We start from the raw sequence: 115,343 nt of genomic DNA, 5'->3' as shown, positions 1-115,343 counted from the left end.
TCTAGACCGCGCTGATCTTCGCAATTATCGCTATTGTCATCTACATTAAAATTGTCGCGGTTTTAACTGGCTTCATTACAAAGCGAGAACAAAATTAATTAGAAAAACCTTATGTAATAAATATTTAAGACAGGTTTTTATAAAACTGTTTGGCGATTCTTAAATAATAGACCACCTTTTCATGACTATAAAAGATATTGAAATTAATAGAGACCTGAAAAAAACCCAAAGTCTCATAAATCTGTTTTATCATCCCGTGCTTGTGGTTAATAACGACTTGGACATTCTGGCTTCAAATAATAAGTTGAATGAAAGTGAGGCACTGTCTTCCAATTTGCCAACTATTATAGATGCCATAGTACCTTTGCTAAACGGCGAGCAAGAACTGGCTTTTTGCGTGATAGAAGGCGAAGAAAAACTGTGCACGGCCATGCCCATGGAACATGGGAGGACTCTAGTTAAAATTGCTCGCTCTAAGCCATCTGCGCTAGCAAAACGATACTATAACTTGGTTACCGCAATCGATAAGATACCCGATGCCGCAATAATTTGTAGTGACGGAAAGATTGACCTAGTTAATGAGCAATTCCAAAACATATTCCCTTTTTGCGGGAACAAAAGTTTAAACGGTGTGCCATTAGATTCCATTCTTAACGATTTTAGTGACTATTTCGCACAAGGGGATAGCCATCTACAGGCTGTTACCTATCGCTTTTTACGACGGAAATTTAATAGTAAGCAAGAGATGTCTTTGTCGTTCACAGCGCCCGACGGACAATTCTATGAGTATCGCGATAATCTCACTTTCACAGGTGGACGTGTTGGCCTCATTATCAATGAGTCACAAATAAAAGGGCTGAACGAGCAACTCGAAATCTCTTTTAATGAAGCCACCGCACTTAGCAATGCAAAAAGCAACTTCATGGCAGCAATGAGTCATGAGATACGCACCCCATTAAATGGCATTATAGGTCTGCTATATTTATGCGAGCATCAAGAAGAGTTTAAAGGGAATGAGCTATTAAAAAGAGTGTCTAAAAGCTCTATCTCACTGTTAAGCCTCATCAATGATGTTTTAGATTTCACTAAGTTTGATGCCAATATGGTACAGCTCTCGCCGTCAGACGTTAATTTGAGAGTACTGTGTGAAGAGCTAATTAACACCTTCTATGGACAGGCAAAGCAGCAAAATGTGGAACTTACGTTGTTTGTCGATCCCGTCATATCTCGAATTGTTAGTGTAGATGAACTTCGCCTTACCCAAGTACTCACAAACCTTATTAGCAATGGTCTGAAGTTTAATCAAAAGCTAAATGCAACACTTCGCCTTGAGGTATTGCAAGATGATTTAACCAACTACATTCACTTCAACGTTATTGATAATGGGATTGGGATAGAGAGTACTAAAGTACATACGATTTTTGATCGCTTCACCCAAGCTAATGATGATATTCACAAAACGTTTGGTGGCACCGGACTTGGGTTAAGCATCTGTCAGAAAATAGTACAGTTAATGGGTGGCGGTATCTATGTAGACAGTGAGCTAGGCAAAGGCTCTACCTTTGTGGTGCAACTACCATTAGAAGCCTGCTCTGCGCCGGAAATAGAGCTAGCGCCAGCAAATTTAGACACGTTCACTTTTGAAACTAACAGCGCGGTATTTTTTAACGACCTCAATCGCTATGCACAGCGATTCCACTTTAAGGCCATCTTAACAGACGCCTTACCCAGTAACGCATTGCCAAACCACTTCTACTTACTGGATGCATCTAGCGGCTGTGAAACCGAAGTAATTAATATTGAACAGGCATTGCAAGATAACAGGCCTCCTATCCCTGTGCATCAAATCGCGCTGCTCGTGGATAATGTGAATATGCATGCCCAGCTAACTATTAAGCAAATTCATCTCGCTCCACTCAAGTTAGCCGAATTGTTAAGCCTAGCAGCACCACACTGCCCTTCCTTGTCGGCTACTGCTGCAAGTATGTCACCCAAAAACATTTCCGACCGATTGCGAATTTTAGTAGTAGAGGACAACCCAGATAATATTTACGTGCTCAAAAAACAGTTTGATGCGCTGAACATTAAAGCAAGCTTTGCAATGTCTGCTGAAGAAGCGATTATTTTCTTCGAACAACAGCCGTTCAATGTGGTTATTAGCGATTACCAGATGCCCGTCATTACTGGTGGAGAACTGATTGGTATTTTGCGATGTTTAGAAGAAAGTGAACAGCGACCCAAGTCTACCATGCTAATCCTTACCGCCGACAATTCTAAGCAGTGTCAGGCTCACTGTAACGAGGTGGGTGTCGATAGAATCTTAATGAAGCCCTTAACCTTGCAAACCCTAGCAGATTTAATTAGCCGTCTTAACAGCGAACAATCCGCCCTGACTTCCTCTGTGGAAACCGTCACAGATGAACACGATGCGGAAAATCTCCTCTTTGAAGCGGACTTTTTTGATGACAGTAGTGAGGTTAATAGTAAGGTTGATTCTACGCGTGTTTTTGATATTGCAGCACTCACCGAAATTGTTGGCGATATTAGCCCACAAGAGGAGTACGACTATTTATGCGGGTTTGAACAAAGCCTGAGTAAAGACTTGCATATTATGCTTGATGTAGTGGATGTTGAAGACTGGCAAACCCTCTCGAAGTTTGCTCACAGATTGAAAAGTAGTGCCAGAATTGTTGGTGCTTATCATTTAAGCCAGAAGTGCGAAACGGTGGAACATATAGGGCGTCAAATTCCCGCAGAACCACTCATATTGTTAGATTGGGAAGAAATGAAACTCGCTATTGAAGAGCTCATTACCCATATAAGGAAGTATTTGGAAAATCATGACTCAACCCAGTGAAGCACAAATTGTACTCTACATTACAGAGCCGCAAAGTGACGAAATCGTTCTTGAGGTTATTAAGAAGCATTTTGATGACTACGTTACCTGTGATTCTTTAAGAGACTTATGCAAGCTATTAATTGATTCTAAGCCCAAAGTGCTTTTGCTGACAGGCGACTCATTAGAGAAAAGCTTGTTTACTTATTACCGCACACTGGAAGCACTAAAATCATACCATCTATGCAACCACAAGATAGTTAGTTTAATACCTCGTCAGTTTGAAAGAGAAGCTTATGAAGCCCATGCGGCGGGGATTATCGATGATTACATGATTGCCCGGCCGGTTTATGAACTACATCGCATTATATTAATTTGCGAACATTTATTCAGCGAACTAGGGGTGCATGTTCAAGATAAAGAGATGCTGGCTCAACAAACCTACTTTAGCAAAATCGATCATTTTGATGACAAAATAAAGCAGGCTTTAAAACAAGGCCTAGACTACAAAAATCAATTACAGTTAGAGTTTGAAAGCTCTATTGTAGAAATTGAAAACGCATTAGAACGCGCAGTAACACGGGTAGAAATGGAGGAGTCCGTAGATCTTGATATTGCCAAGTTACAAGAGACCCTATCTAAAATAAAGTCAGACCAAATTCGCCCAGAGCTAATTAAACTGGAAGCAAGGGCAATTAGCTTATTAGAAAAAACCCTTGATTTAAAAACCGCAGAATTAACGTCAAATACTAACGCTGAAGAAGCAACGACAGGTGCGAGCACTGAAACAAGCGCAGACGAAAAAGACAAGGGCTATGTCTTTAACCGACTATACAACCAAGATATCGACCCTGAAAAAATACTGGCAAAAAAAAACGACGTGCCCTCAATTCTTGTGGTTGAGGATGACATTATTAGCCTTCAATTAACTAAGCGATTGATTGATAAATATAAGATGCATTGCGATACCGTTACCACAGGCAGGCAAGCCTTCGCTTCTTTGACCGCCAAAAAGTACGACCTTGTGCTGATGGATGTGAATTTACCAGACACTAATGGCATCTACATTGTAGGCCAGGCTAACTCGGAGCAAAGCCTAAATGCTGACACACCGATTATTATGTTGTCGGGGGATAAACATAAAGCCACGGTGACTAAAGCGATGCAAAAGGGAGCTAAGGGTTACATTATTAAGCCCCTGCAAAAAAGCTCGTTTGATAGGTTAATTGAAAAATATATCCCTAAGGCTTAAACAAACACTTAGGTAGTTATTCACCGTTTTATTTGAAAAAAGGCTGTATGGGGAACCCTGACGGGAACCCCGTTACATTAGAATAGGTTTGGCAGAGTAGGTCTGGCCCTGCTACTTTTTTGCAGCTTTAATTTTATTCTTCGCTACTGCGAATTCGAAAAACGTTCTTATATCAAGTTCGTAAATACGCTGCCAGTAGGTCTCTGCAAGTTCAGCGTTGTCGTTTTCTATGTGGTTTAGCGCTGCAATGAATAGGGCTTCAGACTGTTCGCAGCGATCACTCGCCAGTGCCATCAATTGCGTTTCATCAATACTGCCTTTGGCAAAGTTAAGCATCCCTTTTTGCCAATCATCCAATTCAAGTTTCTCAGAGGCAAAGTTTAATAGCTCACGACTTTCTTGGCTATTACCCTGCATTCTATAGCCATACGCACCATAAAGTACCCCATAGATTCGAGCCTCGTCAGCTTGACTATAACGACTAGCAAGATTACCTACTTTATCCCAATTTCCCGCCGCAATATTTGCGTAAATTTGGGTAAGTAAAATCTCTGCTTTGCTATCAACATCAGTTATCTCATAGTCGATGACTTTATCGATTTTGGTATCCCATAAATACATTTCATTTAAATAACTCTGATAGCTAGGATCTAATTTAGCCGCTTTTTGTGCGGTATAGACGGCCAACGTGGTTTTATTGCTAATACGGAATAATTCCGCGAGTAAATTAAAATGAAATGGATCATTAGGAAAAGACTGCGTCAGAAGACGGCTTTCGGTAATGATATCGTCTAATGGTTTATAAGTGCCCGTATCACACATATTATTAAGTGCGTATTCCGTTTGATAAAGCACCCAGTCCGACTTTGCATCAGGATTACTATCATCTCGCTTTCGCGCCGCCTCAACAATGTAAATGGCTAATTCGAGCTGTTCCTGATCATAATAATAATAAGCTAACTCTAAAGCCCCATTCATAAAAAATGGATTGTCACGAACCGTTTGCTTTAACGCCGCTAACATTTTTTCATCTTGGGGTTGCTCGAGTAAGTATGAAACATACACCGGCGGCGCAATGTCTAATGTACTTAAAAACGGGTGCTGTGTATAAAACGCTTGCCACTTTTGTTCGTCGTACTCTTGCTCTACAAATGCCAATTGCAAATTCAATCGATAATAGTGAAAAGCAAAATAGCGATCGTTAGGCGCTTGTTTTATGCCTTGTTGCAAATTACTTTGCAGCTTATTCAATAAGTCATAATCTGGCTCTCGGTCAAACGCTTTTAACTGGTACTCAATCAAATTACGCAATGCCTGAGAATCATTTGGGTAACGCTCAACCTGCTGCTCTAAACCGACGAGTTCAGGCGAGGCATCTGCATTCTGGGTTGAAGTAGATTCGCAGCCGCTCAGTAATATCACGCTAGCAAGTAGTACAATTCGGTAAAACATCATCTAATAATCCTTTATGTACTAATACTGGTAGCCAAGAGACTCAGCACGCTCAAACGCCGCTTCAGACAGAGCGTCTTTACCATTGAAACCATGCACAATACCCAATAAATACTGCACTTCCCCATTATCTTTGTTGCCATTAGCAAGTTCGGTAACATATTCCAACGCCTCGTCAAAGCGCCCACTATCAAGTAAGGCTCGCGAGTGCGCTATTTGCTCTTCTATCGATAACGCTTCGTGGCTTTGCGGTGATGTTGCCACCACCTTGTCATAGACGAACATACTCTCGCTGCCTTTTTGAAAGGCATCAATAGCATTAAAAAAGGCCGCATATTCTTCAACCGGTATGGTTTGCGCATACAGTACAAACTTTGAGGTACTTGTTACCTCGTTGTCACTAGGCTGCGCAGTATGTGTAATTTCAAAAAATGGGTTTTGATAATTACTGGCAGGCCCATTTTGCACTAGTTCTGCATCTGACCAAGGGGCTGGATAAGTAATAGAAAGTTCTACCGTAATGGGTATTTGTATATAAAGGTCTTGGTCGCGCTCAGATACAGGTTCCATGATGGAAAAACCGGTAAAGACTTTTAAAATTTGCGCATAATTCATGCTGTAATGAAAACGAGAAATGTCTTCAGTAATAGAGAGTAAATCTACAAAATCTCCCTCTATTTCAAAAGGTGTAGCCGAGTCTGCGGGATCCGTTGCGGTAAACGACGTTACTCGATTATCGTGAACAAATGGCGACAGAAGTTGCTCTACTACAGCGCGCTTTTCTGGCGAAAATTGATAGTAACTACGAAGGTTCGTTTCTACCTGACCGTCAAAACTCATCTTTACTGATGCGTCTAATGCAGAATCATTCAGCGAATAATCAACCGCCACTTTTGCCACATTCTCTTCAGGTTGAACATGGGGAACCTCTACTAGTTCACCCGCGCTGCCCGTTACCACAAATGTACGTTTGCCCCCAAGCATGGCACTTAACCCCGGGAAAGTGCCCGTTTGGCCACTGGTATCTAGCCAATAACTACCTTCATCCGTGGTAACGTAAGTGATCATATGGTTAAAGTTCAGTGCTGGTAAATCGTCAAATACAACACTTCCATTGTAGGTATTTACGAGTGCTGGTGATGCTTTTATACCGGCTTCGTTGAGTAGCGCCACAATAAGAGTTGTTTGGTCTTTACAGTCACCATAGGCGTTCTGCAGCACTTCTTGCGCAGTATGAGGCTGATAGCCCCCACGATTAACATGTGCACCTATATAACGAACATTTTTTTGCATGTAATCAAACACCGCTTTTACTTTATCGGTCTGGGTGTCCTGCTCACTAAACAGTTCATTCGCTAACGCGGTAACATTATCTGCTGGCATCAAGCTTGGCTTGAATAAGTCCCAGTACCAATCATCTACTGTTTTCCAATTGTTCATCGTAGAGACGTAAACGAGGGGTAAGGTTTCATCGATTGGCGGCATGCCAGACTCAATTTCTATGCCTTCTAGCTTATCCATTTTCCACACGTATTGCGTTGTGCTTCCACTTTTCGTCACAAGCGGAGACAAATCCGTGTTTCGATTTTCGATATATAAATCAACGGTGTTTGGAATAGTGAGTGTGGTTAACGAGGACAGAATAGGATCGATTCTCACCCAGTTTTTCAGCGGTAAAAACTTTACGTGATTAAAGCGAATGCCTGTGAACCATTCACCATCGATAATCGCTTTGGTCTGCTTTTCGTTAATTTGGTACTCGATAATATTACCGACTTTTAACTGAGGCACAGCGAACTCAATACGCTTCATATCATCAAGGTAATCGTCATTATTAGCCGACACTTCAGAGATAGCATCATCTTGCATATTGAAAATTTGACCGTCGGCAGCAATTACCCGAGCAAAATCGATACTGCTAGTGTGATAATAAGCATTGAACGAGTTAACCAATTTTGAATAGTCAGATACCGCCTCTTCGCTTGCAATATAGATAGCACGGTAATATTTGGTGGACTCTAAACGTTGCTCGTCGACCGTAATTTCGGTTCTGCGACTGAGTATTACCGCCCCCCTGTCTGCATATTCTGTAGCGTCCGTTTTGAGTGCTAATAAAGTCTCGGCATCGGGACCTATACTCGTCGTTTCTGCACTTGCGTTAGTTATCGATAAGAAACTCAAAAAGATAACGAACACTCGGATATATACTGCCATCCCATTCTTCCTTGTTGATACAAATTCCAACCAAACGCGTGCGTTCAACTGTTTATTTTTTAAGTTATGCTGCCGTATCTTGCGTTAATTGTCGATAAGAGATTTCTTATATCAGTGCCCCTTTAAATTTGTCTGATACATATCGCGCTTCACAACGAGCTAATTAGCTACTAATCAATTAATTTTGAACAAAAAAAAGCCCTTAATATAAGGGCTTAGTATCTATTTTTTTGATTTACAAAAAAGCTTTATCAGAACCTAGAACGGAATGTCGTCATCAAAATCAAAGTCTGGCTCAGCCATTGGAGGCTGCTTAGGCTGTGACTGACCGCCACCTTGGTTAGGTGCTGGCTGTTGATAGCCGCCCTGGTTTTGACCACCTTGATTTTGGCCGCCTTGTTGCTGATAACCGCCTTGGCTTTGACCACCTTGTTGCTGGTATCCACCTTGCTGGTTATTCTGAGGGCGTTGATAACCGCCACCCGCATTACCACCGCCACCTTCACCACCGCGACCACCAAGCATTTGCATTTGGTCTACAATGATTTCTGTAGTGTAACGGTCTTGGCCTGACTGATCTTGCCACTTACGCGTTTGCAATTTACCTTCAACGTAAATTTGAGAACCCTTTTTCAGGTATTCTCCGGCAATTTCTGCTAAGCGACGGTACATAGTAAGGCGGTGCCACTCAGTGCGTTCCTGCATTTGGCCTTGCGGATCTTTCCAGCTTTCGCTGGTAGCCAAGCTTAGGTTCGCAACGGCGTTACCGTTAGGCATGTATCGTACTTCAGGATCATTACCTAGATTTCCCACAAGTATGACCTTGTTAACGCCTTTCGTTGCCATTGGTGTCTCCTGTAACGTATTTAGTGCCTTGCTGCTCTATCACTTTGTGACAACAACAAGTGCGAAAGTTTCATCGATATTAGCCGGTTAGTATATCTTATTTTGAACGGGAGAAATTAAGTTTTTTCTCTCCCGTGTGCTTTCAAATTTGAACGCTATCAAAATATTCATCGCTTGTCGGCTGAACTTTCGCATGGTTTTATCGGGCGCTTGATAGCTTAAGCGCCCAAACCATTACCAATTACTTTCTAACTCCAGCGGCTCTTTATTGTCAGCAGCGCTTTACCACCAAGCGCCGTAGAAGGCGATAAGCAAACACACTACGGCGAACGCGGCAATATTAAACCCTTTCGTTGTAGCGAATTCGACCTCATCTAAATCTACCGCATTTTCATGTACACCTTTTTTCTCTGCAAGCGACACGATAATAGCCACAGAAACACAAAGTAAGAACACGATACCAACACGGTCGATAAACGGCAGTTCAGGCCAGAATTGGCGGAATACAATACTAAGTACAAACGAACCTAGTGCCGCACACAGTCCACCGGTTGCAGTGGTCTTCTTCCAGAACATGCCCAATACAAACAAGGCGCAAATACCTGGCGTAAAGAAGCCAGTAAACTCTTGGATATATTGAAAGGCTTGGTCGAAATTACCCAACAATGGTTTGGCCGTGATCATGGCAATAATCAGTGAGACAAAGCTCACTATACGCCCTACTTTCACATAGTGATGCTGGCTTTCATTAGGACGTTTATCTTTGTATAAATCCATAGTGAAAATGGTCGATACACTATTGGTCATCGAAGCTAACGACGACACTATTGCGGCTACTAACGCGGCAAAAATCACCCCTTTCAGCCCTACTGGCATCATGCTCATTAGTGATGGGTAGGCTTGATCAGGCTTTGAAAGCTCCGGCACTAATAGCACTGCCGCAATGCCTGGTAACACCACAATCAATGGCATTAACAGTTTAAGGAATGCAGCAAACACAATCCCTTTTTGTGCTTCTTGTAGGCTTTTCGCCGCCAATGTGCGCTGAATAATGTATTGGTTAAAGCCCCAATATGAGAGGTTCATTATCCACATACCGCCAATGAGTACGGAAATGCCCGGCAAGTCCATATAATGCGGATTATCTTTCGATAAAATCATATCGAATTTTTCAGGTAACTGGTTGCTAAGGTCGATAAAACCTTGAATGGGGCCATTACCGCCACTGATTAAATTAAGCGCGGTGTAAGACAAAAACAGGCCGCCGAATATTAACAATACCACTTGAATAATGTCGGTAAGTGCCACAGCTTTTAGCCCGCCGTATAATGAATAAGCCAGCGAGAAAGCACCTAGGAATATCATGCCGTAAACCATATCCACACCAGCAATGGTGTTAATGGCTAAAGCGCCTAACCACAATACCGCGGTTAAGTTTACAAATACGTAAACACCCAACCAAAATACTGCCATGACTTTACGCACTCGATGGTCGTAACGCTGCTCTAAGAACTGCGGCATGGTATATATTTTGTGCTTTAAAAAAATAGGTAAAAAGTATTTCCCCACAATGATAAGTGTAATAGCTGCCATCCACTCATAAGAAGCGATAGCTAAACCTAGTTGATAGCCAGAGCCTGACATACCAATAATTTGTTCTGCCGATATATTTGCTGCAATCAGCGAGGCCCCTATTGCCCACCACGGCAAGCTAGAGCCTGCTAAGAAGTAGTCGTTCGTATCTTTTTCGTGTCCCTGCTTTTCCCTTGATACCCACCATGCGATGCCGATAAGCGCCACCACATAGATCACAAACACTGTGATATCTAACGATGCTAATTTCATAGTTTTTCCCAACGATTATTTTAGTTTTGCGGTGCGAATTTTCTCGATGCAGGGTCGATGAAGGCTATTGGTTTTATTATTATTGTAAAAGTTAAAGTCCACACCATGACTTTCTTTATGACTTTGCCCAAAAGCGCATCATTAATATCACATTTCATTAACTTAGATGAACAAGAATTGTAAATTTAAGGCAAAAAAAAGCGTTGTTTTGAAATTCAAAACAACGCAAGGGGCACAATTAATTGTTAACGGGAATCTTGTGTATTACATATAATGTTTAAGCAAATGCACCTTGAGTGGCAGTGCATACATATATATCAGCTTTGTAGCCAGTCTCGTCAAAGTACTTATCAGCAACCACTTGCTTAACCGCATCGACAGAATCAGTTGGAACTAACGCCACGACGCAGCCACCAAAACCACCGCCCGTCATGCGAACGCCACCGGTTTCACCTAATACTTCACCAATAATTTCAACAAGGTAGTCAATGGGCGGTACGGTAATTTCAAAGTCGTCGCGCATAGAAACATGCGACTCTGCCATCGCCTCACTCACCGTAGTGATATCACCTACCTTCAACGCTTCACTTGCACTTAATGTACGCGCATTTTCAGTAATAATATGACGGGCCCGGCGATAAACCACTTCAGGCATATGGGGCTTAGCGGTTTCCAGCATTTCTATCGTTGCTTCACGTAACGACGGAACGCTTAATAACGACGCGCCTTGCTCACACTGTTCACGACGCAAATTGTATTCGCTGTCTACCAAACCGCGTTTTACATTTGAGTTAATGATCACAATCTGATGTGATGATGGCAGTGGAGAATGTTCAATCGCCAGTGATTGGCAATCAAGCAACATTGCACTTCCTTCGTGCCCCATTGCCGATACCAATTGATCCATAATGCCGCACGAACAACCCACAAAGGTGTTTTCAGCTTTCTGACCAAGTAAGGCCGCTTGAACACCGTCTAGCGGTAATTCATATAGTGCGCTAAGGGCTTTCAAAATAGCGATTTCAAAAGAAGCAGATGAGCTTAAACCCGCGCCTTGTGGCACGTTGCCTGTAACAACAAGATTAGCACCAGAAAAATCAGGTAAGGCATCCTTAAGCACTTTAACTACGCCACGCACATAATTCGCCCAGCCTTGATTGTCGTCATACTGAATATCGTTAAGTGAAAACTGATTTTGCTGATTTTCATAATCAAGCGCTGTCACTACAATATCGTTGTCATCACGTTTGGATGCAGCAACCCACGTACCAAAGTTAATGGCGGCTGGAAACACAAATCCTTCGTTGTAGTCGGTATGCTCACCGATTAGGTTCACTCGACCTGGCGCGTGGGCAATAAGCGTAGGCTCTGTGCCGAAACAACGTGTAAATTCTGATGAAAGTAACTGGTTATCCATTGGTGTTCTCGCGTTTCTTATAGTGCACTACAGGCAGTGCTTTTAATCGGTCTGCAGCTTGCTCGGGCGTAAGATCGCGCTGAGCTTCAGCCATCATTTCGTAGCCAACCATAAATTTACGTACACTTGCTGAGCGTAAAAGTGGCGGGAAGAAATGGGCGTGTACAGTCCATTCTGGGTGCGTTTCGTTATCGAACGGCGCACTATGCCAGCCCATTGAATAAGGGAATGATGTTTCAAATAAATTGTCGTAGCGACTGGTAATATCACCAATAATTTGCGCCAACGAGTAAGATTGCGCATCGGTTATTTTATCTAATGACTGTACGTTAAAGCGCGGAAGCAATAAGGTTTCAAAAGGCCAAGCTGCCCAGTATGGTACTACTACAACCCAGTCATCGTTTTGACAAACTACTCGCTCTTGCTTTTCCACTTCTTGTTCGGCGTAATCGAGCAACATAGGGCGTTGGTTTTCTGCATAGTATTGACCTAGTTGAACCAGCTTTTTAGCTGGGTCTGAAGGTAAATGCTGCTGCGCCCAAACTTGCCCGTGAGGATGCGGGTTTGAACACCCCATTGCAGAGCCCTTATTTTCAAAAACCTGAACCCAGGTAAACTCTTCGCCCAGTTCTTTGGTTTGTGCTTTCCAACAATTCACCACATCGGCACGTTCATCGTCGGTAAGCTCCGGCAACGTTTTGCTGTGATCGGGAGAGAAGCAGATAACACGGCTGCAACCTTGCTCGGTTTCAAACTGGAACAACCCACTTTTTTCACTGGCTTGTTCTGTATCTTTTTTCAATGCGGCAAAGTCATTTTCAAAAACGAATGTGCCCGTGTAGCTTGGGTTCACTTCACCGTTTACCCGCGTATTTCCTGGGCATAAGTAGCAAGTGGGATCGTATGAGGGCTTTTGCTCGTTCGAAGGCTCTTCAGATTGTCCTTGCCAAGGGCGCTTAGCGCGATGTGGCGACACTAAAACCCATTCACCTAGTAGTGGGTTATAACGGCGATGTGGGTCGTCAGTTGGGTCGAAGGGCTTTCCCATAATTTCTCTCACTATTTATTTGGCTTTCGTTGAAATTTTGCCACACCGTCACCAAACAAATTTTGTGTGAATGGGTGTAATCAAACCAAAAGGTTAAACGTTTACCCTCAATGATATATTAAGGGCTCGCGATTATCAATTATCGAATAAAGATAATACATTGTTAAATAAATTAACAATTAAAGTGTACTCTCTATTCGTTTAAATCAGCTTAAATTGATACCGAATTTCAGCGGTAAAAGGTTTATCGGGATAAATAATGCAATCAGGAAACTGTGGCTTATTCGGTGCATCGGGGAAGTGCTGAGGCTCTAAACATAATGCGCCAAGCTGACTGTCAGTTTGTAGACTTCCAGTGTAAAACTGAATACCCGGTAAGTCGGTATATAAATCCATTTGTAGGTGTGTATCTTCAGCAAAAACTTGGGCCTGAGGTTTTCCAGCAACCGATTCATTTAATACGAAGTTATGATCGTACCCACCCACTAGATTATACAAATCATGTGATTTCACACTGTTTTCGTTCACCCGCGTTAGTTCACTAAAGTCGAACGGCGTGTCTGTAACCTCTACAAGGCTGCCTGTTGGCAACAAGGTATTGTCTGCATCGGTAACTTTCTTTGCGTCAATTTGCACGAAGGTGCTTCCCACTGTCTTATCTTTACTTAACGTAAAATAAGCATGTTGGGTGAGACTGAAAGGGGTCGCTTTGTCTGTGGTAGCATTTAATGACAACGATAACGTATTAGCATCATCTAAGGTATAAATAGCCTCAACGTTTACGTTGCCAGGAAAACCTCCCTCGCCATCGGGGCTACTTAAGCTTAAAGACAACGAAACACTGTCAGCATGCGTTTCTGCTTTAGCCTTCCACATCTTTTTATGGAAACCAGGAATGCCGCCGTGCAAGTTATGTTCACCGCCATTTTTATCTAGATGATACTCCGTACCTTCTAACGTGAACGTTCCATGCCCAATACGGTTGGCAAAACGCCCGACTATTGCATTTCTATAACTGGGGTCGTCCACATAGCCATCAATGGTTGAATAAGACTGCACGCAAGCATGAAGCTTACCTTGGTCATCTGGCACATTTAATTCGTGAATTATGCCGCCATAATTCAAAATTTTTGCCTGCATACCCTGTGAATTACTTAACGTGTAAAGGGTGACATTCTCACCATCAACGACACCAAAATCAGACGCTTCAACTTTCATAACAATGCATTAACCTTTTTTGCAAGAAATGAAGATTACCATTTTTTAATTAACAGGCTGGCACGACCTCAACAGCAAGGAGGGTATACGTTTTCTTACTCCGTTTATAGTGCTAATTCGCACAACATTTTTATGTTTTTTTGTAAATATACTGTACGCTGTACGCCATAACAGAGGATAGTTGCAGCCAATATGGCTAAATTGAGTCGCAAAAGTGCTTACCGGCCAATCTAAACTGCGTGTCTTCACTTCTATAACCTAATAATAATTGCTAATTTTTTTGTATGGCTACGATTAAAGACATTGCTCAGGCTGCAGGTGTATCGCTTGCAACCGTTTCACGCGTTATAAATAACGGCCCTAAAGTTGGCAAAGATACTCGTCAACGGGTTAAGCTCATCATGGAAGAAATGGGTTATAGACCCAATGCTAATGCCAGAGCTTTGGTGACTAAGCGCAGTGCGTCGCTAGGCGTAGTATTAGCTGAACTTCACGACCCTTTTTTCGCTATGCTTGCCCATGGTGTTGAAACCGTTACTCGCAAGAATAACGTTCAAATCCTGTTAAGTGCGGGCTCGATAGAAAAAGAAACCGAACTGCGTGCCATCGAAATTTTGTTGGAACACCGCGTTGAAGCCATGGTGGTTCACAGTAAAGCGTTAGACGATAAAACCCTTATCGACTTTGCTAAGCAAGTACCTGGATTTGTATTAATCAACCGCTATATTCCTGAAATTGCTAATCGCTGCGTTTGGTTAGATAACGTAACCGGTGGACGCCTGATGGCTGAACACGCTATCAATCAAGGACACAAGAATTTGGCGGTCATTAGCAGCCAATACCGCATTGATGATCCTAACCACAGACTAGAAGGCATCGTAAACGCTGTCGAAGCAGCCAAGCTTTCCTTACCTGAAAGCATGATTGAGTATGCGACCCCAGATCAAGAAGGTGGTGAATTAGCCATGCAGAACTTACTCGCTACTGGCGCTGAATTTACTGCGGTGCTTGCCTATAACGATGCAATGGCCTCTGGGGCAATGACCATGTTACAAGACCATGGCATTGCCGTACCCGAGCAAGTGTCGGTGATGGGCTATGATGATGTGTTGTTAGCTAAATATTGTCGCCCTAAATTGACAACCTTACGTTACCCCATAGAAATGATGGCAGCAAAAGCGGCAGAACTTGCACTGAAATACGCTGCTGGGGCTAAACCTGAAGAAGGCCTCACCTTTAAATACACGCCCACTATCGTTAAACGTGACTCGGTTGTACGGGTCTAGCACGCTGTTTTCTTGACTTGGTATGTGGTTAGGTTCTTACCTTTATAAATAGGTAAAAATTATGAAGGTAAGACACTATCTGTTAGAAAATTTCATGGATGACAGATCTTGACAACTTACTGAGCTTGATCTGTTAGCGAAAATATTTATCCCCAATCCCCTGCTACTAGCGATCCTTACACCGCTAAAGATCTACTTATCAACCGATCTAAAATAAACTTGCTACAGCCCTTGATTTAATTGAGCTAACGTGATCTGACCAGTTAGTCTAGGAAGATCACGATCTTATAGTAGATTTATAAACTTAGGGAGTTACCAACAACTTGATCCACACTTTATCCACAGGTCTGAAAGTGTGATAAACCTTGATTCTACGGGCTTATATGGCTGATGAACCTTTGATATTCTTCTATCGCAAAGTCGTGTTTCAGCGTGGCGTTATGGGTAGCACCGGGTACCACGCTAATGTACTTTGCATCACTCGCGGCAGTCGCTAATAACTGCTTGCTGATTTCAAATGGGGTGATGACGTCTTTCTCGCCTACCAATAACCACAATGGGCCTTCGTAATGTCGCAAAATAGGCGCTATTTGCATTAAATGTACTTCAGGGTGAAGTTTCATGCTGGTTAGTGAATTAGAAAACCCAGGCACCATATTGGCAATAAGATCGGATATGTCGTTAAACGCCCCATCGAGCACTAGCCCGCCAATAGGTTTGTTTGCCGCCACATAGCTTGCGAAATAGCTGCCCACGCCTCTGCCATGCACAATAGTGGGCAGTGACTTATCGAATATACCTTCGGCGTAATCAAAAACAGTTAATGCATCGGCTTTAATCGCATTAATGCTGAGCTTTTCAGATTTCTCACTGGCACCCACACCTTGGTAATCCATCCAAAGAATATTCGCTGGAATCTTACCTAAGCGATGCAACACGCTGTTGTTTTCACTCACCGGCATACGGTTATCGGCGTAAAAAACAATATTCACCACAGGTTCAGCATACGACACCGCTACACCTCTTAAGGTGAGGCCTTGCTCATTATCAATTTCTACGCGAGTAATCCCAGCTGAAGTTTTGTCTTGCTCGATGGCGGCATGTAGCTTTGTGGTAGTCAGTGGTTTTATTTGGTTGTCTTGATGAAAAAAAGCGCTTGGGGTTACATTAATCGCGCAGGCGGCCAAGCCCAATGACATAACAGCCACAGTGAATATTTTTGAAAATGTCATATCACAATCCTTGTTGACTACGTGTTTGCTTACACCAATGAATTTACTATCTTACCGTCTTTTACCATAACACATGTCATTCCTGCATCTAACGCTGCCCGTTGACCCATTTCAGTATCTTCAAATACTACACAATCTTCTGGCGCAACATGCATTGCTTCTGCAGCCATTAGGAAGGTTTCTGGGTGGGGTTTGCCGTTTTTGACATCATCGGCGGTGACCAATACTTTCAATTGATCGATAATATTATGATGACTTAATAACCACTCAGCATGTTGTCTGTCAGAGCCGGTGCCCACAGAAATTGGATGACTTTTAATGTAATGGTTAAATACGGCGAGGGTATCTGGAATTAACATAGGGATATCGGGTAACTTTTCTGAGGCACGCTTTTTAAAACCTGCCACTTCTTCGACATCGTTTTGTATATTGTATTTAGCATTCAACATCTCGACGGTCTCGAGTGTTGGTACGCCGCCTAAACTGTGGATGTAATTGGCATCAAAAGGGTAGCCGAATACTTCACAAGTCACTTGCCACGCATTGATATGTCTGCCCATTGAATCGACTAGGGTGCCATCCATATCAAAAATAATGCCTTTAAAAGACGATAAATCTATCACGGTCGCACTCCTTACGTTCGTTATTCTAGGCAATGAAAGCCAATATGTTTTCTACTAAGCGCTATCAATTACCGCTCTAGCTTGGGTAGCATCGAAATCTCGATTTACTTTTAAATATACCGTGCCATTTTGACTATTTAAAGTCACCTCTAAAACACCTGGAACCAAAGAAATATTTTTCTCTAACGCGTTTTGCTGCTGTTCAGTAAAGCTACCGTTCATCATGACACGCTTAACGCGGCTTACTTCCTTAAGCCCCCAAATAATATACAGCCAAATCAACGTGCTTACCGCCCCAATCATATAGGCAATATCAGGTGTCCAAATATCGGTCACAAAGCCAGATAACATGCCACCTAAAAAAGCGCCGAAGAACTGGAAGCTAGCATAAATCCCCATGGCAGTGCCTTTTTGACCCGCTGGCGCGATACTGGAAACAAGAGAAGGAAAGTTCGCTTCTAAATAGTTAAACCCAGTGAAAAACAGTACAACAGCTGCTGTAGTTACCCACCAGCTATGGTCTTTCATGGCAAGGGCTGCAAACGCACTGCCCATCAGCACCACGGCGAAAAATAGAAAGGATTTCGGCGTGCGACCTCGGGCCATTCCCATCATTATGACTAGCCCCACCACAGAAATACCTAATACCGGTAAATACACGGTCCAATGGGTATCAAGGGCCATGTCGAAATGCAGTAACGTTAAGGGAAGTTGTACAAATAGCAAAGTGATAAGCATGTGCAAAATAAGCACACTGACGTTTAAACGCCAAAGCTGTGAAGAGAACACCAAGCGTTTAAGTTGACCCTTTTGGGGTAACGTATCGCCGCTACTGAGTATTTCACCGTTTGGCACAACCCATTGCACTAGAGGCATACAAACAATAGCTAACATACCGGTAATAGCGAAAATACCAGCTAAACCCCAATTGTTAGCAATTAATGGCCCTAGCAACACAGCCATATAAAAAGAAAAACCAATAGCAATACCGATGATAGCCAATACCTTTGCCCGCTGGCTTTCACGGCTAACGTCGGTGGCTAATGCCATAATCGCACCAGCGATAGCGCCTGCTCCTTGCAATATACGCCCAACGATAAGCCAGGCCATGGTATCAGCGTTAGCCGCCACGAAGCTACCGAACGCAAATACAGCCAATCCGAACAAAATAACGGGCTTGCGACCCCATTTATCAGACATCATACCCATTGGAATTTGCAAAGCAGCCTGTGTTAAACCGTATCCACCCACCGCTAACCCCACCATTAGTGGCGAGTAATCTGAATAATCCATAGCAGCGACGGCTAATACCGGCATCACCATAAATAATCCCAGCATGCGAAGTACATAAACAGATGCAAGCGCTAGCGAGGCGCGCAATTCCAAAGCGTTCAAAGCTGTACCGTTCCTCTAAATCAGTCTGACAGATAGTGTGGGCGCGAAGTGTAGCATATATTGATAAGCTGCCCACGTTCGCAATAATCGATTAATGTAATCTTAAGGTGATCTCATTGATAGCCAATCAGTATAACTTGATCATGCAATGCAATATCAATTTGCTTGACGACTATGGCATACTGATTCTTTTTTTCGCACTTAGGCTTCAATGGATAAAATCGAGATACGCGGTGCTCGCACCCACAATTTGAAAAATATCGATTTAACACTGCCCCGAGACAAGCTGGTAGTGATAACTGGGCTTTCAGGCTCAGGTAAATCGTCTTTAGCATTCGATACCCTATACGCAGAAGGCCAACGTCGTTACGTTGAGTCGTTGTCTGCGTATGCTCGTCAGTTTTTGTCTATGATGGAAAAACCTGATGTTGATCATATAGAAGGTTTGTCGCCAGCTATATCCATTGAGCAAAAATCAACGTCGCATAACCCGCGTTCTACTGTGGGTACTATTACCGAAATTTACGATTACCTTCGTTTGATGTTTGCCCGTGTTGGCACGCCACGATGCCCTGACCACGATGTGCCGCTAGACGCACAAACCGTGAGCCAGATGGTAGATAAGGTGCTGGCAATGCCAGAAGGCAGCAAGTTAATGCTGCTGGCGCCTATCGTGAAAGAACGTAAAGGTGAACATTTAAAAACCCTGCAGAATTTGTCTGCCCAAGGTTTTATTCGAGCGCGAATAGATGGCGATGTATGTGACCTGTCCGATCCACCGCCGTTAGATTTACATAAAAAGCATACTATCGAAGTGGTAGTAGACCGCTTTAAAGTGCGTGACGACCTTGCATTGCGTTTATCTGAATCATTTGAAACCGCATTAGCGTTGGCTGGTGGGAATGCGCTTGTAGCCGACATGGACAATAGCGATGCTGAAGAAATTGTATTTTCAGCTAACTTCGCCTGCCCACACTGTGGTTACAGTATTAGTGAATTAGAGCCTAGATTGTTCTCGTTCAACAACCCTGCCGGGGCGTGCCCAACCTGTGATGGTTTAGGCACAAGACAGTTTTTCGACCCAACACGTGTGGTGGGTAACGACGAGTTAAGTCTTGCAGGCGGTGCGGTTCGTGGTTGGGACAAACGTAGCTATTACTATTTCCAGATGCTGCAATCGGTTGCCGACCATTACGAATTCGACCTTACAGGCCCCTTTGGCGAGTTAGACGATAAGCACAAAGACATCGTGTTGTATGGCTCTAAAGGTAAGTCGTTAGCGTTTAAATACATTAACGAACGCGGCGATGTGATGGAGCGTAAGCACCCGTTTGAAGGCATTATTCCGAATATGGAGCGCCGCTATCGGGAAACTGAGTCTAACGCGGTGCGTGAAGAGCTTGCTAAATATCTAAGCCAGCAGCATTGCAGCAGCTGTAACGGCACACGCCTGCGTGTAGAAGCCCGTAATGTGTTTATTGAAGGCACGACTCTGCCCACCATTGCAGAAAAATCGATTGCTGATGCCTATGATTTTTTCGAAAATTTATCGCTAACAGGCCAGAAAGCGCAAATTGCAGAGAAAATTCTAAAAGAAATTCTCGACCGTTTACGCTTTTTGGTTAACGTTGGTTTGAACTACTTATCCCTTTCGCGCAGCGCCGATACTTTGTCAGGCGGTGAAGCACAGCGTATTCGCCTTGCTAGCCAAATTGGTGCTGGGCTAGTTGGCGTAATGTATGTTCTTGATGAACCCTCTATTGGGCTTCACCAAAGAGACAACGAACGCTTATTGAAAACCCTAAGACACTTGCGTGATTTAGGTAACACGGTATTGGTGGTTGAGCATGATGAAGACGCCATTCGTGAAGCCGATTATATCGTGGATATTGGCCCTGGAGCCGGTGTACATGGCGGAGAGATTATTGCCGAAGGTCAGCTTGAAGACATTCTAGCAAGTGAAGACTCACTTACTGGAAAGTACTTATCTGGCCGTGAAAAAATAGTTATACCTGAAGTTCGCACCCCCATTAAAGATGATAAATGGTTGGAATTAAAAGGCGCCACAGGTAACAACTTGAAGTCGGTAGACTTGCGAGTGCCTATGGGCGTGATGACCTGCGTAACCGGGGTTTCTGGTTCAGGTAAATCGACCCTTATTAACGATACGTTCTATAAAATCGCCCACTGCGAATTAAACAAAGCCACTACTTCTGAGCCTGCCCCTTATACCTCAATGACAGGGTTAGATCAGCTCGATAAAGTGGTCGATATTGACCAAAGCCCTATTGGCAGAACGCCCCGTTCTAACCCTGCAACTTACGCTGGAATTTTCACGCCTATTCGTGAAATATTCGCCGGAACGCAGGAAGCGCGCTCTCGCGGTTACAAGCCAGGACGCTTTAGTTTCAACGTGAAAGGCGGTCGTTGTGAAGCGTGTCAGGGCGACGGTGTGATTAAAGTAGAAATGCACTTCTTGCCTGATGTGTACGTGCCCTGCGACGTTTGTATGGGTAAACGCTACAACCGTGAAACCTTAGAAGTAAAATACAAAGACAAAAACATTCATGAAGTGCTAGAAATGACGGTAGAAGATGCTCGAGATTTCTTCGACCCCATTCCGGCCATTGCCCGCAAACTGCAAACCTTAAAAGAAGTAGGTTTGGCTTATATTCGTTTAGGGCAAGCAGCCACGACGTTATCAGGCGGTGAAGCACAGCGGGTTAAGTTAGCCAAGGAATTGTCGAAACGCGATACCGGCCAAACGCTGTATATTTTGGATGAACCCACCACTGGGCTTCACTTCCACGATATCAAACAGTTACTCGCCGTACTGCACCGACTCCGTGACCATGGCAACACAGTGGTAGTTATTGAGCACAATCTTGATGTGATTAAAACTGCCGACTGGATCATCGATTTGGGCCCAGAAGGTGGTTCAGGTGGTGGTCAAATTATTGCTGAAGGTACGCCTGAGTTGGTGGCTGAATCTACAGTGTCTCATACCGGCCGCTTCTTAAAGCCGATGCTTGAAGCACAAGCCTAAGCTTACGAGCATAAAGGCTTAGTATCAAAACAAAAAAACGCGCCATTTCGGCGCGTTTTTTATGTAGTTTCTTATGTAGTTCGGTTAAATACTTAGGTACTTAACTGACCACGCTTTAAAACTTAAATGCCTGAATAGCCAAGCCTTCGCACACCGAGTTAAACGCATCGTTCTCTAACCGAGGCAATCCGGTCAGTAGCTCTTCATACAGTGCGTCGATAATAATAGGCGATAAGCTCATACCACCGGTAACCATTACTACCTCGGGTGCCGCGCTGCTTTTCACTAAACACTCCACCACTAACGCTTTTACCTTACTTAACCACGGCTTTAATGCGCTTTTTAGGTCTTCGGTACTAATGTTTACATCAAAATCATCTTCAATGTAATGTAGCGGTAAGGTGATCTTGTCTTTGCTAGAAAGCAGTTCTTTTGCCATTCTCACCGAGTTAACCACCCGCGCCGACAATTTGTTTTCTTGTACTAGCAGTAAACGCTCTAATTGTTCTGGGTGCTTGGTTACTGACATGGTTTGAGAAATCTCTAGGCCGTAATCATCAGAGAAGAACCGAGTAAGTGCAGGGATATTATCAACCGCACACATATCTGAATAATAAGTAGGGGGAATAGGCAGGCCATTAATCATTTTAAGCCCCATTCCCATTTCAGGCGCAACCACTTTCAGCAACAAACTCTTATCACAATCCATGCCGCCTAAGCGTCTTCCCGTTACCGATAGCACATCTTGCTTTCTATCCAGTTGGTTATTGCGTTCAGGCGAAAGATTAATACAACAGATGTCTGTGGTACCACCGCCAATATCCACAATAAGCGCGGTGGTATCGCGGGGTAATGTCTGCTCAATTTTATACGCCGCCGCAATGGGCTCATCCAAAAAGTTAATTTTACTAAAGCCGGCGTTAGATGCAGCTTCAGTCATAATCTGAATGGCTTGGGTATTGCCTACTTCACCACGGGTACCGTGAAACTTAACCGGGCGACCTATAACTACCGATGAAACAGGCTTTTCTAATTGGGTTTCGGCACACTGTTTAAAGTAGGCTAGCTGTTTGGCAATAATGCCAATAAATGCCTTTTTCTGGTCACCATCTAAAGATGCACCTAAGAAGTTTTTAGGTGAGTAAATTAGGCGGCCTTTATCAGGCATTTTTAAAAAGCGCTTAAACCCTTCTTCACCGAAGGCAAACTTACCGTGTTCTACTAGTCGCAATAATGGAATTTCTTCCAGCGACATAGCATGCATAAGTTGCTGAATGGCCTTTCGTTGCAACGCTGGTCGGTTATGGTATTCACCACGAAGCGATTCAATGCGGTTGCTATAGCGCGACTGCTCTTTAGGGTCTTTAGCGTCGTAATAGCCCTGCTTGGCTTTGTCTATTTGCTCGTTGATTAAACGCTGCAACTGCGACACTTTAGCTTCCACCATGGCATCGGGCGGAGGCGGCAGTTCATCCTCAAAGTATATAAATACAGACGAGCGAATTTTATTACCCTGTTCAAGTGACGGGTCGAGCTTTATATGTCTATGGGTAGCGCCATCAAAGTACACCACCTCAGAATTTGAGGTACCGTAATCAATCCCAATTGCAGTCATAATTATTGTTTAATCAGAAATTTGGCGCAGATTGTAATTTAAAACCACGCTGGGATCACTTTTCATCTTAATTTCGTTTCCAATGGCCGCTCAGGTTGAGCCAGATTACTGAAAAACCCAATGTAGCGTGATAAAGTGAGGACACATCACGATAAAAATAAGAGGCAATATGTCAGTAGCCACTCCATCAGAAATCATTCCTATGGAAATGTCATTCGAAGTTAGGTTTTGTGAGACCGATGCCCTGCAACACGTAAGTAATACCGCATTAGTCAGCTGGTTTGAAGCGGCGCGGGATCCTATCTTCAGAATATTTACGCCGACGATGGATTTACAGAACTGGCCGCTTATTTTAGCAAGCTACAAAGTCGATTTTCTTGCGCAAATTTTTTACGGAAAAACCGTTACCGTAAAAACGTTTATCAGTCGTTTAGGGAACAGTGCGTTCGATGTGTATCAAGAGCTTTGGCAAGACGGGAATCTGTGCTCAACGGGCATTACCACTATGGTACATTTCGATTATCAGCAGCAGCGCTCGGCGCCTATCCCTGACGATATAAAAGCGACATTACAGGCACACTTTAAGGCACTACCTAATGGCTGATTTAATTGACGTTATTGATGATGTTTTATCTCCCGAATTGTGTACCCAACTCATCGCGCGCTTTGAAAAAAGCCCCAACCTCACTCAAGGTAAAACCGGCGGCGGTGTGGATTTAGATAAGAAGCGTAGTGTTGATGTATCTATTTCTCAACAGCCTGAGTTTGCTGACTTGTTTAAGCAGGTCATGCAGTTAACAGGCGAGCAATTGGTGAAGTATATAGAGAAATATTATTACGCGTTGGTAGGCCCAATAGGGTTGACCGTTCGCCATCCAAAAACCGGCGAGCCTGTTAAACTAACCGGTGAAAACTTTGAAGAAGTAGGTAAACCTAACCTTCATAACTTGGTTAATTATCTTTTTCGTATTGGCGACATTAACGCACAACGCTACAGTGCAGGTAATGGCGGTTATCCTTACTGGCATTCAGAGGTTTATCCGCAAGCACCTCATAATGAAGCTTTGCATCGCGTATTACTGTTTATGTTTTATTTGAATGATGTGGAAGATGGTGGGGAAACCGAATTTTATTATCAAGATAAAGCCGTAAAGCCTAAAGCGGGCAGAATGGTGATTGCCCCTGCTTATTTTACCCATACTCACCGTGGGCAAATACCTAAAAGCAACGACAAGTACATTCTAACCTCGTGGCTGCTGTTCAATCGCGCAGAACAGATCTATACACCACAAGGCTAGACCATATTTTTTGCCTATAAGGAGCTTCTTAGTCTATGAGGAGCTTCCCTGCCTATAAAAAGTGCTTGGGCCCGCCTAAACGCTTACGCTGGCCTAAAAAGCACTTACCGCGATACCTTTAAGTCGATACCCTACCGACGCGATATCACCTTTCCACCCTTCAGTGGTAAGTTCGCCAGTTACCCATATCGCGTCGTAAATATTATCAAGAGGAATACCCTCTTCAAACGTCACGTACACAATTTGATTCGACGCAGGCGGCGGTACATGAATACAAGCGCCAAAGTAAGGCACGAGTAAAAATTCAGTTGTGAGTTCAGGCGTGCCTTCAAGGGGCACCACAAAGCCAGGAATTTTTACCCGCTTACCATCAAATTTATCAACTACTGGGGCATCTGGCTGCAACTGTGACATTTCACCATTGTGCTGAACGGCGGGAGGCGCAAGTTCATTAAACCCTTCTGGTACCAAATCTTCCCAATACACTTCAATAGGCTCTTCGTCGCTAAACGCTGAGAACGCCGGAAGTAATATGACTAAGGCTAAACCCAATGCCTTTCCCATGACTTTCAACATAACACTCACTTAAATAAAAAGGTCGCTCTTAAAATAAAAAGGGCCGGTACTTACCAGCACCGACCCTTTTTAGCATGTCTTGTAAGCAGCGTGAATTATTCTGCTTCGAAACGCTTAACGCTTGCGACAATTTCTTCTTTCGCTGCTGCTGAGCCAGCCCAGCCGTCAATCTTAACCCACTTACCAGGTTCAAGATCTTTGTAATGAGAGAAGAAGTGCTCGATTTGCTGTAATAGCAACTCAGGTGCGTCTTCAGTTTCTTGCACTTTACGGTAAATAGTAGAAAGCTTGTCGATTGGCACTGCCAATACTTTAGCGTCTTTACCTGACTCATCAGTCATGTTCAAAACACCAATTGGACGACAACGAATTACTGAACCCGCTAATAGTGGGAACGGCGTCATTACCAATACGTCAACTGGGTCACCGTCTTCAGACAAGGTGTTAGGCACATAACCGTAGTTAGTTGGGTAGTGCATGCAAGTTGCCATGAAACGGTCAACAAACATAGCGCCTGAGTCTTTGTCTACTTCGTATTTTACCGGGTCAGCGTGTGCTGGAATTTCGATAACTACATTCACTTCTTCAGGCAAGTTCTTGCCCGCAGGAATATCATTCAAGCTCATTCTAAGGTCCTTTCAATGATGTTTTAAAAAATGTGGCGCTAAGTATACGGTGACGGCGGCAAAATAAAAACGGTTTAGCGCTAATCACACGCAAAACCGCCTTTATTTAGCAATATTTCTATTCACTTTTACCGTAATAGCTTAAACAGGTTTCAACTTCTTCTTTAGAACCAATAATACATGGTACGCGCTGATGTATTTCTTCCGGCATGACTTCAAGAATTCGCCCTGCACCGGTTTCCGCTTTACCACCGGCTTGTTCCATCAAAAAGGCCATGGGGTTTGCTTCATACAGTAAGCGCAATTTACCTGGCTTAGATGGGTCACGTTTATCGTAGGGGTACATGAAAATACCGCCGCGACATAATAAACGATGAATATCACCGACCATGGCTGCTACCCAACGCATGTTGAAATTTTTCTCACGAGGGCCATCTTTACCTGCAATTAGGTCAGCAATATAGGCTTGCATAGCCGGTTCCCAGTGACGCTGATTTGACGCGTTAATCGAGTATTCAGTGGTTTGCTCTGGCACCTGAATATTAGGGTGAGTAAGTAAGAAACCACCGTGGGTCTTATCTAATGTATAAATATGAGTGCCGCGGCCAGTGGTTAATGCAAGCATGGTAGACGGACCATAAAGTACGTAACCTGCTGCCACAATTTGTGTACCTGGCTGAAGAAATGCTGATGGATCATCAGGCTCCATCCACTGAGGGGCGTGGGTAATTGAGAAGATAGTACCAATTAAGCTGTTAATTTCGGTGTTCGATGAGCCGTCTAGTGGATCGAAGCTCACCAAATAATTACCATCTGGGTTGCACGGTACAACATCGTCTTCTTCTTCTGAAGAAATGGCTTTTACATAGCCCGACTCACGAAGCGTATCTTTAATGATGTGATTAGAAATTACATCTAACTTCTTTTGCGTTTCACCTTGTACGTTTTCTGACAAGGTAGAACCCAATACGCCAGCAAGGGCACCTTGACTCACTCGGAATGAAATTTCTTTACAGCTCGCTAACAAGGTTCTTATGAGCAGGATCAGCTCTAACGGGGCACCATCTTCTTGCAACTGGGAATTTAAACGTCTCATCTTAGTTAAGCCTTTTTTTAGTGTGTAGGGTATGACAATGGGAGGCGCACAGCTTTCCTTACCGGCTTTCTCTCACATTACCAACAAGCACTGCTTTATATGCTCGTTAATTTGATTGTAACCGTGAATGCACCGAAGTGGAATAAGCCAAGCGCAGGCAATCTACACAACATACCAGTGAAAGCAGGCATTATGCGTAAAAATGCATTATTTAACCTGCTGCTGTTCTGATAAAGTAGCCAGTATTCAATGCAGTAAAAAATGAGAATTCGCTATGCATTTACATATTCTAGGTATTTGCGGTAGCTTTATGGGTGGCATCGCAGCCATTGCGAAAGCCTTGGGCCATAAGGTCACAGGCTCAGATACCAACGTGTATCCGCCCATGAGTACCCAACTTGAAGCTCTTGGTATAGAACTTACCGAAGGCTTTAATACTGACCAATTCGATCCAACTCCAGATATGGTCATTATTGGAAATGCGATGTCTCGTGGCAACTCGGCGGTTGAGTACGTGCTAAACAGAAACTTGCCATATACCAGTGGCCCGCAATGGTTGCTTGATAACTTATTAAAAGATAGATGGGTCATTGGTGTATCAGGAACCCACGGCAAAACCACGACCAGCAGCATGGTGGCGTGGATTTTAGAGTACAGCGAATTAAACCCCGGCTACCTTATTGGTGGTGTGCCTGAAAACTTTGGTGTGTCTGCCCGTATTGGAGAAAGCCCGTTTTTTGTCATTGAAGCAGACGAATACGACAGCGCCTTTTTCGATAAGCGCTCTAAGTTTGTGCATTACCGACCTAAAACGCTGGTGATTAATAACTTAGAGTTTGATCATGCTGACATCTTCGCCGACTTAGCCGCCATTCAAACCCAGTTTCACCACCTTGTGCGCATGGTGCCAGAAAATGGCCTGATTCTTACGCCCAACCACACGCCCGCTATTGAGGAAACCCTTAAAAAAGGTTGTTGGACGCCACGCCAATGTCTAGGCAAAGAATGGTCCGCAGAACTTATCAATAAAGATGGTAGCCAGTTTAACGTGCTATTTAACAATGAGATTGTTGGCGCAGTACAGTGGGAACTGCTTGGCCAGCACAATGTGGATAACGCACTCATGGCCATTGCTGCGGCTCATCATGCCGGTGTTACCCTCCACGATGCCATTGCCGCGCTATCAAGTTTTAAAAATGTTAAGCGCCGCATGGAAATAAAAGGCGTAGTGACACTCGCAGCTGAAGGTAAACCCGTGACGGTTTATGATGATTTTGCTCATCACCCCACCGCCATTGCCACCACTATTGATGGACTTCGCAAGAAAGTAGGTAATGCCCGCATACTGGCTGTGCTGGAGCCTCGTTCGAACACCATGAAAATGGGGGTGCATAAGAATACCCTTGCTCACTCTTGGCAGGCCGCCGATGCAGTTTATGTGTATGAACCTCAAGGGCTAGACTGGTCGCTAAAGGAAGCAGCAGCTGCTAGCCCAGCGCCCACCACCGTATTCAATGATGTTGAAAACATTGTAAAAGTATTGCAAAGCGAAGTGCGCCCTGGCGATCATATTCTTATTATGAGTAATGGTGGTTTTGAAGGCATCCACAACCGTGTTTTACGCGTACTTACCCCGTCAATCGAGGTAGAAAAATGAAACATGATAAGCAAATTACCCTAGCTATTACGGGTGCTTCCGGCACACCATACGCACTATCACTATTAACGTCGTTAGTTAAAGCTGACTACCAAGTGTATGTGCTTATTTCTTCTGCCGCTAAAGTGGTGATGGCTACAGAAGAAAATATAAAAATTCCCGCGAGGCCTGAAGACGCCAGTGCTTTTTTCATTGAGCACTGCGGCGGCAAGCCTGGTCAAGTGCAAGTATTTGGAAAAGAAGAGTGGTTTTCACCTGTTGCATCAGGTTCAGCAGCACCGGCCAAAATGGTAGTATGCCCTTGCTCTACGGGCACCCTTTCGTCTATCGCCGTTGGTGCTAGCGACAATTTGATAGAACGGGCAGCCGATGTAGTATTAAAAGAAAGAGGACAGCTTATTCTGGTACCACGAGAAATGCCCCTTTCCTCAATCCATTTGGAAAATATGCTTAAATTGTCACAAATGGGTGCGACAATAATGCCAGCGGCACCTGGTTTTTACCATAATCCTAAGACCATCGAAGATTTGGTCGACTTTGTTGTGGCGCGTATTCTTGATCATCTCGGCGTTGAACAATCTTTAGTGGCACGCTGGGGTTATGAAACCGCTAAACATAGTGGTAACGCTTAGCTAATAGTACATTGCTAATAGAAACAGCCGCTAGAAATAGCGATTTGCAAAATTTAAAAATAGAACAAAGGAAAATTAATGACAGCGTTGAGAAATAGGACTTTCGCCGTTGCGCTAAGCTCACTTATTACGTTATTTGTTTCGTCGCCAGCGTTTGGCTGGGGCCAAACAGGCCATCGGGTTACTGGCGCTATTGCGCAGCAGTATTTAAGCCCCTTGTCTCAAGCTGCTGTAGCAGAACTATTACCAAACAGTTCGCTAGCAGAAGCATCAACTTATGCAGATGAAATGCGCTCAAACCCAAGTGAGTTTTGGCAAAAGATGTCTACCCATTGGCACTATGTAACAGTGCCTCAAGGGAAAAACTATGCTGAAGTTGGTGCGCCTAGACAAGGTGATGCCGTTACCGCACTTGAAGCCTATACAAAAACCTTAAAAAGCGATTCGGCCACTATTGAAGAAAAACGCTTAGCGCTACGTTTTATAGTGCACATTATTGGTGATTTGCACCAACCGCTGCATGCGGGTGATGGCAGCGATCGCGGCGGTAACGATGTAAAAGTAAATTTCTTTTGGCAGAACTCTAATTTACATCGGGTGTGGGACTCTCAAATGCTAGAGCAACGTAAGCTGTCTTATACAGAATGGACAACATGGCTTACAGAACACATTACACCGGATGACATTCGTAGCTGGGCAACCACAGATCCGTTAGTGTGGATTGAAGAAAGCACTAAACTCCGTGATGAAGTCTACCCTGAAGATGCCAACAACATGAGTTATGACTACTTATATCAGCATCTTCCAACGGCTAATCAGCGTTTACAAATGGCTGGTATTCGACTTGCCATGTACTTAAACGAAACGTTTGATAAGTAATTACCAATACATACCGCAGAGGGTTCTGCTAGCGGCTATGGGTAGTTGCTGAATCCTGAGCACAAAAAAGCGGAGGCACTTTATTCAGCTGTCTCCGCTTTTTGTTGTCTTAAACCTGCGTATTTAAGCAATAATTCTCAAACGTCGCTAAGAAGCTAGTATCAAAGCTTAGTCGATATCGAGAGGTTCAGGTGAAAGAATAACACCCGTGCTATCAGCATAAAGGTGATCTTCTGGCAGAAAGGTAACGCCACCAAAATTAACCGGTACGTCAACATCGCCAATGCTTTCACATTCAGCGTTAACAGGTATTGCCGCCACCGCTAATACGCCAATATCCATTTCGGCCAAGTTATCCACTTCACGTACACTGCCGTAGCACACAATGCCTTCCCAGTCGTTATCTATTGCTACTTGAGCAAGGGCTGCATCGAATAAGGCACGACGTGTAGAACCACCACCATCAATTAGCAGTACTTTACCTGCACCAGGTTGAGCCAATACACGGTCAATAAGACCACGGTCTTCGAAACACTTAATCGTGGTGATTTCGCCACCAAAAGAATAACGGCCGCCAAAGCTTGCAAAGATAGGGTCAACTACGTCGACGCTGTCTGCAAATAAATCGCACAATTCAGAAGTGTTGTAATCCATTGCTCTACCTTACTTTAATTGAGAGTAGTAGGTTATTTACCTTGTTCTAGCATAGCATTAATTTAGTCGTTGAAAACGCCTGATTTATGAAGTTTCAGGGAAACAGCAACAACCTTTCCACTAAATAGACTGCCACTCTTATTAGCAAAGACATTTTCACCTACTTAGCACGTAACTTGCTTACCTTTTTATAAAAGACTAACTCGCTAGCACACCGCACCTAATAGAAGTTAATACGTGCAGAACAGCCTGACCAACGAACCTTTTCATCTGTCATAAAGGTTTCTTTTTTCTGTCACTGGTTGGTCACAGAATGCTTTTAAATTGTTCAATAATCAATCGAAAGGGGGCAAGGCTAATGCTTCTTAAATCCTTGACCAAATACGATACAAATTTGTTCTATCGCTTATACAGTCTTACCGTAAAACGAGATTGTCGCAGTATCATCTGGTTATCAAAAACCGGAGATGGATACCTTTACTTGTTCATTGGCGCCTTATTATGGGCTTTTGAACCCGAGCATGGCGAACTTTTCCTCTACACAGCGCTGATGGCATATGCGCTGGAATTACCTATCTATGTGCTGCTTAAGAAAATGTTCAAGCGCCCGCGCCCTTGTGATTTTCTATTGGATTTAACAGCACATGTTACGCCATCCGATAAATTCTCTCTGCCCTCTGGGCATACTGCTGCGGCTTGCTTAATGGCAAGTATTGTAGCGCATTACTATCCACCATTCGCGGTACTGGCATACAGTTGGGCAGCCCTTATTGGCCTGTCTCGCGTCTTGCTAGGCGTGCACTACCCATCAGATGTAGTCGCAGGTATGTTACTTGGTATCACTATCGCATCGTTGAGTATTTCCATCCTGGGGTAACATGAAATTATTGTATGGCGTGCAAGGCACCGGAAACGGGCACATTGCTCGTGCACGAATTATGGCGGCAGCACTAGCCAAGCGTTCAGATGTTGAAGTAGATTTTGTTTTCACAGGTCGTGAACCCGATAAATATTTTGATATGGATGTATTTGGCGACTATCGCACCTTCACTGGCTTAAGCTTTATCACTAAAAGTGGCCGCGTAGACCGGTGGCAAACCATTAAAGAAGCTAATATCAGTCAATTTCTAAAAGACGTGAAACGTTTTGATGCAAGCGGATACGATCTTCTCGTTAACGACTTTGAGCCTGTCACAGCGTGGGCGGCAAAGCGTCAGCATATTCCGTCAATTTCAATTAGCCACCAAGCCGCATTTTCTTATGATGTGCCAAAATCTGGCGACACCATTATTGATCGGCTGCTAATGAAAAAATTCGCCCCTACCGACCTTCAATTAGGTGTCCATTGGTTTCACTTTAATCAACCGATCATTCCGCCTTTTGTGGCAGAGAAACCGCTATCAGTACCGGGTAAGGGTCATGTGTTGGTTTACTTACCATTTGAAGATGTTAGCGACGTTCAACAAATGCTGGAGCCTTTAAGCGACCAAAAATTTCAGTGCTTCCACCCCGATATTAGCGAAATTAAAGACGCGGGACACATTCAGTGGAACCCTACGTCAAAACAGCATTTCCAGCGTGCGCTACAGCATTGTAATGGCGTTATTGCGAACGGAGGTTTTGAACTTTCAAGCGAAGCCTTACAGCTAGGCAAGAAGCTACTTATCAAGCCTCTTCATGGCCAATTTGAGCAGCTATCAAATGTACTCACCCTTAATAAGCTTGACCTTTGCCACACCCTATTTCAACTGGATACGGATATTGTTGAAGAGTGGCTAGAAACAGCAGACATAGAAGCTATTCAATTCCCCGACGACCCTAATACATTAATTGATTGGCTGAAAAAAGGTGACTTGCAAGACACGCAAAGCCTATGTAATTCGCTGTGGAAAGAGGTTCGCTACGGCGATAAAACACAAGAACGCTTATTGTCTCTTGCATTTTAATCACGCAATGCGATGATAACGGCATTTATTGTCGTATTCGCGGGATTTTTCGTGCTTAAGAAGTGGGTTTTAGTTACATTCACAGCCATTCTACTTAGTGGTTGTGGTTATAAAGGGGCGCTGTATATTCCACAAGCGCCAGAACAAACGACGCCTACTGAAAAGCCAGACGAAACAGCGTCTTCACCAAACACGCAAAGCCAACCCGCCTCCACACCAGGAGAATCTCACTAGTGGATTTTTTCGCTTATAAAAACGGCCAGCTTTTCGCTGAAGATGTAGCCGTTGCAGATATTGCTGCACAGTACCAAACCCCTGTTTATGTATATTCACGGGCAACTTTAGAACGTCATTGGCATGCCTTTAATGATGCTATTGGTGAGCACCCTCACCTTATCTGTTATGCAGTAAAGGCCAATTCAAATCTAGGTGTACTCAGTACACTAGCCAAAATTGGCTCTGGTTTTGACATTGTTTCTGGTGGTGAATTAGCACGTGTTATTGAAGCCGGTGGCGATGCCAGCAAAGTGGTATTTTCAGGTGTAGGTAAAAAAGCAGACGAAATACGTTATGCGTTAGAGCAAGGCATTATGTGCTTTAACGTAGAGTCTGAGCCTGAATTGCATCGCATTAACGCGGTAGCAGAATCCCTTGGCAAAAAGGCGCCTATTTCGCTTCGCATCAACCCTGACGTAGATGCAAAAACGCACCCCTATATTTCAACAGGATTGAAGGCAAACAAATTTGGTATCGCCCGTGAACGCGCGTTGCAAACCTACGAGCTAGCCGCATCACTTCCTTACTTGAACGTAGTGGGTATGGACTGCCACATTGGTTCGCAATTGACTGAAATTGGCCCCTTTGTCGATGCACTAGAGCGTTTGTTGCTGCTTATTGATGAATTAGCCGAGCGCGGTATAACCATTGATCACTTAGATGTTGGTGGTGGCTTAGGTGTGACTTATAACGACGAAGAACCGCCGCATCCAAAAGCTTACGCTGCAGCGATGGCAGAAAAAATGGTGGGTCGAGAGAACCTTAAACTCATTTTAGAGCCAGGCCGCGCTATTGCCGCAAACGCGGGTATTTTAGTCACTGAGGTTGAGTTTATCAAAGAAGGTGAAGAGAAAAGCTTCGCTATTGTTGATGCCGCTATGAATGACCTGCTTCGACCTGCACTTTACTCTGCATGGCAGAATATCATCCCAGTAAAACAAGAAAGTACTGCTACAGCACGCAATTACGATGTGGTAGGCCCGGTATGTGAAACCGGTGATTTCATCGGTAAAGACCGTGAACTTGCTATCGAACCAACTGACCTACTAGCAGTGCGAAGCGCCGGTGCGTATGGCTTTGCAATGGCATCAAACTACAATAGCCGCTGCCGTCCAGCAGAGATTATGGTAGATGGTGATGCAACAATTGTGGTGCGTGAAAGAGAAATTCTAAAAGATCTCTGGAAAGGTGAGCACAAACTTACGTAAACTAGGGTTAAACTCAAAATAAAGATGCGCGGTTAATGCAGGTTCAGTTTTCAAAAATGCACGGTCTGGGAAATGACTTCATGGTGATTGATAATGTCACCCAGAACGTCTTTTTCTCGAAGGACAAAATACAGCAGTTAGCAAATCGAAACTTCGGTATAGGGTTCGATCAATTGCTTATGGTTGAACCGCCTTACGATCCTGAACAAGATTTTCACTATCGCATATTTAACGCTGACGGCTCTGAAGTTGAACAATGTGGTAATGGTGCTCGTTGCTTTGCGCGCTTCGTAAAGCAAAAAGGGCTAATTAACCGCAATAAAATTGTGGTGAGTACTAAAGCTGGGAAAATGGTGTTGTACTTGGAGAAAGATGGCCAAGTTACCGTGAATATGGGCAAGCCCGAATTCGAGCCAGCTAAAATTCCACTGAAAGCGAACAAACAAGAAAATACCTATATATTGCGCGTAAACGATAAAACCTTGTTTTACGGTGCCGTATCTATGGGTAACCCGCATTGCGTCATGGAAGTGGAAGATGTAGATACCGCGCCTGTTAAAGAAATAGGGCCCCTCGTTGAACGCAACGAACGGTTCCCAGAAGGCGTGAATGTGGGCTTTATGCAGATTATTAATGAATCGCACATTCGATTGCGTGTATTTGAACGTGGCTCGGGTGAAACCTTGGCATGCGGCAGCGGTGCATGCGCAGCAGTTGCAATTGGTCAGATTCAAGGTAAATTAAGCAAAGATGTTCGGGTAGATTTGCCCGGCGGCAGTTTACGGATCCGTTGGCCAGGCCCAGATAATGTATTAAAAATGACAGGGCCCGCCGACCATGTGTACGACGGACATATAAATTTATGAGTGAATTATCAGGACAAGCTAGCGCATCAGCGGTAGTAGACGTGTTTTCAGGCGACAGCGATGTTTCCTCAGAACAGGTTCGCACTTTTTTGTTAGAAAACCCTGATTTTTTTGCTCAATACCCAGAACTACTCGAAAAACTTAAAATTCCCCATTCGCATAAAGGCAGCGTCTCGCTGGTTGAAATTCAAAGTGAGCAATTGCGCAAAAAAGTTCGCCAGTTGAATTATAAACTTACGCAACTGGTGAGTATTGCCAAGCAAAACGAAAAAATTTACCGCGTATACACCGACCTAAACGTACAATTACTGCGTTGCGAAAGTGTGGCAGAAGTTCAGTTTACCCTTGAAGATGTGTTGCAAGAGCGTTTGCAGTTGTCTTCTGCGGTGATAAAAAGCTTCAAGGGCCCTCATGCTATTCCCGAGTTACAACGCAGGTTATTTACCGAAAAGCGCTTTAAAACGTCGAACTTTTTTTTCGGACGATTATCGCAGCACGAACGCCAGTTATTGTTTGCTGATAGTAGCGCAGAATCTGTTGCCCTAATGCTATTAGACGACAACCAAGAAATTGGTATTTTAGGTATTAGCAGCAGTGATCCAAGCCATTTCACCCCTGATATGGACACCTTGTTGCTACAACAGCTACAACAAGTGCTTAATATTATTTTGCCTGAGATGATGGGGTATTAGTTTTCGTGACAACGGAAACTGTACTGAGCGAACCTTGCCACCTTTGGCTTGAAAAGTTTCTTCTCCACCTACAAGTTGAACGCGGTTTATCGCCGCTTACTATCAGTAACTACCGCAGACAACTTACCAGCATAGCCATTACTTTGGGGCTTTACGAGTGGTCAGGTATGACGCCCTCTGATGTAAAGCGCGTGATGGCGGCAGCAAAAATGGACGGGCATAAACCCCGTAGCATAGCATTGCGGTTGTCAGCTCTTCGTACCTTCTGCCAATACCTTATTGATAACGAACAGCTGTTCAGCAACCCCGTGGAGGGTATTCAAGCGCCCAAACAAGGCAAACCATTACCTAAACAGCTTAGCGTTGATGAAATGCAGCAGTTGTTGGCAAATGAACAAGCCGCCAGCGGCGATACCGACGAAGGCATTATTTGCCGCGACGTAGCCATGTTTGAATTACTCTATGGCTGCGGACTTCGATTAAGCGAACTAACGGGCTTAAACTTAAGTGACTACCCGAAAGACGGTACCATTAAAGTGACCGGTAAGGGCAGTAAGCAGCGTATATTGCCCTTAGGCCGACAAGCGCAAAAGGCGCTACATGCTTGGCTTAAAGTGCGCCCTGCTTATGCTTCACCCTATGAACCCGCTATTTTTGTTAGCAAGCGTAAAACCCGCATTTCAAATCGCCAAGTGGCTAACCGGCTTAACCAAATGGCAGAGTTGCAAAGCCTTAGTCAGAAAGTAAGCCCACATAAACTGCGCCATTCTTTTGCCACGCACGTATTAGAGTCGAGCGGCGATTTACGGGCGGTGCAAGAATTATTAGGCCATGCCAATCTATCTACCACGCAAGTGTATACTCATTTAGATTTTCAGCATTTAGCCAAGGTTTATGATGCCGCGCACCCTAGAGCACATAAAAAATAATCCTCTTTTGAAAATAGGCCTTTAACTATTATGCAGTTCTTCAGAGCCATAAATTCCGTGAAGGCTATGACCTTCGACCTTGATGACACCTTATATAATAACGAACCTATTATTCGCCAAGCCGAAGCAGCATTGAATACGCATTTAAAGCAGTATCACCCCAAAGCAGCAGCATTAACTCCTACACACTGGCAACAGCTAAAGCGGGATGCTATTACGGCCAATCCTACTTATTCATCTGATATGGGAAAACTTCGCTTAGCGGTGTTAAATGCGGCTTTGATACATGATATTCCACCCCAAGACACCCACACGTTAGATGCTGCCGTGCAAGCCTGTTTCGACTGTTTTTATCATGCCAGAAGCGAGTTTGATTTGGCTGATGATGTGCATAAAACCTTATCAATTTTAAGTGAAAATATGACACTGGTAGGTATTACTAACGGCAATGTAAACGCTGACCAAATAGGTATTACGCCTTATTTCGATACCATTTTACATGCCAGTACTAGCCGACCTATGAAACCTTCACGGGCTATGTTCGATGAAGCAGCAAGCTTTATAGGCGATGCGCCGGAAAATATATTGCACGTGGGCGATAACATTATTAAAGATGTGTATGGGGCGATAAATGCGGGGTTTCAGTCTGCTTGGTTTGCATGCAACCGAGAAATGCATTTACCCCGTGAGAGAGCATCTGTACTCCCTCACGTGGCATTAGATTCGTTAGACGAGTTAGCTTACTTCTTGTAAGTAAATCAGTAAGTAGCGCTTTCTCTTAAGGTACTGGCGCTTAAAGTACTTGCTCTTAAAGTACTGGCGCGTTTAAGGCTTTTGCGAGTAAGGCTGATTGTCTTCTAACACGTTTTGGCGCATAGAATCGCAAGGGCGCTGGCATACTGGGCGTCCAACCACTTTAGCCGGCACACCGACTACTGTAACGTGCGGCGGTACATTGTCTAACACAACACTACCCGCTCCCACTTTAGAGCCTTCGCCAATTTCGATATTGCCAAGAATTTTAGCACCCGCACCTACTAACACGCCTTGGCGAATTTTAGGGTGACGGTCACCCGACTCGTTCCCAGTTCCGCCAAGCGTTACGCTTTGCAAAATAGACACGTTGTCTTCTATAACTGCGGTTTCACCCACCACAATTCCGGTAGCGTGATCGAACATCACCCCTTTACCTATTTTAGCGGCAGGGTGAATATCCACGCCGAAGGTAGCCGAATTACGGCTTTGTAAGAACAAAGCAAGTTGATGTCTACCATGCAACCACAAGTAATGCGCCATGCGGTGAACTTGCACTGCGTGGAACCCTTTGAAGTGCAGCAATGGCACTAAGAAATCATCTACTGCGGCGTCTCGGGCACGAATAGCATTAATATCTGCCATTGCCGACTCACTAATTGACGGCTCTAACAAATAGGCTTCATCGAACACTTCACGAATGGCAATAGCCGGCATCACTTCATCAGCCATTTTGCTTGATAATATAAAGCTTAACGACGATTCAAAATTATGATGTGCTGAAATACAGGCGTGAACATAGCTTGCTAGTAGCGGCTCGCTTTCTGCCACAGTTTGCGCTTCTTTTTTTAACGATAACCAAAAGTCAGTCGATGGAGAGAGTGCGTGCATGAGGCAGTTCCTGTAAAAATAAAGTTCAGAGCCCACTTAAATGCGGGTAAAAGGCCTACATTGTATTAGGCAACATAATGGCTCGAAGTGTACATGAGCCACAGTTAAAACAACACCTACAGACTACGCTTCAAGCGTGAAAATTGTTCAACTTATCGATAACCTGCCCGTGAATACCGCTGGTGTCGTCTAAACAAGGCTAAGTTCATCGCTAAAAATTCCCCCTAGCCGCTAAGCTTCATCAAACAGGCCTGTATAAATTCACAGTCAGCTGGCATAATGTTGCAGCATTGAAACTAGACAAATTAGGTTGACCATATTATGGATGTATCCCGACTGCTTGACGAGCTTAACGATAAACAACGTGAAGCGGTAGCAGCCCCTCTTTCTAACGCCCTCATATTAGCTGGCGCAGGAAGTGGCAAAACTCGGGTGTTGGTGCATCGCATAGCATGGTTAATGGAAGTGGAAAATATTGCCCCGTTTTCCATTCTGGCCGTAACCTTTACGAATAAGGCCGCGAAAGAAATGCGTGGCCGAATAGAGTCGTTGATGGGTCGTGGTCTGAATAATATGTGGATTGGTACTTTCCACGGATTAGCTCACAGGCTGCTTCGCGCCCACCATGCAGAAGCTAATTTGCCTGAAAACTTCCAAATTCTTGACTCAGACGACCAATACCGTTTGATTAAACGTATTTTAAAAGCCATGAATTTAGACGAAAAGCACTGGGTGCCCCGTCAAATTCAGTGGTATATCAACGGCAATAAAGACGAAGGCCTGCGCCCTCAACATATTGAAACCCACAATGACCAAACCCAACAAAAGATGCGTGAAATTTACGCCGCGTATCAAGACGCGTGCGACCGCTCAGGGCTTGTGGATTTTGCCGAGCTATTATTGCGTGCACACGAACTTTGGGCTAAAAACCCAGAAGTGCTCGCTAATTACCAACGACGTTTCCGCGCCGTATTAGTTGACGAATTCCAAGATACCAACAACATTCAGTACGCATGGCTACGCATGCTGTGTAGCGGCAATCAAAACAATATCATGATTGTGGGCGATGACGACCAATCTATTTACGGCTGGCGTGGCGCGAATGTTGATAATATTCAGCACTTCTTGAAAGATTTCAATAACCCCACAACCATTCGATTAGAACAAAACTACCGTTCTACCGGTACCATTTTGAAAGCCGCCAACACGGTTATTGATAATAATACGGGCCGTTTAGGCAAAGAGCTTTGGACAGACGGCAACGATGGCGAGCCCATCTCTGTTTATGCGGGGTTTAATGAGTTAGATGAAGCCCGCTTTATTGTGTCGAAAATTAAAGACTGGCTGAACCAAGGCAATGCGTTAAAAGACACTGCCATTTTATATCGCAATAACGCCCAGTCGCGGGTATTAGAAGAAGCCTTACTGCACCAAGGTACACCGTATCGCATTTATGGCGGCCTTCGATTCTTCGAACGCCAAGAAATTAAAGATGCACTTGGCTACCTTCGTATGATGAATCATCCTCATGACGATGCCGCCTTTGAACGTGTAGTGAACACGCCAACTCGCGGTATGGGTGAAAAAACCCTCTCACAGGTACGAGAAGCCGCCAGAACACATAATTGCTCTATGTGGCAGGCTAGCCAACTACTCATTAACGAAAACGCGCTCAAAGGCCGTGCACTTAATGCCCTTCAAAGTTTTGTGCTGTTAGTTACCGAGCTTGAACAAGCTACTGTAGACGAGCCTTTAGAAAAACACGCCGACGTGGCCATTAGGCAGTCAGGCTTATACGCCATGTATCAAGCCGAACGCGGCGAAAAAGCCCAAGCGCGACTGGAAAACTTAGAAGAATTGGTTACCGCGTGTAAGCAATTTACCGTACCTGATGAAGCAGAAGAAATGACGCCGCTTTCTGCCTTTCTTGCTCACGCCTCGTTAGAAGCAGGCGAAACCCAGGCGGGCACCGATCAAGATGCGGTGCAGATGATGACGATTCACACCGCAAAGGGGCTCGAATTCCCTATGGTATTTATGGCCGGTGTCGAAGAAGGCATGTTTCCAAGCCAGATGACCAATGATGAACCAGGCAGAATGGAAGAAGAACGCCGCCTGTGTTACGTGGGCATGACTCGCGCCATGGAAAAGCTATATATTACTTACGCGGAAAGCCGCCGTTTATACGGGCAAGACAAATACCACACCGCATCTCGCTTTATTCGTGAAATTCCAGCTGACTGTGTTGAAGAAGTAAGACTCAAGTCTACAATTTCTCGACCGATACATAACCGATTCAGCCAAGCGACCTCACACGCCTCATTTGAAGAAACTGGCTTTCAGTTGGGCCAAAAAGTTGTTCACCGTAAATTCGGTGAAGGGATAGTACTAAACTACGAAGGCAGTGGTGAACACGCTAGGGTACAAGTTAATTTTGACGAATTTGGTACAAAATGGCTCGTTCTCGCCTATGCTAAATTGGAAAAAGCATAGCAATCTGGCAAGAAGCCTGAACCCAAGTAGAGAAATATGCCGCAAAATGTGCTGGTGATAGAAAACAGCGATAAAAATTTAGACGTTGTATCAAAACTTGTCAGAAAAGCAGGGTTAATCCCTGTTGGCGCTCACTCGTTAACGGAAGCGAGCGCCCGTTTTGCGCTTATGATGCCTGAAAGTTTCTTGTGCGCCATTGTTGCTCATAACTTACCTGATGCGCCGAATGGCGAAGCCATCGACTTCGCTATTGATGCCTTTATTCCAGCCATAGTCACTACCGATACGCTAGAAGCAAAAACCCGAGACAGGGTCTTAGAAAAAGACGTCGTTGATTACATTCCCAAAGAAAACGCGCAAAATTACGATTACTTAAGCCGTTTACTGTTTCGATTAGAGAAAAACAAATCGACAGGTGTTGTAGTAGTAAGTACGCACCGTTCATCTAGACGAAAAATGCTTTCGCTGCTTTATCGACACAACTTTGTGGTTTATGACTGCCCTACCGCCAGTGAGGCTATGAGCATACTGGCTGAGCATGCACATATCAGGTTGGTTATCACCGATAACGCGCTTCCAGATATGACCGGCACGCAGTTTATTTCAGGCCTGCGTAAAGCCTTCTCAAAAGAACAGTTAGCCATTATCGGTCTTGCAAGCGACCAACGCCCGCTGATGTCTGCTCATTTCATTAAAAGCGGTGCGAACGACTTTTTGCATTTACCTTACTGTCATGAAGAGTTTTTATGCCGGGTAATGCAGAATATTGAATATATTGAAAGCGTAGAAGCCATTCGACGCGCTGCTAATACCGACTATTTAACTGGCCTGCCTAACCGCCGCCATTTCTTTTATACCGTTACCGTGCAGTATAAAAAGCTACCTGAGCAACATGCTTTAGCGCTTATCGACCTTGATCATTTTAAGCGCATTAACGATACCTACGGGCATGATGCGGGTGATCTCGTGCTCAAAGCGGTAGCTAACCTGTTACAAGTTCATTTTAACGATACGCTGGTTGCACGTTTTGGTGGGGAAGAATTTTGCGTTTACTTGCCTAAAATCGACCTTAATAACGCACAAGAGCGGCTAAATAGATTCAGAATAGCGTTAGAGAAAATGCCAATTCAATTAGGCGAAGAAAGCGTGAAAGTAACCTGCAGTATTGGGCTTTGTAATACCCCTACGCAAAATATTGAAACCTTGCTAAGTAGCGCAGATAAGCTTTTATACAAAGCAAAACATGCTGGGCGTAACCAAGTTTACCTAAACAGTGAAACTCAAGAAGTTTGAGTTTCACTGGTTACCTTAGCCGACTGCACCGATGCCTTTAGGGCTTTTCGCTGTTTTTTGTAGGCAATAAGAGAGTCGACACTAAATACTGCAAGTGCTAGCCACACAAAACCAAAGGTGATTAGCCTAGCCTCATCTAACGGCTCATCGTACAAGTAAACCGCCAGCACGAACATGAGTGTTGGCCCTATGTATTGCAAAAAACCTAAGGTTGAATACATGATACGCCGTGCTGCTGCGGTAAAGCATAACAAGGGCGCAGTGGTCACAATACCGGCGGCTAAAATAAGCATGTTTAAGCTAGCGTCGTTATTAAAAAGGTTGCTGTATTCTGAACCAAATAGCAGCCAATACCCTAAAGCTAAGGGTGATAACATTAACGTTTCGATAAAAAGGCCCGGCAAAGAATCTACCGCTACCTGCTTGCGTAAAATACCATAAATACTAAAACTGCCCGCCAATACAAGTGCAATCCAAGGCACATGACCGTAAGAGAAAATCAAAATAGCCACACCCACAATGGCTAATACCACCGCCACTCGCTGAAACGTTCTTAGCCTTTCGCCTAGAAAAAGCCGCCCAAGAAAAACGTTAATAAGCGGGTTGATGTAGTAACCTAAGCTAGCATCCAATATGTGATCGTTATTTACTGCCCAGATGAACAGTAGCCAGTTGGCGCCTAGCAAAATGCCAGCGACCAATAACACCTGCATCACCTTTTTATTTCGCAAAGCTGCGGCAACCTTGGCCCACTGCTTTAACCCAGCAATCAAGCCTACCAGCACCAACACCGACCAAGTTACCCTGTGCATTAGAATTTCTGCTGCGGGCAATACAGTAAGCTGTTTAAAGTAGATTGGCGCTATACCCCACATGGTGTAGGCCGCGATGGCACACATTATTCCGACTTGGGCAGCACTGGCTTGCTGAACGCGCATAGTTAGCTATCACTTTTTAAGGCTGAAAAAAGGCGCGTAGTGTTCATTACCTTACTTAAGAAAGCAAGCCTATCACGCCCAGAATGGGGTATTTACAGACAAAGTTAGTCTAGGGGTGATGACAACTTATAGTTCCAGCTATAACAGAAATAACGTTCCCAACCCTAAGAAGGCAACAAAGCCAACAATGTCAGTCACTGTGGTAAGAATAACTGATCCAGACAACGCGGGATCTATCTTAAGTCTGTCCAAAATAAAGGGCACGAACACACCGGCAAGCGCAGCTGCCACAATATTAAAGAGAATGGCTAGGCAAATCACCATGCCAAGTAGCGCATCGGCAAACCAGAAATAGGCCACTATGCCTATCACCAAAGCCCATATCACGCCATTTAGCCCCCCAACTTTGAGTTCTTTCATCATAAGTGCACGTAAGTTGGCTGGCGTTACTTGCCCAAGTGCCAGCCCGCGCACAATCAATGTAAGCGTTTGGCTGCCTGCTATACCACCCATACTAGCAACCACTGGCATGAGTACCGCCAGCGCAACCACCTGCTGTAATGTAGCTTCAAACAACCCGATAAACCAAGATGCCAAAAACGCGGTAAGCAAGTTGATACCTAGCCACAATGCACGGTTTCTCGCACTTTTTGCCACAGGTGAGAATAAATCTTCGTCTTCATCCATACCTGCAGAGGCCATGACTTGACGCTCGTAAAACTCGTTCATTAACTCACTGGCCGAAGCGATATCTAAACGACCAATAAGTTTGTTCGATTCATCTACCACAGGTAACGACGATAGCCCTGAACGCTGCACTTGTAAGGATGCCGCGGTAGACTCATCAGTGCCCACTAGCATAGTGACATTTTCTTCGGCCATGCTAATCAGTGAACTGTGTTCTTGCGCCGCAAAAAGACGATGAATCTTCACCAGTGCGGTAAATTGACCGGAACGGTTCACCAAATAAATACTATCGCAGTGCTGAGGTATGTCTCGTCGTAATAGGCGTAAGCCTTCTTTCACTTTTGCATTAGCCGGTAGTACTAGCAACTCATGACTGACCCAGTGACCCACTTGTTCGTCGGGAAACTGCGTCGCTTCGCGGAAATACTTACGTTCTTGGCTATCAAGGGCTTCGTATGCGACATCAACTAACCGCGTGGGTAATGAGTCGAGGAGTTCAAGTAAGTCTTCTGCGTCAATATCAGCAAAGATAGACGCCCACTCGTTATGCGGCGTGGCGTCGATAAGAATTTCACGGGGATCGCTTCGCATTTCCACCAGCACGCTAAGCTTGCGATCACGTGGAATGCCCTCCCAAACGACGAGACGTCGCTCTAGGGGTAACGATTCTAATAAGGAGGCAATGTAGACAGTATCCTGCCCACTTAATGCGGTAAGAATAGACGCTGGGTCATCACCCATACCATCTGTTACAAACTCTTCGATAAGATCGGGTAATGGCTCCGCCACTCGACACCTCCAAAATGCATTATATACCGGCTACCCCAACATATAGGTACCCGTACCAAAGGCAATATGATCGCCTTTTTCGTTGTGAAGCTCCATCCTACAAACCGCCAACTTAGCGCCGCCGCGAATAACTTTTGCCGTAGCAATAAACCGCTCTCCACGACCCGGTCGCAAATAGTCAACGCGCATATCTACGGTACCCATTCTCGGTAGACGGGTTTGCAAGCTTGCTAGGTCAGTATCGTTAGTTCGTTTAATCGCTTCGATAATAGCGACCAAGCCGCCTATGGTATCTAGCATAGTGGCTGTCACGCCGCCATGAAGAATTTTTTGCAGTGGATTTCCGGTTAAGGCTTCACGCCAAGAAACATGAAGTTCTATGCTGTCACTTTCTACCCCTTCATTCGGGCGAACAAACTCTAACCCTAATAACTGGTTAAACGGCATAGTATCACGAAATAAACTAATAACATGTGCAATCATATCGTTGCGGCTAGGCATATTTTTATTGTCTGAAGTGCGCATATTGCATCCTTTCTTATGAGTAGCATTACATCGACGTTAGCCTACTTTTAAGGGATGCACTGTTTTAATTTATTATACCTTTTCATATGACTTCTGAATTTTAGTCCAGTTTTTGCGTTTGTTTCGTGAAGAACGATAGAAAAACGCGTAAAATCCCCCGCCATGACTACTGTAATTGCCGACACCACTATTAGTTCTCCCGTTCCCGATGCGCTAACCCCTGAAAACGTTTTAAAAAATGTGTTTGGGTACGATGAATTTCGCGAGGGACAAGGAGACGTCATCCACCATGTATGCCACGGTGGAGATGCACTTGTATTGCTACCTACCGGTGGTGGAAAATCTATGTGCTATCAAATTCCAGCGCTTATCCGCGCAGGTACTGGCATTGTAGTGTCGCCACTTATCTCGTTAATGCAAGATCAAGTAGAACAGTTAAAAGCCTTGGGTGTGAAAGCCGCTTACCTAAATTCAACACTTAGTCAGGAAGACCAAGCCAGTATTTCAGAGCAAATGGTGTCTAACCAGTTAGACTTATTGTATGTCTCTCCTGAACGATTGCTTCAATTTGGCTTTCAGCAAACGCTTCGTACTACAGAGGTAGCCTTATTTGCTATCGATGAAGCCCACTGCGTCTCCCATTGGGGGCACGATTTCAGGCACGACTACCGGGCCCTCGGCCAGATTAAAGCCCGCTTTCCTGATATCCCTGTTATTGGGTTAACGGCTACCGCAGACATCGCTACCCAAAGCGATATTCTCACCCAACTGCAACTTAATGACCCCCTAGTTTATAAAGGCAGTTTCGATAGACCGAATATTCGTTATCGGGTGATGTCGAAGTACAAAGCCTTCGAACAGGTTGTTACTTACGTTAAGCAACAAGAAGGCAGCGGGATTATTTATTGTAATAGTCGCGCCAAAGTAGACGACTTACATGCCAAGCTATTCAAGCAAGGTTTTCGCTGCGCGGCGTATCATGCGGGTATGGATGCCGACGAACGAGAATTAGTTCAGCGCCAGTTTTTGAACGATAAAATTGATATTGTTGTAGCCACGGTCGCCTTCGGTATGGGGATTAATAAATCGAACGTGCGTTACGTGGTGCATCACGATGTACCTCGCAGTGTTGAAAGTTACTACCAGGAAACAGGCCGCGCAGGACGAGACGGCCTTGAATCTGAAGCCATGCTGCTGTTCGATGAAAAAGATGCGGCTCGGGTACGTCAGTGGATTGAGCAAGGTGAGCAGGCCGATAGAAATGCCATCGAACTTCAAAAGTTTGCGGCCATGGAGGCCTTTTCTGAAGCGCAAACCTGCCGCCGACAGGTGCTGCTTAACTACTTTTCTCAATTTAGTGACAGTGCCTGCGGCAACTGTGATATTTGTCTAGATCCACCCACCATGATTGACGGCTTGGTCATTAGCCAAAAAGTACTGTCTTGTATTCTTCGGCTTTCACAGCAAGCCTCTACCCAATACCTTATTGATGTACTGCGCGGCAAACAGCTAAAGCGCTTGCAAGAAGCTGGGCACCACCAGCTTTCAACCTATGGTATTGGCAAAGACAAATCTGACAGCTATTGGCACAACATGATTAATCAGCTTATCCATAAGGGGTTAATACGGGTTGATATTACCGCCAACGCTGCGCTTCGCTTAACCGAAGCTGCCCGCCCTGTATTAAAAGGCGAAGTGGCCGTACAGCTAGCGGTACCTAGGTTAGAATTCAAGCCAGATAAAAAGGCGAAACAAGCGCCGGCTAACTACGACCGCACCTTATTTATGCGCTTAAAGCACTTACGCAAAGTGCTGGCAGAAGAAAACGAAGTGCCGCCTTATGTGGTATTCAGTGATGCTACGCTGGTAGACATGGCCGCTAAGCTCCCGACCACCCGCGATACTATGTTAGATGTAAGCGGCGTAGGGCAAACCAAGCTATCGCGCTACGGCGACGCCTTTATGCAGTTGATAAACGATTACATTCATCGTGAACAATAGCGGCAGTATTTAGTTAGCATATGGGTTTAGCTAAATCCTATTCCTCGCCAGAGCCTATACCCACAAAGGCCTGCATCTAAACAGGCCTATATTTAAATAAACCTACATCTAAACAAAGAAGGGCTCAACATTGGGTATTAGGCGTATGCGTACTCACCGCCTTTTTCTAGCGCTTGCTTATACGCAGGCCTTGCATGTACCCGTTTCACGTATTCCCGAATGGCAGGAAAATCTTTGGCATTCCCACTTGCCACTAATGACTCTAATGGAAATATCATTTGTACATCAGCTCCGGTGGGTTGTTCACCGGCAAACCACGTGTGATGGGCAAGGTAAGACTCTACATAACGCAAGCTTTGGGCTAAATTGGGCCCATAATAGGCATTTAAAATTCCATCGATTAACTTATTCGTAATAGGTTTGATAAAGAAAGGTTTAGACCCTTTTTGACGGGCCTTTTCAAGCACCAACCTAGCTACCAAGGGTGGCATTAGCGAGCCTTCGGCAAAGTGTAACCAAAATAAATACTGCTGCAGATTTTCACCGCTCTCAGGAGAGGTAAAATTTGTTTGTCCATGCTGGCGAACTAAGTACTCGACAATGGCGCCCGACTCAGCAATTGCCCCTTCAGGGGTAGTCAGTACAGGCGAACGACCCAGTGGATGTACTGCACGTAACGATTCCGGCGCAAGATTAGTGATGCTATCTCGCTGATAGTGTTCAATATTATAATCAACGCCTAGCTCTTCCAATAGCCATAAAATACGTTGAGATCGAGAATTATTTAAGTGATGTAACGTGAGCATAATGCTTCCTTTAGGCCCTAATAAGGCCGTTTTTTATTATTGCTAGCTTATGTCTTTTATACACGTTTTATAGAGGGGAAGTTTAATTTTAATCTGTGATAAGTTGCACTGTGTCTCACTGATGTAAATGGCGCTTTTATTAGCCTTCACATTTTGCTACTTTCCGCCCTATAGATTGTGACACGCCATCGGGAAACGACTAACTAATGGGTTTATTAAATCGCTATGCAGAAACCCTATCGGAACTGGGTAGCTTTGTACTTCCAGCACCGCTTAAAGACATGCGAGTAGGCTTGTTTAACACCACCCTAGCCAACGAGCTTGCACTTCCTGAACACTTGCTGCAGCCTCAAACTATGCTTGATTGGCTACACTCTCCTGTTACGCCCCTTACACAACAGGCATTTGCACAAAAATACGGTGGCCACCAGTTTGGTCAATGGAACCCTGAATTAGGCGATGGCCGTGGACTGCTTTTAGCAGAAGTTATCGATTCAAACGCGCAGCCCCACGATCTCCATTTAAAAGGCGCCGGCCCTACCCCCTACTCTAGGCACGCTGATGGGCGTGCCGTACTACGTTCTACATTAAGGGAGTATATTGGCGCTGAGGCACAGCATTATTTAGGTATTCCCTCTAGCCGTTCGCTGTGTCTTTTTACTAGTGAAGATACCGTGTACCGAGAGCGCCCTGAAACCGGTGCCATGATGATAAGAACCGCCCCTAGCCATATCCGCTTCGGTCACTTTGAATATTATTTTTATGCCAGTCAAAAAGATAAATTACAGCGGTTACTCGACTTCACCATTGAGCATCATTTTGCCGAATGCAAAGCGGCAACAAATCCTTATGCTGCTTTACTAGGCGCAGTAGTAACGCGTACTGCTAGATTAGTCGCGTTGTGGCAAACCCACGGTTTTGTGCATGGCGTAATGAACACAGACAATATGTCTATTCATGGCATTACCTTTGATTATGGGCCGTTTGCCTTTTTGGATAATTACGAGCCTGGCGCGGTCTTTAATCACTCTGACCATCAAGGCCGCTATGCCTTTAATCAACAGCCGGGTATTGCCCTTTGGAACTTAAATGCCCTTGCCCATGCCTTTTCAGGACATTGCTCTGTTGATGAAATAAAAGCCGCTTTATCTACCTTCGAGCCAACTTTCATTTCCCAATATCAACACTTGATGCTATCTCGTATGGGCATTGAGACTAATGAGAAAGAGCAAAGCCTTGCTGTCATGCAGTCTTGGCTACAAATACTTGAGACCAAGAATCTAGATTACACGTATTGCTTCCGTCAGTTGGCGTTGGCAGATATAAACAAGGCTCAGTGTCCTTTTCACGATATCTTCGTTAGTCAGGAAAACAGGTTCAAACAAGTAACACTTGTTGATCAAGAAAAAGCAGATGCATGGTGGGAAAGCTACCGTAAGCTGCGTTTAGCAAGAGAAGAAGAAACTGAGCTCTTGTCGCTAAACCCTGCGGTCATTCCTCGTACTCATTTACTTCAACAGGCGATTGAATTAGCCGAAAAGGGTGACTTCTCACTCTCTGATTCTTTGTTAGAAGCTACTAGCACACCATATGATGCTAGATGGGATACGCATCCCTTTTCAAAGCCACCTTCATCATCAACGAACACGAGTTTGTCATGCAGCAGTTAACCATTCAAAACCTCAAAGCCTTGTCGAAAATAAACGGCCACGCTTTGTTTATCGATACCCCACTTCCCAGTACACCGTTAAAAACTCAGCAATGGGAGCAAACCTTCTGTACGCTTTTTAATTTAACCGCGACAAATCAAGAGTGGGGAGCCGACCGCTATCAAGTTACGTTAAGTAACGGCAGCTTCAGCTGTATGTTGTTTATCGAATGGCTTTGCGAAGCCATTTGGCTTGAGCCAATAGGAAGTAATGAAAATGCGCAGGACCTGTATGACTATCTATTTGATGAAACGTGAATGACTTTTCATCATTCTTTTCATTATTTCTTTCCCCAAAAACAGGATCTTCCGTTACTATTAGTTTACTGATCTTTGAGAATTTACGTTAATAAGGTAGCTATGCCATTCAAAAGAAAAGGAATGTTGGCATTCTTCATTGCTTGTATCACCTTATCTACTTGGGCGTTAAGCGACGCCATCCAAAATTCGGCTGTTGCATCAGAGCTTACCATTGACCAATCTTTTCGTGTCGCCACCATTAACGAAAGCAGTTCGTTTTTTGTCGCGCATAAATCCATGACGTACTTAGATGTCCTTCATCCTTCTAGCCCCTTAACCAGCAGTATTCCGCTTGATAGAAATAATAGTCGACTCTGGATTTCTAATGAATTAAGGAACGAGGGATTTAGCACTATTCCCCTAGTGCTAAATATAGACAGGCTTAATATTAACGACCTTCAAATTTATTTGCTTGATGGCAATGCTCGAATCATTAAGTCTTATCGTTACCAAGCGGGTAAAGGGGATTTTTCACTAAAGAAACCTTTCTCTGCCATCCGCTTAAGCTTTTCACTAACGCCACAAGAAAATGTTCGGCTGGTTATTGGCGTATATGATGATGGTCTTCGCTATTTCCCAATCTCGCTATGGGAAAAACAGGCGATTGAACAATACGATGAAACCTTGCTTATTCTACTTGGCATCGTACTGGGTATGCTCACGGTATTAACTGGCTATTTCCTGCTGTCTTACTTATATCAGCGCACCCCAGCCCGTTTCTGGTTGGCGGTAACCAACTTTGTATTGTTTGCGCTGTTTTTTATGGCGCAAGGCGGGCTTGCGACATGGCCTTCTTTAACTAATGCGAGCGAAATAACCTTTGCGGTACTCATTAGCCTTAGCTTTGTGACACTCGCAAAAGTGACCCACAGTTTGTTTTCCCCTATTCCATTAGTGCTAAGAATACTTACCTTTGCACTCCCTATTGGTATGGCTATCGCGGCAGTATCGACGAGCGCGTACGATGCAACCCGCATCCTTTTTGCCGCCAGCCCGTTTATTGCTGCTTATCATATTGGCTTAGCATTTATTTTTAAGGATAAACAAAATCTTGCATCAAGCCGATTGTTCGCCTTCGCTTGGGTGTTCGTATTCATGCTTTATGCGGTATTCGTAAAAATCGCCTTCGACAATGCCTTTTACACCGCCCCCATTGTCATGATTATTCTAACCCTGCTGACTTTGTCCCTTCTTTGCATCGGGTTTGCCGTTGAATTAAAAGAGCAGAACGTGAGCCGGTTACGATTGTCTGAAAGTGAAGCTACGATCAGCAGCCTTCATCACTTTTACGATTTGTTTAGAAATTCCAGTGAAGGCCTATACACCTCTACCCTAGACGGGGAATTAAAGACAGTTAACCCTGCCATGTGCGCCCTGTTTGGCTATACCGATGAAGCGAAAATGTTAGCAGAAGTAAAAAACACCAAGCAGTTTTACGCTAATGCGGAAGACCGCGACGTACTGGTAGGAGAACTACTTCATAGCGGGCAGGTAGCGGCGCGGGAAATTAAAGGAATGCGCGCCAACGGTAGTGCATTTTGGTTTTCCATATCTTGTCAGGTACGAGAAAATGAAAGTGGTAGTTTTTTATATGGCTCTATTATCGATGTTACGGAGAAAAAGCAGTCAGACTCTAGCCTACAATTTATGGCGACACACGACTCGCTAACTGGGGTTTATAATAGGCGTCAGTTTGAAACTACTCTGACCGCTAGACTAAGCGAAAAGTCACCCATTCCACCGTGCGTGCTGTATCTCGATTTAGATCGCTTTAAAATTGTTAACGACACCTCTGGTCATAAGGCAGGCGATGCCCTTATTAAAGATATTGCTCACTTGCTAGAAAAATCACTTCCTAATGAGGCAATGCTAGCGCGGATAAGCGGCGATGAATTTGGTGTTATTTTTGAAAACCAGCCGGAAGAACAAGCTTACTTACAGGCAACCGCATTATTAAATGCCGTTCAGGATTACCGCTTTTCATGGGAAAACCGCATATTTAGCTTGGGGGTTAGCATTGGCATGGTAGTGTGCACCGACCCCGACGCCAGTGCAGAGCAATATATCTGCATGGCAGATGCCGCGTGTTATTACGCCAAAGAGCAGGGGCGTAATCAAATTCATAAGTACAGCAAAGACGATGAAAGCATGCTGCGCTACCAAAATGAGCTGGATTGGGTAAACAGCATTCAATCGGCATTATCAGAAGACAGATTCTTACTTTACTACCAGCCGCTTAGACCATTAAGTCGACCCAATGACGGCCATTATTATGAAGTGCTTCTGCGCATGAAAGAAACTGATGGTCGCATTGTAGAGCCCGCCGCATTTCTGCCTACCGCTGAACGCTTCGAGATGAACGTGAAAATAGATAAGTGGGTTATTGTTAATACCTTTAATTGGCTAAGTGAGCATCCCGAGCATTTGGCTGAACTCAAGCGCTGTAGTATTAATTTAAACTGCCATTCCTTAGCCGACAGAGACTTCAAACTTTTCGTGTTAAACGCGTTTGAGCGTTATAAAATACCTTACGATAAAATTTGCTTCGAGATGATTGAGTCTGTCGCCATTATCAAGATGGAATACACTATCGACTTCATGCGTACTTTCCATCGTTTAGGCTGTTCATTTGCGTTAGATGATTTTGGCAGAGGGTTTGCGTCATATGGTTATCTAAAACACCTGCCTGTCGATATTGTCAAAATTGACGGTACCTTCATTAAAGACATGCGAGCAGATCCTGTTGATGTCGCTATGGTGTCTTCCATTAAAGATGTCGCCAAAGCCCTAGGAATGCAGACTGTAGGTGAGTTTGTAGAGTCTGATGCCACTATGACACAGCTAGGTAATATGGGCATCGATTTCGCCCAAGGTTACGGTGTAGCTGAGCCCGCGTTGCTTGACGACTTCAAACCGTTATAACCTAAAACCGATTAGGCTATGGTATTGCTACACTTTAAAAGGGGTATATTGTAACATTCGCGAATTAATGAATGGGGAGCTGTACCTGTCTCAAGCCCTTGTAAAAGGCAAGAACACCCCCACATAACGCTTATGATCCAGGTGTAGAAGTAACATGAGCAGCAAACAACCTAAATACGAATATGTCAGTTCCGCAAAATTACCCACTCGTCATGGTAATTTTAAAATCCATGGTTTCGTTGAAACCAGTGGACAGGAGCACGTGGCGCTTTCCTATGGTGAATGGAAAGAAAACGATGTAGTGCCGATCCGCATTCATTCTGAGTGTCTAACGGGAGATGCACTTTTCAGCACCCGTTGCGACTGTGGTTTTCAGTTAGAAAAAGCCATGCAAAACATTGCCGAAAATGGTTTTGGTGTGTTGCTTTACCTTCGTCAGGAAGGTCGTGGTATTGGGTTGCTGAATAAAATTCGCGCTTATAATTTACAAGATAGCGGCATGGATACGGTTGAAGCCAACGAACATTTAGGTTTTGATGCCGACTTACGTAGCTATGATATTTGTAAGCTAATGCTTGATACCTTGGGTGTACAGCGCGTTGAGTTGATGACCAATAATCCCAAGAAGCTAGCGGCGTTAAAATCGTTAGGCATTGATGTAGTGGCACGTAAACCTATCGATCATGGTATTACAAAAGACAATAAGAACTACATCAAAACCAAGACTGAAAAACTTGGACATGCATTCGACCCCCACTCTTTTAAGTAAGTCACTTTTCCATTCAATCTATTCCAACCTGAATAACATTAATTCAGGTTGGTTCAGGTTACGTTAATACCAGAAGCGTTATAACACATACAGACTTTGTGACATTGCCTGTAAAAAGTGCTTAGTTTAAGCATTTCCATGCAGAGTAATGTAAGGAGAACGTATGAAAAAACTGACTTTAGCTTTACTCGTAGCCATGGGAACCCTATCTACTTCATTCCCCATGCTGGCTTCAGCATCAGTTGAGCCAGAAACTAAGGTAGATAACTACCAGTATTCAGACGCTGAGCTAGATAGCTTACTTGCGCCTATTGCACTTTACCCTGACACCTTGCTTACTCATATTATGATTGCGGCCACCTACCCTCTTGATGTAGTGGCAGCAGACAGGTGGCGTCAAAGCAATTTGCACCTTACCCCTGAACAAGTAGAGCAAGCGCTAGACCCGGTTACTTGGGATCCGAGTGTAAAAGCCTTGGCTGCATTTACCGATATTCTGCACACCATGGCCGAAGATCTTAATTGGTTACAGCAACTTGGTGATAACGTGCTAATTAGTGAAGCCCGTGTACTGGATAGAGTGCAGTTGCTTCGCCAACACGCCCTTAACACCGGTAACTTACAATCGAATGATTATCTTGAAGTCGAACGTGAGATAGAACAAGAGCGCAGCGTGATTGTTATCGCACCTCGCCATAGAGATGTGGTTTACGTGCCTTACTACGACCCGCTTATTGTGTTTGGGCTTTGGTCTCATGCCATAGCGCCTGTGCACTGGCATCATAGGGTTAGCTACCGTCATCGCGGGAATTTTTTCTGGGCACCGCAAGTTAGGCTTTCAAGCTTCTTCTATTTTGGTGGTATTCGTTGGAGCAATCGCCATGTAGTGATCCACAGAGAACCAGTGCGCCATTATTACAGAGGCACCCCCAATAAACGCGTTTATAGCAAAGGTTATCAGCGCTGGCAGCATAATGCTGACCACCGCAGAGCCCGCTACTCTAACCGCGTAGTACATAGTGCGCCTAAACGATATAGCGCCAATCGTTCAGTGAAAGTAAGAAGCAACGAGCGTGGTAACACTAGGGTTATCAACGCTAAGTCTTCAAGGCACACGCAGACAAGCATTTCTCAAAATAATCATCGAAACATACAACACAATAACCAACTTAAAGGGCAAACTTCGCGCAATGTAAATGTGGCAAACAAGCAGTTAAAAACACCACGAACAGTCACGACTACTAAGACCATGAAGCGTGAGAGTAATAAGGCTTCAGGGCAGAAGTACCAGCAAGGCGCTTCTACTCATGTAAAGCGGGCGCAAACTAGCGCTAGAAATACGCAAACTAGGGATACTCGTACAGCGTCTAACCGTTCGTCAATGTCGCAACAACGTGCTACACGAAATGTTGATCGCAGCACTAGTCGTGACAGAAGCGTAAGTCGAGAGAGAAGCGTAAGCAGGCAAAGCAACGTTAACCGTAACAGAAGCGGGCAAAGCAAATCTCATTCACAGAAGTAGGTTGAGACTAAACCGGTTGAGGCAAACACGCCACCAACGTAAAAACCAAACGCGCCTTGTTCATACAGGCGCGTTTGTTTTTAGATGGCAAGCGGCTTTATCTCTGCGTAGTATGAGGTAACTTTTTCTGATGGTAATGGTTCATATGCACGCAGCCTCAACTCCTCAAGCCTTATTATGGGCTTATTTACTATCTCCCAATGGTGAAACTAAAACCATTGAAGCGAAAGCCATTCCCGACGCCTTAGCACAATGTTCGTTCAGCGATGAATACCTTTGGTTGCATGTCCAATCAGATGCTGAAGACGCTGGCACCTTATTGCAATCTAGTGGCTTACACCAAACGGTTATAGACAGCTTACTTGCTTTAGAGACAAGGCCAAGAGCCATGACCCTACATCAGGGAACCTTGGTGTATTTGCGAGGCATCAATAAAAACCCTGATGCCGACCCAGAAGATATGGTGTCGCTACGTACGTGGTACAACAAAAATATTATTGTAAGTGCTCGGCGTAAAAACAGGCGATTAGCCTCCATTCAAAACCTTCGAGATGAAATAGCTTCGGCACAGGTACCTATAAGCCCATCAGCACTATTGCTGAACATGATCACGAAAGTCGCTGACACCATTTTGGACACGGTAGATGAAATGGACGAGAGCCTAGTAGGGTTTGAAACCCGTGAACAACTTCGAAAGGAAGATAGGCAAAATTTATCTATTGTAAGACGCCAAGCCGCATCTATCAGGCGCTACCTTGCGCCACAACGTGATGCGTTAGATGCCCTACTTCGTTTACCCGATGCGTTATCGCAAAATCAGAGTTTTGAACTGCGTGAGCAAACCGACCGCATGAGCCGGTATGTAGAAGATATGGACTTATTGCGAGAAAGAGCAATTGTACTTCAAGACGAATTGCGAAACCGAATAGCGGAACAACAAGGCGTGCGCATGTACGTATTGTCGATGGTAACGGCGATTTTCTTGCCCTTGTCGTTTTTAACGGGTGTGTTCGGCATGAACGTAGGCGGATTACCGGGTACCGAATCTGCCAATGCTTTTTTATATTTAATGCTTGGAATGGGAGCGCTAAGCATCTGCATGTTGGTAGCGATGCTGTGGAAGCGCTGGCTGTAGCTAGCGTTTAACCAACCATTAAAATTCATTAAAAATAATTAACATTCAACGCATTAGTACAAAGGCTAATAGATTTTAATTTTTTTAATCGTATGATTGGTCAAAATAGCGCGCTTTGCATTTCTTGCCTACACTTAGGCAAACTGCTTTAGTGGAGAGAAAACAATATGCAGTACCCTTGGATACTAGAAGGACACAAGATCTTTCGAGTGGTAATACTGATCCAACTAGTCATTTCTTTTGTTATTGGCTTCGTGACAGGCGATATCTTCACTGCCGTGGTGCTTGGCATTCCTATCGCTGCTCTACCTCTTTACTTCAGCTTTCAACAGCCCCAGTCGGTTATTAGCCGTCGTGCGGTTGCCATTGGCATACAATTACTCACAGCGCTGCATATTCATCAAACCTTCGGGCTTATTGAAATGCACTTTGAAATATTCGTGACACTGGCGTTTCTTTCTTATTTCAGAGACTGGAAGGTTATTGCAACCGCCACTGCCGTGGTTGCGGTACATCACATCAGCTTTTATATTCTTGCTACGCAAGGTGCTCCTGTATTTATCTTTCAAGAGGGAGACCTAACGTTCCCTATATTATTAATGCACGCGGCTTTTGCAGTAGCGGAAGGTGGCCTTTTGATGTACATGACCAAACAAGCCCATCAAGAAGGTGCTGGCGCCGCAGAGTTACGTATCGCTATAGAGAATATGCAGAAATCTGAAGGGCAAATAGATTTATCTGTATCCTTTGAGAGAGAAAACGAAATACTTCGTCCATTTGGCGAACTTATTGACCAAGTTAAAGACTTGGTTGCTTTAGCGTCTTCATTAATGAATGAAGTCGTTAAAGGTTGTGAGAAAATGGAAACGGCGGCTAGCAATATGTTTGAGATTAGCCGCAATACCGACCAAGAAATTGCCATGGTGTCTGCTTCGTCTGAAGAAATTGCGCAAACCATGCAAATGTCTGCTGAACAGACAACCCGCGCTAGTGACAAAGCGTCTGCGGCAGAGGCCTCTTCAGGTTCAACTCGCGACTCTATCGTGTCCACCAGTCGAACCATAGATTCGCTGCGTAGTACGCTAAATGATGCCGCAAAAACTAACACTGCACTTAACGAGCAATGTTCGCACATTTCAGAAGCCATGCGTGCCATAACGTCAGTAGCAGAGCAGACTAACCTACTGGCACTAAACGCGGCCATCGAGTCGGCGCGTGCTGGTGAGCACGGTAGAGGGTTTGCAGTGGTTGCTGATGAAGTGCGTACCTTGGCCATTCGTTCAAAAGAAAGTGCTGATCAAATCACCTCGGTAACCGAGCAATTAGTAAGTCAAACGGCAAGTTCGGTAGACCAGATGCAAACCTGTATTCAGCTTGTTGATGAAGCTGTACTGTCGGCTGATACTGCTACCCAAGCAATGTCTGAAATCACCACGCAAATTCAGTTTGCCAGTGAAAGCATGACTGAAATTGCGACCTCTGCCGTTGAGCAAGAAACCGCATCGGCTTCCATCGCACAAAGTACAGCTCGGTTAAGTGAACTGACTTCTGAAGAGCTCGCTACGGCGGAATCGTTGTCAGCAGAAGTGGAAATTTTGTCTCAAATTTCACAACAAATGCGCGGTGCTATAGGTCGCTTTAAGCTGTAATGTCGAAAAAGGGAAGTTGGACGCTGTTGCTGGTATGGGCAATTAGTTTACTAAGTGCTGTTTTGTTTTATAGCCAGCGTCAAATTTCTGAGTTCGACCCTAAAGGCACCTTGCTGCATCAATCAACAAGCGTCACCTTTGACGCTTCGTTGATATCTCTGCTTAAAGACTATGATGTGCCTGCTGGCAGTATTGTTCATGTGGGTACGCAGGAAAAGTGTTATTGCGACACCCTTACCGATTCTCATCAAACTCAGCTGATCAACAACCTAGGTCAATTAGGCTACAGCGGCTTGACGCTAGACATTGAAGATGTGCCAGAACTCGCCTCTATATTGCCTTCGGTACCTACCCTTATTGTTGTAGACACCCAGTATAACCTTCGCTATTTAGGGCCTTACGCTACGGGGTACGGTTGTTTTACCGGTAAAAATTTAGTGGATGAAATTAGCGGGTATGCAACAAGTTCGTCTTACATCAATGCCGTGGTGAAAACCGAAGCTGATGGGTGTTTTTGCAGCCCGCACGGTTAGGGGTGAGATAGCCCTTTCAAATGTGCCACCACACTGCGCCCAAGCGCACTTAAGTCATACCCCCCCTCAAGCGTACTCACAACACGGCCATTACAGCATATATCAGCAACTCGCCTGATGCGCTGGCTCACCCAAAAATAGTCATCTTCGGTAAGGCGAAGATGCGCCATAGGGTCTTCAGCATGGCCATCAAATCCTGCCGATATAAAGATAAGCTCGGGATGAAAATTCTCTAGCGCATTAAACCAATGGGATACTTTTTCTCGAAATACTTCGCCGGTAGAACCCGCTTCTATAGGCACAGATAAAATATTGCTTGCTGACACAGGCGCACCGCTATGAGGATAAAACGGGTGCTGAAAACTAGAACACATCATGATGCGTTGATCCCCTGCGATAATATTTTCAGTGCCATTACCGTGATGAACATCGAAATCGATAATTGCCACACGAGAAAGCTGATAGTTTTGTAGAGCATAGCGTGCAGCTATGGCTACATTATTAAATAGGCAAAAGCCCATTGAGCCATCGTAGGTAGCATGATGCCCAGGCGGACGCGCTAAACAAAAGGCCTGCCTATCATCGCCCTGCATGGCCCAATCTACGGCATTACAACCTGCCCCTGCCGATTCTAATGCGGCGGGCAAAGTATATTCCATCATGCCGGTATCATCATCTAACCAAGTGACTGGGTTGTTGTCTTTATGATTTGCATCAGGGTGTGCTTTTGCTGATGCAGACAGATGCTGCGCCCGGGCAAATACACTTTGCACGTACTCTGGGCTATGCGCCAAGGTAAGGTAAGCCTCAGCGATAGGCTTTGCATCCGCGTGTTCACACACCATTTCTAAACCCGATGCTAATAGCTGGTCGTCTATTGCATATAACCTATCTGGCGACTCAGGATGCTCTGAGCCTAAGTCATGTTTAACGCCATGTTTAGTGCGATAAATTCGAATGGTCATGGTAACTCACTCACGTTTAATACCAATTCAACGTCACTGGGGTCACCGGTAAAAAGCCGTTTAAACTGCATTTGTTCAAAGATTGTGATCATGGGGGTATTTTCTCCCCTGACATAGGCCACCATTTGATTTATTTCACGCGCTTTCGCTATACGAATGAGTTCGTTCAACAGCCGACTTGCCATGCCTTTACCCTGCTGTGTTTCTCGGGTAACAAACGCCACTTCACAGGAGTTATTGCTGGCGTTGTAATAAAACCGGCCCACGGCATGAATGGTAATTCGAGACCCTTCTTGGCGCACTATGCACAAGGCCACGTCAGAGGTTTGATCTACACTCACCAAGTTACACGACTTCTCTCTCGACATTTGTTTGGGGTCGTAGTTGTAGCGAAGTCGCAGGGTTTCTTTGGTGTGCGAATAAAAAAACTCTTGAAGGCGGCGTTCATCAGCGGGATTCAGCGGGCGCATATAAAATTTTTCGCCTTGAATATTTAGCCGTTTAAGCTGAATAGCGCCTAGCTCGGGAATATCTGTCGGGTACTTTTCTTGGTAATGCGGTACCCAATAATGCTGCCTGACTTCTTCCAATAGCTGAGATCTGAACTTAGGGTGCGCTACTCGAATAAGCTCTAGCGCTCGCTCACGAATACTTTTACCTTTAAGAGACGCAATACCGTACTCGGTAACAACATATTGCACGTTGCCCCGCGAGGTTACTACCCCAGCCCCTTCAGCAAGACGTGGCGTAATGCGAGATATGGTTTCATTTTTTGCCGTTGATGGCAGCGCAATAATGGCTTTCCCCCCTTTGCTAATAGATGCGCCTGTTACAAAATCGACCTGCCCCCCAATACCACTATAAAAATCATATCCTAGCGAGTCGGCAACCACCTGCCCCGTTAAATCGACTTCCAACGCACTATTAATCGCCACCATATTGTCGTTCTTGGCAACATTGGTGGGTTTATTCACATAACTGCTAGGGTAAAATTCAATATGCGGGTTGTTATCGATTAAATCGTAGAGCTTACGGGTACCAATAGCGAAACTGGTTACCACCTTGCCTGGGTGGAAGGTTTTTTTCTTATTAGTAACCGCACCTGATGCTAACAACTCAATAATACTGTCGGTAAGCATTTCGCTGTGAATACCTAAATCTTTGTGATGGCACAGGTATTTAAGGGTGGCACTTGGAATTTTACCAATACCAAATTGCAAGGTAGCGCCATCATCAACCAACATGGAAACGTACTGCCCAATACGTTCGGCCACGCTATCAATAGGTGGCGGCATAACTTCAACTAAGGGTTCGTTCGCTTCAATACATGCGGTAATTTCACTGACGTGAATATAGGAATGACCAGCCGTTCGGGGAACTTGCGGGTTAATTTGTGCAATCACATATTTACTTTGACGCACTGCCGACATGGCAATATCAACCGCCGCACCTAAGGAGCAATAGCCGAATTCATCAGGAGGACTTACATTTACCAGCGCGGCGTCTAAAGACAGCGTGCCATCACTAAACAAACTTGAAATTTCAGAGAGAAAAACTGGGGTGTAATCGGCTCGGCCTTCATCAACAGCTTGCCGCATCGCTTGACCACCAATAAAGAAGGTATTGGCTTTAAATAGATTTTTGTACTCATCATTGACCCAGCGCGTATCGCCAAGTGCAAGCATGTGTACTAGTTCAATATCGCTAAAGCCATCGCTATTATCAATTAGGTGCTGAATCAGTGCGTAAGGTACTGATGCATTACCACCCACAAATAATCGACAACCCGACTTTATCAGCGCTTTCCAATCTGGTTCAGACGGTAAACCTATTGCCATACCCTCGGCCTTATTCCCGCTAATCTGTACCGCTATAATGACACATTTTTCCTGTTGTGCGTTACCAAGCTGGTAAGACAACAGGAAAAACGTTACAGCAGCAAAGCTTCCGTTAGTTCAGTGTAAACGGATGCAACCAATTGCGAAAGAAAGGCGATATCGCAAACATGCTTTTCGACAGTCTGTGACCGTCTTCTAGCAGTAACAACTGAGAATTACGCAACTTCGCATAATCTATACTGTGGCTAACAGGAATGACATCATCATTCCAGCCGTGGATTACACTCGTTTTTCCGGTGTAGTTATATTCTTGCACTTCGTAGCTTGGCATATACAGCGCCGGCGCTAGTAAAAATAAACCCCGTGCAGACACACGCTCAGCGGCCACCAAAGACACGTAACCGCCCATACTAGATCCTACCAGTATAACTTCATTGCCTTGCGCTTCTACCGTATCAACCAATCGGGTGATGCGATCTTCTGGCGAAGGTAAATCCTGATAATCCACACTAATAACATCAAAGCCAACATCGCTAGCTACGTTAGACAATGTAGTGATCTTACTGCCCCAAGGGCCACTTTCTTTTCCATGAGAAAAAATGACAGTAGTCATCGTAAAACCTCAACGTCTAAGTTATTTATCTTGTTTATGAAACAGCTTTTCAACCATCACGTAGAACATAGGTACAAAGAAAATGGCTAAGAAGGTGGCAGCAAACATGCCCCCCATCACCGCAATACCTATCGCGTTTTGGCTTGCTGAACCTGCACCGCTAGCCATTGCCAGCGGTGTTACACCGAGTATAAAGGCCATAGATGTCATTAATATGGGGCGAAAACGCTGAGAAGCCGCATTTGATACCGCCGTCATTAAATCAATGCCTTCTTCGTATTGCTCTTTCGCGAACTCAACAATAAGAATGGCATTTTTCGCCGCCAGACCCACTGTGGTCAAAAACGCAACTTGTAGGTAAACATCGTTTGGTAAATTGAATAAGAACGCAGCCGTTACCGACCCTAATATACCCAAAGGTACCACTAGCATTACTGCAAAGGGCACAGACCAACTCTCATACAATGCCGCTAGACATAAAAATACAATGAGAATAGAAATAGCATACAGCATAGGCGCTTGCGAGCCTGCTTGTTGTTCTTCAAAAGATAGGCCGGACCATTCAATGGCATAACCATCAGGCAATTGAGCGACTAGCTTCTCCATCTCCTCCATGGCTTCACCAGATGAAATACCTTCAGCGGGGCTACCTTGAATGTTGACCGATGATATACCGTTAAAACGCTCTAATTTCGGCGAGCCATACACCCACTCAGTAGACGCGAAGGTACTGAAGGCCACCATGTCTCCGTCGGCGTTACGCACAAACCACTTGTCTAAATCGTCTGGCGACATGCGATATTTTGCATCCGCTTGCATATAAACGCGTTTTATACGGCCTTTATCAATAAAGTCGTTTACGTAACTTGAGCCCCACGCAATTTGCAGTGCACTGTTTATTTCACTTAGGTTTAACCCCAACGCAGATGCTTTTTCACTGTCTATATTCACCTTAAACTGAGGCACGTCGCTTAATCCATTGGGGCGAACACCAGCTAGTTTAGGGTTTTGCGCAGCCATGCCTAACAATTGATTGCGGGCATTCATCAAGGCCACATGACCATTACTTCCACGATCCACAAGCTGCATATCAAAGCCTGTGGCGTTACCTAATTCCATAATGGGCGGTGGCACAATAGGAAATGCAGAAGCATCTTCAATTTGACTAAATGCGCCAAAGGCGCGACCTACCAGCGCAAATGCTGAGTCACTTTCATCTCGTACACTCCAGTCATTCAAGTTTACAAAACCCATACCGGCATTTTGAGCTTGGCCAGCAAAACTAAAACCGACAACCGTAAATAATCCGTTAACCGCACTTTGCTCTTGGTCTAAGAAAAAGTCTTCTGCCTTTTTAACCGACTCTAAGGTACGCCCAGCAGTTGCACCAGGAGGCGTACTTATTAGCACCATTAGGCGGCCTTGATCTTCATCGGGTAAGAATGCACCAGGTAATTGGGCAAAGATATATGCCATTCCGGCGACTAAAATACCGTATACCGCAAAGTAACGCTTAGCACGTTTCGCCATGTGGGTAGTGGTACGCTGATAGCGGTCGCGGCCTTTGTTGAATGTGCGGTTAAACCAACCAAAGAAGCCTTTGTCTTTGTCATGTTCAGGATCGTGTTGTTTTAGCAGCGTGGCACACAATGAAGGCGACAATATAATTGCCACCAAAACCGAAAAGCCCATGGCAGACACGATAGTAATTGAGAACTGGCGATAAATAGCCCCAGCAGAACCACTGAAAAAGGCCATAGGAATAAATACCGTCGATAACACCGCGGCAATACCTACTAGCGCACCGGTAATTTGTGTCATGGATTTTTTAGTGGCTTCAGCGGGCGGTAAGCCCTCTTCTTCCATAATACGTTCAACGTTTTCAACCACGACAATAGCGTCATCCACTAGCAAACCAATGGCTAGCACCATGGCAAACATAGTTAATACGTTAATGCTGTAACCAAATGCCAGTAGTACTGCAAAGGTACCTAGCAATACCACCGGAACCGCGATAGTAGGAATAAGGGTAGCGCGCCAATTCTGCAAAAATAGCAGCATGACGAAGAATACCAAAACCACAGCTTCAATCAGCGTGTGTACCACTGACTCAATCGACAATTCGATAAAGGGTGAAGCATCTACCGGATAAACCACTTTTACGCTGTCTGGTAGGTTGACTCGTAGCTCTTCAACTCGTTGCTTTACCGCATTGATAGTATCTAGCGCGTTCGCACCTGACGCTAAGCTAATCGCCATACCTGAGGCAGGGTGACGGTCGTATCGAACGATTACATCGTAGCTTTCTGCACCTAGTTCAACCCGTGCAACATCGCGAACTCGAACTTGAGAACCATCGGTATTTACCCGCAGCACGATGCTTTCAAAATCATCGACGGTTTGTAAGCGTGACTGAGCTTGAATAGTCGCATTAATTTGCTGGCCTTGAATGGCAGGTAAGCCCCCGAGTTGCCCCGCAGATACATCGGTGTTTTGCACTTCTACAGCAGCTTGTACATCTACCGGCGTTAAGTTGTAGCTGTACAGTTTGTCTGGATCTAACCAGATTCGCATTGAACGCTGGGCACCAAATACCCGAACGCTTCCCACGCCATTAACACGGGAGACTGAATCGCGAAATTGAGATACCAGCAAGTCACTTAAGTCGTACTGACTCATTTGCCCTGTTTCGTCATAAAAACCAATGGCTAACGAAAATGCTGAGTTTGACTTTGCAACAGTGACACCTTGTTGCTGCACCTGTGCCGGCAGCAATGGCAGTGCCGCTTGCACTTTATTTTGAGTTTGAACTTGCGCAATATCTGGGTCGGTGCCCGGTTCAAATGTGAGGCTAATAGACATACTGCTATTTGAGCTACTGGCAGAGAAATAACGTAAGTTATCGATGCCTGATAAGTTTTGCTCAACCACCTGCGTGACCGAGTTCTCAACAGTTTCTGCTGAAGCCCCTGGGTAAGTTGCAGTAATCGTCACCGTGGGTGGCGCAACTTTAGGGTATTGCTCAATTGGCAGGGTATAAATGGCAAGTACACCTGCCATCATCGTAATAATTGCAAGTACCCACGCAAAGACGGGTCTGTCGATAAAAAAGCGAGCCATAGTAAACTAATCCTATCTTAACGTGAGCCGCGTGACGATGACTGCCACTCGCTGGTGTTTACTTTACTGCCAGGTTTCACTTTTTGGTAACCAGAAACAATAAGTCTATCGCCCTCTTTGATACCCGAGGTGGCAATATATTGGTCTTTGTAGATGTCGCTAGTTTTTAGTGCACGCGCTTCTACCACGTCATTACTGTTCACCACATAGACTGACAATGAACCGTCTTGTTGACGCATCGTAGCGCGCTGCGGTACTAGTAGAGCCTGTTCTGTACCGGTAATAACGTGGCCTTTCACGAATAAGCCTGGTAACAACAACCCGTCTGGATTTGGCATTTCGGCGCGAAGGGCGACTGAACCGGTACTTTCATCCACGGTAACTTCCGAAAACTTCACGCTACCTGTGTGTTCGTATTTCTTACCCGTGGCCTCGTCCACAGTCAATTCCACAGGCATCGAGCCTTGTTCTTGCATGGCTTGGCGAAGGGTCAGTATGGCTCGACCCGACTCCTGCATATCGATGAAGATAGGGTTTAACTGCGTAATAGTGGCAAGTTGCTGCGTTTGGTTTGTGGTCGCGAGTGTACCTTCTGTCACAAACGAGCGACTGATACGGCCGCTAATTGGCGCATACACCTTGGTATAGCCTAAGTTAACTCGTGCTAAATCTACCGCCGCTTGAGCAACACTAATCGCTGCCTGTGCTTGTTCCTTTTGCGCAATAACATCGTCGTATTCTTGGCGACTGATGGCATTTTGTTTAATTAGGTCATCGTAGCGGCGAGCTTTCGCTTCTAAGGTTTTTAAATTCGCTTGTGCACTTTTAACGTCAGCAATGGTGCTGTTTAATTGAGCACGATAACGCGCATCATCAATTTGATAAAGTTGCTGGCCTTTTTCAACCTGCGCACCTTCTTCAAATAAACGCTCTGTAATCACTCCATCAACCTGAGGGCGAACCTGAGACTGACGAGATGGCGTAACCCTTCCTGGCAGAATCATTTCATGGGTTACCGCTTGGCGTGCAATAGTAAGCACCGATACAGACTGTGGCGGCATGGCTTGCTGCCCTGCGCCCGCCTGTTCAGACTCAGACGAACACCCAATCGCACCTACCAACAAAGCTAGGGTAGTGATGACATAAAAAACGCGTTTCATAATAATTTCTCGAATTTAAAAACTAACGATTACCGGCAAACGAGAACGTTTAACCGGTAAACTTAAATTTTGGGCCTGTATTAACGTAGGTAACTTCCATGCGCCGAGTTATAAATACATTGGCATTACTCAGCCCGATCACATCAACTGGACTAATGAGATCGTATGCTTCAAATGCGGCGCGACATCGCAGTAACGCACAACGTATCAATTTACTGTGACGAAAGGGTTACTCATCGGCCAGTATGAATAATGGGACACCCTATTCATGACATATCTGACACAAGCTTTACATTGTGCGCGCTTATACTAAAGATTAAAAGTAAAGGGAGTTAAAGGTGCTGATCTTATCGGTCAGTTGCAGTATTTTTATACTGTAGCGGTACCCTAAGGTTGTAAAACACGCTTTTCATTCAACTTTTAGTATTAGAGCCCGTAATACCGCAATAAGGTTTGGTACGCCGAAATAACATTTTGCGCTGCTTCGTGGCTACCTCCTTTGTCTGGGTGCACTGTTGCCAACTGCTTCTTGTAATGCCTCTTAAGCGTCGGTAACGTGATTGACACAGACTCCTCTAAGTTGAGTAAAGTGTGACATTGCACAATACTTTCTTTTGAATCGAAAGCGGGCTCAGCCCCCATCATTCGCTGCCAAAAGCCATTCAATAAAGCCTCTACATCAGCTTCACCAGTGCTGGCCAAGTTTTGCCAGTTCAGGTAGTACTCTGCAAGCGGATCGCTTTTATCTAATGTAGTGGCGTTTCTCACAGAGGCGCTTTGACTACTCGCTTTCAAGGGCAATAGAATGATGCGTGTAGTATGAATATCTAGCTCACCCACCGAGGCATCACGCCAGAGATTTCTAAGCAAATATAGGGTATGAAACAAGATGAAGTGGGTATTAAACAATGCTAGGGAATCGCGCAGCGCGTTGTCATTGAACAACTGATAGGGTGGCGACTTAAGTTGCGAAATTAGCGCATACTCTGTCATCCCTTCTTCAAACTCTGCTTTTTTTGTGGAAAGTATGTCTAACAGCACTTCCACTTTCTGTGCATTCGTCGCATTAAAAGAAGGGATCTCTTGGGCATTCCCCATAGTAAACCTCATGTTTGTATCAGCATATAGCATAGCAGAAGTTACTCTATTCCCCTTATGTAAACGCCACTAGTGCTTCTGACTCCTTCGTCCTTTCACTGCTTGCAAAGGTTTTTGCGACGGATCAAGCGCTTTACTCGCAAATTTAGTGGAAAATTTGAACCAAAAGCGCCCAATGACTGTTAAAGTTATGTTATACAAAGCAACAATAATAATTAGGAGCTCACTTGAAAGCACTCATTGCACTGACCAGCATTATTGGATTTTTAATGGTGGTATTACCAGGCCCGCTATATCAGTACGCAGGCGTTGATTTAGGCACCGCATTTACCTCTCTGCGCTATGGCGTATATGTGGGTGGCGCAGCCATTATACTTATCATTCTACAAGTACTAATAAAACGTAAAAGCGTCAGCTGGGGCAGTACGTTTGTTTTCGCTATATTAGCGTTAATTGCTGTCGCCATGCCTGTTAGCATGATGGGCAAAGCCAGTACCGTACCGCCTATTCACGATATCACTACCGATGTGACCAACCCTCCGGCGTTTGTGGCTATTGCGCCGCTACGTGAAAATGCACCTAACCCTATTACTTACGAGGGTGGTGAGGTAACACGTCAGCAAATCGATGCTTACCCTGAAATTAGAACCCAATTATTGGCGCAAAGCATTGATGAAGTCTTTGCAGCTAGTGAACAAACTATTGACGTATTAGGCTGGGAGCGTGTGTCCGATGGCGCATTGCCCTATACATTAGAAGCGACTGACACCACCCAGTGGTTTGGATTCAAAGATGATGTGGTTATTCGCCTAAAAGCAAAAGACGATAACACCCTTGTAGATATTCGCAGTAAATCTCGGGTTGGAAAAAGCGATTTAGGTAAAAACGCCGAACGCATCGACACCTTTTTAACTGCACTTCGCGCCCAGCTAAACCCTAACTAGACGCTAACTAATCGCTACTGTTAGCCGCACACAAAAAAGCTCAGGTATTCCCTGAGCTTTTTTAAACGCCACATTCTTTTAGTGGGGTTAGTGGGCTAATTTCAATACCACTACGCCCGCCACGATAAGTGCTGCGCCAAAGTAGCGCGCGACAGAAGTCGGATCGCCATAAAATACAACCCCAACTAGAAACGTACCCGCCGCACCTATGCCAGTCCACACCGCGTAAGCAGTACCTATCGGAATATTTTTTTGCGCCATCCATAAACAAAAACCACTGGCCGCCATAAAACCTACGGCTAACAGTATCCCCAGCACGCGGGTTTCAGCTTCTTGAGATAGCTTTAACCCCACCGGCCAACCTATTTCTAATAAGCCAGCCACAATCAAATAAATCCAGCTCATATGCCTCTCCTTCTTGCGATTGGCTGCTTACCGAAAAGCTTTCACTAATATTTTTATACTACAAGCTAGCCAATTGAATGCTTACCGCCCCTAGTACCGCTGCGTTTAAGCGGTTAAACCAACGCCAAAATGACGGGCGCTGCATATGGTGCGCAAATTTAGCGGTGAGGGTACTTAGCCCAACAAACCATACGATAGATGCCCAAACTGCACCGAGGACAAACCACCATTTATTTAGCTGCCACTGGCTGGCCAAGTTACCCATTAATAGCAGCGTATCTAAGTAAAAATGAGGATTCAACCACGTCACCGCCATAGCAATCAGAAACGCACGCTTAAATGACGTTTGCTTCTTCGACATTTCAAGTACCAACGCATCATCAGCCATAGAGGCTTTGAGTTTGTTAAACGCGAACCACAAAAGAAAGATAACGCCCGCCCACTTAGTGACTGATACCAACAAAGGATATTCTTGTAACAGCAACCCGAATCCCATTGCTCCTAAGCTGATAGAAATGGCATCGCTCACTATAAACAGCAGTACGAACAACCCGGTCCATTGACGCTTCAAAGACTGTTCGATTAAAAAACTATTTTGCGCACCGACGGCGATTATTAGGGTGCCGCCCATCACAAAACCACTCAACGCTGCCGCAAACATGAACTAAACCTCAAAAATTGAATGAATAAAAAATAGGCGTTGATTTTAGCTACTCTTTCAAACTAAATTAAATTAATAATTTTTCTTTGCTATTAAATTAATTAATAATACTGGGAATACCTATTTAAATAAGAGTGCTTGCTTTCATCATGCTTGATTATGCTGCCCTACACAGTTTTCGCGAAGTGCTACGCTACGGCAGTTTTGAGCGCGGCGCTCAAGCGCTCAACCTGACTCAGTCGGCAGTTTCACAAAAGATAAAGCGATTAGAGCAACAAGTGGGCGGGCCGGTTTTAGTGCGCATGAAACCGCTTAAAGCCACGCCACTTGGCGAACAACTCTTGTCTCACGTGCAAAAAGTGAGTGTGTTAGAAGAGCAGCTAACCACACGCAGCGGGGCGGCTGACCATGCTTCGCCACTGAGTGTTGCAGTAAACAACGATGTGCTGGCGACCTGGTTTACTGAGGTGATGGCAAGATTTAGTGAAATGCGTTCTAACCCCGTACATATTTATAATGCTGATCAAACCCAAACCCGCACCTTATTGCAGCAAGGTAAAGTCATGGCCTGCATTAGCCAAACTGGCACTCCCATTACCGGCGGGCAATCAGCAAGGCTTGGTACTATGAATTATCAACTCTATGCTTCGCCTGGATTTATACAGCGTTACCTTCAAAATGACATAAACCCTGAACGAGTAATGGGCACACCGGGGTTACTTTATGACGAATTTGATGTCACCCTACTCACCGACTATCAGCGAGAATGTTTAGACTTTCCGCCGTCGCTAACCACATGTCATTGGTATCCGTCATCTCATGGGTTTGCAAAAATGGCCGTAGAAGGCGTAGCGTGGGCGTTATTGCCAACCTTACAAGTTAAACAAGAAGTGGCATCGGGTCAGCTCATCTCGCTATTTCCTAGCAAACAATTAGGTGTGCCTTTGTTTTGGCATTGGACAGAACAGGCATCACATGCCCTTGGCGATTTTAGCCAAGTGGTTAAACACATTTCAAAAGAACAGCTAACACCATGAAGTACAATAAACACATCGCGTATTACCACCAGCACGCTTCAAAGCTTGCTTCACAATACACTAGTGTTGCATTTGAGGATGTACATGGCGATTGGTTGTCACATATACCGTCGCTAACCCATACCACTATCTTAGACATAGGTGCAGGAGCAGGCAGAGACGCGAAAGCGCTGGCCGATTTGGGAAATCACGTAACCGCTATTGAGCCTGCAACCGCGCTAATGCAATCAGGCATTGCCTTTACGGGAGAGTCAGTAACGTGGATTAAAGATACCCTGCCCTTACTCACATCACAGAAAAAGCAACACTACGGGTTAATTTTGATTAGCGCGGTATGGATGCACTTAACCCACGTTCAGCAACAACAAAGCTTGCAACGATGTAGCCAATTGCTTTTAACCGAAGGGCTCCTAGTCATTACTTTGCGACACGGGAAATTTGATGACGAACGGGTGGCTAATCCGGTTAATGCAAGGGACACCATCGAGTTCGCAAAATCCTGTGGCTTAACCTTAATTCATAACACAGACTCTAGCGACAAACTGCACCGCCAAGGTGTCAGTTGGCAAACTTTAGTCTTTACAAAATAAGCAAAAATGTCGCTTCACTCCGAACACTTTTCATACTAACCTAGTGCCAGATTGCAGGTTAATTAAGCAAGTTTGTAGCCATTCGGAGGGCTTTTTTTGGCTGTAGTACATAGACGCATCTGTTTTTTGATGCTTTTCGCCATTTGGGGGGTGCTGGTTAGCCTTTCTTTTCCTGTGTCTGCAACTCTTGATACCGCACCTACAGCAGTACCTGTTTCTGACACTATGCCAGGCACAATTAGTGAAAATGCATTACACGACTTTGAAAATGCTATTTTTCTATACCCTCAGCAAACCTACCGAAAATTAGTCACACTTGCGCAGTCAAATGACTTCAGTGATGACGGCAAAGTTTGGCTGTTGTTACGAAAAGCCCAAACCGAGAGTGTATTAACCTTATACAAAGAAATGGATGCCACCCTTGCCACTGTCGCAATATTCACCAATGTGATGACCAACGAACAAAATGCACTATGGCTTTATTTAAAAGGGAGCCGGATGCATCAAACAGGCAATATTTCTGGCGCTATCGACACGCTGAAGTATGCAGTTGAAGTCGCTAAAGAAGAGCCTAACAGTACTATTTACGTGCTTGCTATTAGAGAGTTAGGTTACGGATTTGCACTTTCCGGAGACTACTACCGGGCCACCCTAATACTGCAAGATGCTTATAAAAATCTCGTCATTTTAAACAACCCCTTTTTTAATGGATTGTTAGAAGAGAGCTTAGGCGACACCTATAACTATTTAGGTAATTACACAAAAGCCATTGAGTATTACGAAGGTGCGCTTACCTTCTTCGAGTCCATTGGCTACCAACCCCATGTTGCCAGTACCTTATTGGGCCTAGCTATGGTGAACCGAAAGCTGGAGAATTGGAATGATGCACTTTCTTACTTTGACCGTTACGAAATAGCGCTGAATTTTACCAACAATCACAGCGAAAATTTCTATTTGCATTATGGCCGCGCTATGACAATGGCAGAAAGAGGAGAGTGTAACCTTGCCATTGATGCTATCGATGATGCGCTGGGCTTATCGGGCCCCATTGATTACAACGCAGAACTTTACAAAAAACGCGCCCTATGCAATTTAACCCTTGATAACTTGGCTGAGGCTAAACAAGATTTATCGAAAGCACGCACTATTTTTAACGGCATAGAAGCATTGCACAATACGCAGTGGCACTTAGAGCTTGATTACATTGCAGGCTTAGTGGCATTTAAAGATAATCGCTTTGAGCAGGCTTTTGAATTTATTCATAGGTATTACAAAGACTTCCTTGAGTTGCAGCGTTTAAACAATTCAGAATATGTCACCCAAGTACAAGCCACAATGGAAGCCGAGCGTAAAGACAAAGAAATTGCCCTCCTAAAACAACAAACACAACTTCAAGCGGCTACGGCCAGGGAGCAATCGCTGAAAGTACGGCAGAAAAATATGATGCTGGTAGGCGTAGTAGTCATCTTTGCACTGTTACTTATTTTTGTGGTTTTCCAATATAAAAACTCAAGAAAGCTATTGGCCCTTTCTATTCGAGACGATCTTACTGGCTTACACAATCGGCGTTACTTCTTTGATTATTTCGAGCACAACCTAGTTAAGCTGAACCCCAGTCACGTAGGCTTGGCACTCATCTCTTTCGACATAGATAACTTCAAACACATTAATGACAACCTTGGTCATCACGTAGGCGACGAAGTCATTAAAACCGTGGCACACACAGCGGCAAATACACTACGTACTAATGACGTTATTGCACGTATTGGGGGAGACGAATTTATAATTGCCCTTCCCCGCACCACACTGCTACAAGCTAAAGAAATAGCCAAGCGAATCCTTGAAAATATCAGGAGTCACCGGTTTACCACTAAAGAAGGCGCAGATTTTAGTGTAACCGCGAGCTTGGGCGTGGCTTATCATCATCAAAACAAGCTTATTGCCTTAGATGTGAAATCGATGATGGAGTCTGCCGACACAGCGCTATACCAGTCTAAGCGGGCTGGCAAAAATCGCTTCACGGTTGCAGCTTAGGAAAAGCACGAGTAAGGCTTTATTTCTGACAAAACTTACCTATTATTTAGGTAAGCTTCAAGAAAGGGAATTTATGATTAAAGCAACATTTTTTTGCCTAGGCTTTTGTTTAATTTCATTTTTCAGCAGTGCAAACACGGGCTCTCGCCTAACTGCAACGGGCGGCGTTACTGGATTTGAAGGCACCGCTGGTGGCGGTATCACGCCTTGGGCCTTTATTAGCGGCTATGGCAGTAAAGAAGAAATTAACGGTACCGCGAATGTTCAATACCTTCATTTAAACGACTACACCTTAACCACCTTTGGTGCCAGCCTTGGCATTTACGATCGCGTTGAATTAAGCGTACAACGACAAACTCTAGATATTTCATCTGGCATTACCAGCAATGTTTTCAGCTTACTTACCGATGGGGCAATTAGCGCCGCACAATCTACCCGTATCGACATAGATATTGTGTCTGCAAAAGTGAAAATATTGGGTGATGGCGTTTTTAACCAACGCACTTGGGTACCCCAAGTGGCTATTGGCGCACAATATAAAAAACACCGAGATTTTGATACCACGCTTCTATTGCCCGATGGCACCGGCCCGCTTCCTAATCAAGGTGTAGCGCGCATACTTGGGGCTAAAGATGATAGCGGTACTGATGTTTTTGTTTCTGCAACCAAGCTTTATTTAGGCCATATTAACGGTTTCAACCTATTGACCAATCTGACCGCCCGCTATACCAAAGCAAACACCTTTGGGTTACTTGGTTTTGCTAGTGAAAATGACGATAGTTATAAACTGGAATGGGAAGGTTCTTTGGCGCTACTAACCAGCCCGTCAACCGTGGTCGGCGTTGAGTTTAGAACGCAAACCAATCGCCTAGGCGGGCTAGCAGAAGAAGATACGGTAACCGACGCCTTCATTGCTTACTTTCCCAATAAGTCATTTTCCCTCACCGCAGCTTATGTAGATTTAGGCAACTTGCTTATGCAGCCTAGCTCGACAGGCTTCTATCTAACTGTCACTGCTAATTTTTAAGTTGGTGATGATGAGTACCTATTTACACAAAACAAGCATAACGACAGCCGTAATCACGCTACTTTTTACTCTGTTAGGCGGCATCAACGGGTGTTCTAGCACGCACACTGCCAAGCAAAACGCTACCAGCCTGTACGATGAAATTGGTGGCAGTAAAACTCTTAACACTGTGTTTGGTGTTGCCATTAATCGCATCTATAAAGACCCTGTTATAGGGCATTACTTTAATGGTGTTCCAAAAAGCCATTTACGCAAACAACTGGTATCACAAACGTGCGAGCTTATTGGCGGCCCTTGTGTCTACGAAGGCAAGGCCATGCTAGAGACCCACAAAGACTTAAATATTAAAGAGCGAGAATTTTATATTTTAGTGGAGTATGTGCAAGGCGCGATGCGTGATGTTGGCTTAACCTATCAACAAGAGAATCAAATTCTGCAAAAACTAGCACCAATCAAATACGAAACGATTTACCTGTAGTTTGTGGGGGGCATCTAGTGGTATCGATGCAGTATGTTTAAAAAAGCTAGGCATAAGTGAAAATGTCCTCTTTTTACCTGAATATTGATTAACTTAGCGTTCATTTTTCGTTCATCTCACATCCCCTATTCTTCTTATTAGTTCCCCAACCTAATAAGGATATTCAATGTATAAACTTCTTATCGCTCCAACCTGTTTTTTAGCAGCAAGTGCTGTATTTGCGGCTGACAAACCCATTATTAATGCTCCTTCATACGACTTTGCACAGGTTTCATTGGTGCAAACGGAATTCGCCGATTTAGATATGTTTACTCCGAAAGGCTTTGAGTTTAAGGCAAGTAAAGTACTTGGAATGAACGTTTTTGGTGAAGCCACATACTTTATGGCTGATGACAAAACCCAAGGGGTAAACATGGATGTCGACCGCTGGAAAGTGGCAGTTGGCTATATTCACCATTTTTCAAATCGCACAGTACTGGACGGTAAAGTCGGCTATGGTGAAATTGATATTAAAATAAACGACAGTGACAATGCCGTTTCAGCCGGAACCGAGTACTTTACCGGTGAAGCCAATATTCGACATATGATAACAAGCAATGTGGAAGTCTATGGCGGATTAGAATGGCAAAAATGGGATGAAGGTTCTGATCAAAAAGCCTATAAGTTAGGCACACAATACCGTTGGGATTCGATAGCAGTTGGCGGTGAATATACTAAATTCTCCGATTCCGAGGTGTTTGCTGCCTTTGTTCGCTACACCTTTTAAAAACGTTTAATTATCTGATTAATCAAAATAAAGTAGTGAAATCCTTGTGTATTTCGCTGCTTTATTTTCACAGCTTCATACTATTGATGAATACCTTTAATGTGGTTTATGGCCTATAACATAGCGGCTTGAAGCACCCTTACGAATCATTAAAGAATAATCAATCGTTATGAGGAATTTGAGCATGGAAGAATTTATTGCATCACTTGATGTTGATCAGTATCTCCCTGGCGCACTAGCGTGGGCCACCAATATACTACTTGCGTTACTTATATTAATTATAGGCATGTGGGTAGCAGGTAAAGCATACAAAGGCATGGTTGCACTAGCCGGTCGATACCCCCAATTAGACGACACCCTATTTAAGTTTTTTGGTAGCGTAATACGCTACACCATCTTAGCTTTCGTGGGCATAGCAGTACTTAACCGTTTTGGTGTACAAACCGCATCTATCATTGCATTGCTGGGTGCCGCAGGGCTTGCCGTAGGCTTAGCACTGCAAGGCACACTGTCTAATTTAGCCGCTGGCGTTATGCTACTTATCTTCCGCCCTTACAAAGTAGATGACTTTGTAGAAGCAGCAGGCAAGTTTGGTAAAGTCACCGAAATAGATATGTTCACTACCATTTTGCAAACCTTCGATAACCAACACATTATCATTCCAAATAGCCAAATTTGGGGCGAGCAAATTACCAACCACTCACACCATGAAATTCGCGGTGTAGATATGACCTTTGGTGTTGCTTATGGTGAAAGTATTGATGCTGCACGCGCCGTTATCGACAAAGTGCTCGCTGAACACCCCCATGTACTTAAAGAGCCTGCGCCGTTTGTTGAAGTAGAAACCTTAAACAACAGCTCGGTAGACTTCATTGTACGTCCGTTCTGTGAAGGTCAGCACTACTTCGATATTCGTTACTCAGTGCCTGAGCAAATTAAGAAAGGGCTTGATGAAGCGAACATTGAAATTCCATTCCCACATCGTAAAGTTATTTTGGTTAATGAGACCAATTAGACATTGATTCTGATATGAGAAGGGCGAACTAAGAAGCCTACAAATACATTGGATTCATGGCTAAACAACAACTAAGGCCTGATTTCGATATTTTATCGAACTCAGGCCTTTTTAGCGTCAAACTAAAATACTGCCAATTTTTTATATAAAAAATTAAGAATCACTTGCTCTACAACTATCTGATAACGCTTCTTGTATTACGTTCGTCAGTTCGGTGTTTCGAGGTTGCTCCGAAACACTAACTTGATGTGGAACCTGATGGAAGCTCGGCACTATTCGACCGGAAGTTTGGGAAATAGCTTCTCTTGGTCTTATGTGGTTCACTGTTAGGTACTCAACTTTTTGCTCACCTTCCAACTCTCGAACTAGAACATAAGCCTTCTTCCCTTTTTCAGTTAAGCTATATTCTTTTGTTTTCCCATCAGTGGCACTTAGTCGTTCTGAAATAGTCCCCATTCTTTTGAGTTCTGTTGTAATTCTAGAAACTCTCTGTTTAGGTGTTATACCTAATTGGTTGGTTATATCTTGAACTGTGCAAGGCTCATTGTAAGCTAAACGAATAATACCTCTATGCTGGCTTCGCTTTGATAAAAAAACTATCTCATCTTTAAATAATTTTTGTTTTACGAGAACATTAAAAATATGCTTATATGTCCGCCAAGCAATATTTTTATCGTATGTCAGATCGGTATCTACTGCTCTCAAAATTAACTGTGATGCTGCGAATGTTGCATCTACATTAAGAATTTGTTGAGGAGTCAGTTGATCAGTAGATGCTGATTCAATAAGCCTATCAAAAAAGCTTTCAATAAATGGAATAAATGAATCTGTAATAAATTCTGGGATCGTCTTAACAAAACCTCTTAACTTTAAAATAGCATCAGGAAGTTCTTCGATACGATCAATACCAGTATTTTTAAACGAAGATAATAGTTCTACTGCTTCCAACTCTTCTTTCGAAGATGGAGCGTTTGGCGTAACCATGATGTCACCTATGTTAGAAAGTGAAATAACTATAGTTTGGTTAGTAAACAATTACAATGTTTACTACGTAACATCTTTACCAAAAGATTCATAGCCAAGACGAGAGATTGTACTTTTTTTTCCTATTTCCCCCCTCAAGAAGCCATGATAAATAGAACTAGCCCCATTGTCGGTAGGATCACCGAGTTCTTGGTTAACTAAAGCCACTACGGGCCCAGCCATTCTGTAGATTGCCTTAACGCGCGTTTCATGGAGTTTCATAGTGCTTTCACCTCCCATTGTGGGCACGAAGAAATAATCTACCCCAGATTGATGAGCAAAATCGTGCATTCTCATGTTGTCGTCACAGAAGTCTTTGCATATTAGGGTAACTCCTCTGCCAAATGGGAGTTCAATAATTGCCAAGGAACGCCCTGTAGAAGTTTTTTCTACCCCATACTTTTCGTCACCTGTAAATCGAGTCATCTTGTCATGAGTAAAAGCGATTGAGCCGGTATGATCCAATGCAGTACACGTATTAAAATACGCATCTTTCTTACGGTTATATTTGTGGAAGCTTCCTGCGATCACTAGGCTTATCCCATGACCTTTTGAATTTTCTCTATTTCTATTGGTATTTAACCAGCAGGCTATCTCGTCAACTATATTATTGGGAATAGTTAGCTCAGGAAATATAACAATGTCACAATCATTTTCGACGGCGTAGTGCAAGACTTTCTCAGCTTCAGCAAAGCGATCTACACTTGGATGAATATCTTTAGCTAAAAAGCTTACGTCAGTCTCACCTCTGTCAATTTCAAACTCAACACCTGCACTTTCAAAACTACATACGCATATCTTGGGTGTTTCTCGATTTTTACTATGAAAATTTGTCCATGCTGACTCTGGTAACGCTTTAAAATCAAATGCAAAGCTAAAAGAGTTTGTCAGAATATGATTCCAATGCATTACCCTAATTGGGTTGTCTCGTTGTTTTCTTGTCGTTATAAAGTCGTTATGAGATATATCGCTTTGCAATAGGTGAACAGTATGACGAATATCGTCGTAAATAATGTCAATGGTCTCATGAGACTTTCTGGAGTTTTCATGCAAAAATTCATCCATCAACACGAAAACTGATAGTAGGTTCGCTGTTTCAAAGTACTTGTTTATTTCCTTGAACCCGCCTTCTTCAATTTTCCGAAAAGAGGACATAAGACCTGATTCGTTTAAAAAGTCTGAACGCTCTGTGGGGGTAAAGACTGAGTAATCTCCATATTCATCACTAGATAGCTCATTGGCATACTGACTAAAGTACCCCCCTATCTCTAAATGCAAGTACAATAAACAATAGGCGTCAGATACATGTTCATGAAATTTTTTTGCTAATAACCTTCTGAACTGCATGTCTTTCATCGCTCTTGACCGTCCCTGTTGTCTTGAGGTTAGATAATGTATCGACAGAGGAATAGTAAAATATTTTCGATATCAAAACCCTCTTCCTGAAAAACTATTGCTTTGACTCAAGCGCATAGCTAACCATTTAATCTACTTGCTCTGACTAATCATTGTCAACTTGTGGGCAGACAATAAAGTTTGTCCTTACATCGCTATTAAATACAATAAAGTGCGTCCGTAAAACGCAATATTAACAAAATAGTTTGTCCGTAGTGGGCATTAATAGACAATAAAGATTGTCCTTATAAACCTAATTAAACCAAGAATAACTTCGCAGGATACCTTTATCCCATTTTATTATAGCAACTTTAGCCTTAACTGATAGAAACGTTAAATAGGTCAAGTTGGCAAAGTCCTATGCAAAATTGCTGTATGACTTTAAATGAATTGTTGGTCATTTTCGACAGAACTTTACAGTCGCACTAAAGTCGATTACCAAATGCCATGTATTTATGTACAGTTATTGTTGGACTCGATTTTCATTTGTCTTTAATATTAGGTTATGTGTTCAAAAAGCAATCAAGAGAGTTTTTATGCCATCTAGCGCTCAGATAAGACAACTTCAACAGAGGCTTCAACGAGAAGCTAGAGAGCAACAAAGAAAAATAGACCAATACAATCGTCATGTTGAACGTGCTCAGAAGAAGACCGTGGATGACTACAACCGCGAAGTGAAGAAAATTAATGCGGCCAATCAGGCTCAAGTAAAAGCAGTGAATGAATATAATCGTAAAGTAGCAGAGCACAATAAAACAAATTTTCAGAGGGTTCAGACTTTCAACTCTGAAGTGAACCGGCAGAACACGCAGAACGACAATAATAGCAAGCGACTATTGGCCGACATAAAACAACAATTAAGGAGTCCATCTAGCAGTATTAGATATACCCCTACAGAGGAGAGACTTGCAGATAGAGTCTATGAAGCGGTATCAAAGTCAGATTCAAGAGAATATGATGTTTTTCTAAGTTATGCGAAAATAGATGGTTATGAGACAGCATCTAAGCTTAGAGATGAGCTTGAAAAACTAGAGGTTTCTGTTTGGTTCGACGAGGTAGCTATAATTCCTGGTAAAAGTCAGTCTCTCCAGATGGACTCAGGGCTGAAGAAAGCAACAGCAGGAATTGCAGTGCTAACGCCTGCTTATTTAGCAGGAAGATTTTGGACTGAAAGAGAATTGGGTGTGCTTTTAAACAAAGAAATTCTAATTCCTGTTTTAAAAGGCTGCACATTTGAGGACGTCAAAGAATATAGTGGCATTCTTCCTGATTTGGCGGGGTTCGTCATCGATTTAGATGAGACTGTTGAGACCGTAGCCTTGAAAATTGCTCCAGCAGTAAAGGTTGAAACACCTGTTTAGCTTACGCATATCCGCCACGCGCAATAACTTCGATATAATTCAAAACAGCTTCTACATGACCGCGCTCAACAGCTACTTTTGCTGTTGAGCCGAGCGCCGAAATATGTTCGGTTTCGTACCATTTGATAGCTGCTTCGTGGCTACCTGCCCACGTTTCAACTTTTGAAATTATCTGCTGTTCATTATTTTTCATTTTTTCCACTAATTGTACTTTCACATTAAAGTAATCATATAGCCGTTCAGATGAGGAGGAGCATACCTTTGCTACTTTTTTGCACCAGTCAATATAACTCAACTTTCGGTCAAGCGACCATAGGCTAGGAAGTGAAGATACATTGGATATTATGTCTGCTAATTTAATTGTTTGCGCTTCAATACTCCCTGCTGCAACCTGATTTAGTAATGCTATTTTTTTATCATCAGAATTGGTTGCTGAATTGCACGTCAGTTCTAAAACTATCGTTGAAACTTCATTCCCAAATAGATAGTTAACACCAATACTGGTAACCTCAGTGTCTTCCAAGATGTCATGCAAAACTGCCGCTATTAGTGTATTTTCATTGCTACTTGATTCATAAAACTGAAGGAGTTGCGCCACTTTGTCAACGGTAATTTAATTTTGACCCACTTAGCGGTAAAGTAAAATTGACCCACCTTTAGCGTTTATACTTCATTTTGTTTATTGGTAACTGGGGCTATTCCAGCGGTTTTTTTGCCTCTAAGCCGGTAACTGTTTCCTGCAATTTGTACGATATGAGCATGATGTAAAAAAGCAAATCGGATTGCAGATAGTAAAGTGGGCGTGTGCTGATATCCGTATAGTTTTGCGCTAACAACACAACGGATATGCGTTTCATAAGGCTTTATCTCATCTGTAGTGGTATGTTCAATAGGCAATATCGATAAGACAACAGCGTGTAGGTCACCATCCTTAAGATTACTATTCGAAATCAAGCATTGATATTCGCTTGGCAACTCAAATAAGTCAAAATTCCCTAGACCGGCATAGAATCCGTATAAATATTTCCTGTGTTCTGGGCTGTAGTAAAGAGATTTATCTGCTATCCAGTTACTGATATTTTTTAATGCCATTTTAAGACTTACATTGTGCCTCATGACTTCTCCCGTCTAACTTTCTTCCACTAAGCTGAATCGAACTTAAGTAGCCAGACTTGATGCATACATTAGAAAGTTAGCAATGTAAGTCCACGTTTTTTCAAAGAGCGTTTTGTAGCCAAATATTAATTTATGGTAGCTAAACGGTCAACAATAAAATAACGTAAACCATTGTATTTTATGCAATTTAAAATAAATGATTGACAAAATATCAAAGAATAATTCTAACTGCCATATTTAATAGGAAGATTGCGCCACAATGTGGTTAATTGACATTTAACGCTCACGCTTATCATCCCAGGATTCAAGAACGAACAAGGCAATGGTGTGAGCAGAATGTATTGCAAGACGTGCATGGCGAGGTTTCAGTTTATAAACTCTTCTACCTTCTCCATGGGCTGAACTGGCATGAGTTCTAAAAGCTCCAATGCCATCCACGATAGATAAAATGCCGGAAAGTACTCTTTTGAGATCATCATCTTGGACAAGTTTTGTATCGAAGCCCAAGTCAGCCCTGACGACCTTCCAGACGTTTTGAAGATCTTGCTTTTGCGGTTTAGGTAGACCTTCATCAGTAATATACACTTTAAAAATGGACTCAAGAATATTGCATGCCGCAGAAACCGCTTCCCTTGGTTCTGAATTTACTTTTGACAATGCTCGATCAAACTCTGCCTCTATTGAAGGAAGATCTCTCCCTTTTATTAAATCTGATAATGATCGACTTGGTGCCGAGCTTCCATCAGAAATAATGCCGCCGCTAAGGTAAGTTAAGTTACAACGCTCAAGTGTATTGCGAAGCTTTACCTTGAGATCTTGTTTTTGGTCGCTAACATTTACACCCCAAGATACTTGATCCGTATCTTCGTCGTCTAGCAACTCCATGTACGGTTCAATCAGCTTACCCAGAATGATCAAAGGATAGTTAGACTCTTTATTTATACGTCGCAACCACTGCTGCACCTTAACAGGCTTTGAGCCTTCTGGTGGGTCGCCAGGCGCGTCCGCATGCATGAACAGATTGTTTAAACTCGCGTGAGATTCGATATTGTGCAAATTATCCGAAAGCACAGCAATTATTGGTGCTGGAATTTCTTTCTTCATGAATCCTCCATTGATATTTCAAAGACTTCCAAAGCCAATGTTAACCTGTTTTAATAAATACTGCTTCAGAGCTTCAAAAAAGTATAATCCTAACGAGAGTTAAAGTACCCAATTTGAGAATGACAAGTTTACGGCAGAATGAGCCATACACCTTCAAATTGCATGGAGAGTTTGTGGCAATTACCGTCAGTCATAGCTATTTTCGTTAACTCAATATCGATTGAGCGAATGGGTCGTCGCTTAATTACTTCTGGCAATCGGAAATGCTGAGTAAGTTAACACTCAAATGATGGTGCGATGTTGATGGGTACTTGCCATATGTAGAATTAAGGCAGAAAACGAAGTAGCGGTTACCTTTTCTATTTTCAATTGTTGAATCCTCTAAAATCTGAATAGAGACGGCCTTTCGAGTTATCAAATCTATATCCTTATGAAAACTTAGGCAAACGTAAAACTACAAGACTTGCAGATATGAGTATCACTCTTCAAGCAACTGCAATACCCCGCATTCTTTAACTTTTCTATTATCTGTGCATGCCGAGGCCATCTCAGATAGGGTAAGCTTTAGCTCCTCAAGCTCTTCAATGCGATGTGTGACGTCAACCATATGTTGATGGATCAAATTGTTCACACTAGAACAACTTTTATCGGGATTATTTTTTGTATCCAACAGCTGTTTAATTTCTAGTATGGTCAAATCTAATGAGCGACATTGTTTAATGAATCGCAGTGCTCTCAACGATGAGGCGTCGTAAATTCTGTAGTTACCTTCACTGCGATTGCAAGCCTCAAACAAACCCTGTTTTTCATAAAAACGGATCGTCTGAATAGAACACCCACTTTTTTTTGATAGCTCACCTATTTTCATAAACGTGCCTTTGTGTTGTTGACTCTATACTAGGTATAGACTTTACACTGTACCTATAGTTTTGGGAATAAGAGTTGAACAATGAGTGGTTGCGGCTGTGAAGTGGAAATCAAAGATGCCTCACAAAAACGGGTGCTGTATTGGCTGCTCGGCATCAATGCGACGATGTTTTTCGTTGAGATGACCGTGGGTATTTTGGCTGACTCTACTGCTTTAATAGCAGACTCTATGGACATGCTAGCGGATGCAGTTGTATACGGCATAGGTATTTATGCTGTGGGCAAATCTATACTTCACAAAGCCAAAGCTGCGCAAATCAGTGGTTACTTTCAGCTATTGTTGGGCGTAATTATTCTCATTGATATTACCAGAAGGTTATTCTTGGGCAGTGAGCCTATCTCATCATTAATGATAGGGATGGGGTTCATTGCACTAAGTGCAAACGTCGCTTGCTTGATGATTATTCGTAATCACAAAAACGACGAAGTACATATGCGAGCCAGCTGGATTTTTTCGGCCAACGATGTCATCGCCAACATGGGTGTCATCATCGCCGGAGTTTTAGTGGTATGGCTTGATAGCAGGATACCGGATCTGGTTATCGGCTGTATTGTGTCGATTGTCGTGCTGCGCGGAGCCTGGATGATCCTGAAAGACGCCAAGCAGGAAGTACTTAATAACGAAGTACAGAAAGGTAAAGTGGGCGATCCACTATGACATACAATAAAGCCGTTAAGCCGCATATCGATTCCAAATTAACAGATTACTCAGATGCAATGTCTAACAACAATGAGAGGCAGGCATTTGCAGCGCTGGAGGATGCGCATGTAATTGGTCAGCACTCTACTTTTTATCATTGTTTAATTCATTGTAAAATGCTGCGACATGGTCTTCTAAAAAAAGATTGGAGAGTCGTTTTTGGACAAGTAATAAGAATAGTTGGTGCTGCAACCAAAACAGCTATCGGCCTTGTACCTAAAGGAAACACAGGCGGCACTGACATCAGCCCCTTTAAGCGACTACCAATCAGTGCTGAAAATCAAGCGATATTGGATAAAATCAACCATGCATAATCATAACCACAGTCACAGTGATAACAGCGCATCAAAACGCATTGGCTGGGCATTTTTCTTGAATGTCGTATTCACTATCATTGAATTTATCGGTGGATGGCTGACAAACAGCACAGCTATTATGGCCGACGCAGTGCATGATTTGGGCGATAGTTTATCCATTGGCACCGCGTGGGGCTTAAATAAACTCAGTGATAAAGAAGCAACCAATACATTTTCCTATGGCTATAAACGCTTTTCTCTTCTTGGTGCATTGATCAACGGGTTAGTGTTAACGACTGGCTCAATATGGATCTTATTCGAAGCTATCCCAAGGCTTTCAGCACCCGAAATGCCGCAAGTCGAAGGCATGTTACTCCTGTCAATTTTTGGCATCGCCGTTAATGGATTTGCTGCTTATAAACTTAGCGAAGGGAATTCCTTAAACGAGCGTATATTAAACTGGCATTTGCTTGAAGATGTATTGGGTTGGGTGGCAGTGCTGATCGTATCGATTGTGCTGATGTTTAAGCCATGGCCAATTTTAGATCCAATTTTATCTATTGGCTTCACATTATTCATTTTATTCAATGTTGTTAGAAATCTAAAAGAAACCTTATTGTTATTCTTGCAAGCCACGCCCGATGCTAAGCAGATGGAGGAAGTGCGTAAAGTACTCATGTCATTTGATGATGTGGCGGATATACATCATTTTCATATCTGGTCTTTGGACGGTGAACATAGCGTCATGACGGCACATGTGGAGTTGAAACAAGATGTTTCGGTTTCTCAATTGAGAACACTTAAAGACGAACTTCGCCAAGGTCTTGATGAGTTTGATTTTGTGCACACTACCATTGAAATTGAATTTGCCAATGAAGATTGTCGTGATGAGTAATGTAATGATTGAAATACTTTGTTTAGGTTGGTCGATTGGTCTTAGTTCGATTACCTGTTAATATGAAAAAGATGAGAGTAGATAGATATGTTTAGTGTAAGGGTGACAAGTTACCTGCTGATTTCGCTGATTTTGTTTCAGTCGTTTTCTGCTGTCGCCAATACATTGGATTCTCATACTGTCGACTCACAACATCTAAATGAAATACACGAACATCAATTGGGCGATAACATCGCTACTGAACATGCGCAGGTTCAACTAAAATCTAGCGAACAACCTGATGCTGATAACGTCCCCGTAGATAAATCTCACAATCCTGCTGATTGCCACCACTGTGGCCATTGTCACGGAACCCATGCCCAATGGATTGTAAGCACCAATGGTATCGAACTCGATTCTGTTGCCACCCATCACAATTTCTATTACTTATCAAAAGTAATAGATGCACCGATCACGCAATTACTACGCCCACCTAAAGCATAACCCTGAACTAATCAAACACCGTTCGCCAACAGTTTGGCGATATATATTTTTGATAATTTAGGAATAAAACAATGATGCATTTTTCATTGAGTCGCCCTGTGCGTGTGCACGCTTGGGTGATTTCCACGATGCTTGTCCTTTTGACAACACACACCGTGGTAGTAGCACAAACAAACAGTATCACCAATCGAGAAATGACCTTGCAAAGCGCCATACAGCGAACATTAGCGAATTCACCCGAGTTGCATGAGTTCACATATAGGCAACAAGCGATTGAGGGAGAAATTAAAACTGCTTCTCTCAAACCAGCCCTCAACGTAGGCATTGAAATGGAAAACTTCTTAGGAACAGGCGAGGTCTCTGGCATTAAGGACACCGAGTTGACTCTCACATTGTCGTCGGTCATTGAATTGGGCAATAAACTCAACTCACGTAAGGCGTTTGCTAAGGCGCAATCCACCTTAGTCGAAGCGCAAAAACAAGTGCACACCTTGGATGTACTGGCTGAAGTGACACGTCGCTACATCGATGTATTGGCGCAACAAGCGTTAATTGACGCGCAAAAAGATGCAGAAACACTTGCTCGATATACCTATCAAGCAGTCACAAAACGCGTGGATGCAGGTGCTTCCCCTGCATTTGAACAGAAACGCGCTGAAGCAGCTTTAGCAAGAGCTAGATTGGATGTGGTGACGGCACAGCAAACTAAGCAAGCCATGATAAATAGTCTGGCTATTATGTGGGGGGAGAAAGACCCCACTTTTACCTATGTTGAGGGTGACTTATTTGCGCTGCAATCGTCTCCTTCGTTAACCGCGCTTTTTACCACATTATTGGACAGTCCCAATCTTGAGGTCTATGCACAAGAATCGAGATTGCAGGCTTCTCAAGTCCGCCTTACTCAAGCAGCTAATCAATCGGATTTAAGCTGGACGGCCGGTATCAGGCGCATGAATGGCATAGATGAAACAGCCTTTGTAGCAGGCGTGAGTATGCCTCTGTTTGCCGGTGACCGAAATCTTGGCGAGTACCAAAAGCAGCGGGCAATTCAGGCACAGCTGGAACAACAAAAAGAGTCAGCGACGCAAAACCTATACCATCAGCTAAATATGGCCTTGATGGTCAGAAACAATGCGTTGCTCAATGTACAGACACTGCAAAACTCTATTATCCCACCCTTAGTTCAAGCGCTGGAATTAGTAGAACAAGCCTATATCAACGGTCGATTCAGCTACCTTGAATGGGTGAGTACACGTCAAGAACTACTCAATGCCAAACAAGCCTTAATTCAATCAGCGAAGCAAGCTCATCAGCGCGGTGCAGATATCGAATCACTGACTGCACAGCCACTTGTGGATACGATCAACACCTCTTTTTCGAGAAAAACAAAATGAACAAAAATATATTAAATAAGAAGCAAAACGCTCTGTTAGTTTTCATTGTTTGCAGTGCGTTGGGATTTTTATCAAGCACCACAATACAAGCATCAGAAGGCGAGCATGGTAAAGAGGAAGCCCATAAGGATGAACGCGTACTCATGCCTGACAGCATGGCGCAAAAAATGGGCGTGATGACACAAAGTGTTAATGCCGGTCAACTTAATATCACCACCACAGTATATGGTAATATAGTGACCGACCCTGCTTCACTGAGTCATGTGCGTGCACGATTCGACGGTATGGTGACCAAGGTCAATGCAAATTTAGGTAAAAAAGTTAAAAAAGGCGACACACTGGCGGTAGTTGAATCCAACGAAAGCCTGAAAAGTTATCCTGTTGCCGCGCCGTTTTCAGGCACCGTGATTGCCAGACATGCCAATGAAGGCGAGTTATCTAATGGCCAAGTGTTATTTTCAATCGCAAACTATGATGACGTGTGGGCACAGCTTAAAGTCTTCCCACAACAGCTCTCTGATATTGCAGAGCAGCAAAGTGTTCAACTTAGTGTGGCAGGCTCATCGTTAGAAACCACTATCCAGCATATCTTACCCTCGCCAGATGAAAAACCGTATGTATTGGCGTATGCCAAAATAGCTAATACCTCAGGTCAGTGGCCGGTTGGCGCGGCTATTAAAGGGCTTGTCACAATCAACAAACTTGATGTCGCCATGATGGTGCCTAAAGCTTCGATTCAAGAGTTTGAAGGGGCTTCTGTCGTGTTTGTCAAAGAAGGTGATGAATACCGTCCCGTGCCCGTTACCTTAGGTCAACAAGATAACTACAATATTGAAGTGTTATCAGGTCTGCACATTGCAGATGTGATTGTCAGCCAGAACAGCTACCTGTTTAAAGCCGATTTAGAAAAGTCGGAGGCCGGTCATGACCACTAATAACTCAATGCTATTTACTTGGTCATGCGTCTCAGTTATTGGGGGACGAACACATGATTGAATCCATATTACGTTTATCCATAGAGCGACGAGGGATAATGCTGATGTTGATCTTCCTTGTGCTGGGCATGGGGATATTCAGTTATCAAAAATTACCTATCGATGCGGTACCCGATATCACTAACGTGCAAGTGCAAATCAATACACAAGCACCGGGCTATTCGCCTTTGGAAACCGAGCAGCGGATCACATTCGTAGTAGAAACAGCACTGGCGGGATTACCTGACCTGTCCTACACCCGCTCTTTATCACGCTACGGCCTGTCTCAGGTAACAGCGGTATTTGATGAAGGCACTGATCTGTATTTTGCGCGTAATCTCATCAATACGCGATTAGGCGCAATCAAAAGTCAGCTACCAGAAGGGTTAGAGCCTGAAATGGGACCTATCGCTACTGGGTTGGGCGAAATCTACATGTATACCTTGCGAGCCAAGCAAAATGCCATGCAAAAAAACGGTGAGCCGTACAATGCAATGGCGCTTCGCGAGATACACGACTGGATCGTAAAACCGCAGCTCGCACTGGTTAAAGGGATCACTGAAGTCAACGCCATTGGTGGGTATGTAAAACAATATCATGTGAATCCTGAACCACAGAAAATGCTGAATTTTGATATTGGTCTAAGTGATATCCATCGTGCGCTGGAGCGAAACAACACCAATCAGGGAGCGGGGTTTGTTGAGCGAAATGGGCAACAAATACTGGTGCGCTCACAAGGTCAACTACAGACACTTAGCGATATAGAAAATGTGGTAATAAAACGCATTAATACTGTCCCTGTTGCGGTGAAAGACATTGGCAGTGTAGCTATTGGTAAGGAGCTGAGAACTGGTGCGGCAACGCAGGAGGGTGAAGAGACCGTTTTAGGTACGGCAATGATGCTAGTCGGCGAAAACTCACGAGCCGTTGCTCAATCCGTTGCCAAAAAGGTGAAGGACATTCAATCCAGCTTACCTGATGGTATTGTCATTGAGCCAGTCTATGACCGTACCCTATTGGTCGATAAAGCTATCGAAACGGTTCAGAAGAATTTAGTAGAAGGTGCGTTATTAGTCATAGTGATCTTGTTCATATTGCTTGGCAATATTCGCGCCGCGCTCATCACTGCGGCAGTTATACCGCTGGCGATGTTGGCGACCATTACAGGGATGGTTAATACCGGTGTGTCTGCCAACCTAATGAGCCTTGGCGCATTGGACTTTGGATTAATTGTCGATGGTGCGGTGATCATCGTAGAGAACTGTATCAGGCGGTTATCCGAGTCTCAGAAACGCACAGGCGGAGTCTTGCCACTTAAAGAGCGGCTAGAACTGGTTTTTCAAGCGACCAATGAAGTCATTCGTCCTAGCTTGTTTGGTGTATTGATTATTACTGTGGTGTATATCCCGCTGTTCTCATTGACAGGGGTTGAGGGCAAGATGTTTCAGCCAATGGCGGCAACGGTCATCATGGCGCTGATAGCAGCGATGCTGTTCTCCATTACTATTGTACCAGCGGCAGTCGCGATGTTTATGGGCGGTAAAGTCAGTGAAAAAGAAAGCTTCATTATTGTTGCAGCCAAGTCAGCCTATCGCCCCATCATTCACCTTGCACTGAAATTACGCTGGATAGTGCTTGTCGGCTCAGTCGTGCTGGTAGTGGGCAGCTTTTGGTTGGCAACGCGATTAGGCTCTGAGTTTGTTCCCCAGCTTGACGAAGGAGACATCGCACTGCACGCCATGCGAATACCGGGCACAGGTATTGAACAAGCCGTCGCAATGCAAAAAACACTTGAATCTACCTTGATGGAATACGAACAGGTACTCACAGTGTTTGCAAAAACCGGTACCGCAGAAGTAGCTACCGATGCGATGCCGCCCAACGTAACCGATACCTTTGTGATGCTAAAACCACGAGCGCAGTGGCCTGATCCTAACCTATCAAAAGCTGATTTCGTGGAAACCCTTGAGCGAGATTTACAAGCGGTGACAGGCAATAACTATGAGTTTACCCAACCTATCCAAATGCGCTTTAACGAGTTGATTAGTGGGGTAAGGGCTGACCTTGGTATAAAAGTCTTCGGAGATGATTTAACCACGCTTGTTGCCTCTGCAAACGACATCTTAACGGTTTTGCAATCAATTGACGGCGTGGCGGATGCACGACTTGAGCAGGTCGATGATATCCCTATCTTCACTATCAACCCTAAGCTAGTCGAGTTGGCACGTTATGGATTGGACGTGGCCGATTTGCAGGAGTGGTTGGCGTCAGCTATCGGTGGTAATACTGCTGGCTTAATTTTTGAGGGAGATAGACGCTTTGAGTTGCTTGTGCGATTTGATGAAGGTATCCGCACAGATTTAGATGCCATTGGCAGCACTCCTATCATTACATCGGATGGGGAATTTGTGCCGTTATCAGAAGTCGCTACGCTGGCTTACTCGTCTGTTCCCAATCAAATCAGTAGAGAAAACGGTAAGCGCAGAGTCGTGGTTACCGCCAATGTCAGAGAACGCGACTTAGGGAGCTTTGTTGACGAAGCAAAAATCAAAATAACCGAACAGGTTTCACTCCCAGCAGGCTACTGGCTGGATTATGGCGGCACGTTTGAGCAGCTTGAAAGTGCAAGTCAGCGACTGGCTATCGTGGTGCCTGCCACGCTTTTTCTGATACTTGTGTTACTCGTGGTGGTGTTTGGCTCATTTCGTGATGCCTTGATCATCTTCACTGGCGTGCCTTTAGCCTTAACAGGTGGTGTTTTTGCGCTTTGGATGCGTGACATGCCATTGTCTATATCTGCCGGAGTCGGATTTATTGCGCTCTCTGGTATTGCGGTACTAAACGGCCTAGTGATGTTGTCATTTATTAAACAGCGAGTACTAGAAACAGGTGACTTAATTAACTCAATCGTTGACGGAGCTATCACAAGATTGCGTCCGGTTTTGATGACAGCACTGGTAGCAAGCTTAGGCTTTATTCCCATGGCACTTAATGTCGGGACTGGCGCTGAAGTGCAAAGACCGCTTGCAACGGTGGTGATTGGCGGGATCATCTCGTCCACCATTCTAACATTGGTGGTTTTGCCTATTTTGTATCGGATGATGCACTCCAAATTAACCAGAGTGTGATTGTTGGGCACCGTATTGCAGAAAATACGGTGCTCTTTATCTTTAAAGAACACAACCCAATTCAACATGAGGTATAGACTTTATGTTTACCAAATACACTATATTACGACTAGCCACTTTGGCTCTACTGAGCATTTTTTTAACGGGATGCGCTTCGCCAGCAAGACTGATAGAGGTGAATAATGTGCCAAATGAAAAGTAACGGATCACCGCGTTTGGGTAGCCGAAACTGAGAATAAATGGCATGTTTCTGGCCGGTTGAACGCGCCCAATATTTTTGGCTTACCGGACGGGCATATTCTCGTTTCTATTCTAACTGAAGATGGAGCGATAATTGACCAGAAGATAGCAAACTACAGAAGGGTGATAGGCAATGCAGGACGACCTAGAAGACATCAATTTGGCGTTGCTCTGTTCTTTGTTGACTTTGAATCTATCCCCGAAGACGCAGAAGTAGGTGTCGAGTATATTATTGAGACAATAAGTGAAACGAAGAAAAAACCTTTTTGACTCTCAACTTAAACATAATTTTTGTTTAGAGCAGTGATTAGAAAATTCAGTGTATCAGGTTCACAGCAGACAAGTGGAAGCCGCTATTATTCCTATTTTTTGTACAACAAAATTAAAATTTGAAGGCCTACGCAACTGATTTTTTTATTTATCAATAAGGAAGGGTATGGCCGTAATACGGAATTTTTGCCAGTTAGATTAAGTATGAAGGACGATATGAAAATGACAAAACGTGTCAGTCAAGATTGGTGATCGTATGTGCACTTTTTTATAAATTTGTTGTAGAAGTCATCGTTTCCGACTGTATCTTTAACGGTCATAATCGAAGTCGTTAGTAAAAACCACAACGGCAGTTTACTGCCTAGACCGACCTGTTAGTTTTTAAAGTATGGCGCTTTTTAATACGTCTATAAGTACCAAATTGAATAGGTTCGTGCTTTGAAGTTAGAGATAGCAGCACCTTTAGCAAAGTATTGCTGAATGATTAAATACCCATCTTTTTTTGAGGCACGACATGCATACTTGAGTTACCGAAGCAGCTTTATTATGATAAATGAGTTGTTTCTTATCATATTAAAAATTATCACTAATAAAATGGCTTGCCCGTGATGGATGAAATTTATTAAATGGCTATAAAAGGCAGAGCAAGTATCCTCACATCTAAAGAGTGGGAGAAGGTTTTTAGTGTGATTTTGAACAATAGGCATGCTGAAAAAAATACAGCAATTATGAAGATGAGTAGGCATTTAGGTTTAAAAGCTCAGGAACTGGCTGCATTAACAATAGATGATGTTTCTATGCTAGAGGGAAATGACAGGGAGGCTAGGCAATCGTTCACTTTGCGAAAAGAGGTTTATATTGCTTCCAGAGAAACGCCAAAAAATCGATCGCGAAGTAAATATGTTAAAAAGAATTTGACCTTCACCGTTAGTGAGTTCGAAAATGCATTAGAAAAAGTTGCATCATTGGTCAAGGCAGATAAAAAGATCAACCCTATCGATTTCTATCCAACAAAAAATCAAAATTCTACGACACCAAGGCTGCTTCCTCTTATTGAAGAACCTCTCGTAAACGCATTAAAAACATACGTTGAGATGAGACTAATTAATCAGCCATTTTTAAAGTCAACAGATCCACTTTTCGTGACCCAAAAAGGCGGTTCTTATTCACCAAATACGCTTCAAGAGCATATGGCTCTGATACTTCGAGATTGGGCTGGTGTTTCAAGTGCGACATCAAATAGTGGCCGCAGGGGGCTAATTACACACGTTCTTCAAACATATGATGTTAACGTTGCACAAAGTGTGGCAGGAGTACGCAGTCCATCGAGTGTCGCAGTTAGCTACAATGATCGAACTGAACCATACTCAAACGACTCGAAAAAGTGATAGCGTCTAATTAACTTCTTTTATCTTGTTAAATACACTCCATACATCGTCTTTTATAGCGTTGCTTCCACCTAATGGGTAATCATTCCAGTATGGTCTCTTGTTTGTTAAGTAATAATCACATGGATTTTCATGAAGAAGCTTATAGTTTGTCTCTTTCATTGCCACACTGATGATCTTACTTTCTGAACATTGATAACCTTCTCGATGCAGCTTGCAGATTGAACAATTTCGTTCTTTTATAACCTTTAACTTATTCTTAAATAAATGGCTATCTAATTTAAATGAAGTATATATCTCTTCAGATTGCTCATTAACAAAGGCTTTAAATACATTAGGATGATTACCTTTAACGATATTACAAACGTTTTCTAATTGAACTTCATCAACTTGCGCATACATGCCGGTCTTTTTCATTAAGATCGAGGTTATTCTTTCTGTGTCATTCGTTTCTCCTTCTAATTGCATACAATTTTTTCTCAACCAATGAAGTAGCCTTTTTTGAAGACATGGAGCGAACTTGACATCATTTTCAACAACATCAGTACCCAACGAAGTTTGCTCACCATAACAATCATACTGCTCACATTTAGTCGGAATTTCACCACGCAGAGCTTTTTGGATATTAGATGCGGCAACGCTTTGACTTTTGCCTGTTAAGTTGAAAAGAGCTTTTTTATGATGGTGGCAATATTTTTGGTTTAACCACTCTGCTCGGAAAAAACCAAACCCACAATTCTTGAGGTCATCTGCGATGCAATCAACACAGAAGTTAACTTTGAGAAAATTATTTTGAGTTTGTTGACTGTAATTTTCAACACCATTTCTAAATACAGTTGGCACTAACTCAAAGTGTGATAAAGGGTTCGAAAACATTCCCGCGACAGGGTTTGCTATGGCTGACCTTTGTAAAACACTAAGTAGATATTCTGGATCATAAGGCCTGAACAGATGAGAATGCATCGTCGCAACAAAAGGGAAGGCTCGCCACTCTCCCATTCTATTTAACACACCAGCGAAGTCGCTTTCGCCGTTTAACATTAACACCCTGAAAATGAAACTCTGTACCGATTCGTCTCCTTGCAATTGCTTCATGTAATTATATTCTCAGTTATTAGTCATGAATTTGTTGATCATATTCATTGTTAAAGGCAACTTTCCTTTACTCTTCAGTAGCCACCCAAGTCCGCCGATTTGCTTATCAAGCTTGCTTAGAGATATGTTGTCATCAGTTTTAACTAATATGTCGGCAACTCTCTTAGCTAAAGTAATATCTCGTTCAGCCCAATCAATTATCCGATGAAACTTATTTTTTTGAGGGGGTGGCAACGAATTATTAAGCCAATATTTGTCATTACGATACAACCAATGAAACGCTGCATAACACTGGTTTTTTATTTCTTGTTTGATTGCAGTGGGGTAGCGACCTATACAACGTCTAATTTCTAGCCTGCATCGTCTGCGCTTAGACTCAAATTTATAACATTTTCTCTTTTCAACCAAGCCAGGCTCACAAGAAATAATCTGCTCAACACTCCCAACGGAAATACCTAAGCTATTTGCAATATACTCACGATGAAAACCTTTATATGCCAAATCCAAAACTTTTTTGATAGCAAATTCGTCAATGGTGCGCGGGATTTTTTTTATCTCTATGTTATTCAACAATGCTAGTTGTTTGATATAACACCTACTCTTACCAGTTTTACGATGAATTTGCAGTATAGGCATTCCCTTTTTTAGCAATTCAAGACACTCTGTTTGGTAGCTCTCTTTTGCTTTTATATTTAACGTAGCTCTATCATTTTTCTCTGAGTTCGCTGACAACATGAACGAGATAAGTAGGTGCTTGAAAGGGTGTTGAGCGAACTTTCCATTCACCAGATGATAAACATAATTTGTTTTCGCTGTTTGAAGAGGTATGAGCATGTCATTCGGTAACGCCAATTTAGCAGCTAAACTTTTTAAGTCAGTCGTTAATTTTTTATTTTTAATCGTTCCAGACGTAAGTAAATAGCCAGATTTATATAGTGATTCCCTGAGTTCTGTTAAATCAAAAAAGTCCGAATATGCTAACTTATTGAAAATAAATGTATTGGCAAACCTTGCAAAATCTGAGGTTATTTTATTTGAGCTGTCAGCAGACATGTTATGAGGTGGTAGGAAGGATGGCGCGACATATATTCTTGCTGGTAACACTAGTCTGTTTAACCTGACAGGATGCTCACTGCATGACTCAACCCCTGGTATCTGATGAGAAATATGCCAATAACTTACACCATGTTCATACATATCTTTTTTAGCGCATAATGGACAATACTTAACCGTTAAAATTTCTGTTTCCTTAAAACTAGCCAAGTTGCAAGCTCGAAGTACAGCATTACAATTGCCAGCCATCAATGCATTATTAATCTCCTTTGATCGTTTTGGTTGGTAGTACTTAAAAAGCTTTATCAAGGTTTGTTGATTGATTACACATTCAACCTCATTTCGCGATAGGCTTGCAATGGAACCTATCCCAACGGTTAGATACGGGTGAATAGAAACCCGCTTCCTATTGAAGTAAGTATTCAAAAATTTATCTACTGGCATGCCAGTTAGCGTAAGACTTCGTACTATCCTGCTATAAAAAGATTCATCTGGTAAGGCAATTGGCACCCACATTGTTCAAGGCTCTTAAACCACGCATCATGCAAGTTGCTTTAGTGGATCGTCGCAAAGGATGCCAATACCACGAAAATATTCATTGGCATCCACCTCGTCCACTCCCCGTCTTAATAAGTCTGGATCCTCAATGCGAGATAGAAGATCGATACAGGCAGTTAATTCTAATAGCTTCGCTGAGAATTCAGGATGCTGCGGCCTTGTTACGTCTGCAATAGGAGCAGATGTAATTGAGGTATCTTTAACCTCAGTGACAATTGTTTGATTGGCAACACGGCGGTTACGGCGAGGCATTGTGATTTCATCGCGCAAATTTATCACTTCTTTTGTTTTAGACGATAAGCCAAGAGCACTAAGCGCCGCTTGTTGCAGAACTCCTACTGTAATACGCTCGTCACCCGAGCCTATGACCAGCCTTTGCGCATCTCTGTATATACGATGAGCCATGTCAAGGTTACCAACAGAAAGCTCAAAAATTGTATTGTTTAACTCCTCAGTCAGCTCAGTTGTAATATCAGTCCAATGCAAATCCCATAGTTCTTGTATAAAATATTCCCATTCCTGACTGTTCCTAGTAAGTTGCTTCATTATAAAATAACCGCCACCTTCTGCTCGTCTAGCAGCTTTGAGTGTTCGCGCTAAAGTATCGTCAAATGGCGGATTTGCGCAGAAGAACATCGGTATACCCAACTTGTTTACAAGGGTATGTATAAAATTAAGAAGATTGTTCTCTCCCCCTGTTCTTTTTAAAGTAAGCCTTTGCATTTCATCGATAACAAGCATGCCTAAGAAGTTCACCTTAATTTTTTGCTCTATTTGTCTGGTTAATGCTCCTATAGTTGTTGCAGGTTTTGTTTTTCCCTCTTGGACAATATCGTCAATGCAAGAAAGTATTTCTTCACATAGGTCGCGTACACTTGAATTGTGAGGGCAATCAACTTTAATCCACACAATCTGGCGTTGATACTCCATTTTTTTGCCATTGTAATTGTTATGCATTATTACATTTGGGAAATAGTTAAGCACTTGCTCAAGCATGCTAGATTTGCCCACACCGCTATCGCCAACTAAGGTCAACCCTTCTGCTTTCGGTTCAAAATAACCTGTTTTAGGTTCAATTTTGGGTCGCTCATCGGATGCATAATGAAGATATTGTGCAGTTGATGGAGTAAATGGATTTCTTGCTGAATAACCATCTTTAATCGCAGTTTCTATAGCTCTGAAAACCTCAGCATAAAGTGGAAGCGGTTGGCGAAGCGCCTTTAAACGGATTGTATATTCAGCTCTAATCAATGGATCGGAGTTTTCTCGAATATGAGTATCAAGATCGGGGTAATTACTGAATTTATCCATTATCTCATCGGCACTTACTTTTCTAGGTAGTGCCTCTATCCATGGATTACCCCTGTATTCAGGAAGAATTGCTTCGTGGTAAGATGCTTGTTCTGTACGCACTGTTTACTTCCCTTTTGGTCTGCGAGGTAAAAACACTGTTTTCTTTTTCGCCGAATCAATTGCTACAGATTCAGGCGATAATGGTTCTGTAGGTCTGCTGTCATCAATCACATTACTCGTGTTATTAATTTCATTTTTTCTATTTTCGCGGATATTTTTAACGCGTTGGGAAAAGGGCGCTGGTTTTTCGGGAGTCGTAGCTTTTGCTGATTTTTCCTTTTCTTTACGCATCGTGCTGCTATCAATAGATTCTACAGTTATCGGTGTTTCAGCATCTTTCTGCTCACGCCAATCTTGGAATACTTCCACTTCATACATTGGCTTGCTCTCGAACATATTGCTTCGTGGGAGGAGATTACACTTAACAAAGTCATCATTTTTGTTGAACCTGACATACATATAATTTGTCGTATTTTCATTAATACGGGCATCAAGCTTCCAACTCCCGTTTGTCCTAGCAATTGCGGCCAAATTGTCCTTAATTACTCGTTCACAAGAGTAATAAAGTCCATTAAATTCAATGCCTCGCTCGGTCATTGTTGACTTCGCCGGCGGATACATCCGACTAATGACCTCACTCTCATTCGCAATTTGTAATGAATGTTTATGATTTAGAACATTTATTTTCCAAAAATTAATTGGGTTCGGTGTTAGATTATGTTTTATAAGTAGAGGACTCGATTCAGCCAATCTATCGTATTTTGATCTATTAAGCTCAAGGACAGCGTTTATAAGTAGTTTAGTGAAATCTTTAAGGGTATAAATCGCATCCTTTCGAGGATCTTTATCTCCGCGTACCACTTTGCCACCACGCGTTGTTCCTAATAGATCATGAATCAATTCCTTGTTGAGAAGCCCGAAGCGATTCTCTACAAATGACTTAAAATCAGGTCGATAGGGTGGTGATAATTGCAGTTCAGTTAAGGGGACAACAAGCTTTTGCGGCTGGAGGCCTATCATTTCTCCATTGTCACACATTAGTGTGAGTGGAATATGATGAATCGGCCAATCGCTATCTTGAATATCAATGCCAAACTCTTTGCAGTAAGACACTTTAGGTAGGAAAGCGTTAGCAAGTGCTTGACGGGCTGCTCTCCATGACGCATAGAACAAAGATACGTTTATTCCACATATTGCCCCGCTTGCTCTATCTACAATTGAGTAAATAGTAGGGCGACCGAGAATCAGATTTGGTGACCATTCTGAGACGATATGAGCATCAGCAACTGTTGCGTCAATTTCAAAACAATCTCCAGGTACTGACCACTTCGTGCTTGCGCTTCCCATCACCCCCCTTCGATTAAGCAAATAATCTCGCTCAGTGGTTGTCAATCTAATTGATTCTGCGTCACTAAAGAGTTTCCGCTTCCAATAACTTAACTGCCTCAAACTAGGCACGTAAGGAACGCTTCCTAGTGCATTTGCCATTTTTATTTCATCTGAATAGTAAGTTCGTAGCATCTCTTTGTAAGTATCTGAAAGAGGTTTGCCATGGGCTTTGAAATAATGTTTTTTGAGAATCTTACGGAACTTACTCTTATCAACATCTGTTACGATGAAATTATTTGTTCTCTCTACCGTTAGCGTTCTTGCTTTTTTGGGCGAACCTAAAGGTGTAGTCTTCACAATCTTTGTTTTACCAAGTCCTCCACAGGCACTATACGCAGGTAGAAGAGCATTTCGGGTTTGCCCATACTTGTAAAATTGTTTGAGTAATCGGTGGATCTTTCTCACACCTGCACCCACCTTGTCAGCGTGGCGACCAACACTATTTACTCGCCTAACCGTAGACAGCTTAATAAGAAGATCTTGATCATCAACTAACTCTTTGATTAACGCATAGTTTTCATCCCTGATTTTAATATGTTGCTCACTAATTTCTGAGTCATCCTTCAACATATATACAGGTAATTTGAAACTGCCTTTGAAAATGTAATGCTCACTTATGGCATGTTTGAAGGCATCGAAATCGACCAAAATAGGCCGTTTTTCCTTTTTAGAATCATTAATAGGATACATGATAGTAAAATTATGGGCTTCGTCTGCTAACAATATTCGCCATAAGCCAGACTCGACACCATCAAAGCTTTTTATGTCCCAAATGCTATTCCTAAGAATTTCCAAGCGCGACACCTTGATTAAAATCAGCTTTCGAATAAATTTCAATAATATCATCACGCTCTAATTGGTTAGATAAATTGACGCTTATATATTTATAACCAATTAAGCTTCTTAATAGCTCTAACGCATTTTCAGGTTTAATCTCCAAATGCTTCATAAAGTCATTGCAAATATCTTTAATAAACACCTTGCCTATCGGAATAAGCTGTAAACCTGCCGATATATAGTTATCTGAAAAGGTTGGTATATCTGAACGTATACTGTGAGTCGCCCATTTGATGTTTTTACTTTGAATAGCAGTATCTTGGCTACCAGTGTAATAGTGGAACTTAACACCCAATAGTTCCCACCAAAGGCGCTCTATTTCAATTTTTTCAATAACCCGAAGATCACCTGAGTCACCCTCAGGTTTAACTGAAAATGCTTCATAAACGATTGCGTTATTAATTTTTCGAGTCAGTAATAAATCGGTAGTGATTACTATGGGTTCTTTACTTACAGGATGTGCCGGATGTTTAATATCTAATGATTTAGCAATTTTTATTGATAAATTAATGGGGAGAAGAGGGAATTGCTCCCTAATATCGACAACCGAATCACTAAATTCAGCTAAATAAAACAACTCAGTTTCAATCAACGACATGAAATGATGCTTTCGCTTCGATTTAATACCTGGAATCTGAGAACGCACACCTTTAGATGTTACATCTTGAACTCTTAGCCACGGTTTATAAAATTCACCCTCACCAATCCCATATTTGTTTTTCAATGCTCGATTGTAGTCAGGAAATGTTTCTAACTTGCGTCTTGCCATAAAAAAGCCACGGCTAAATAATTAATGACTAATCGTAGAATAGAGTAAGCCAGATGAAAGGACAAACTTTATTGTATATATTAAGTAGTGTGGACAAACTTTATTGTCTATGGACAAACTTTATTGTCTGCCAACACAACTACACCACCTGCCCGGCTGCCCAGCCGCTGCTCCAAGCCCACTGGAAATTAAAGCCCCCTAACCAACCGGTTACATCTACCACTTCGCCTATAAAATAAAGGCCTTCTACGTTTTTAGCCATCATGGTTTTAGACGATAGCTCATTGGTGTTTACACCACCAATAGTAACTTCGGCGGTTCTGTAACCCTCGGTGCCGTTTGGTTTTATTTGCCAGTTTTCTAGCGTGTTAGCAATAGCCTCGCATTCGCTGTGGCTCAGCTGCTTCACCGGTACATTGCGCCATTGATGATATTCAATAAAGCTTTGTACCATGCGTTTGGGGAACACTTTGTTTAAACAGGTTGCCAGTAGGGCATCTGGCGTGTCGGTGCGCGCCGTATTAATAAGCGCCTGCGCATCTTCAGTTGGGAGCGTATTAATACTTAACGCATCGCCAGCTTCCCAATAGCTTGAGATTTGTAGCATGGCTGGGCCACTTAGGCCGCGATGTGTAAACAGCATAGCTTCACGGAATGAGGTGTCGTTGCATTGTGCATTTACGTCTATGGCAATGCCGCTGAGTTCGGCTAATACGTCTTTGTCTTTATCTTGCAGGGTGAAAGGTACTAGAGCTGCGCGAGTGGGTAGCACATTTAAGCCGAACTGCTCTGCCACTTTGTAACCAAATGGTGTTGCGCCTAGCTTCGGCATGCTTAAGCCGCCGGTGGCAATAACGAGTGACTCACATTGGTATTCACCCAAAGAAGTGTTAAGCGTGTAACCTGATTCGGTTTTTTCAACGCTTACAATGTCGCAGCGTGTGGTAATAGTTACCCCCGCTTTATCACACTCTTTTAGCAGGAGCTCTACAATATCTTTCGCGCTGTCGTCGCAAAATAGCTGGCCGAGTGTTTTTTCGTGATAGGCAATACCGTGCTCTGCTACCAATCCAATAAAATCCCATTGGGTGTAGCGGCTTAATGCCGACTTACAAAAGTGTGGGTTTTGCGATAGAAAGTTTTCAGGGCCAGCGTACATATTGGTGAAGTTACAGCGTCCGCCTCCAGACATAAGGATTTTACGACCTACTTTTTTGGCGTGATCGAGCACTTCTACACTGCGCCCACGGGCACCGGCTTGCGCTGCACAAAACAGCCCTGCTGCACCAGCACCAATCACAATTACATCACGCTGTTTCACACTACTCACCTTTAATTGCTGTACCTGACTTGGAATATCGTTCTAATTACCCTAACTGTCTAATAATAAGGCATAGGGCAAAAACGAGCTGAATTATACGTAAATGCTGGGGGGCTACAATGTGTGCCAGCAGTTTAATTTTAAACCACTGGTGTAGTGTATTGGTAGATAGGGGTTTTTAGTCTTCGAGTGCGAAAGTTTATGCTCGCGAAAACACCGCTAAAGGATGCGTAGTGATGAGTGCCATGTGTGCTCGCGCACCCGGTTTCATGGCGTTTTCGTGGCTTACACGTACCTTTAACTGGCTGCCGCTGTCTAGGGTTACGGCATAAAGGCGGCTTTCCCCCTCGTAACGTACCCAATCTACAGTGCCATTGGGGCATTCATGGTCTGCACGTAAACTTAAATCGTCAGGGCGCACTAACAAGTCTACCTTGCCGTTAGCACCATCTACTGATGTGCCAGGCACAGTGCCAATGTCAGTGGTAACGATGCCGTTATCGAAGGTACCTGGAATAAAGCTAGCTTCACCCATAAATCGAGCCACAAAACGGCTGGCGGGCTCTGAGTAACATGCTTCTGGGGTTGCAAGTTGCTCTAGTACGCCTTTATTTAATATCCCTACCCTGTCACCTACGCTTAAGGCTTCTTCTTGGTCGTGAGTTACCCAAATAGCAGGCACGCCTGCAGCTTTAAGGGCATCGCGAATTTCCCAACGAAGGCTGTCTTTTAAGGCAGCGTCTAGGTTTGATAGGGGTTCATCTAATAAAACAAATGCCGGCCCGTGTGCCAAGGTACGGGCTAGTGCAACACGTTGCTTTTGACCACCCGATAAACGAGCAGGCTTAGCATCACGAAAATCTTCAAGGCCAAGAAGCTTTAGCCAATGATCGGCAAGCTTAGTATCTTTTAAACGGAAGCAAACATTTTGCTGAACGGTCAAATGAGGGAACAGTGCGAAATCTTGAAACACCATGCCTACATTGCGTTTTTCAGGAGGCACCGTTTTCTTCGGCGTGGCGGTCCAGTTGCCAAGGGTCATTTGCCCTTCTGAAATAGGGATAAGGCCTGCTAATGCCTGTAAGATAGTGGTTTTACCGCAGCCTGTTGGGCCCACCAGCATGAGAATTTCGTCTGAACCTAATTCTAGGTTGAGCTTATTCACTACACGGGTAGCACCATAATTAACTGACAACTCACTCACTTTAAGCATTAACTACGATCATCCTCGGAAACGGTAAACTGGGCCCGGCGTTCGCCAGAAAGCATTAATATTAATCCAAAGCCCGATAACAATACCAGCAATAACCCCGGTACAGCAGCACGGCCGAAGTAACCTGCTTCGTACACACGCCACATGTAGGTGGCTAAGGTTTCAAACCCCGTTGGCCCCAACATTAGGGTGGCAGGTAATTCTCGCATGGCTTCTAAAAACACCAAAGCGGCACCGGCTATCATGCCCCTTAAGGTAAGTGGCAACGTAATGCGCATAAATGCTTCGCGAGGGCTAGCCCCTAACACTCGTGCTGCTTTCACTAATCCGGTATCTAAATTCTCTGCGGTACTACGCACACTGCCTACGGCAAGGGGTATAAAGCGTAGAACATACGCCATCACCAATAAACCCAAGGTTTGATACAAATAAGGTAATTGAAGGCCAACGTAAACCAATGCAGTACCCATCACGATGCCAGGTACGCCAAAACCAAAATAAGTAATGCGTTCCATTAAACGTCCAGCTTTGCCTGCAATAGCCGCGTGGGCAACGGGTATAGCCAAAATAACAGCCACAATAGCAGCTAGGAAAGACGCATAAGCCGAATTCCACGCATAACTAAATTCAAACCCACCGGTACCTTCCCGTATTAGCCACAGAGTGAATACCGCAAGAGGCAATACAATAGCCAGCAACAATATAGGCATTGCCGCTAATAACATAAGGTTACGTTGCCAACGGGCTGGCCATAAACTTAAATGCCTGCCGGGGCGTTCTTTGGCGCCGCCAATACGACTTTCAATGAATAAGATCAACCCTACAATCACCATTAACTGCAAGCTCAGCATGGCAGCTTGGCTTAAGCCAAAGGCATTGTATTCGACAAAAATAACGCGGGTGAAGGTGTCTAATCCCATGATGGCAGGCGTACCAAAGTCAGACAGTGCATAAAGTGCGGCTAATAAAGCACCGGCTGCAATACTGGTGGCTACACGAGGTAATACCACGCGCCACAAACTTTTATACAAAGATACACCAAGGGTGCGGGCCGCATTGATTAGGCTGGCATCAAGGCTAAGTAACGACGCCCGTGTGGTCATCATCACAAAGGGGTAGGTGTACAACGACATCACCAAGGCCGAGCCCCACAAACCATCAATACTGGGGGTGGTAATTCCTAATACGTTTTCTATTTCGCCGCCACGGCCAAAAGAAAAGTACATGGCGAACGCACCGATATAGCTGGGTAAGGCTAAGGGCGCAGCTAAAAGAATTAGCCAAAATCGTTTGAACGGCATTTGCACGTAAGCAGTAAAGAGCGCTAGAGGCACACCTATAAGTACCGAGCCAATAATAGTCAGCACCATAAGTGATACGGTGTTGCCGAGTACGCGCAAGTTGTGGGTGTCGAAAATTTCTGCGCTATCTGATGCTAACGAAAATAAAACGCCTACTGGCAACAATGCCATTAACGCGATAATTAGAGCCAGCGGGTACGACTTTGGCCAGTTGCTCACAGCACCCCGACTTTTCGCATAAGGTTAAGCGTGGGGCGTAAATCTGCTAGTTTTCTGAGATCCATATCGGGTGGCGATATTTCAGATAATGCAGGTAAGCCTTGCGGCGGTGTAACACCTTGTACCAACGGAATTTCGTACGCTTCGCTTGCCAAATACCCTTGTACTTCGCGGCTCAGTAAATAGCGGATAAAGTTAACAGGTAAATCACCTTCGCTTAATGCCACAATACCCGAAGCATTGACTAAACAGCCTGCATCGTTTTGCGTATAGGCAAGGGCAACATTAGCGTTTGGCTTACCGGCTTTTAAGCGCAACGTGTAGTAATGGTTAGCAAAGCCCATATCCACTTCGCCCCGTTCAACGCCCATGACTACGCCAAGTTCGCCTGCGTATTTTTTCGCTTTGCTATTAACGCCTTTAAGCCAATCGGCCGTGGCCTTTTCACCTTCTAAAATGCGCATAGCGGTAACGAATGACTGGAATGAGGCATAAGCCGGAGCCCAACCCAACGCTAAATCACTATCAGCTAAGGCCATTACGCTATCTGGGATTTGATCGGGGGTTACCCGCTCTGTGTTATACGGCAATGTACGAATACGGCCGGTAACGGGTGTCCAGCTAGGATATTGGAAACCGTCTTTCAATTGCGTGGTTAAGTCGGTAGGTAACGGCTTCGCTAAACCTGAATCGGTTACCATGCCAATACTGCCGGTATCTACCGCCCAAAATAAATCGGCGCGCTTCACCCCTGCTTTTGCTTCTGCAGCAAGGGTATTGGCTAACGCGGCTGAAGCGCCGCGTCTAATTTTTAGGTTAAGCTGTGGATTACGTTTTTTAATGGCATCGAGCACATTTTCATACAAACCACCTTCGCCACGCCCTAAATAAAGGGTGAGATCACCTTCCAACTTAGGAAGGGATTCTACCGACACACTTGCAATGGTGTTGGCAAAGCTCAAACTGCTGATAGGTAAACTACCTAACGCACCTGCGGCGGCTAAACCTTGTAAAAATGTTCTACGTTGCATTTGAAAAAACTATTCCTTAGAAAACGTCTTTACGACTTTTTTCTGCTTCTACTAACAAGGAACGAGCGCGATCTAATTTCGTTTGCATAGTTTCCACTACACCACGAACCGCCTCTACGCCTTTACCGCCAGTAATTGCTTGTGGAAGGGTTACGTTAAAGTCTTTTTCTAAGTCTTCAACTAGGTCGGCGTCTAATTCAATTAGCGCCCCTTCTACCCCTTCAAAGCGTTGTAAGTAAGTATCGTGAACCAAGGTGGTGGCAACTTCAGTCAGTTGCTCTGCCGATTTAGCCACTACGCGATCTAAACGCTTTTTAATATCGTCAATAACTTCAGGCGCGGTGGTTGGTTCAACTTCAGTGGTTTGTACTTTGGCAACCAAACCCTGCTTTTGATATTGTGACGCAAGTTTAACTGCGCCTAACGCTTGCCACAAGGCTTGATTAAGTTTGGTTTGCTCTGCGCGAACGTCTTCTACAGATTTGCCGTTTTCGATACCCATTTTAATGCCATAGATACCCTGCCATATAGACGCATAAACAGGTACGTACTGAGTTTCAATCGCAGAATGAAAATCGACTTCTTCCCAATATTCAATTAACACGTCTGTGTCCACGTTTTTGCTGTCTTTTTCGTACGCATCAACAACACTGCCGAATTTTTCTTCTAACCAGTGCACTTCTTCTGTGTACTCACCAATATGAGCTTGAAGATTGTTTACATGTTCGCTGATTACACCATTTGCAAAGGCGCTGCTTGTGCCCAATGATAAGGTCACTGCTAATACTAATACCGAGGCACTTAGCTTCTTGATTGTTGTTGTCATCACTTTTCCTAGTACGCTTTTAATTATGCAAATGATACTTATTATCATTAATTAAGTAAAGGTAACTCGACGTATGATTATGACATACTTTCGCATTACCAAATTGACATTGAAGTCAGTAACTACGGTGTTTGCACCGAAAGTTGCGTTTAGCAATTCATCGTATAACCGCTATTCACTGGCTGTTTGCGACATAGTTATATTACATTTTAACGACACTATGCGATCAACTTTATTCAGGCTAGGCAATCGTAAAAATCTATCTATAATTTTATGACGTTTACAAACTTAGGCTTGCTAACTGGGTTTGGGTGGTAATTTTTACGATCAAAAAAAAGCCTGAGCATTACGTCACAGTATGCTCAGGCCTTTCAATAGGTTTAGTGCTTAGTATTGAATTTGCTGTTACAAGCTTTTTAGCATGCTCTCGGCATCACTGACTTCAAAGCGACCAGGATCTTCTACACTGATTTTTTTCACTACGCAGTCTTCAACTAACATGGCGTAACGCATTGAGCGCAAGCCACCAAAGTCGCTGGTATTCATGTCTAAACCAATTTGCTTAGTGAAATGACCGTTGCCGTCTGCCAGCATCATAATCTCTTCAGCGTTATTCGCTTTTCCCCATGCGTCCATCACGAACGCATCGTTAACCGATAAGCAAATAACCGTATCTACGCCTTTAGCTTTAATTTTATCTGTCAATGCTACATAGCCCGGTAGATGTGCTTGAGAACAGGTTGGCGTAAACGCGCCAGGCACTGCAAACACTACTACACGCTTGTCGTTAAAAAGCTCGGCAGTGCCGGGGTTTGTCATCTCACCGTTTACTAAAAGGCTGAAATCCACCTCGGGCAAGGTGCTACCAACTTCTATCATGCTGCTCTCCTAGGATTTTTGACGTAAATACACATCGAATCTATGTTTTTTACTTTCTATTGCCATTGATGGATTATTTCCCGCTAACACTTCTGCACTATTAGGGCGTTTTACCACTACTCTAGACGACGTTAATGCCAACGCAGGCGCGAGTAACGCGTCGGCGTCGGGGTCGTGTCCAAGCAATTGTTGAAACAATCGCATTTCCTTCTTCACCAAGGCTGATTTCTTTTTATGCGGAAACATAGGGTCTAAGTAAATCGCATCTACGTTTTCACCATTCCAGTATTGCATTACATCGGCACTATTTCCATGTTGTAGTGCTAATCGTTCTGCAAGTTCTGGGAAGCGCTGTTGTAAACGTCGAATACCATCTTCAAGCAACGCGGCTACAATGGGTGAACGCTCTATCATAGTGACCTTGCAGCCTACGCTAACTAACACAAATGCATCTCTGCCTAAACCCGGCGTAGCATCTACTACGTGCCAAGGTGTTGCACCTTTAAGTACATCACCTTTCAACCCCACCGCTTTTACAATAGGCTCTTTTCTACCGCCGCCATGGGCTTTGCGATATAAGCTAGCCGGGGAAGCAAAATCAACTTCAACAGGCAGTGTTTTCTTTTCGCTCGCATCAGCAAGCCCAAGTACATCGTGACTGACTTGCAGATAAAATCCTTCAACGGGCTTTTCTTCAATCGCAAAACCCCAGTTTTTACTGATCGTTAGCGCGAGGGCTTTGTCGCTTTCAAAGTGGGTATCGCCTTCGGTGCTAGCAATCACAAGAGGCAAAGTATTAAGCATGGCCATATTGCTCCTTGTGCCCTATCCAGCGGTTGATAATGGCTTGTGCATGGGAAGGATATTGCTCCCATAAGGTATAGGCAATTTCTTGTACTTTGGGAATAAGCGCGGCGTCTCGCACTAAGTCGGCAATTTTAAGTTCCGCCATACCGGTTTGACGAGTACCCATAAATTCTCCTGGCCCACGAATTTCTAAGTCTCGTTGGGCAATATAAAACCCATCGTTAGATTCTCGCAGCACAGTTAATCGCTGAGTAGCCGTTTTAGACAAAGGGCTTTGGTACATAAGTACGCATTGGCTTTCTACCGCCCCACGCCCTACTCGCCCGCGAAGTTGGTGTAGCTGAGCTAAACCTAATCGTTCGGGGTTTTCAATAATCATAATACTGGCATTGGGTACATCTACCCCAACCTCAATAACGGTTGTAGCCACCAGTAAATCGAGCTCACCGGCTTTAAAATCAGCCATTACTTGTAGTTTTTCAGCTGGCTTTAGGCGCCCGTGCACTAAACCTACGTTAAGTTCAGGTAGTGCTGTGCGAAGGATAACCGCAGCATCTTCAGCGGCTTGGCATTCCAACACTTCCGATTCATCAATAAGGGTACAAACCCAATAGGCTTGCCTACCGTTTTCTTTGCAGGCTGTGCGAACACGCTCAATAACATCCCCTCGCCTGCTATCCGGCAATACCACTGTGGTCACAGGGGTTCTTCCCGGAGGTAATTCATCGATTACTGAGGTATCTAGGTCGGCATAGGCAGTCATGGCCAGCGTTCGAGGTATAGGGGTGGCCGTCATAATTAACTGGTGCGGGTATCGCCCCTGCTGTTCGCCTTTATCTCGAAGCGCAAGGCGTTGATGTACACCAAATCTGTGCTGCTCATCCACAATCACTAACGCGAGTTGTTGGTAGTTTACGCTTTCTTGAAAAATCGCGTGGGTGCCCACCAACATTTGTACATCGCCACTTTCAAGCCGCGCTAACACTTCGGTGCGGGCTTTGCCTTTAAGCTTACCGGCTAGCCACCCAATCTCTATCCCCAGCGGTGCAAACCATTCTCGAAAGTTGTTCGCATGCTGTTCGGCAAGTAATTCGGTGGGAGCCATAAGCGCAACCTGATGCCCAGCCCCAATAGCAGATAGCGCCGCAAGAGCGGCCACTAAGGTTTTCCCTGAGCCTACGTCGCCTTGCACTAAGCGCATCATGGGCCTGGGGTGTTGCATATCTTGCTGAATATCGGCCACTACCCGCTGCTGTGCCCCTGTGGGAGAAAACGGTAATTGGGCCAACATTTTTTCAATAAGAGGCTTGTCGACCTTAATGCTAATACCAGGCTGCGCATCTGAAAGCTTACGAACTTTTAATACACTTAAATGGTGTGACAAAAGCTCTTCTAAAATTAATCGATACTGAGCAGGGTGAAGCCCTTCTTCCATTTCATGCACATCGGTATCGGGGGCTGGCCGATGTACCGCATGCAATGCTTCGTTTAGGCTTATCTGGTCGCTGTACATACCTTCAGGCAGTAAGTCGGCCAGTGCGCCTTTATCTAACATTTTAAGCGCTTGGTCGGTTAAATTTCGCAGGGTGAGTTGCTTTACCCCTTCGGTGGTGGGGTAAACCGGCGTTAAAGATTCTGCTTCTAGCGGTGCGTCTTCATCGATTAATTTGAATTCGGGGTGCATCATTTCAATGCCCCACTTACCGGTGCGAACTTCACCAAAACATCGTATTAGGTTGCCCGGTGTCATCATCGTGCGCTGCACTGCGCCAAAGTGAAAAAAGCGTAAAGTAATAGTGCCTGTACCATCGCTTAGCTTCACCACTAACATGCGTTTTTTGCCGTATTGGATGTCGGCGCTTTTCACTTCGCCCTGCACACTAACATGAGTAAACGGACGGCACTCTGCCACACTGTAAACCCGTGTTCTGTCTTCATAACGCAGCGGCAAGTGAAACAGCACGTCTTGTAAGGTAAATAAGCCAATTTTAGCCAGCTTTTCGGCCACTTTAGCGCCTACCCCTTTTAGGGCGGTGATGGGCGTGGTGGCAAGAGTTTGCATTTGACCGACATTCCTTAAAACAAGCGTATGATTTCATTAGGGTAATGAAAGCAATCATTTATTAGAAACGAAGTGTAATAGATTGCGAGAAGCTTGGCGAGTACGGTTTAAGGCCAGTATGACAGGTCTACGAGTCTGGCTGGGCTAGGCGCGCGTAGTCACTGCCTCGTCATTGTCAGATAGGGCGTGTAACGCTTCAGGCGTTAGCTGCATTTGCTTCCACCAACTTGCTGGTGCATCAATGCGGCCAATGTCGTCAATCGCAGGATATGGAACCCCTTTCGTCTTACTTAGAGCGCACAGTCTGGGGTAACCTCTTTCGAACAAGAGTTTTTGGCATTCTTCTTCGGGTAAGTGTTCAACATCGTACATGCCGGCTAGTTCCCGCTGACGCTGTGCTTCATAAAGCACTAACGCTGCCGCAACCGACACATTCAACGACTGCACCATGCCCGCCATAGGAATGATGATATCTTGATCGGCCATAGCAATGGCTTCATCGGTAGCGCCGTAGCGTTCTTGACCAAAAATAATCGCGGTAGGTTTGGTGTAATCCACCTCACGAAAGCCCACGGCAGTATCAGACAAATGAGTGACTAACACTTGCATACCCTGCTGCTTCAGTGCGCCTATAGCGTTTCCTAAACTGTCGTGATTAGTTTGGCGAACCCATTGCTGGCTGCCCATGGCGGTGTCGCCACGAAACTGATATTTCTCTTCCCACACGGTATGCACGCGGTGAATGCCAATGGCATCACAAGTACGGACTACCGCCGATACATTGTGGGGTTTGTGTACATTTTCAAGGCAAACCGTAAGGTCAGTTTGCCTTTTTGCCAACGCACTTCGAATGCGAAGGTAGCGCTCTGGCGACATGGCTTACTCCGGCAATTCCATCACGCCGTCGATTTCAATTTGTGCGCCTTTAGGCAATGCAGACACTTGCACTGCAGCACGGGCTGGATATGGTTTGGTAAAGTAACGGCTCATAATTTCATTTACCGTCGCAAAGTGACTTAAATCGATAAGAAAGATGTTCACTTTTACCAAGTCGTTGGTGGTGCCACCCGCGGCATCACACACCGCTTTTAAGTTTTCAAAAACCTGTACCGCTTGTTCAGCAAAGTCTTCTGAAACCATTTCCATGGTCTCTGCCACTAAAGGAATTTGGCCTGAAAGATATACTGTTGTGCCAGCCTTAACGGCTTGACTGTAAGTACCAATAGCGGCAGGTGCCTTATCGGTCTGAATAATAGACTTAGACATAATGGATCCTAAAAATTTTTAAAAAGTTAGTGTCTGGACTGACTATGACGTGACACTTTCTGAACCTCTGGCATGGTGCGGATTTTTTTCATCACTCTTGCCAAATGTACGCGATTTTGCGTGGTAATTTCGATGTCGATAAAGTAGATATTACTCTCTTTTTCTTCTGTTTGCAGTCCAATAATATTGGAATCGCAACCAGAAATTGTGTTCGTTAGGGTAGCAAGGGTTCCCTGATGATTAAACAGTTCAATTCGCAGCGAGGCTTTAAATTCACCTTGAGGTTCATCGTCCCAACGCATTGGTAATACGCGCTGAGGCTCTTCTTTTGAAAGCTTGCGAATGTTGTTGCAACCAATTTGGTGAATCGTCATACCACGGCCAGGGCTTAATACCGCCACAATTTCATCGTCAGGGATAGGGTGACAACAACGGGCATAATGCACCAATAATCCTTCGGTACCGCGGATAGCCACGTTACCTTTTTTCTCTGGTAAATCTGTGTTCTCACCTAACAATCGGCGGGCAACAATAGCGCTTAGCTCGTTACCTAAGCCTATATCTATAAGTAAAGAATCAAAGTCGTCATGCTTAGTTTCAGCCACTACCCGTTCAATATCGGCCTCTGGAATATCGTCCAGCTTCACTTCACCTAATGCATGGCGCAGTAAGCGATTACCCATGTTCACTGCTTCTTGCGAATGCTGTTTACGCAAATATTGGCGAATGCGGGTGCGTGCGCGAGCACTTACTACGAAGTTCAGCCAATTAGCATTGGGCTTAGCTTTAGGTGAGGTAATAATCTCTACGGTTTGGCCATTTTGTAGTGGCTTACTTAAGCTGTAGTTTCTACGCTCTACTCGAACCCCAACGCAGGTGTTACCAATATCTGAATGCACCGCGTAGGCGAAGTCTACAGCCGTAGCGCCCATGGGCAGCTCAATAATGCGGCCATCTGGGGTAAACACGTATATTTCTTCTGGGAATAAATCGGTTTTAACCGATTCAATAAATTCGAAGGATGAACTGGCTGATTGTTGAAGCTCAAGTAACGACTGCATCCACTTACGCGCTCTGAGTTGCGCAGTAGTGCCGTTGTCGCCAGGCTCTTTATAAAGCCAATGCGCGGCAACCCCTTTATCTGCCATTTGATCCATTTCTTGGGTACGAATTTGTATTTCTACCGGAATACCATGGGGGCCAATAAGCGAGGTGTGCAACGACTGATAGCCATTGGTACGGGGAATGGCAATGTAATCTTTAAAGCGATTTTCAATTGGCTTATACAAGCTATGCATAGCCCCTAACGAGCGATAACAATTATCGACTGAATCGACCACAATACGAAACGCGTAAATGTCCATCACTTCGTTGAACATGAGTTCTTTGTTACGCATTTTGCGGTAAATAGAGTACAGATGCTTTTCGCGGCCCAGCACGTCCGACTCAATTTTATAAGCCGTTAAGCGAGTGCTAAGTTCTTCACGAATATTTTCAATAATTTCTTTACGGTTACCGCGTGCTTGGCGAACCGCTGATTTCAGTGCGCGATGGCGCATAGGGTACATGGCAAGAAAACCTAAGTCTTCTAGCTCATTTTTAATATCGTGAATACCTAAGCGATGGGCAATAGGTGCATAAATTTCAAGGGTTTCAAGAGCAATACGACGGCGTTTGTCAGGGCGAAGCGAACCGAGTGTACGCATATTGTGGGTACGGTCAGCTAGCTTAATCAGAATAACCCGGATGTCTTGCACCATGGCCATCATCATTTTACGGAAGTTTTCAGCCTGTGCTTCTTGCTTACTGCTAAAAGCAATTTTATCTAGCTTACTTACCCCTTCCACCAGCTCAGCAACGGTTTCACCGAAAGCTTCAGCAAGATCTTCCTGGCTGTAATGGGTATCTTCAATCACGTCGTGTAGCAAAGCTGCCATGAGAGTTTCATGGTCTAAATGCATGTCGGCAAGAATACTGGCAACAGCAACAGGGTGCGTAATATAAGGGTCGCCACTTGAGCGCATTTGTCCATCGTGGGCTTCTTGAGCCAACACAAACGCCTCTTGTACCAGCTGAACTCGGTCAGCAGGCAAGTACTTTATTACTTTCTGTTTTAAGCCTTCAAACAAATACACGGACTAGTGCGACTCCTGATTAACGTTACAACCTTTAGAATACGTAGAATTGAGCCTTTAGCCAATACCCAAAAAGCAAAGCGCCAGTGCTTTTTTCAAAGCACTGGCGCTTAAACATACAATAGTTACCCTGCTGGTGTAACTATTGATCAGAAAGAATGTTTGCTACTGACGAAAATTCAGCGTGTTCTTGTTGTTCTTGATCACGCAAATCGTCTTGTTCTAATGTGCTAGCAGTTACCAAACCTTCTTCGATTTCACGAAGTGCAGTTACGGTAGGCTTATCGTTTTGCACATCAACCATTGGAGTTTTACCTTCGGTGGCAATTTGGCGTGCACGACGAGCCGCTACCAAAACCAAATCAAAGCGGTTACCAATTTTATCTACGGCATCTTCAACTGTTACGCGGGCCATGTATTTCTCCGAAAATTAGGTTGATCAAGTAATTCAAAAAACGGCCGCGTAGTATACACCTTTGTAGAGTGCGATCCTAGCGGTTTGTTTGAAATTAAAACAATATAAATATTAAGCAGATCCGAGCAATTCGTCCAATAAAGGCTGATAACGCATTTGTTGTTTCATTGTTCGTAAACGCTGTGAAATCACAATCGCTTCTAAATCGTTAAGCGCGGTCGCAAAATCATCGTTAACAATAACGTGGCTGAACTCACTAAAATGGGACATTTCTGCCACGGCTTCTTTCATTCTACCGGCAATCACTTCATCGCTATCTTGACCACGATTGGTTAAACGTTGCTCTAGCACCTCGATTGAAGGAGGCAAAATGAAAATACCGCAGGTATCTGGCATGAGCTTTTGCACCTGACGTGCGCCTTGCCAATCAATATCTAGAAATACATCTATACCACGGTGCAAGGTTTGTTCAATGGTTACCCGTGAAGTGCCGTAGTAATTACCGAACACTTCAGCCCATTCAAAGAAAACGCCTTGTTCAATTAACGCTTCAAATTGTTCACGGCTGACGAAATGATAATGCTGCCCATCCACTTCCCCCGGACGAGGTTTACGGGTAGTGTGGGACACTGACACTTCCATTGCATTATCGCTATTAGACGCGTACTTTTCCATTAGCGCCTTTATAAGGCTGGATTTTCCTGCGCCTGATGGCGCTGCAAGTATAAATAAGTTTCCGAGTAATGATGCCATGAAAGTATTAAATATATCTTAAAATATGGTGATTTCGTGGAGCAATGATAGCATATTGAACCGTTAAGCCGTAGTAGCAATCGTTTCGAACACATACTCACATTGCCTACGCGTGTACCTTTAACAAAGCAATGCATTTACCGTTAGCTTAAATTCGGCGCTGTTTTAGGGAAAGACAAAAAGTACGACACATAAACATGGAGCAACAACTTTGCCTTACGTTGAACACAACCCCAGCTCTACGCCAAACGCCTGTGTGATTTGGCTTCATGGTTTAGGCGACTCGGGTCATGGCTTTGCGCCTATCGTGCCTGAGTTAAAGCTACCCGATAGTATGTCGGTAAAATTTATTTTTCCTCATGCTCCAGAGCGCCCAGTTACCATTAATGGTGGTATGCGGATGCGTGCTTGGTATGACATAAAGTCACTCGATTTTAATAGCCGTGCAGACTTAAGTGGTGTGCTTGAGTCTGCCGCTCATGTAGAAACACTTATCCAAGAGCAAGTCGACAAAGGCATTCCTACCGATAGGATTGTATTAGCAGGCTTCTCACAAGGGGGGGTTATTGCACTTCACCTTGCGCCTCGCTTTAAGCATAAGTTGGCTGGTGTTATGGCACTTTCCACTTATATGTGTGAACCAAGTTTGTTGGCACAAGAAGCTACCGACGTAAATCGAGACATACCCATCATGATGGCTCATGGCGAACAAGATGAAGTCGTGCCTATTTTTATGGGTAATGCGGCTTATAAAACGTTAACCGATAACGGCTTTAACGCCACTTGGCAAACCTATACCATGCAGCACAACGTCTGTATGCAAGAAATCAGTGATATTTCAGCGTGGCTTCAAAAGGTACTTGCTTAGGCTTTTTGGGTTAGGTTCTTTTACTAAGCGCCTTAGGCTACATCGTCTCGCTAGTACAGCGCTACTAAATAGCAGGTTTATTCGCTCAGTGAGTTAGCACTACATAACACGGTTTCTGCCAGCACCTTTCGCTTCGTAAAGGTGCTCGTCGGCCAGTTTAATCGCATCATTGATGTTGATGTCAGTGAGTGCTGTCGCCACCCCAAAACTGGCTGTGATCGGATGGTGAATATTGCCTTCTATGAAAGGTGACTTTTCAATCTCCACACGAATTTTTTCAGCCAACTTCACTGCCACACTCAAGCTTGTTTTGGGGTAAAGAATTAGAAATTCCTCTCCCCCGGTTCGTGACACAACATCGGTGGATCTAATCG

General features: G+C 43.9%; 99 protein-coding genes (1 of these 99 only partly in view). 46 read left to right on the top strand and 53 right to left on the bottom strand.

Translation table 11 applies throughout. The features are described 5' to 3' along the window. The first annotated feature begins 181 nt into the window (after positions 1 to 181). Positions 182 to 2,857, top strand: coding sequence for an ATP-binding protein (locus J5X92_RS07270; RefSeq protein WP_208805205.1), 2,676 nt, complete (start codon positions 182 to 184; stop codon positions 2,855 to 2,857). Continuing rightward, complete coding sequence (locus J5X92_RS07265; RefSeq protein ID WP_208805203.1) at positions 2,841 to 4,088, top strand: response regulator; 1,248 nt, start codon at positions 2,841 to 2,843, stop codon at positions 4,086 to 4,088. Before J5X92_RS07270 ends, J5X92_RS07265 begins: the two co-directional genes overlap by 17 nt. Positions 4,089 to 4,199: 111 nt before the next feature. Here J5X92_RS07265 and J5X92_RS07260 read toward each other — a convergent pair whose 3' ends face one another. The 7 genes from J5X92_RS07260 to J5X92_RS07230 form a co-directional block, all read right to left on the bottom strand. Continuing rightward, on the bottom strand, positions 4,200 to 5,543 hold the full coding sequence (locus J5X92_RS07260; RefSeq protein ID WP_208805201.1) for a hypothetical protein: 1,344 nt from the start codon (positions 5,541 to 5,543) through the stop codon (positions 4,200 to 4,202). An 18-nt stretch (positions 5,544 to 5,561) separates the two neighbouring features. Beyond that, positions 5,562 to 7,754: a DUF3857 domain-containing protein gene (locus J5X92_RS07255; RefSeq protein WP_208805199.1), complete on the bottom strand. Its 2,193-nt coding sequence runs from the start codon at positions 7,752 to 7,754 to the stop codon at positions 5,562 to 5,564. A 258-nt stretch (positions 7,755 to 8,012) separates the two neighbouring features. Beyond that, positions 8,013 to 8,600: a single-stranded DNA-binding protein gene (locus tag J5X92_RS07250; protein WP_013785892.1), complete on the bottom strand. Its 588-nt coding sequence runs from the start codon at positions 8,598 to 8,600 to the stop codon at positions 8,013 to 8,015. A gap of 282 nt (positions 8,601 to 8,882) precedes the next feature. Continuing rightward, entirely contained in the window at positions 8,883 to 10,445 is a 1,563-nt protein-coding gene (locus J5X92_RS07245; protein ID WP_013785893.1) for a sodium/sugar symporter, read from the bottom strand. A gap of 277 nt (positions 10,446 to 10,722) precedes the next feature. Next, positions 10,723 to 11,862 carry a galactokinase gene (gene galK / locus J5X92_RS07240; RefSeq protein WP_013785895.1) on the bottom strand — a complete coding sequence of 380 codons (1,140 nt, stop codon included), beginning with the start codon at positions 11,860 to 11,862 and terminating at the stop codon, positions 10,723 to 10,725. Continuing rightward, on the bottom strand, positions 11,855 to 12,910 hold the full coding sequence (locus J5X92_RS07235) for a UDP-glucose--hexose-1-phosphate uridylyltransferase (protein WP_013785896.1): 1,056 nt from the start codon (positions 12,908 to 12,910) through the stop codon (positions 11,855 to 11,857). Before J5X92_RS07235 ends, galK begins: the two co-directional genes overlap by 8 nt. Before the next feature lie 201 nt (positions 12,911 to 13,111). Then, positions 13,112 to 14,128 carry an aldose epimerase family protein gene (locus J5X92_RS07230; RefSeq protein ID WP_013785897.1) on the bottom strand — a complete coding sequence of 339 codons (1,017 nt, stop codon included), beginning with the start codon at positions 14,126 to 14,128 and terminating at the stop codon, positions 13,112 to 13,114. Positions 14,129 to 14,412: 284 nt separating this feature from the next. On the opposite strand from J5X92_RS07230, the gene J5X92_RS07225 reads away from it, so the two are divergent. Beyond that, positions 14,413 to 15,414: a LacI family DNA-binding transcriptional regulator gene (locus J5X92_RS07225; protein ID WP_013785898.1), complete on the top strand. Its 1,002-nt coding sequence runs from the start codon at positions 14,413 to 14,415 to the stop codon at positions 15,412 to 15,414. A gap of 371 nt (positions 15,415 to 15,785) precedes the next feature. Here the strand turns inward: J5X92_RS07225 and J5X92_RS07220 are convergent, their stop codons facing one another. Genes J5X92_RS07220 through J5X92_RS07210 form a run of 3 tightly spaced genes read right to left on the bottom strand, consistent with a single transcriptional unit; the run spans position 15,786 to position 18,664 of the window. Further along, positions 15,786 to 16,646 carry an alpha/beta hydrolase gene (locus tag J5X92_RS07220; protein ID WP_013785899.1) on the bottom strand — a complete coding sequence of 287 codons (861 nt, stop codon included), beginning with the start codon at positions 16,644 to 16,646 and terminating at the stop codon, positions 15,786 to 15,788. Between the two features lie 29 nt (positions 16,647 to 16,675). Further along, entirely contained in the window at positions 16,676 to 17,269 is a 594-nt protein-coding gene (locus J5X92_RS07215) for a beta-phosphoglucomutase family hydrolase (protein ID WP_013785900.1), read from the bottom strand. Between the two features lie 54 nt (positions 17,270 to 17,323). Beyond that, on the bottom strand, positions 17,324 to 18,664 hold the full coding sequence (locus J5X92_RS07210) for an MFS transporter (RefSeq protein WP_013785901.1): 1,341 nt from the start codon (positions 18,662 to 18,664) through the stop codon (positions 17,324 to 17,326). Positions 18,665 to 18,875: 211 nt separating this feature from the next. Between J5X92_RS07210 and uvrA the strand changes: the two genes are divergently transcribed. Next, on the top strand, positions 18,876 to 21,710 hold the full coding sequence (gene uvrA / locus J5X92_RS07205) for an excinuclease ABC subunit UvrA (protein ID WP_013785902.1): 2,835 nt from the start codon (positions 18,876 to 18,878) through the stop codon (positions 21,708 to 21,710). A gap of 115 nt (positions 21,711 to 21,825) precedes the next feature. Here uvrA and J5X92_RS07200 read toward each other — a convergent pair whose 3' ends face one another. After that, a complete protein-coding gene (locus tag J5X92_RS07200; protein ID WP_208805197.1) occupies positions 21,826 to 23,325 on the bottom strand; it encodes an Hsp70 family protein in 1,500 nt (499 codons plus the stop codon). 169 nt (positions 23,326 to 23,494) lie between these two features. Between J5X92_RS07200 and J5X92_RS07195 the strand changes: the two genes are divergently transcribed. Next, positions 23,495 to 23,929 (top strand): thioesterase family protein, encoded by a 435-nt coding sequence (locus J5X92_RS07195; RefSeq protein WP_013785904.1) that lies wholly within the window; start codon positions 23,495 to 23,497, stop codon positions 23,927 to 23,929. Further along, complete coding sequence (locus J5X92_RS07190; protein ID WP_013785905.1) at positions 23,922 to 24,623, top strand: 2OG-Fe(II) oxygenase; 702 nt, start codon at positions 23,922 to 23,924, stop codon at positions 24,621 to 24,623. The genes J5X92_RS07195 and J5X92_RS07190 overlap by 8 nt, the downstream gene beginning before the upstream one ends. A gap of 93 nt (positions 24,624 to 24,716) precedes the next feature. On the opposite strand, the gene J5X92_RS07185 is transcribed toward J5X92_RS07190, so the two are convergent. The 3 genes from J5X92_RS07185 to J5X92_RS07175 all read right to left on the bottom strand — a co-directional run bounded on the left by J5X92_RS07185 (position 24,717) and on the right by J5X92_RS07175 (position 26,921). Continuing rightward, the gene (locus J5X92_RS07185; protein ID WP_013785906.1) at positions 24,717 to 25,199 is read right to left on the bottom strand and encodes a DUF3299 domain-containing protein; all 483 of its coding nucleotides are present in this window, start codon (positions 25,197 to 25,199) and stop codon (positions 24,717 to 24,719) included. Between the two features lie 95 nt (positions 25,200 to 25,294). Next, entirely contained in the window at positions 25,295 to 25,825 is a 531-nt protein-coding gene (gene ppa / locus J5X92_RS07180) for an inorganic diphosphatase (protein ID WP_013785907.1), read from the bottom strand. 118 nt (positions 25,826 to 25,943) lie between these two features. Beyond that, on the bottom strand, positions 25,944 to 26,921 hold the full coding sequence (locus J5X92_RS07175; RefSeq protein ID WP_013785908.1) for a class 1 fructose-bisphosphatase: 978 nt from the start codon (positions 26,919 to 26,921) through the stop codon (positions 25,944 to 25,946). 274 nt (positions 26,922 to 27,195) lie between these two features. Here J5X92_RS07175 and mpl point away from each other — a divergent pair, with 274 nt between their 5' ends. The 3 genes from mpl (at position 27,196) to J5X92_RS07160 (ending at position 30,089) form a co-directional block, all read left to right on the top strand. Beyond that, the gene (mpl, locus tag J5X92_RS07170) at positions 27,196 to 28,578 is read left to right on the top strand and encodes a UDP-N-acetylmuramate:L-alanyl-gamma-D-glutamyl-meso-diaminopimelate ligase (RefSeq protein ID WP_013785909.1); all 1,383 of its coding nucleotides are present in this window, start codon (positions 27,196 to 27,198) and stop codon (positions 28,576 to 28,578) included. Beyond that, positions 28,575 to 29,210 carry a flavin prenyltransferase UbiX gene (locus J5X92_RS07165; RefSeq protein ID WP_013785910.1) on the top strand — a complete coding sequence of 212 codons (636 nt, stop codon included), beginning with the start codon at positions 28,575 to 28,577 and terminating at the stop codon, positions 29,208 to 29,210. The genes mpl and J5X92_RS07165 overlap by 4 nt, the downstream gene beginning before the upstream one ends. A gap of 78 nt (positions 29,211 to 29,288) precedes the next feature. Next, entirely contained in the window at positions 29,289 to 30,089 is an 801-nt protein-coding gene (locus tag J5X92_RS07160) for a S1/P1 nuclease (RefSeq protein WP_126872648.1), read from the top strand. Positions 30,090 to 30,257: 168 nt separating this feature from the next. Here the strand turns inward: J5X92_RS07160 and rraA are convergent, their stop codons facing one another. After that, on the bottom strand, positions 30,258 to 30,743 hold the full coding sequence (gene rraA, locus J5X92_RS07155) for a ribonuclease E activity regulator RraA (RefSeq protein WP_013785912.1): 486 nt from the start codon (positions 30,741 to 30,743) through the stop codon (positions 30,258 to 30,260). A gap of 358 nt (positions 30,744 to 31,101) precedes the next feature. On the opposite strand from rraA, the gene J5X92_RS07150 reads away from it, so the two are divergent. The 8 genes from J5X92_RS07150 to J5X92_RS07115 are packed head-to-tail and all read left to right on the top strand — an operon-like array spanning position 31,102 to position 37,413. After that, positions 31,102 to 31,620: a phosphatase PAP2 family protein gene (locus J5X92_RS07150; RefSeq protein WP_013785913.1), complete on the top strand. Its 519-nt coding sequence runs from the start codon at positions 31,102 to 31,104 to the stop codon at positions 31,618 to 31,620. Position 31,621: 1 nt separating this feature from the next. Next, positions 31,622 to 32,689: an MJ1255/VC2487 family glycosyltransferase gene (locus J5X92_RS07145; RefSeq protein ID WP_013785914.1), complete on the top strand. Its 1,068-nt coding sequence runs from the start codon at positions 31,622 to 31,624 to the stop codon at positions 32,687 to 32,689. Positions 32,690 to 32,740: 51 nt separating this feature from the next. Continuing rightward, complete coding sequence (locus J5X92_RS07140) at positions 32,741 to 32,923, top strand: lipoprotein (RefSeq protein ID WP_256770312.1); 183 nt, start codon at positions 32,741 to 32,743, stop codon at positions 32,921 to 32,923. Beyond that, positions 32,923 to 34,173: a diaminopimelate decarboxylase gene (gene lysA / locus J5X92_RS07135; protein ID WP_013785916.1), complete on the top strand. Its 1,251-nt coding sequence runs from the start codon at positions 32,923 to 32,925 to the stop codon at positions 34,171 to 34,173. The genes J5X92_RS07140 and lysA overlap by 1 nt, the downstream gene beginning before the upstream one ends. 35 nt (positions 34,174 to 34,208) lie before the next feature. Next, positions 34,209 to 35,039, top strand: coding sequence for a diaminopimelate epimerase (dapF, locus tag J5X92_RS07130; protein WP_013785917.1), 831 nt, complete (start codon positions 34,209 to 34,211; stop codon positions 35,037 to 35,039). Beyond that, a complete protein-coding gene (locus tag J5X92_RS07125) occupies positions 35,036 to 35,731 on the top strand; it encodes a DUF484 family protein (RefSeq protein WP_126872649.1) in 696 nt (231 codons plus the stop codon). Before dapF ends, J5X92_RS07125 begins: the two co-directional genes overlap by 4 nt. A gap of 5 nt (positions 35,732 to 35,736) precedes the next feature. After that, complete coding sequence (locus J5X92_RS07120; protein ID WP_013785919.1) at positions 35,737 to 36,660, top strand: tyrosine recombinase XerC; 924 nt, start codon at positions 35,737 to 35,739, stop codon at positions 36,658 to 36,660. 30 nt (positions 36,661 to 36,690) lie between these two features. After that, complete coding sequence (locus tag J5X92_RS07115) at positions 36,691 to 37,413, top strand: HAD-IA family hydrolase (protein ID WP_013785920.1); 723 nt, start codon at positions 36,691 to 36,693, stop codon at positions 37,411 to 37,413. A gap of 72 nt (positions 37,414 to 37,485) precedes the next feature. Here J5X92_RS07115 and cysE read toward each other — a convergent pair whose 3' ends face one another. Then, complete coding sequence (gene cysE / locus J5X92_RS07110; protein WP_013785921.1) at positions 37,486 to 38,304, bottom strand: serine O-acetyltransferase; 819 nt, start codon at positions 38,302 to 38,304, stop codon at positions 37,486 to 37,488. Between the two features lie 321 nt (positions 38,305 to 38,625). Between cysE and uvrD the strand changes: the two genes are divergently transcribed. Both uvrD and J5X92_RS07100 read left to right on the top strand, forming a co-directional pair. After that, a complete protein-coding gene (gene uvrD / locus J5X92_RS07105; protein ID WP_013785922.1) occupies positions 38,626 to 40,797 on the top strand; it encodes a DNA helicase II in 2,172 nt (723 codons plus the stop codon). A gap of 36 nt (positions 40,798 to 40,833) precedes the next feature. After that, positions 40,834 to 42,090 (top strand): diguanylate cyclase, encoded by a 1,257-nt coding sequence (locus tag J5X92_RS07100; RefSeq protein ID WP_208805196.1) that lies wholly within the window; start codon positions 40,834 to 40,836, stop codon positions 42,088 to 42,090. Here the strand turns inward: J5X92_RS07100 and rarD are convergent. The 3 genes from rarD to J5X92_RS07085 all read right to left on the bottom strand — a co-directional run bounded on the left by rarD (position 42,078) and on the right by J5X92_RS07085 (position 45,029). Beyond that, positions 42,078 to 43,028 carry an EamA family transporter RarD gene (gene rarD / locus J5X92_RS07095; RefSeq protein WP_126872651.1) on the bottom strand — a complete coding sequence of 317 codons (951 nt, stop codon included), beginning with the start codon at positions 43,026 to 43,028 and terminating at the stop codon, positions 42,078 to 42,080. The two genes, J5X92_RS07100 and rarD, sit on opposite strands and share 13 nt — an antisense overlap. 138 nt (positions 43,029 to 43,166) lie before the next feature. After that, positions 43,167 to 44,504 (bottom strand): magnesium transporter, encoded by a 1,338-nt coding sequence (locus tag J5X92_RS07090; protein ID WP_013785925.1) that lies wholly within the window; start codon positions 44,502 to 44,504, stop codon positions 43,167 to 43,169. Between the two features lie 30 nt (positions 44,505 to 44,534). Continuing rightward, positions 44,535 to 45,029, bottom strand: a complete 495-nt coding sequence (locus J5X92_RS07085; protein WP_013785926.1) for a thioesterase family protein — start codon at positions 45,027 to 45,029, stop codon at positions 44,535 to 44,537. A 162-nt stretch (positions 45,030 to 45,191) separates the two neighbouring features. On the opposite strand from J5X92_RS07085, the gene recQ reads away from it, so the two are divergent. Then, positions 45,192 to 47,030: a DNA helicase RecQ gene (gene recQ, locus J5X92_RS07080; RefSeq protein WP_013785927.1), complete on the top strand. Its 1,839-nt coding sequence runs from the start codon at positions 45,192 to 45,194 to the stop codon at positions 47,028 to 47,030. 137 nt (positions 47,031 to 47,167) lie between these two features. On the opposite strand, the gene J5X92_RS07075 is transcribed toward recQ, so the two are convergent. After that, positions 47,168 to 47,836, bottom strand: a complete 669-nt coding sequence (locus tag J5X92_RS07075; protein WP_126872653.1) for a glutathione S-transferase — start codon at positions 47,834 to 47,836, stop codon at positions 47,168 to 47,170. Positions 47,837 to 48,042: 206 nt separating this feature from the next. Between J5X92_RS07075 and J5X92_RS07070 the strand changes: the two genes are divergently transcribed. The 8 genes from J5X92_RS07070 to J5X92_RS07035 all read left to right on the top strand — a co-directional run bounded on the left by J5X92_RS07070 (position 48,043) and on the right by J5X92_RS07035 (position 58,374). Next, positions 48,043 to 49,506, top strand: a complete 1,464-nt coding sequence (locus tag J5X92_RS07070) for a protein adenylyltransferase SelO (RefSeq protein WP_126872654.1) — start codon at positions 48,043 to 48,045, stop codon at positions 49,504 to 49,506. Continuing rightward, complete coding sequence (locus J5X92_RS07065) at positions 49,494 to 49,802, top strand: DUF3630 family protein (RefSeq protein WP_013786032.1); 309 nt, start codon at positions 49,494 to 49,496, stop codon at positions 49,800 to 49,802. The genes J5X92_RS07070 and J5X92_RS07065 overlap by 13 nt, the downstream gene beginning before the upstream one ends. Positions 49,803 to 49,925: 123 nt before the next feature. Next, positions 49,926 to 52,766: an EAL domain-containing protein gene (locus tag J5X92_RS07060; RefSeq protein ID WP_126872655.1), complete on the top strand. Its 2,841-nt coding sequence runs from the start codon at positions 49,926 to 49,928 to the stop codon at positions 52,764 to 52,766. A gap of 154 nt (positions 52,767 to 52,920) precedes the next feature. Next, on the top strand, positions 52,921 to 53,535 hold the full coding sequence (gene ribA / locus J5X92_RS07055) for a GTP cyclohydrolase II (RefSeq protein ID WP_013786034.1): 615 nt from the start codon (positions 52,921 to 52,923) through the stop codon (positions 53,533 to 53,535). A 163-nt stretch (positions 53,536 to 53,698) separates the two neighbouring features. Next, positions 53,699 to 55,057 carry a DUF3300 domain-containing protein gene (locus tag J5X92_RS07050; RefSeq protein WP_126872656.1) on the top strand — a complete coding sequence of 453 codons (1,359 nt, stop codon included), beginning with the start codon at positions 53,699 to 53,701 and terminating at the stop codon, positions 55,055 to 55,057. A gap of 145 nt (positions 55,058 to 55,202) precedes the next feature. Beyond that, positions 55,203 to 56,192 (top strand): zinc transporter ZntB, encoded by a 990-nt coding sequence (locus J5X92_RS07045; RefSeq protein ID WP_082605070.1) that lies wholly within the window; start codon positions 55,203 to 55,205, stop codon positions 56,190 to 56,192. Between the two features lie 167 nt (positions 56,193 to 56,359). Further along, positions 56,360 to 57,841, top strand: coding sequence for a methyl-accepting chemotaxis protein (locus J5X92_RS07040; protein WP_208805195.1), 1,482 nt, complete (start codon positions 56,360 to 56,362; stop codon positions 57,839 to 57,841). Further along, positions 57,841 to 58,374, top strand: a complete 534-nt coding sequence (locus J5X92_RS07035) for a DUF6436 domain-containing protein (protein ID WP_208805194.1) — start codon at positions 57,841 to 57,843, stop codon at positions 58,372 to 58,374. Before J5X92_RS07040 ends, J5X92_RS07035 begins: the two co-directional genes overlap by 1 nt. Here the strand turns inward: J5X92_RS07035 and J5X92_RS07030 are convergent. From J5X92_RS07030 to J5X92_RS07005, 6 genes are all read right to left on the bottom strand, one after another. Next, positions 58,371 to 59,339: a histone deacetylase family protein gene (locus J5X92_RS07030; protein ID WP_208805193.1), complete on the bottom strand. Its 969-nt coding sequence runs from the start codon at positions 59,337 to 59,339 to the stop codon at positions 58,371 to 58,373. The two genes, J5X92_RS07035 and J5X92_RS07030, sit on opposite strands and share 4 nt — an antisense overlap. Beyond that, positions 59,336 to 61,177, bottom strand: a complete 1,842-nt coding sequence (locus J5X92_RS07025; RefSeq protein WP_013786040.1) for a bifunctional acetyl-CoA hydrolase/transferase family protein/GNAT family N-acetyltransferase — start codon at positions 61,175 to 61,177, stop codon at positions 59,336 to 59,338. Before J5X92_RS07025 ends, J5X92_RS07030 begins: the two co-directional genes overlap by 4 nt. Positions 61,178 to 61,289: 112 nt before the next feature. Continuing rightward, on the bottom strand, positions 61,290 to 61,790 hold the full coding sequence (locus J5X92_RS07020) for a YqiA/YcfP family alpha/beta fold hydrolase (RefSeq protein ID WP_013786041.1): 501 nt from the start codon (positions 61,788 to 61,790) through the stop codon (positions 61,290 to 61,292). Between the two features lie 21 nt (positions 61,791 to 61,811). Further along, positions 61,812 to 64,910, bottom strand: coding sequence for an efflux RND transporter permease subunit (locus J5X92_RS07015; RefSeq protein WP_208805191.1), 3,099 nt, complete (start codon positions 64,908 to 64,910; stop codon positions 61,812 to 61,814). A 17-nt stretch (positions 64,911 to 64,927) separates the two neighbouring features. Next, complete coding sequence (locus tag J5X92_RS07010) at positions 64,928 to 66,070, bottom strand: efflux RND transporter periplasmic adaptor subunit (protein WP_208805189.1); 1,143 nt, start codon at positions 66,068 to 66,070, stop codon at positions 64,928 to 64,930. Positions 66,071 to 66,496: 426 nt separating this feature from the next. Next, complete coding sequence (locus tag J5X92_RS07005) at positions 66,497 to 67,180, bottom strand: DNA-J related domain-containing protein (RefSeq protein WP_244360384.1); 684 nt, start codon at positions 67,178 to 67,180, stop codon at positions 66,497 to 66,499. Positions 67,181 to 67,395: 215 nt separating this feature from the next. On the opposite strand from J5X92_RS07005, the gene J5X92_RS07000 reads away from it, so the two are divergent. Then, entirely contained in the window at positions 67,396 to 68,112 is a 717-nt protein-coding gene (locus J5X92_RS07000; protein ID WP_126872660.1) for a DUF1499 domain-containing protein, read from the top strand. Between the two features lie 87 nt (positions 68,113 to 68,199). On the opposite strand, the gene J5X92_RS06995 is transcribed toward J5X92_RS07000, so the two are convergent. Together J5X92_RS06995 and J5X92_RS06990 are read right to left on the bottom strand one after the other, a co-directional pair. Continuing rightward, a complete protein-coding gene (locus J5X92_RS06995; protein WP_126872661.1) occupies positions 68,200 to 68,517 on the bottom strand; it encodes a multidrug efflux SMR transporter in 318 nt (105 codons plus the stop codon). A 58-nt stretch (positions 68,518 to 68,575) separates the two neighbouring features. After that, positions 68,576 to 69,178 (bottom strand): LysE family transporter, encoded by a 603-nt coding sequence (locus J5X92_RS06990; RefSeq protein ID WP_126872662.1) that lies wholly within the window; start codon positions 69,176 to 69,178, stop codon positions 68,576 to 68,578. 149 nt (positions 69,179 to 69,327) lie between these two features. Here J5X92_RS06990 and J5X92_RS06985 point away from each other — a divergent pair, with 149 nt between their 5' ends. The 7 genes from J5X92_RS06985 (at position 69,328) to J5X92_RS06955 (ending at position 76,125) form a co-directional block, all read left to right on the top strand. Continuing rightward, positions 69,328 to 70,215, top strand: a complete 888-nt coding sequence (locus tag J5X92_RS06985) for an ArgP/LysG family DNA-binding transcriptional regulator (RefSeq protein WP_126872663.1) — start codon at positions 69,328 to 69,330, stop codon at positions 70,213 to 70,215. After that, positions 70,212 to 70,805, top strand: coding sequence for a class I SAM-dependent methyltransferase (locus tag J5X92_RS06980; RefSeq protein ID WP_013786049.1), 594 nt, complete (start codon positions 70,212 to 70,214; stop codon positions 70,803 to 70,805). The genes J5X92_RS06985 and J5X92_RS06980 overlap by 4 nt, the downstream gene beginning before the upstream one ends. A 96-nt stretch (positions 70,806 to 70,901) precedes the next feature. Beyond that, positions 70,902 to 72,839 (top strand): diguanylate cyclase, encoded by a 1,938-nt coding sequence (locus J5X92_RS06975; protein WP_126872664.1) that lies wholly within the window; start codon positions 70,902 to 70,904, stop codon positions 72,837 to 72,839. Positions 72,840 to 72,912: 73 nt separating this feature from the next. Beyond that, positions 72,913 to 73,866, top strand: a complete 954-nt coding sequence (locus J5X92_RS06970) for a DUF3034 family protein (protein ID WP_126872665.1) — start codon at positions 72,913 to 72,915, stop codon at positions 73,864 to 73,866. 10 nt (positions 73,867 to 73,876) lie between these two features. Continuing rightward, a complete protein-coding gene (locus J5X92_RS06965) occupies positions 73,877 to 74,344 on the top strand; it encodes a group 1 truncated hemoglobin (protein ID WP_126872666.1) in 468 nt (155 codons plus the stop codon). A gap of 166 nt (positions 74,345 to 74,510) precedes the next feature. Then, positions 74,511 to 75,110 (top strand): hypothetical protein, encoded by a 600-nt coding sequence (locus J5X92_RS06960; protein WP_126872667.1) that lies wholly within the window; start codon positions 74,511 to 74,513, stop codon positions 75,108 to 75,110. Positions 75,111 to 75,294: 184 nt separating this feature from the next. After that, positions 75,295 to 76,125 (top strand): mechanosensitive ion channel family protein, encoded by an 831-nt coding sequence (locus tag J5X92_RS06955; protein WP_013786054.1) that lies wholly within the window; start codon positions 75,295 to 75,297, stop codon positions 76,123 to 76,125. Positions 76,126 to 76,278: 153 nt separating this feature from the next. Here the strand turns inward: J5X92_RS06955 and J5X92_RS06950 are convergent, their stop codons facing one another. Both J5X92_RS06950 and J5X92_RS06945 read right to left on the bottom strand, forming a co-directional pair. Continuing rightward, a complete protein-coding gene (locus J5X92_RS06950) occupies positions 76,279 to 77,109 on the bottom strand; it encodes a helix-turn-helix domain-containing protein (protein ID WP_013786055.1) in 831 nt (276 codons plus the stop codon). A gap of 63 nt (positions 77,110 to 77,172) precedes the next feature. Further along, positions 77,173 to 78,504, bottom strand: coding sequence for a nitrilase-related carbon-nitrogen hydrolase (locus J5X92_RS06945; RefSeq protein WP_013786056.1), 1,332 nt, complete (start codon positions 78,502 to 78,504; stop codon positions 77,173 to 77,175). 575 nt (positions 78,505 to 79,079) lie between these two features. On the opposite strand from J5X92_RS06945, the gene J5X92_RS06940 reads away from it, so the two are divergent. Continuing rightward, positions 79,080 to 79,904, top strand: coding sequence for a toll/interleukin-1 receptor domain-containing protein (locus J5X92_RS06940; protein ID WP_208805187.1), 825 nt, complete (start codon positions 79,080 to 79,082; stop codon positions 79,902 to 79,904). Between the two features lies 1 nt (position 79,905). On the opposite strand, the gene J5X92_RS06935 is transcribed toward J5X92_RS06940, so the two are convergent. The 4 genes from J5X92_RS06935 to cadR form a co-directional block, all read right to left on the bottom strand. Beyond that, on the bottom strand, positions 79,906 to 80,502 hold the full coding sequence (locus J5X92_RS06935) for a hypothetical protein (protein ID WP_244360381.1): 597 nt from the start codon (positions 80,500 to 80,502) through the stop codon (positions 79,906 to 79,908). A gap of 65 nt (positions 80,503 to 80,567) precedes the next feature. Beyond that, positions 80,568 to 81,020, bottom strand: coding sequence for a hypothetical protein (locus J5X92_RS21250; protein WP_280115958.1), 453 nt, complete (start codon positions 81,018 to 81,020; stop codon positions 80,568 to 80,570). 276 nt (positions 81,021 to 81,296) lie between these two features. Continuing rightward, the gene (locus J5X92_RS06925; RefSeq protein ID WP_006993273.1) at positions 81,297 to 82,124 is read right to left on the bottom strand and encodes an abortive infection family protein; all 828 of its coding nucleotides are present in this window, start codon (positions 82,122 to 82,124) and stop codon (positions 81,297 to 81,299) included. 478 nt (positions 82,125 to 82,602) lie between these two features. After that, positions 82,603 to 82,992, bottom strand: coding sequence for a Cd(II)/Pb(II)-responsive transcriptional regulator (gene cadR / locus J5X92_RS06920; RefSeq protein ID WP_208805186.1), 390 nt, complete (start codon positions 82,990 to 82,992; stop codon positions 82,603 to 82,605). An 81-nt stretch (positions 82,993 to 83,073) separates the two neighbouring features. On the opposite strand from cadR, the gene J5X92_RS06915 reads away from it, so the two are divergent. From J5X92_RS06915 to J5X92_RS06880, 8 genes are all read left to right on the top strand, one after another. Beyond that, on the top strand, positions 83,074 to 83,709 hold the full coding sequence (locus J5X92_RS06915; protein WP_208805185.1) for a cation transporter: 636 nt from the start codon (positions 83,074 to 83,076) through the stop codon (positions 83,707 to 83,709). Continuing rightward, positions 83,706 to 84,065, top strand: a complete 360-nt coding sequence (locus J5X92_RS06910; protein ID WP_208805184.1) for a DUF3703 domain-containing protein — start codon at positions 83,706 to 83,708, stop codon at positions 84,063 to 84,065. The genes J5X92_RS06915 and J5X92_RS06910 overlap by 4 nt, the downstream gene beginning before the upstream one ends. Continuing rightward, positions 84,058 to 84,942, top strand: coding sequence for a cation diffusion facilitator family transporter (locus J5X92_RS06905; RefSeq protein ID WP_208805183.1), 885 nt, complete (start codon positions 84,058 to 84,060; stop codon positions 84,940 to 84,942). Before J5X92_RS06910 ends, J5X92_RS06905 begins: the two co-directional genes overlap by 8 nt. A gap of 87 nt (positions 84,943 to 85,029) precedes the next feature. After that, a complete protein-coding gene (locus J5X92_RS06900; protein ID WP_182671361.1) occupies positions 85,030 to 85,425 on the top strand; it encodes a hypothetical protein in 396 nt (131 codons plus the stop codon). A 71-nt stretch (positions 85,426 to 85,496) separates the two neighbouring features. Further along, positions 85,497 to 86,819, top strand: a complete 1,323-nt coding sequence (locus tag J5X92_RS06895) for a TolC family protein (RefSeq protein ID WP_208805182.1) — start codon at positions 85,497 to 85,499, stop codon at positions 86,817 to 86,819. Then, positions 86,816 to 87,754 carry an efflux RND transporter periplasmic adaptor subunit gene (locus tag J5X92_RS06890; protein WP_208805181.1) on the top strand — a complete coding sequence of 313 codons (939 nt, stop codon included), beginning with the start codon at positions 86,816 to 86,818 and terminating at the stop codon, positions 87,752 to 87,754. The genes J5X92_RS06895 and J5X92_RS06890 overlap by 4 nt, the downstream gene beginning before the upstream one ends. A 53-nt stretch (positions 87,755 to 87,807) precedes the next feature. Beyond that, positions 87,808 to 90,921, top strand: a complete 3,114-nt coding sequence (locus J5X92_RS06885; protein ID WP_208805179.1) for a CusA/CzcA family heavy metal efflux RND transporter — start codon at positions 87,808 to 87,810, stop codon at positions 90,919 to 90,921. A 1,136-nt stretch (positions 90,922 to 92,057) separates the two neighbouring features. After that, a complete protein-coding gene (locus tag J5X92_RS06880; RefSeq protein WP_006993262.1) occupies positions 92,058 to 92,819 on the top strand; it encodes a hypothetical protein in 762 nt (253 codons plus the stop codon). Positions 92,820 to 92,825: 6 nt separating this feature from the next. Here the strand turns inward: J5X92_RS06880 and J5X92_RS06875 are convergent, their stop codons facing one another. The 18 genes from J5X92_RS06875 to gmk all read right to left on the bottom strand — a co-directional run bounded on the left by J5X92_RS06875 (position 92,826) and on the right by gmk (position 114,101). Then, entirely contained in the window at positions 92,826 to 93,914 is a 1,089-nt protein-coding gene (locus J5X92_RS06875) for a hypothetical protein (protein WP_208805178.1), read from the bottom strand. Positions 93,915 to 93,926: 12 nt separating this feature from the next. After that, positions 93,927 to 95,483 carry a TnsD family Tn7-like transposition protein gene (locus tag J5X92_RS06870; RefSeq protein WP_208805177.1) on the bottom strand — a complete coding sequence of 519 codons (1,557 nt, stop codon included), beginning with the start codon at positions 95,481 to 95,483 and terminating at the stop codon, positions 93,927 to 93,929. Positions 95,484 to 95,507: 24 nt separating this feature from the next. After that, entirely contained in the window at positions 95,508 to 96,938 is a 1,431-nt protein-coding gene (locus J5X92_RS06865) for an ATP-binding protein (protein WP_208805176.1), read from the bottom strand. Between the two features lie 3 nt (positions 96,939 to 96,941). After that, complete coding sequence (locus J5X92_RS06860) at positions 96,942 to 99,071, bottom strand: transposase (RefSeq protein WP_288389266.1); 2,130 nt, start codon at positions 99,069 to 99,071, stop codon at positions 96,942 to 96,944. Further along, on the bottom strand, positions 99,049 to 99,873 hold the full coding sequence (locus J5X92_RS06855; RefSeq protein ID WP_208805174.1) for a TnsA endonuclease N-terminal domain-containing protein: 825 nt from the start codon (positions 99,871 to 99,873) through the stop codon (positions 99,049 to 99,051). The genes J5X92_RS06860 and J5X92_RS06855 overlap by 23 nt, the downstream gene beginning before the upstream one ends. A gap of 139 nt (positions 99,874 to 100,012) precedes the next feature. Then, positions 100,013 to 101,194 carry an NAD(P)/FAD-dependent oxidoreductase gene (locus tag J5X92_RS06850; RefSeq protein WP_013786057.1) on the bottom strand — a complete coding sequence of 394 codons (1,182 nt, stop codon included), beginning with the start codon at positions 101,192 to 101,194 and terminating at the stop codon, positions 100,013 to 100,015. Positions 101,195 to 101,393: 199 nt separating this feature from the next. Next, positions 101,394 to 102,407, bottom strand: coding sequence for an ABC transporter ATP-binding protein (locus J5X92_RS06845; RefSeq protein WP_013786058.1), 1,014 nt, complete (start codon positions 102,405 to 102,407; stop codon positions 101,394 to 101,396). Beyond that, entirely contained in the window at positions 102,407 to 103,927 is a 1,521-nt protein-coding gene (locus J5X92_RS06840) for an iron ABC transporter permease (RefSeq protein WP_013786059.1), read from the bottom strand. The genes J5X92_RS06845 and J5X92_RS06840 overlap by 1 nt, the downstream gene beginning before the upstream one ends. Continuing rightward, positions 103,924 to 104,958 (bottom strand): extracellular solute-binding protein, encoded by a 1,035-nt coding sequence (locus J5X92_RS06835; RefSeq protein ID WP_126872668.1) that lies wholly within the window; start codon positions 104,956 to 104,958, stop codon positions 103,924 to 103,926. The genes J5X92_RS06840 and J5X92_RS06835 overlap by 4 nt, the downstream gene beginning before the upstream one ends. 16 nt (positions 104,959 to 104,974) lie before the next feature. After that, positions 104,975 to 105,784 carry a hypothetical protein gene (locus tag J5X92_RS06830; protein ID WP_013786061.1) on the bottom strand — a complete coding sequence of 270 codons (810 nt, stop codon included), beginning with the start codon at positions 105,782 to 105,784 and terminating at the stop codon, positions 104,975 to 104,977. A gap of 405 nt (positions 105,785 to 106,189) precedes the next feature. Next, entirely contained in the window at positions 106,190 to 106,663 is a 474-nt protein-coding gene (locus J5X92_RS06825) for a peroxiredoxin (RefSeq protein ID WP_208805173.1), read from the bottom strand. A gap of 9 nt (positions 106,664 to 106,672) precedes the next feature. Next, positions 106,673 to 107,467: a class I SAM-dependent methyltransferase gene (locus J5X92_RS06820; RefSeq protein ID WP_208805236.1), complete on the bottom strand. Its 795-nt coding sequence runs from the start codon at positions 107,465 to 107,467 to the stop codon at positions 106,673 to 106,675. After that, on the bottom strand, positions 107,460 to 109,532 hold the full coding sequence (gene recG / locus J5X92_RS06815; RefSeq protein ID WP_013786064.1) for an ATP-dependent DNA helicase RecG: 2,073 nt from the start codon (positions 109,530 to 109,532) through the stop codon (positions 107,460 to 107,462). Before recG ends, J5X92_RS06820 begins: the two co-directional genes overlap by 8 nt. Before the next feature lie 144 nt (positions 109,533 to 109,676). Next, a complete protein-coding gene (trmH, locus tag J5X92_RS06810; RefSeq protein ID WP_126872670.1) occupies positions 109,677 to 110,408 on the bottom strand; it encodes a tRNA (guanosine(18)-2'-O)-methyltransferase TrmH in 732 nt (243 codons plus the stop codon). 3 nt (positions 110,409 to 110,411) lie between these two features. Then, positions 110,412 to 110,798: a RidA family protein gene (locus tag J5X92_RS06805; protein ID WP_013786066.1), complete on the bottom strand. Its 387-nt coding sequence runs from the start codon at positions 110,796 to 110,798 to the stop codon at positions 110,412 to 110,414. Between the two features lie 26 nt (positions 110,799 to 110,824). Then, positions 110,825 to 112,933, bottom strand: a complete 2,109-nt coding sequence (gene spoT / locus J5X92_RS06800) for a bifunctional GTP diphosphokinase/guanosine-3',5'-bis pyrophosphate 3'-pyrophosphohydrolase (protein WP_126872671.1) — start codon at positions 112,931 to 112,933, stop codon at positions 110,825 to 110,827. Positions 112,934 to 113,075: 142 nt separating this feature from the next. Then, entirely contained in the window at positions 113,076 to 113,348 is a 273-nt protein-coding gene (gene rpoZ / locus J5X92_RS06795; protein WP_057794791.1) for a DNA-directed RNA polymerase subunit omega, read from the bottom strand. 111 nt (positions 113,349 to 113,459) lie between these two features. Beyond that, positions 113,460 to 114,101 (bottom strand): guanylate kinase, encoded by a 642-nt coding sequence (gene gmk / locus J5X92_RS06790; RefSeq protein ID WP_013786069.1) that lies wholly within the window; start codon positions 114,099 to 114,101, stop codon positions 113,460 to 113,462. Positions 114,102 to 114,312: 211 nt separating this feature from the next. Between gmk and J5X92_RS06785 the strand changes: the two genes are divergently transcribed. Beyond that, positions 114,313 to 114,969 carry an alpha/beta fold hydrolase gene (locus J5X92_RS06785; protein ID WP_126872672.1) on the top strand — a complete coding sequence of 219 codons (657 nt, stop codon included), beginning with the start codon at positions 114,313 to 114,315 and terminating at the stop codon, positions 114,967 to 114,969. A 99-nt stretch (positions 114,970 to 115,068) separates the two neighbouring features. On the opposite strand, the gene J5X92_RS06780 is transcribed toward J5X92_RS06785, so the two are convergent. Further along, positions 115,069 to 115,343 carry the 3' portion of a GGDEF domain-containing protein gene (locus J5X92_RS06780; protein ID WP_126872673.1) on the bottom strand. The gene runs 784 nt beyond the window's last position, so the window shows 275 of its 1,059 coding nt (coding positions 785-1,059); its start codon lies beyond the right edge, outside the window — the gene reads right to left on this strand; the stop codon is at positions 115,069 to 115,071.

Source organism: Alteromonas sp. K632G, from assembly GCF_017653625.1.
Lineage (GTDB): Bacteria > Pseudomonadota > Gammaproteobacteria > Enterobacterales > Alteromonadaceae > Alteromonas > Alteromonas naphthalenivorans.
Note: the sequence above shows the minus strand (reverse complement) of the source record. Positions and strands in the feature narration are given on the sequence as shown.

Coding starts and splice junctions, on each gene's coding strand:
- J5X92_RS07270 (WP_208805205.1), top strand. CDS start 182: ATGACTATAAAAGATATTGAAATTAATAGAGACCTGAAAAAAACCCAA.
- J5X92_RS07265 (WP_208805203.1), top strand. CDS start 2,841: ATGACTCAACCCAGTGAAGCACAAATTGTACTCTACATTACAGAGCCG.
- J5X92_RS07260 (WP_208805201.1), bottom strand. CDS start 5,543: ATGATGTTTTACCGAATTGTACTACTTGCTAGCGTGATATTACTGAGC.
- J5X92_RS07255 (WP_208805199.1), bottom strand. CDS start 7,754: ATGGCAGTATATATCCGAGTGTTCGTTATCTTTTTGAGTTTCTTATCG.
- J5X92_RS07250 (WP_013785892.1), bottom strand. CDS start 8,600: ATGGCAACGAAAGGCGTTAACAAGGTCATACTTGTGGGAAATCTAGGT.
- J5X92_RS07245 (WP_013785893.1), bottom strand. CDS start 10,445: ATGAAATTAGCATCGTTAGATATCACAGTGTTTGTGATCTATGTGGTG.
- galK (WP_013785895.1), bottom strand. CDS start 11,862: ATGGATAACCAGTTACTTTCATCAGAATTTACACGTTGTTTCGGCACA.
- J5X92_RS07235 (WP_013785896.1), bottom strand. CDS start 12,910: ATGGGAAAGCCCTTCGACCCAACTGACGACCCACATCGCCGTTATAAC.
- J5X92_RS07230 (WP_013785897.1), bottom strand. CDS start 14,128: ATGAAAGTTGAAGCGTCTGATTTTGGTGTCGTTGATGGTGAGAATGTC.
- J5X92_RS07225 (WP_013785898.1), top strand. CDS start 14,413: ATGGCTACGATTAAAGACATTGCTCAGGCTGCAGGTGTATCGCTTGCA.
- J5X92_RS07220 (WP_013785899.1), bottom strand. CDS start 16,646: ATGACATTTTCAAAAATATTCACTGTGGCTGTTATGTCATTGGGCTTG.
- uvrA (WP_013785902.1), top strand. CDS start 18,876: ATGGATAAAATCGAGATACGCGGTGCTCGCACCCACAATTTGAAAAAT.
- J5X92_RS07200 (WP_208805197.1), bottom strand. CDS start 23,325: ATGACTGCAATTGGGATTGATTACGGTACCTCAAATTCTGAGGTGGTG.
- J5X92_RS07195 (WP_013785904.1), top strand. CDS start 23,495: ATGTCAGTAGCCACTCCATCAGAAATCATTCCTATGGAAATGTCATTC.
- J5X92_RS07190 (WP_013785905.1), top strand. CDS start 23,922: ATGGCTGATTTAATTGACGTTATTGATGATGTTTTATCTCCCGAATTG.
- J5X92_RS07185 (WP_013785906.1), bottom strand. CDS start 25,199: ATGTTGAAAGTCATGGGAAAGGCATTGGGTTTAGCCTTAGTCATATTA.
- ppa (WP_013785907.1), bottom strand. CDS start 25,825: ATGAGCTTGAATGATATTCCTGCGGGCAAGAACTTGCCTGAAGAAGTG.
- J5X92_RS07175 (WP_013785908.1), bottom strand. CDS start 26,921: ATGAGACGTTTAAATTCCCAGTTGCAAGAAGATGGTGCCCCGTTAGAG.
- mpl (WP_013785909.1), top strand. CDS start 27,196: ATGCATTTACATATTCTAGGTATTTGCGGTAGCTTTATGGGTGGCATC.
- J5X92_RS07165 (WP_013785910.1), top strand. CDS start 28,575: ATGAAACATGATAAGCAAATTACCCTAGCTATTACGGGTGCTTCCGGC.
- J5X92_RS07160 (WP_126872648.1), top strand. CDS start 29,289: ATGACAGCGTTGAGAAATAGGACTTTCGCCGTTGCGCTAAGCTCACTT.
- rraA (WP_013785912.1), bottom strand. CDS start 30,743: ATGGATTACAACACTTCTGAATTGTGCGATTTATTTGCAGACAGCGTC.
- J5X92_RS07150 (WP_013785913.1), top strand. CDS start 31,102: ATGCTTCTTAAATCCTTGACCAAATACGATACAAATTTGTTCTATCGC.
- J5X92_RS07145 (WP_013785914.1), top strand. CDS start 31,622: ATGAAATTATTGTATGGCGTGCAAGGCACCGGAAACGGGCACATTGCT.
- dapF (WP_013785917.1), top strand. CDS start 34,209: ATGCAGGTTCAGTTTTCAAAAATGCACGGTCTGGGAAATGACTTCATG.
- J5X92_RS07125 (WP_126872649.1), top strand. CDS start 35,036: ATGAGTGAATTATCAGGACAAGCTAGCGCATCAGCGGTAGTAGACGTG.
- J5X92_RS07115 (WP_013785920.1), top strand. CDS start 36,691: ATGCAGTTCTTCAGAGCCATAAATTCCGTGAAGGCTATGACCTTCGAC.
- cysE (WP_013785921.1), bottom strand. CDS start 38,304: ATGCACGCACTCTCTCCATCGACTGACTTTTGGTTATCGTTAAAAAAA.
- uvrD (WP_013785922.1), top strand. CDS start 38,626: ATGGATGTATCCCGACTGCTTGACGAGCTTAACGATAAACAACGTGAA.
- J5X92_RS07100 (WP_208805196.1), top strand. CDS start 40,834: ATGCCGCAAAATGTGCTGGTGATAGAAAACAGCGATAAAAATTTAGAC.
- rarD (WP_126872651.1), bottom strand. CDS start 43,028: ATGCGCGTTCAGCAAGCCAGTGCTGCCCAAGTCGGAATAATGTGTGCC.
- J5X92_RS07085 (WP_013785926.1), bottom strand. CDS start 45,029: ATGCGCACTTCAGACAATAAAAATATGCCTAGCCGCAACGATATGATT.
- recQ (WP_013785927.1), top strand. CDS start 45,192: ATGACTACTGTAATTGCCGACACCACTATTAGTTCTCCCGTTCCCGAT.
- J5X92_RS07075 (WP_126872653.1), bottom strand. CDS start 47,836: ATGCTCACGTTACATCACTTAAATAATTCTCGATCTCAACGTATTTTA.
- J5X92_RS07070 (WP_126872654.1), top strand. CDS start 48,043: ATGGGTTTATTAAATCGCTATGCAGAAACCCTATCGGAACTGGGTAGC.
- J5X92_RS07065 (WP_013786032.1), top strand. CDS start 49,494: ATGCAGCAGTTAACCATTCAAAACCTCAAAGCCTTGTCGAAAATAAAC.
- J5X92_RS07060 (WP_126872655.1), top strand. CDS start 49,926: ATGTTGGCATTCTTCATTGCTTGTATCACCTTATCTACTTGGGCGTTA.
- ribA (WP_013786034.1), top strand. CDS start 52,921: ATGAGCAGCAAACAACCTAAATACGAATATGTCAGTTCCGCAAAATTA.
- J5X92_RS07050 (WP_126872656.1), top strand. CDS start 53,699: ATGAAAAAACTGACTTTAGCTTTACTCGTAGCCATGGGAACCCTATCT.
- J5X92_RS07045 (WP_082605070.1), top strand. CDS start 55,203: ATGCACGCAGCCTCAACTCCTCAAGCCTTATTATGGGCTTATTTACTA.
- J5X92_RS07040 (WP_208805195.1), top strand. CDS start 56,360: ATGCAGTACCCTTGGATACTAGAAGGACACAAGATCTTTCGAGTGGTA.
- J5X92_RS07035 (WP_208805194.1), top strand. CDS start 57,841: ATGTCGAAAAAGGGAAGTTGGACGCTGTTGCTGGTATGGGCAATTAGT.
- J5X92_RS07030 (WP_208805193.1), bottom strand. CDS start 59,339: ATGACCATTCGAATTTATCGCACTAAACATGGCGTTAAACATGACTTA.
- J5X92_RS07025 (WP_013786040.1), bottom strand. CDS start 61,177: ATGGCAATAGGTTTACCGTCTGAACCAGATTGGAAAGCGCTGATAAAG.
- J5X92_RS07020 (WP_013786041.1), bottom strand. CDS start 61,790: ATGACTACTGTCATTTTTTCTCATGGAAAAGAAAGTGGCCCTTGGGGC.
- J5X92_RS07015 (WP_208805191.1), bottom strand. CDS start 64,910: ATGGCTCGCTTTTTTATCGACAGACCCGTCTTTGCGTGGGTACTTGCA.
- J5X92_RS07010 (WP_208805189.1), bottom strand. CDS start 66,070: ATGAAACGCGTTTTTTATGTCATCACTACCCTAGCTTTGTTGGTAGGT.
- J5X92_RS07005 (WP_244360384.1), bottom strand. CDS start 67,180: ATGAGGTTTACTATGGGGAATGCCCAAGAGATCCCTTCTTTTAATGCG.
- J5X92_RS06995 (WP_126872661.1), bottom strand. CDS start 68,517: ATGAGCTGGATTTATTTGATTGTGGCTGGCTTATTAGAAATAGGTTGG.
- J5X92_RS06990 (WP_126872662.1), bottom strand. CDS start 69,178: ATGTTTGCGGCAGCGTTGAGTGGTTTTGTGATGGGCGGCACCCTAATA.
- J5X92_RS06985 (WP_126872663.1), top strand. CDS start 69,328: ATGCTTGATTATGCTGCCCTACACAGTTTTCGCGAAGTGCTACGCTAC.
- J5X92_RS06980 (WP_013786049.1), top strand. CDS start 70,212: ATGAAGTACAATAAACACATCGCGTATTACCACCAGCACGCTTCAAAG.
- J5X92_RS06970 (WP_126872665.1), top strand. CDS start 72,913: ATGATTAAAGCAACATTTTTTTGCCTAGGCTTTTGTTTAATTTCATTT.
- J5X92_RS06965 (WP_126872666.1), top strand. CDS start 73,877: ATGAGTACCTATTTACACAAAACAAGCATAACGACAGCCGTAATCACG.
- J5X92_RS06960 (WP_126872667.1), top strand. CDS start 74,511: ATGTATAAACTTCTTATCGCTCCAACCTGTTTTTTAGCAGCAAGTGCT.
- J5X92_RS06955 (WP_013786054.1), top strand. CDS start 75,295: ATGGAAGAATTTATTGCATCACTTGATGTTGATCAGTATCTCCCTGGC.
- J5X92_RS06950 (WP_013786055.1), bottom strand. CDS start 77,109: ATGGTTACGCCAAACGCTCCATCTTCGAAAGAAGAGTTGGAAGCAGTA.
- J5X92_RS06945 (WP_013786056.1), bottom strand. CDS start 78,504: ATGAAAGACATGCAGTTCAGAAGGTTATTAGCAAAAAAATTTCATGAA.
- J5X92_RS06940 (WP_208805187.1), top strand. CDS start 79,080: ATGCCATCTAGCGCTCAGATAAGACAACTTCAACAGAGGCTTCAACGA.
- J5X92_RS21250 (WP_280115958.1), bottom strand. CDS start 81,020: ATGAGGCACAATGTAAGTCTTAAAATGGCATTAAAAAATATCAGTAAC.
- J5X92_RS06925 (WP_006993273.1), bottom strand. CDS start 82,124: ATGAAGAAAGAAATTCCAGCACCAATAATTGCTGTGCTTTCGGATAAT.
- cadR (WP_208805186.1), bottom strand. CDS start 82,992: ATGAAAATAGGTGAGCTATCAAAAAAAAGTGGGTGTTCTATTCAGACG.
- J5X92_RS06915 (WP_208805185.1), top strand. CDS start 83,074: ATGAGTGGTTGCGGCTGTGAAGTGGAAATCAAAGATGCCTCACAAAAA.
- J5X92_RS06910 (WP_208805184.1), top strand. CDS start 83,706: ATGACATACAATAAAGCCGTTAAGCCGCATATCGATTCCAAATTAACA.
- J5X92_RS06905 (WP_208805183.1), top strand. CDS start 84,058: ATGCATAATCATAACCACAGTCACAGTGATAACAGCGCATCAAAACGC.
- J5X92_RS06900 (WP_182671361.1), top strand. CDS start 85,030: ATGTTTAGTGTAAGGGTGACAAGTTACCTGCTGATTTCGCTGATTTTG.
- J5X92_RS06895 (WP_208805182.1), top strand. CDS start 85,497: ATGATGCATTTTTCATTGAGTCGCCCTGTGCGTGTGCACGCTTGGGTG.
- J5X92_RS06890 (WP_208805181.1), top strand. CDS start 86,816: ATGAACAAAAATATATTAAATAAGAAGCAAAACGCTCTGTTAGTTTTC.
- J5X92_RS06885 (WP_208805179.1), top strand. CDS start 87,808: ATGATTGAATCCATATTACGTTTATCCATAGAGCGACGAGGGATAATG.
- J5X92_RS06880 (WP_006993262.1), top strand. CDS start 92,058: ATGGCTATAAAAGGCAGAGCAAGTATCCTCACATCTAAAGAGTGGGAG.
- J5X92_RS06875 (WP_208805178.1), bottom strand. CDS start 93,914: ATGAAGCAATTGCAAGGAGACGAATCGGTACAGAGTTTCATTTTCAGG.
- J5X92_RS06870 (WP_208805177.1), bottom strand. CDS start 95,483: ATGTGGGTGCCAATTGCCTTACCAGATGAATCTTTTTATAGCAGGATA.
- J5X92_RS06855 (WP_208805174.1), bottom strand. CDS start 99,873: ATGGCAAGACGCAAGTTAGAAACATTTCCTGACTACAATCGAGCATTG.
- J5X92_RS06845 (WP_013786058.1), bottom strand. CDS start 102,407: ATGCTTAAAGTGAGTGAGTTGTCAGTTAATTATGGTGCTACCCGTGTA.
- J5X92_RS06835 (WP_126872668.1), bottom strand. CDS start 104,958: ATGCAACGTAGAACATTTTTACAAGGTTTAGCCGCCGCAGGTGCGTTA.
- J5X92_RS06830 (WP_013786061.1), bottom strand. CDS start 105,784: ATGACAACAACAATCAAGAAGCTAAGTGCCTCGGTATTAGTATTAGCA.
- J5X92_RS06825 (WP_208805173.1), bottom strand. CDS start 106,663: ATGATAGAAGTTGGTAGCACCTTGCCCGAGGTGGATTTCAGCCTTTTA.
- J5X92_RS06820 (WP_208805236.1), bottom strand. CDS start 107,467: ATGCTTAATACTTTGCCTCTTGTGATTGCTAGCACCGAAGGCGATACC.
- recG (WP_013786064.1), bottom strand. CDS start 109,532: ATGCAAACTCTTGCCACCACGCCCATCACCGCCCTAAAAGGGGTAGGC.
- trmH (WP_126872670.1), bottom strand. CDS start 110,408: ATGTCGCCAGAGCGCTACCTTCGCATTCGAAGTGCGTTGGCAAAAAGG.
- J5X92_RS06805 (WP_013786066.1), bottom strand. CDS start 110,798: ATGTCTAAGTCTATTATTCAGACCGATAAGGCACCTGCCGCTATTGGT.
- rpoZ (WP_057794791.1), bottom strand. CDS start 113,348: ATGGCCCGCGTAACAGTTGAAGATGCCGTAGATAAAATTGGTAACCGC.
- gmk (WP_013786069.1), bottom strand. CDS start 114,101: ATGGCATCATTACTCGGAAACTTATTTATACTTGCAGCGCCATCAGGC.